The following is an 88,948-nucleotide window of genomic DNA, read 5'->3' on the forward strand; positions in this document are numbered from 1 at the left end:
GAAGCCGGCGAACAGCGGCGTCGCGAACATCAGCAGCATGATCGTGCCGTGCATCGTGAACGCCTGGTTGAACTGCTCGTTCGACATGATCTGCAGCCCGGGCCGGGCGAGTTCGGCGCGCATGAACAGCGCCATCATGCCGCCGATGACGAAGAACGCGAACGACGTGACCAGATACAGCGTGCCGATCGTCTTGTGGTCCGTGGTGGTCAGCCAGCGGACGGCGGCTATTCCCGGACGACGCGCACGCGTGGGCGCGAGCGCCGCGGTGACAGTGTTGCTCTCCATGCCCCGCCTGTGTCCGCGGCCCGCCCCGGCGTCACACTTGAGCGAAGCGACAAGGATCACGGAAACAGGTGTGACGATCGCGAACCTGCCGGACACCTAGGGAACATGAGCAACGACGAGATCTTCGCCGCTGCCTATCGCGAGCACTACTGGGCGGTCAGCCGCTACGTCGCGCGGCGACTGGACGGCCGGACGAGCGAAGTCGAGGAAGTGGTGGCGGAGGTGTTCACCGTCGCCTGGCGGCGCCGCTCCGACCTGCCCGCGAACGCCCTTCCCTGGCTGTACGGCGTGGCACGCAACTGCCTGTCCAACGCGATACGCGGCTACGGACGCCGTAGGCGTCTGCTCGACAAGCTCGGTCACGACGAGGCCGCACGCGGCAGCCAGATCGTGGACAGCCCCGACTCCGAGCCGCCCGGTGCGTGGGTGCACGACGCGCTGGCCCGGCTCTCCCCGGCCGACCGGGAGGTGCTGCGGCTCACCGCCTGGGAGGAACTCGGCGTCGACGAGGTCGCCGTGGTTCTCGGCTGCGGCAGCAGGGCTGCGGCGATGCGCCTGCACCGCGCCCGGCGGCGGCTGCGAGCCGAGATCGACCGCATGCGGATCTGTGCGGCTCCCGGCGCCGAAACGCCCCGCCGCGACACCCCGGAGGCACACGGCCATGGCTGACGAACTCGAACTCCTGCGACACGCCAACCCGGTGCCGTCCGGCGACCCCCGCTTCCGCGACCGCCCGCTGGACCATGGTGCCGAACGCCACCTCAACCAGCTGCTGAGCGCCCGCCGCCCTCGACGTACGCGCCTGGTCTGGAGCCTGGCGACGGCCGCCGTCGCCGCCGTGACCGCGCTCGCCCTGCTGCTCGCCGGTCCGAGCACCACCCCCGCCGTGGCCGCGCCCGGCCCACTGGTGCCGCTGGCCGGCTCCACGCCCGTATCCCTGGACCGGCTGGCCGCGCGCGCCGAGACCGCCGCATCCGACGGTTCGCCGCGCCTGCTTCAGGGCACGCACACGCAGTCGTGGAGCCTCAGCATGACGTCGGGGCCGGGGGCCGAGCGGCCGATCACCCTCCCACAGGAGCGCATCGTCCGCTGGAAGGCGGACGGCAGCCACACCGAACTCGTCGTCGCGACCGACCCGCGCCACCCGGGGGAGCCGGTCATCACCGACGAGGGCGGCGACCCGCGCACGGTGGAAGACGGCCATGTCCTCAAGAGGCAGACGTATCCGCCGAGTTGGAGCGACGCTCCGCCGCAGGCACAGCCGCCCCACGACGTGGGGAAGCTGTACGCCTACCTCGAAGAACTGAACCGCGACGGCGCCATGACCACTCCTCAACTCCTCGACGTCACGACGGAGTTGCTCGATCACTGGACGCTGGGCGCCCGCGAATCCGCGGCGCTGGCGCGGATCCTGGCCGACGCGAAGGGGCTGCGCCCCGTGGGCGAGGTCACGGACCGTCTCGGGCGCCGCGGCCAGGCGTATGTGTACGCGGAGACCGCCACCAGGCGGATGCTGATCCTCGACCCCGCCACCGGGGCCGTACTCGGCCTGGAGACCACCTTCACCAAGGATCAGCCCGAGTACGGCGTAGAGGCGGGGGATGTCATGCAGTACAGCGCGTGGATGCGCTGATCACGCCGGCGCCGCGAGCTGCCGGCCGGCCGCCTCGACGGTCTGTGCCAGCAGCGTCGCGATCGTCATGGGGCCGACCCCGCCGGGCACGGGGGTGATGAGCCCGGCCCGCTCACGAGCGGTGTCGAAGTCGACGTCGCCGACGTTGCCGGGGTTGTACCCGGCGTCGATCACCACGGCGCCCGGCTTGATGTCCTGTCCGCGGATCAGCCGGGGCCGGCCCACGGCGGCCACCACGATGTCCGCCTCCCGGACGACCGAGGACAGGTCCGCCGTGCGTGAATGGCAGTACGTCACCGTGGCGTCGCGCCCGAGCAGCAGCATGCCGACCGGCTTGCCGAGAATGGCGCTGCGGCCCACCACGACGGCACGCTTGCCGGCCGGGTCGACGTCGTACTCGTCGAGCAGCCGCATGATGCCGCCGGGTGTGCAGGACGTGAAGCCGGGCAGACCGAAGCTCATCGCGGAGAAGGAGGCGAGCGTCACCCCGTCGACGTCCTTCCGCGGTGCGATCGCCTCGAACGCCGCGCGTTCGTCGATGTGAGGCCCCATCGGGTGCTGCAACAGGATGCCGTGCACTCCGGGATCGCCGGACAGGGCGCCGAGGGTGTCCACCAGCTCCGCCGCCGTGGTGGCGGCGGGCAGTGCCACGTGCCGCGACTCGATGCCTGCCTTCCGGCAGCGGTTCTGCTTCATACGGACATACGTGACGGAAGCCGGATCCTCACCGACGAGAACGGTCGCAAGGCAGGGCGCCGTGCCCGTCCGCTCCGTGATGTCCGCCGCCCGTTTGGCGGTCTCCTCGACGATGCGCCGCGCGAGACCGGTGCCGTCCATGAGTCGAGCGGTCCGGGACATGGGCTCCTCCTGAGCGTCGCTGAAACAATCGCCCAGGCGCACGGCATCGACCCATTCGTCGGACCGCTCCCCGGTGGTGCTCCACCTCAGCGCCAGTCACGGCCCGGAACCACCCTACCTTCGCCGCAGGGCCTCCTACGGCTCGTCGTCCCATTCCTGCAGCACGATCTGGTCGACGATCTTGCCGTCCCGGAGCGCGAGCGTCGAGGCGGCGAGCACCTTGACGCCGTCGGGATACTCGCAGAACTCCGTGAAGGCGGCCTGGTCGCCCTGGACGACGCACTGTTCCAGCTTGTGGGTCATGTCGCGGCTGTACACGTCGTTGAGCATCTCGCTGATCTGCTCGCGGCCGTGCATCACCTTCGGGTGACTGGGCTGGGTGTTGCGGTCGATGATGCGGAGCTCCGCGTCGTCGGCGTACAGCGACAGGAGCGTTTCGGGGTTCTGGCCTTCGACGCCCCGGCGCAGCGTTTCGGTGTCGAAGCCGGGTCCTGATGTGGTGCCCATGGTGGACCTCCTTACCTCTCCCGTACCTCTCCCATCGAGCCTCCTCCGGCACGGGGGCCACAGCAAGCGCAGACGGCTCGCTGCGGCCCGTGCTCGGTGCTCGCTCGGTGCTCGCGCAGTGCTCGTTCGGTGCGTGGTGCGTGGTGCGTGCCTGCGGCTCAGCGTCCGGTGGGCTGGAAGCCGCGCAGGCGCAGGCTGTTGCCGACCACGAACACCGAGGAGAAGGCCATCGCGGCACCCGCGATCATGGGGTTGAGCAGCCCGGCCGCGGCGAGCGGGAGGGCGGCGACGTTGTACGCGAAGGCCCAGAACAGGTTGGACCTGATGGTGCCCAGCGTCTTGCGGGAGAGCCGGATGGCGTCCGCCGCGACCCTGAGATCGCCCCTCACCAGCGTCAGGTCGCCCGCCTCGATCGCGGCGTCCGTGCCCGTGCCCATCGCCAGACCCAGATCCGCCTGGGCCAGCGCGGCCGCGTCGTTGACCCCGTCGCCGACCATGGCGACCGAGCGGCCCTCGCTCTGCAGCCGGCGGACGACGGCCACCTTGTCCTGCGGCATGACCTCGGCGATCACGTGCTCGGGAGCGATGCCCACCTCCGCGGCGACCGCCTCGGCGACCGCCTTGTTGTCACCGGTCAGCAGGAGGGGCGTGAGGCCGAGGGCACGCAGCCGTGCGATGGCTTCCGGGCTGGTCTCCTTGACGGCGTCGGCGACCTCCAGGACCGCGCGGGCCTCGCCGTCCCAGGCGACGGCGATGGCGGTACGTCCCGCCGCCTCTGCCTCCGCCTTGGCGCGCCGCAGCTCGGAGGGCAAGGACATGGACCACTCTGTCAGCAGCTTCTCGCGGCCGACGAGCACCGCGTGTCCCTCGACGATGCCCTGGACGCCGAGGCCCGCGAGGTTGGCGAAGTCCTCCGGAACGGGCAGGGCGCCGACCCGGGCGGTGGCACCTGAGGCGACGGCCTGGGCGATGGGGTGCTCGGAGGCGTGCTCCAGGGCGCCCGCGAGACGCAGCACCTCGTCCTCGTCGGTGCCTTCGGCGGTGTGCACGGCGAGCAGGGTCATCCTGCCGGTGGTGACGGTGCCGGTCTTGTCCAGGACGATGGTGTCCACCTTGCGCGTGCTCTCCAGGACTTCGGGGCCCTTGATGAGGATGCCGAGCTGGGCGCCGCGTCCCGTGCCGACCATGAGGGCGGTCGGTGTCGCCAGCCCCAGGGCGCAGGGGCAGGCGATGATCAGGACGGCGACCGCGGCGGTGAAGGCCGCGGTGAGTCCCGCGCCGTTGCCGAGCCAGAACGCCAGGGTGGCGAGGGCCAGGGCGATCACGACGGGAACGAAGACCGCGGAGATCTTGTCGGCGAGACGCTGAGCCGCCGCCTTGCCGTTCTGCGCGTCTTCGACCAGCTTGGCCATCCGGGCGAGCTGGGTGTCGGCACCGACGCGGGTGGCCTCGACGACGAGGCGTCCACCGGCGTTCAGGGTGGCACCGGTGACGCCCTCCCCGGGGCCGACTTCGACCGGCACGGACTCGCCCGTGAGCATGGAGGCGTCCACGGCGGACGAACCCTCGACGACCACACCATCGGTGGCGATCTTCTCTCCGGGCCGCACGAGGAACCGGTCGCCGACCTTCAACGCGCTGACGGCGATACGCTCCTCGCGGCCGCCGTCACGCAGGACCGTGACGTCCTTGGCGCCCAGCTCCAGCAGGGCCTTCAGCGCCGCCCCGGCCTTCCGCTTCGACCGTGCCTCGAAGTACCGCCCGGCCAGGATGAAGGCCGTGACGCCCGCCGCGGCCTCCAGATAGATGTTCCCGGCGCCGTCGGTGCGGGCGATCGTGAACTCGAAGGGGTGTGTCATACCGGGCGTACCCGCCGTACCGAAGAACAGGGCCCACAGTGACCACAGGAACGCGGCCCCGGTGCCGACGGAGATCAGTGTGTCCATGGTGGCGGCGCCGTGCTTGGCGTTCGTCCAGGCCGCCTTGTGGAAGGGCCACGCGGCATACGTCACCACGGGCGCCGCCAGGGTCAGGGACAGCCACTGCCAGTACTCGAACTGCAGCGCCGGGGCCATCGCCATCGCGACCACGGGGACGGCGAGCGCGACGGCTGCGGTCAACCGCTCGCGCAGCGGCCGCAGTTCGTCATCCTCCTCCCGCGCGGCTTCCTCTCCGGGTGCGGACCCGGAGCGTACCGGCTCGGGTTCGGGCTCCCGTGCCGTGTAGCCGGTGGCCTCGACCGTGGCGATCAGGTCCACGACGGCGATTCCCTCGCGGAAGCTGACCTTCGCCTTCTCCGTGGCGTAGTTGACGGTCGCCTCGACGCCCTCCATGCGGTTGAGCTTCTTCTCGATCCGGGCGGCGCACGAAGCGCAGGTCATGCCGCCGATGGCGAGTTCGACCTCGGCGGCGCCGGGCGTGGTGGTGGTCATGTCTGCTCCTCGGGGCTCGCGAACGCGATACGGGATCACGTGGGGTGGGGCGGAGAGGCGGAGTCGTACGCGACGATCATGATACCCCTAGGGGGTATCGGTTGGACGTGTTCCAACATATACCCCCCGCCCGTATTTGAAGCAAGTGGCCGACCGACTTGACTTCATACCCCGAGGGGGTATGTTGAAGTGCGTCGGCCGCACGACGAGCGGCCTCGAAGCCGAGGAGTGGCCATGAATACCGGACTGCGGATCACCGTCTTTGTCGCCGCGCTCGCCGCGACGTTCGGCACCGCATACGGCGTGGGCAACGCGGTCGATCCGATCTCGCCCGAGCCGAAGGGAAGCGCCCACGCCGCCGGCGGGCACGGAGGCGAGCGGGGTGGCCACAAGGGCAAGGGCGGCGGGCATGAGCCGGAACCGCCCGGAGGCCTCGAGATCTCCCGGAGCGGCTACACGCTCGACCTGAGGACGCCGCGCATCGAGGCCGGAAAGAAGACCGAGCTGCGCTTCGCCGTCGTGCGGGACGCGACCGGCCGCGCAGTCACCGCGTACCAGCGTGAGCACGACAAGGAGCTGCATCTGATCCTTGCCTCACGCGACCTGACCGTCTATCGCCACCTGCACCCTGTCCGGGCCGCCGACGGCACCTGGTCCACCCCTGTGGACCTGCCCAGGGCCGGCGACTACCGGGTCTTCGCCGATTTCACGCCCAAGGGCGGCGAAGGGCTCACGCTCGGCGCGGACCTCGCCGCGTCCGGAACGTATGAGTCTGCCGAGCTGCCCCCGCCCAGCACCACGGCCGAGGTCGACGGGTACGAGGTGAAACTCGACGGCGAACCGGCCCCCGGCAAGGGCAGCGAACTGAAGCTGACCGTGACCAAGGACGGCAAGCCGGTGCGGGACCTCCAGCCCTATCTGGGCGCCTACGGTCACCTGGTCGCCCTGCGCTCGGGCGACCTCGCCTACCTGCACGTCCATCCCAACGGCGAACCCGGCGACGGCGAGACCGAGCCCGGCCCGGAGGTCTCCTTCACGGCGACAGCGCCGAGCGCCGGTGCGTACCGCCTGTTCCTGGACTTCAAGCACCAGGGCGAGGTCCGTACGGCGGCCTTCACGGTGTACGCGGGCGGCGCGGCGGAGGCGGGGGAGGGGGCGCGGGGAGAGCAAGGGCCCCAGGATCCCGAGACGCCCGCGGCGACCGAGCCCTCCGAGGGAGAGCCCGGGCACGCGCACTGAGGCACGCGCACTGAGGCACGCGCACTGAGGCACGCGCACTGAGGCACGCGCGACGTGCGTACCGGGTGTGGCTCCCACCGAGCGTCGGTGGGAGCCACACCCCGCCGTGCCCACGGCCGTGGGCACGGCCGCATGAGGGTTCCAGCGGTGGAAGGAATGGCCCGCATCTCGGACGTATGCGTGCACGTGGGACGGGTACACGAGTGTGGTCATACAGAGACGGGGCCGTCCGCCGGACAGGCCCGTCGACACGATGGGGGCGCACGATGCCCGACATCCCCGATCATCCGACCCCCTCGCAGGCGCAGGAAGCCCTGAGGGTCCTGACCGACGACTCCGTGGGCGGGGAGGCCTTGCAGAGAGCCTTGGCGGTGCTGGCCGAGACGCCTGTCCTGATACCCGTCGTCGATCCCCGGCACCACGAGCGGAAGAACGGTGACCCGCGAGCCCTGGTCCTGCCGGTGCTCGACCAGGCCGACGGCTCCCAGCAGGTACCCGTGTTCACCTCGGAGGAGCGGCTCGGCGAGGCACTGCCGAGCGTCCTGTCCTACCGGCTGGTGCCGCTGGGGCGGCTGGCCACCGACTGGCCCGACGAAGAACTGCAGTTGGTCATCGACCCCGGCAACTCCGACGTGCTGACCCTGACGGCCGAGGGAATCCACACCCTGCTCGTGCGTCACTGACCTCGTGGGTCACTGACCTCGTGCGCCCCTGACGGAGAACTCCGTCAGGGGCGGTCCTGGAGCCGGCGGCTGCCCGCGTCACAGGTGCGGCTGTCCGCGTCACAGATGCGGGTGCGCCGGCGAGTGCGTGGTCTCCTCGATCTCGTGCGCCGCCTTGCGCAGCAGCCGTCGAGCCAGGTCGTTGAGCGCCCGGGCCGTGGCGAGCTCCTCACCGACCCGGGCCTGCTCCGGATCGTCGGGATTGCGCCGGGCATGACCGCGGGTGGTCAGGAGAGTGGAGTCGGGCAGCCGAAGGGAGGCGGTCGCCTCGCTCTCGGTTTCGGTCCGCTCGATGTCCAGGTCGATATGCCAGTTGAGGTGTGCCTGCATGGCGGCCACCCCCTCCCGCACGCCGGTGTGCCGTGCATCCGCGACGAGTGCCCGGATCCCGACGCCATATGCGTACCGGTTCCGGGCAGGAGTCACATGGGTCTCGGAGGTTCGGGTACTCGGCGCGTCGGACTCCGACCGGAGCCCTGTGACCGATACGGCGATTGGACGAACCGTGACTGACATCCACCCCCAGGGCGGCGGCGGTTCCGCCGCCCAGCAGGCCTTGCGCGCGGTCGTCGAGGGCACCGTGGACGAGGCGGCGTTGAGCACGCTGGCCAGGAGCGAAGTTCTGCTCCCCACCGGAACCGACGCGGAAGGGCCCGCCCCCAAGGCACTGACCCTGCCCGTGTTCGAACAGGAGGACGGCACCGAGCTGGTGCCGGTCTTCACCACACAGGACCGCATGGAACAGGCATTGCCGCAGATCAAGCGGCACCGCAACGTGGTGCTCGGGGTACTCGCCCATGGCTGGCCCAGCGAGAGACTGTCGCTGGTCATCGACGCGGGCACACCGGAGGAGCTGGCGCTCACGGCCCACGGTGTGAAGGAACTCCTCGACCGCAACGACACCTGACTCCAGACCCAGGACGACACCCGGTCCGCTGCCCGCGGATCGGGTAGGGACTGTCTGCGGACCGTGGTGCCTCACCGGGGTGTGAAGCGGCATGTCACCCGGCAGGTGATTCTGCAGGTGATTGAGAAGGCCGGTTCATGACAGCATGCGCATTCTCCTGTTGGACGGGCGATCTTCGCGGCCCCGATGCTGGAGGTACGTCGCATGATGGAGCCTCACGGGCGCCACAGGAAAGAGGGACAGAGATCATCATGGAACAGCGGGTATTCGGCAGGACGAACCAGAGGGTCTCCGTCGTAGGCCTGGGCACCTGGCAGCTGGGCGCCGACTGGGGCGAGGTCAAGGAGGAGGACGCTCTCGCCGTGCTCGACGCCGCGGTCGAGAGCGGCGTGACCTTCTTCGACACCGCCGATGTGTACGGCGACGGGCGCAGCGAGCAGCTCATCGGCCGTTATCTGCGGGAACGCCCGGACGCGGACATCCTCGTCGCGACGAAGATGGGCCGCCGGGTGGCGCTGGACCCCGCGCTCTACACCCTGGACAACTTCCGCGCCTGGACCGACCGCTCACGCACGAACCTGGGCGTGGACACCCTCGACCTGGTGCAGCTGCACTGCCCGCCCACGCCCGTGTACGCGTCGGACGCGGTCTTCGACGCCCTCGACACGCTCGTCGAGGAACAGCGCATCGCCGCGTACGGCGTGAGTGTGGAGACCTGCGACGAGGCGCTGACGGCGATCGCCAGGCCGGGTACGGCGAGCGTCCAGATCATTTTCAACGCGTTCCGCCTCAAGCCGTTGGAGGCGGTGCTCCCGGCCGCCGCGGAGGCGGGTGTGGGAATCATCGCCCGCGTACCGCTGGCCTCCGGGCTGCTCTCCGGCAAGTACACGAAGGACACCGCCTTTCCGGCCGACGACCACCGGACGTACAACCGGCACGGTGAGGCCTTCGACCAGGGCGAGACCTTTTCCGGGGTCGACTACGCGTCGGGGGTGGAAGCGGCCGCGGAGTTCTCGAAGCTCGCTCCGGAGGGCGCGACACCGGCCCAGACCGCTCTGCGGTGGATCATCCAGCAGCCCGGCGTGTCCTCGGTGATCCCCGGCGCCCGTTCCCCCGAGCAGGCGCGGGCGAACGCCGATGCGGCCGCGCTGGCCCCGCTGCCGGACGCGACCCTGGACGCCGTGGGCGAGCTGTACGACCGCGGCATCCGGGCGCAGGTCCACCACCGCTGGTAGCACCCCACCTGGTGCGGTCGTCACCCAGAGTGGCTGTCGCCCCAGAGCGGCTGTCACCTGATGCGGCTGTCGGCGTCCGCCCCGGAGGAAACCTCCACCAGCAGGGGCGGACGCCCGTGGCTCACGGCTTGCGGCCCACTCCGCCGTAGGCGTCGACCCTCGACACGTCCGACTCCTGCTCCGGACGCCACTCGGTGACCTGGACGACTCCGGGCTCCGCCAGCTCCAGTCCGTCGAAGAAGCCGGCGATCTCCTCGACGTCGCGCACGTAGTACGGAACGGCGCCGCTCTCGTTGTACGCCGCCGACGCGGCGATCATGCCCTCGCTGGTCGCGGTGCTGTCGCTGATCACCAGATAACTGCCGGACGGCAGACCGGCCATGAGGCGCGAGACCAGTTCCCGGGCCTGGCCGTACTCGGCCACGTGGCCCAGGGTGTTGAGGATCATCAGCGCGACGGGTTGGGAGAAGTCCAACGTGCTCGCCGCCGTCTTGAGGATGTCCTCGGGCTCGTAGAAGTTGGCGTCGATGTACGCCGTCTCGCCCTCGGGCGTGCTGGTGAGCAGGGCGCGGGCGTGCGCGAGCACCATCGGGTCGTTGTCGACGTAGACGATCCGCGCATCCGGCGCCACGCGCTGGGCCACCTCGTGGGTGTTGTCGGCGGTCGGCAGGCCGGTGCCGATGTCGAGGAACTGCCGGACGCCCTGTTCTCCGGCCAGGTGCCGCACCGCGCGCCCGAGGAAGAGGCGGCTCGTGCGCGCCACGTCGACGAGGCCGGGGAAGATCTCCTTGATCTGGTCCCCGATCTCGCGGTCCACCTCGTAGTTGTCCTTGCCGCCCACGAAGTAGTTCCAGAAACGCGCGGAGTGCGGCTTGCTCGTGTCGATCCGGGCACGTATCTCGGCTGCGGCGGCGAGCTGGGGGTCTTGATCTGACACGGGAGTGCCTCCTGCGCATGGGTGTTCGCTAACCGAACACCAACCTAGTCGAACGGTCCGGCTTCCCGCCCCGGTCTTGGCAAGCGAAGTCCGCTGAAAACTACGGGATTTGGTGATTTGGTCATGGCCGTTCCCCGAGGGCGGCGCCCAGTTCGTCGTAAGCGACCGCCAGTTGCCGTAGCGCGGTCGCGGCCGCCGATGTGTCGCCCACGACGAGGCTGTACTGCACGCTGCCGAGCAGCCGCGCCTGATGGCCGGCCACATCGGAGGCCCGCATCTCGTCGATCTCGGCCAGCCAGAGCGACGCGTCTGCGAGACGCCGCGCGCCGACCCGGACGGCGAAGTCCTTCAGATGGGCCAGGGCGCGGTCCTCCACCCGCCCGGTCCGCAGGCCGGCGACAAGATGCTCCACGGCGGCCGCGCCGCCGAGAGTGCCCTTCGCAGGTGTGTGTCCGCCCTGTCCGCCCCGTGCGCCCGTGAGCCATCCCAGTGCCGCGGGCAGCGAGCGACGCAGGGCCGTGGCGATGTCGACCCGGTCGACGCGCCGGAAGTCACTGCGCATGGTGAACGGGCCCGCGCAGTCCGGTAGCCGCTCACGCCACGCCGCGGCAAAGGCATCGACGGGCAACGTGGCGAAGGGGTAGCCGCCGGGGTCGTGAAAGAGCACCGTCTCGTGGTCGACGCCGAGCACGGTCACCCAGTGGTCGCCGCCGTTGGGTGTGCCCGTCGACCAGGGCTGGTGCAGGAGCAGGCCGATGTCCACGGGACCGACCAGCACCGGCCCCAGCTCGGTGGCCTGCCGAAGCCGCCCGACGGCCTGTGCCGGCTCACCGCCGGTGGTGCGCAGGCACGTCCAGCCGAGGAGGTCGATGGCCTGGTCCAGGCCGAAGTCGGGGTTCCAGCCGAGCGGATCGAAGTACGGAAGGCCGCGCTCGATCTGCGCGCCGAAGGGCGACCCCGTCAACACCTCGATCGCCGAAGGCGGGGGCGCGTCCGCGCCCAGGACCATGGCCAGTGAGTTGGCATAGCAGTAGGGGGTCGCACCCTTGAAGACGGTCGGCATGCGCCAACCCTGACATTTTCAATTTTTCGTGACCAGACTCCAGACTCGTGACTCGAGTGTCCGGGTCAGCGGTAGAGGCTGGGACGTTCGACGAGTTCGACGGTGATCCGGCCGCCTTCGGCCTGGGCGCGCACGCCGGCCTCGCAGACCGCGGCGGCGGCATAGCCGTCCCAGGAACTGGGGCCGGTGACCTCGCCGCGCCGGGTGGCGTCCACCCACGCCTGCACCTCACGGTCGTACGCGTCCTCGAAACGCGCCACGAAGTCGGGGGCGATCGAACCACCCCACTGCCCGGCCGAGTTGACGAGCATCCCGTGGCCGTCACCGATCCGCGCGGTGCCGTTCTCGCAGACCGCCTCCGCCTGTACCTGGTAGCCGAACTGGCAGTTGACGCTCATCTCGACGTCGACGAGGGCACCCCCGTCGGTTTCGAAGATGACGAACTGCGGGTCCTCCAGGCCCTCGGGTGCGTTGGACGACGGCCTGGGCTTCATCACGGTGACCGTGGTGATCTCCTGGTCGAGCAGCCACCGGGTGACGTCCATCTCGTGTACGACGGCGTCGTTGATGAGCATCTCGCTGGTGAAGCCGGGCACCGGGAGGGTGGCGTTGCGGTGCCGGTTGTGCAGCATCAGCGGACGTCCCAGTCGGCCGCTGTCGAGTAGCTCCTTGAGCTTCATGTACTCCGCGTCGTACCGCCGCATGAACCCGACCTGCACCCGGCGGTGGCCGAGCTTCTGCTCGGCTTCCAGGACGCGCAGCGCGGAGGCCGCGTCCGGGGTGAGCGGCTTCTCGCACAGGACGGGCAGATCGTGCTCGAAGGCGGTGAGCAGCGCCGCCTCGTGCGCGGGGCCGGGGGAGGCGATCAGCACGGCGTCCACGTCGTCCGCCGCCATGGCGGCGGCGGGGTCGGTGTACGCCGTGCAGCCGTCGATGCCGGTGGCGAGCCCCTTGGCCCGCTCGGCGTCTATGTCCACCACCGCGCTCACCCGGGCCCCGCTGGTCACCTCGCTGATCCGGCGCACATGGTCGGCCCCCATCCTGCCGGTGCCGACGACGGCGACGCGTAGCGTTGTGCGCTGGGGCATGGGCTGGTTCCCTTCTCAGGCGCCGCAGGAGCGGAGGAACGTGCGGGTGCGCGTGGCGATGGGCAGCGGCTTGTCGGGCGGGCAGGGGTACATGTCCTGCTCGACGATGGCGAACAGCTCGACCCCGAGGTTCTGTGCGGCGGCGAGCACCGGCTCCAGTGCGGGTACGCCGGCCGGCGGCTCGCACATGACACCGCGCTGGACGGCGGGGCCGAACGGGATCTCGTTCTTGACGACGTCGGCGAGGATCTCGGGGTCGACCTGCTTGAGGTGGAGGTAGCCGATCCGTTCGCCGTACGTCTGGATGAGCTTGACGTTGTCGCCGCCGCAGTAGGCGTAGTGACCGGTGTCCAGGCAGAGGCCGACCAGTTCGCCGTCGGTGGAGTCGAGGAAGCGCTCCACGTGCTCCTCGGTGTCGATGTGCGTGTCGGCGTGCGGGTGCACCACGATGTCGAGGCCGAAGCGCTCCTTCACCTCGTGCCCGAGACGCTCCATTCCCTTGGTCAGATACGCCCACTGACGCACCGTCAGCTCGGGCGGCTCGATCAGCGCGGCGGTCTTGTCGTCCCGCCAGAAGGACGGGATGACCACCAGGTGCCTGGCGCCCATGGCACGGGTCAGTTCGGCGACCTGGCTGACGTGCTCCCAGGTGGCGTCCCAGACGTCGGGGCCGCGGTGGAGCGCGGTGAAGACCGTGCCGGCCGACACCTTCAGTCCGCGCCGGTCCACCTCGTCGGTGAGCCTGGCCGGGTCCGTGGGCAGATAGCCGTACGGGCCGAGCTCGATCCAGGAGTAACCGGCCTCGGAGACCTCGTCCAGGAAGCGTTCCCAGGGCACCTGTTGGGGATCGTCCGGGAACCACACGCCCCATGAATCCGGAGCCGAACCGACACGGATGCGGTTCAGGGCGTTGGTCATGAAGACGTCCCTTCGGAAGCAACGACGGGTGCGGTGAGGTCCTCCTTCTCTGGGAGCTTCTCCACGTCGACGCCTCGGACCTGTGCCAACTCGTGCTTGAGCGCGGCCAGTTCGGCACCGCCCGCCATGTGGTTGGTGAGCTCTTCCAGGCCGACCTCGCTGCGGGAGGCGCTCAGCTCCATGGTGCCGAGGCGCAGCACGCTGAAGTGGTCGCCGACCATGTAGGCGTGGTGCGGGTTGTGGGTGATGAAGATGACGCCGAGGCCGCGGTCGCGGGCGGCGGCGATGTACTTCAGCACCACGCCGGACTGCTTCACGCCGAGTGCGGCGGTCGGCTCGTCCAGGATGAGCACGCGGGCGCCGAAGTAGACGGCCCGGGCGATGGCCACGGACTGGCGCTGGCCGCCCGACAGCGTGCCGATGGGCTGGTCGAGGTCGTCGAGGATGATGCCCATGTTGCGCAGTTCCTCGTCCGCGGTCTTCTTCATGCGGGTGATGTCGAGGCGGCGCACGGGCCAGGGGCCGCGGGTCATCTCGGAGCCGAGGAAGAAGTTCCGCCAGACCGGCATCAGGGGCACGGTGGCCAGGTCCTGGTAGACGGTGGCGATGCCGCGGTCGAGGGCTTGGCGCGGGGTGGTGAAGCGCACCGGTTCGCCGTCGACGAGGAACTCGCCCTCGGAGTGCTGATGCAGGCCGGAGATGATTTTGATGAGGGTGGACTTGCCGGCGCCGTTGTCGCCGAGGACGCAGGTGACCTGGCTGGGGAAGACCTGCAGGTCGACGCCGTGCAGGGCGCGGACGTTGCCGTACGACTTGCCCGCGCCGCGCAGTTCTACGATCGGCCGGCCGTCCTGGGACACGTCGTCCTTGGCGAGGGNGGCGCGGACGTTGCCGTACGACTTGCCCGCGCCGCGCAGTTCTACGATCGGCCGGCCGTCCTGGGACACGTCGTCCTTGGCGAGGGCCTCGGAGGGCGAGGAACCGTTGGTTGTCATGGGATCAGATCACCTCCGGGTCGCCGCGCGGCGGACCCACAGATTGACGAGGGTGGCGCCGAGCAGCATCACGCCGAGGAAGGCCATGAACCAGTCGGGGTTCCAGCCGGCGTAGACGATGCCCTGGTTCACCATGCCGAACATGAAGGCACCGAAGACCGGGCCGATCGCGGAACCGTAGCCGCCGGTCAGCAGACAGCCGCCGATCACCGCCGCGGCGATGTAGATCAGTTCCTGGCCGACGCCCTCGCCCGACTGCACGGTGTTGAAGGCGAACAGCTGGTGCATGCCGACGAACCAGGCGCCGAAGCCCACGCCCATGAACAGAGTGATCTTGGTGAAGGCCACCGGTACGCCGACCGCGCGGGCGCTGGCCTGGTTGCCGCCGACCGCGAAGATCCAGTTGCCGTACTTGGTGCGCAGGAGGAGCCACGTGGCCACCGCCGCGAAGGCCAGCCAGTACAGGATCGTGGACTTCACCTGGACGCCACCGATGGTGAAGGACGCGGAGAAGACCGCCTTCGCCTGCTCGAAGCCATCCATGTCGCTGATGCTGTTGGTCGCGACGTTGCCGGTGACCAGCTTGGTGACCGCGAGGTTGACGCCCTGCAGGATCAGGAAGGTGCCGAGAGTGACCAGGAAGCTCGGCAGCCCCGTACGCATGATCATCCAGCCGTTGAAGGCGCCGATCGCGAGCGAGACCAACAGCGCGACGATCACACCCACCCAGACGTTCATCGTCAGCTGGTAGCTGACCATGCTCGCGGTCAGCGCCGAGGTCAGCACGGCAACGCCGGACGAGAGGTCGAACTCGCCGCCGATCATCAGAAGAGCCACGGGCAGCGCCATGAGGCCGATGGTCGACGACTGGTAGAGGATCGTGCCCATCGAGTCGGCCTGACGGACCGGCGGCGCCGCGACGAGGAAGAACACGAACACCGCGGCGGCACCGAGGAAGACGCCGACCTCAGGACGGGCGAGCAGCCTCAGCCACACGGGGTGCTGCGAGGTCCGCCCGTCGGTCTTCTGAGGGCCGGAGGCCGGCGGTGAGGTCACCGCCGGCGCAGCCTGCTGGGTCATACGATCACCGAGTACCCTTCGCGGCGAACTTGGCGATCGTGTCGACATTGCTCTTGTCGACGAACGCCGGGCCCGTCAGGACCGGCTCCTCGCCACCGCCGCTGTAGTTGCCGTTGGTCTTGTACAGCCACAGCGAGTCGATCGAGAGGTAGCCCTGCAGGTAGGGCTGCTGGTCGACGGCGAACTCGATGTCGCCCTTCTCGATGGCGCTGGTCAGGTCCTTGTTGAGGTCGAAGGTGGCGACCTTGGCCTTGCTGCCCGCGTCGGCGACGGACTGCACCGCGGTCAGCGCGTACGGGGCGCCGAGCGTGACCACCTGGTCGATGGAGCTGTCCTGCTTGAGCTTGGCTGTGATCGTGGACTTCACGGCCGGCATGTCGGTGCCGTTGACGTACACGTTGTCCGTCTTGCCCTTGAAGGTCTTCTCCACGCCCGCGCAGCGCGCCTCCAGTCCGACGTGACCCTGTTCCTGGACCACGCAGGCGACATGCTTGGCGCCGGTCTCGTTCAGCTTCTTGCCGAGCGCCTCACCCGCCACACCCTCGTCCTGGCCGAAGTACTCCAGCAGACCCATGTCCTTCCAGTTGTCCACACCGGAGTTGAGACCGACCACGGGGATGCCGGCCTTCGTGGCCTTCGCCACGACGTCCTTCATGGCGTCCGGCTTGGCGAGGGTGACCGCGATGCCGTCGACCTTCTGGTCGATCGCGTTCTGGACGAGGCCGGCCTGGTCGGCCGCGGTGGGGTTACTGGAGTAGATCAGCTTGACGTTGTCCTTCGCGGCCGCCGCCTCGGCGCCCTTGCGGACGATGTCCCAGAAGGTGTCGCCCTGGGCTTGGTGCGTGACCAACGCGATGGTCATACGGGGGGTGTTGGCCTTGCCCGCGGCGGCGTTCTCGCCGCCCTCCTCTGCTTCCTTGCCGCCGGAGCTGCTGGAGCAGCCGGTGACTATCAGTACCGTCGCGGCGGCAGTGGCCACGAGGGCGGGGAATCTGCGGGAGCGTGGGCGAGACATAGAGTCCATCTTTCCGGCACCTCACTGTGCTACTGGGGAAAGGGAACGGGAACACGGGCGGGGCGTGAGCCCGGACCCCGGGGGGCCGGCCCGGCGAGTGCGGGCCACGTGCCGAACAACTCGGTTGTGCTGTTGGCACGGGATGAAAGTACCTGACAGCCCCACCTGTCAATACTTTGTTAAGACATCATTTCACGATCACGTGCGAATGTAAGTACAAAGTATTGACAGGGCTCTGTCGCGCGTCTTACACCTAAGGGCACACCGGTCCCCGGCAGGCAGCCCTCATCCCACGGCTGTCCGCATTCCCAGCACGAGGAACGAGGCGCGCATGACGGAGTCCTTCGACCTGATCACCATGGGCCGCATCGGCGTCGACCTCTACCCGCTGCAGACAGGCGTGCCCCTCAGCCGTGTCGACACCTTCGGGAAGTTCCTCGGCGGGTCGGCGGCGAACGTCGCGGTGGCCGCCGCGCGCCTGGGCCGATCCAGCGCGATCATCACCCGCACCGGAAACGACCCGTTCGGCACGTATCTGCACGAGGCGCTGGGCGAGTTCGGGGTCGACGACCGCTGGGTCACGCCGGTCGACGCCCACCCGACCCCCATCACCTTCTGCGAGATCTTCCCGCCCGACGACTTCCCGCTGTACTTCTACCGCCGGCCCAAGGCACCCGACCTGGAGATCCACACCGACGAGCTCGACTTCTTCGCCATCCGGGCCGCCCGCATCTTCTGGATCACCGGGACCGGCCTGAGTGAGGAGCCCAGCCGTTCGGCCACACTCGCCGCCCTCAAGGCCCGCGACAAGTCGGGCATCACCGTCTTCGACCTCGACTGGCGCCCCATGTTCTGGAAGGACCCGGCCGAGGCCCGCCCGTACTACGCCGAAGCCCTGGGCCACGCCACGGTCGCCGTCGGCAACCTCGACGAGTGCGAGGTGGCCACCGGTGTGCGCGAACCGCACGCCTGCGCCCAGGCGCTGCTCGACGCGGGCGTGGAACTCGCCGTGATCAAGCAGGGCCCCAAGGGCGTCCTCGCCGTCCACCGGGACGGCACCACCGCGGAGGTTCCGCCGGTACCCGTGGAGGTGGTCAACGGCCTCGGCGCGGGCGACGCCTTCGGCGGTTCCCTCTGCCACGGGCTGCTCGCCGGCTGGGAGCTGCAGAAGACCATGCGGTACGCCAACGCGGCGGGGGCCATCGTCGCCTCCCGCCTCGCCTGTTCCTCAGCGATGCCGACCGCCGCCGAGGTCGAGGATCTCGTCGCCTCCCGAGGCTGACCCGCCGCCCGCTTGAAACGGAGTCAACCCTTGAGCCTCACCATCCCCGACCTCGTCAGGGTGCGCGCCCGGCACCCGGAGGCCATCGCCGAGGCGGCCGCCCGGCGCAGGCGCCGCCCGCTCATCGGCGACAGCGGCCGCCTCATGATCGTGGCCGCCGACCATCCGGCACGCGGCGCTCTCGGTGTCGGCGACCGCCGTCTGGCCATGGCCAACCGTGCCGATCTGCTGGAGCGGTTGTGCGTGGCGCTGTCCCGGCCCGGCGTGGACGGGGTGCTCGGCACCGCGGACATCCTGGAGGACCTGCTCCTCCTTGGTGCCCTTGAAGACAAGGTTGTCATGGGCTCGATGAACCGCGGTGGCCTGGCCGGCGCCGCCTTCGAGATGGACGACCGCTTCACCGGACACCGCGCCGAGGACATCGCCCGGCTGAACTTCGACGCGGGCAAGCTCCTGCTGCGCATCGACTACGACGACCCCGGATCGCTGGCCACCCTGGAGTCCACCGCCCGCGCCGTCGACGCCATGGCCGAGCGCCGGCTGCCGTTGTTCGTCGAGCCGTTCATCTCCCGCCGTATCGAGGGCGCGGTACGCAATGACCTGTCCGCCGATGCCGTCACCCGCTCCATAGCCATCGCCTCGGGCCTGGGCGGCACCTCCGCCTACACCTGGCTGAAGCTGCCGGTCACCCGCGACCCCGACGACATGGCCGCCGCCCTGGAGACCTCGACCCTGCCCGCCGTACTGCTGGGCGGCGAGGTCGGCAAGGACCAGGAGGGCGCGTACGAGAGGTGGCGCAAGGCCCTGCGGCTGCCCACCGTGCAGGGCCTGGTCGTCGGCCGCTCCCTGCTCTACCCCGCCGAAGGCAGCGTCGAGACCGCCGTGGACACGGCCGTCGGGCTGCTGTGAGGGCCGGACCCGGAGGAACCAACCCATGACCACCACACACCACGTGCCCGCGGGCAAGGCCACGAGCGGCCAGTACGCCGTCGACATCACCCCCGAGACGGCGGGCTGGGGCTACTCCAGCCTGCGGGTGCTCGACCTGCGGCCCGGCGACTCATACCTCTTCACGGCCGGGGACAGCGAGTGGATCGTGCTGTCGCTCAGTGGCGGCTGCACCGTCGCCGTCACCGACGACCACGGCCGTGACACGTTCGCACTGCACGGCCGCGACAGTGTGTTCAGCGGCGTCAGCGACTTCGTGTACGTGCCCCGCGACGCGACCGCGACCCTCACCTCGGACACGGGCGGGCGCTTCGCGCTCACCGGCGCCCGCTGCGAGCGCCGCCTGCCGCCCCGCTACGGGCCCGCCCCGTCTGTCCCCGTCGAACTGCGGGGGACCGGCAACTGCTCACGCAAGGTGCACAACTTCGGCGCCGCCGGAGTCTTCGAGTGCGACAAGCTCATCGCCGTCGAAGTGATCACCCCCGGCGGCAACTGGTCCTCGTACCCGCCGCACAAGCACGACGAGAACCGCCCCGGGGAGGAGACCGAACTGGAGGAGATCTACTACTTCGAGTTCGCGGACCACGAGGGCACACCGGGCCTCGGCTACCAGCGGGTCTCACCGTCCGGCAACGGTCAGGGCACGGATGTGCTGGCCGAGGTGCGCGGCGGCGACGTCGTCCTGATCCCGGACGGCTGGCACGGCCCCTCCATGGCCGTGCCCGGCCACGACATGTACTACCTCAACGTCATGGCGGGCCCCGGCGCCGAGCGCGCCTGGCTCATCTGTGACCACCCCGACCACGCCTGGATCCGCGACACCTGGCCTGGCCGCCCCGTCGACCCCAGACTCACCACCGCCCCGTCCCAGTGAGGTACGTACCGATGAGCCGCTCCACCCGCCGCCTGACCGTGGCCCAGGCGCTTGTGCGTTTCCTCGCCGCGCAGTACACCGAACGCGACGGCGTACGGCACCGGCTCATCGCCGGGACCTGGGGAATCTTCGGCCACGGAAACGTCGCCGGGATCGGCCAGGCGCTGCTGGAGGCCGACGAGCAGACCATGCCGTTCCACCAGGGCCGCAACGAACAGTCCATGGTGCACGCCGCCGTCGGCTACGCCCGCCAGCTCAACCGGCTGTCCACACAGGCCGTCACCACCTCCATCGGCCCCGGCGCCACCAATCTGGTCACCGGAGCCGCCCTCGCCACCGTCAACCGGCTCCCGGTCCTGCTGCTGCCCGGCGACTACTTCGCCACGCGGACCGCCGACCCGCTGCTCCAGCAGCTCGAACACCCCGTGTCCGCGGACATCTCCGTCAACGACACCCTGCGCCCGGTCTCCCGCTACTTCGACCGGATCACCCGCCCCGAAGCCCTGATCCCCTCCGCCCTGGGCGCCATGCGCGTGCTCGCCGACCCCGTCGAGACCGGCGCCGTCACCCTCGCCCTGCCGCAGGACGTCCAGGCCGAGGCGTACGACTGGCCCGAGGAGTTCTTCGCCGACCGGGTCTGGCAGGTGCGCCGCCCCGCACCCGAACCGGCCGAACTCGCCGACGCCGTCCGTGCGATCAAGGCCGCCGAACGGCCGCTGATCGTCGCCGGAGGCGGCGTCCACCACAGCGAGGCCGAGGACGCGCTCAAGGCGCTGGTGGACGCCACCGGCATCCCCGTCGCCTCCACCCAGGCGGGCAAGGGCGCGCTGCGCCACGACCACCCCGCCGACCTCGGCGGCATCGGCCACACCGGCACCGCGGTCTGCGACGACATCGCGCGGACCGCCGACCTGGTCATCGGCGTGGGCACCCGCTACACCGACTTCACCACCGCCTCCAGCACCCTCTTCGCCCACCCCTCGGTGCGCTTCGTCAACCTCAACGTCACGCCCTTCGACGCCCACAAGCTGAGCGCGCGGACGCTGGTCGCCGACGCCCGCGCAGGACTCGACGCGCTCACCGAGGCGCTCTTCGGCCACCGCGTGGACGCCGCGTACGAGGCCGAGTACCGCGCGGGCAAGCAGCGCTGGGAGCAGGTCGTGGACGCCGCCTACCGGGCGGCCGACGAGAACGAGGCTCCCACCCAGACGCAGGTGCTCGGCGCCCTGGACGCCGTGGTCGGCGACGACGACGTGGTCATCAACGCCGCCGGATCACTCCCCGGCGACCTGCACAAGCTGTGGCGCGCCCGCTCACCGCGCCAGTACCACCTCGAGTACGGCTACTCCTGCATGGGCTACGAGATCCCGGCCGGCATCGGCGTACAGCAGGCGGCCCCCGCGACGCCCGTGTGGTCCCTGGTCGGCGACGGCACGTACCTGATGATGCCGACCGAGATCGTCACGGCCGTCCAGGAGGGCCTGCCGGTCAACCTGGTCCTCATCCAGAACCACGGCTACGCCTCCATCGGCGGCCTGTCCGAGGAGACCGGCGGAGAGCGGTTCGGCACCGCCTACCGCTACCGGGAGGCCGACGGCACCTTCACCGGCGCGCCCCTGCCCGTCGACCTCGCCGCCAACGCGGCCAGCCTCGGCATGGACGTCATCCGCGCCAAGACCGTACGCGAACTGCGCGACGCCCTGGCCACCGCCCGCGTCTCGGACCGCCCGACCTGCGTGTACGTGGAGACGGACCCCACGCCCACCGCCCCCGCGGCCCAGGCCTGGTGGGACGTGCCGGTCGCCGAGGTCGCGTCCCGCGAGGCCGCCACCAGGGCCCGCGAGACCTACGACCGCAACGTCCAGGGGCGCCGCCGACACCTCTGATCCCCCCGCCTGAACCCTCCATGAACCCCCTTGAACCTGCTGAACCTGCTGGACCTGCTGATTCCCCCGGCTCACGAAAAAAGGATCCGCCCGTCATGAAGACCATCAACCACTGGATCGGGGGCAAGGCCGTCGATGGCGCCTCCGGTCGCTTCGGCCCTGTGTACAACCCGGCCACGGGCGCCCAGGAAAAGCAGGTCGCCTTCGCCACCGTCGACGAGGTGGACGCCGCCGTCGCCACCGCCAAGGCCGCCTTCGAGACCTGGGGCACCGCCTCGCTCGCCAGGCGCACGGCGGTTCTCTTCAAGTACCGCGAGCTGCTCGACGCCCACCGCGACGAGATCGCCGAGCTGATCACCGCCGAGCACGGCAAGGTGCACTCCGACGCGCTCGGCGAGGTTGCCCGCGGTATGGAGATCGTCGAACTCGCCTGCTCCATCCCGCAGTTGGTCAAGGGCGAGTTGTCCACGCAGGTCTCCACCCGCGTCGACGTGGCCGCGATCCGCCAGCCGCTCGGCGTCGTCGCGGGCATCACCCCGTTCAACTTCCCGGCCATGGTGCCGATGTGGATGTTCCCGGTCGCCATCGCCTGCGGCAACACCTTCGTGCTCAAGCCGAGCGAGAAGGACCCCTCCGCGTCGTACCGGCTGGCGGAGCTGGCCGCCGAGGCGGGACTGCCGGACGGCGTGCTGAACGTCGTGCAGGGCGACAAGGTCGCCGTGGACCGTCTCCTTGAGCACCCGGACATCGCCGCCGTCTCCTTCGTCGGCTCCACGCCGATCGCCAAGTACATCCAGCTGAAGGGCATCGAGCACGGCAAGCGCGTCCAGGCCCTGGGCGGTGCCAAGAACCACATGCTCGTCCTGCCCGACGCCGACCTGGACTACGCCGCCGACCAGGCCATCAACGCCGCGTATGGCTCGGCCGGCGAGCGCTGCATGGCCGTGTCGGTCGTCGTCGCGGTCGGCGACACCGGCGATGAGCTGGTCGGCAAGATCGCCGAGCGGGCCAGGGGCCTGAAGATCGGCCCCGGCAACGACGCGGCCAGCGAGATGGGTCCGCTGATCACCCGCGAGCACCGCGACAAGGTGGCCTCGTACGTGGACAGCGCCCGCGCCCAGGGAGCCGAGGTCGTCGTCGACGGTACCGGCTACACCGTCGAGGGCCACGAGAACGGCTTCTTCCTCGGCGTCTCGCTCCTCGACAAGGTGCCGGTCACCGCGGACGCGTACCGGGAAGAGATCTTCGGCCCCGTGCTGTGTGTGGTCCGTGCCGAGACGTACGACGACGCCATCGCGCTGATCAACAACTCCCGCTGGGGCAACGGCACCGCGATCTTCACGCGGGACGGCGGCGCGGCCCGCCGCTTCCAGCTCGAAGTCCAGGCCGGCATGGTCGGCGTGAACGTGCCGATCCCGGTCCCCGTGGGCTACCACTCCTTCGGTGGCTGGAAGGACTCCCTCTTCGGCGACCACCACATCTACGGCAACGACGGCATCGCCTTCTACACGCAGGGAAAGGTGATCACCACGCGCTGGCCCGACCCGGCCGACAGCGGCATCAACCTCGGTTTCCCCAGCAACACTTGAGGCACCTCGTCCGCACCACGCGAGTCGTCCACAGCACCCGAGTCGTCCGCACCACGCGAAGGGAGGGGCTCCTGTGACAGAGCACGGCCGGGCGGCCCGTGCCGCGAACGCCTCCGCGTTCGACGGCATCCAGTTCGCGCTGGACCGGGGCAGCCCGATCCCGCTCTACTACCAGTTCGCCCAGCAACTGGAGTCCGCGATCGAGCACGGCGCGCTCGCGCCCGGCAATCTGCTGGGCAACGAGCTGGACATCGCCGCGCGGCTCGGCCTGTCCCGGCCGACCGTCCGGCAGGCGATCCAGTCCCTGGTGGACAAGGGACTGCTGGTGCGCCGGCGCGGCGTCGGCACCCAGGTGGTGCACAGCCAGGTCAAGCGCCCGCTGGAGCTGAGCAGCCTCTACGACGACCTGGCGGACACCGGGCAGAGCCCGGCAACCCGGGTCCTGCGCAACGAGGTCCAGCGAGCCTCGGCGGACGTCGCCGCCACCCTCGGCATCCCCGAGGGAGGCGACGTCACGGTGCTCGAGCGGCTGCGCCTGACGCATGGCGAACCCGTGGCGTACCTGTGCAACTACCTGCCCGCCTCACTGTTCGACCTGGACACCGCCAGTCTGGAGGCGACCGGCCTCTACCGGATGATGCGGGCAGCCGGCATCACCCTGCACAGCGCCCGCCAGACCGTCGGCGCCCGCTCCGCCACCGCCGAGGAGGGCGAGCTGCTGGAGGAGCCGGAAGGAGCCGCGCTGCTCACCATGCGGCGCACCGCTTACGACGACACAGGACGAGCGGTCGAGTACGGCACCCACGTCTACCGCGCCACCCGCTACGCCTTCGATTTCCAGCTCCTCGTACGCCCCTGAAACGAGGCCGCTCGGGGGCGCCCCTGAACGGGGCCTGCCCAGGTTGCTCGGGGCGGTCACGTCCGATGCGGCGGCTCTTCGACGCGCGCGGTGGCGGCTCGCTGGCTAGCGTGAAAAGTCGGAGCAGTCTTCTCGGATCAAGCCTTCTCAGACGAAGGAGCCGGAGCCATGGCCGCAGAACCCGAGGGAACACCCTGCTGGGCCGACGCGATGTTCGCCGATGTCGAGGGGGCGAAGAGCTTCTACGGTGACGTGCTGGGCTGGACGTTCGGTGAGGCGTCGACGGAGTACGGCAACTACACACAGGCGTATGCGAACGGCAAGGCGGTGGCTGCCGTCGTCCCGCCGATGCCCGGGGCGGAGGAGCAGTCGGCCTGGTGCCTGTACCTCGCTTCCCCGGACGTCAACGCCACCGCCGCCAAGGTCCGCGACCACGGCGGGGAGGTACTGATGGGGCCGATGCAGGTCGGCGACTTCGGCTCCATGCTGCTCGTCCGGGACCCGAGCGGTGTCGTCTTCGGTGTCTGGCAGGCCGGCGTCCATGAGGGCTTCGAGGCGAAAGCCGTGCCCGGCGCGTACTGCTGGGCGGAGGTCTTCACCCGGGAGCCCGAGAAGTCGGACGCCTTCTTCCCGGCCGTCTTCCCGTACCGCGCCCAGCAGATGGAAGACGAGACGATGGATTTCAGAGTCTTCAACATCGATGAGCAATCCGTCCTCGGCCGGATGAAGATGACGGACGACTTCCCGCCCGAGGTGCCGCCCTACATCAACGTGTACTTCACGGTCGAGGACTGCGACGCGGCGGTGGCGAAGGCGACCGAACGCGGCGGGGTGCTGCGGTTCGGTCCGATGGACACCCCCTTCGGGCGCTTCGCGGCAGTGAGTGACCCGCAGGGCGCGTCGTTCTCCGTCATCGATATGACCACGACCAAGGGCGACATGCCCAAGATGACCGACGTGTCCTGACCGGACCGTCCTCCCTGTGATGGCCCCGCGCCCGTGACGCTGACACGGGCGCGGGGCCGCAGCCCGCCTCGGCTGCGCCGACGTCGCTCAGCAGATGTTCTGACGGCTGTTGACCAGCCTGTTGTTGCGGAAAGTGGTGTTGTTGCCGCAGGGATTCTCGGTGATCGCGGAGTTGGTCACCGTGAGGTTCTGAACGGTGATGTTGTCGTTGTTCGCGAACTCCGAGCGGGCGGCGAGCCGGATCTCCCCTCCACCGGTGACGCTGCCGCTCTGGGCGGCGACGTTCACGTTGTAGCAGTTCTCGATCAGGATCGAGTTGTTGCCGGTGTCGGAGAGGGTGACCCGGTCGATGACGGCGCCGCCGCTCTCGGAGACACAGAAGACCCCGCGTCCGCCGCCGCGTGCGATGACCTCGCCCACCCGGATGTTGGTCGGATAGCCGCTGCCGACCCGGCCGTTGCGGTTGGCCATGCGGAAGGCCGCGTAGCCGGTGCCGGCGCCCGCGTTGTTCGCGTCGACCTTGGTGACGGTGGCGTTGATCGTCTGGTTCAGCAGCAGCCCGGACTCGCCCACATCCCGGGCCGTCACCGTGCCGATGGTGAGGCCGTCGACTCCGTACGTCTCCACCGCGTGGCTGCTCGCCCCGGACACGTAGACATTGTCGATCCGGACGTTCTTGGTCCACTGGCTGGTGTTGCCCCGGTTGTCGATCCGTACGCCGAGACCGCGCGACAGCCGCATGTCGATCTGGCCGAGGACCACGTTCTGCACGTTGCGCATGAAGACGCCGTACAGCGGGGCGCCGGTGAGCTTCAGATGCCGGACCTCGATGTCCCGTACGCCGCGTGCGTAGACCGGGGCCTGGTCGCCGGAGCCCGAGCCGGTGACGTTGATGGTGCCGCAGACGTCGAGGACGGTGTAGCTCGGCAGGGAGACCCTGGACCCGGCGCTCATGGAGCCCGAGCCGCGTACGACGACCCGTTCCTTCGAAGTCCGGCCCGCCGTAAGGCTGTTCACCGCGGCCTGCATCGCGGCGCGCATGTCGGAGCCGGTGTAGACGACGCCGTTGCCCCGGCGGGCGGTCCAGGTGCCGCCGTTCAGTACGGCCTCGGCCTGGTACGAGCCGTCACCACAGGCCGCTGCCGCGGACGCGGTGGCGGCCGGTTGGGGTGCGGCGGTCGCTTTCGGCGCCGCGTCGGCAGGGGCCGTCAGCGTGGCCGCCCCGGTGAGCAGGGCGGTGGCGCAGGCGGCCGTGGCGCAGGCGGCGGTGACGTTGGTGCGCCTCCTGTGGGTACCTAAGGCCTTGCCCCTGAAGTGAGTTGCGGCTCTGCGTCCCATCTCGGCTTCTCCTGTCAGTGGGGGTGGGCGCGCTGACGACCCGTCCTGCGGCGCTCCAGTCCCGTATCGAATGCGATTCGATTCGAGCTGGGTTGAATCGATTCACTGCGGGAGATGCGTGACCGGGGAGGACTCGGCTCGGGGCGTTACCGGCGCGCTAAGGAGGTCGATCGATAGCAAGCGCTTTCTCGTGCGGGTGGAGAGTGTGGCAACGGCGCCGTGCGGCGTCAAGGGTCTGGTGCGTCGTCCCGCCGTCGAGCAGCGTGCGGTCAACCCGATGGCGTCGTCGGGGCGGGTGGCTGGATCTCCAGGACGGTCGCCGTACCGGCGAACGTTCGGTCCTCGTGCAGGGTCATCCGCAGGCCCGGCTCAAGGTGCTGCCATAGGGATGGATCGAGCGGCGCGAGCCGGATCCGGGCCCGCCCGCCCGGCTCCAGGAAGGGGCGTTCCTCGATCCACAACCGGGCCGCACTGAGCACGAGTTCACCCATGGGCGAGCGGTGCCCGAGGTCCCACATCGGCCGCAGAACACCGGCGCCGGGAAGCGGTGTCGTGCGGCGGCCCTCCGCGGCGGGGCGGAGGGCCAGGTCCACCCGGATCATCCCGTGGCGGGCCTCGTGGCACCGCAGCGCACCGGGACGGTGGCCTGATGCAGCCCATTGCGCAGGTATTGACATGCCGCTCAAGGCGGACGTAACTTCCCTGCCACAAGGAAGTAACGCGCGTTATTAAAGCGCGAAACCGGAGGCATCGTCTCGCCTCCGGCTGGCCGAAAGGGACTGGAAGTGGCCACGAACAAGACGCATCGCGTGACCATGAGCGATGTGGCCCGCCACGCGGGTGTCTCGCGGACCACGGTCTCCTTCGTCCTGAACGACAAGCCCGGCGCCGCCATCCCCGACGAGACCCGTCGGCGGATCCTGGAGGCGATCGACGAGCTCGGCTACCGGCCCAACGCCGGGGCGCGGGCGCTGGCCGCGAACCGCAGCGGGTGGTTCGGGCTGATCACCGAGATCGTGACCGGTCCCTTCGCGGGGGAGGTGATCACGGGCGCGCAGAGCCGCGCCTGGGGTGACCGGAGGTTCCTGCTGATCGCCGCCAGCGAGGGCGATCCCGCCCAGGAGGCCGCCGCGCTCGACCAGATGCTGGAGCACCGGGTGGAAGGGCTGCTGTACGCCACGACCTGGCACCGCGCCGTCACGCTCCCCAAGGCCGCCCGGGAGGTGCCGACGGTGCTCGTCAACTGCTACGACGCGGAAGGTGAGCTGCCGTGCATCCTGCCCGACGAGGTGTCGGGCGGTTACAAGGCGACCCGCCGGCTCCTGGACGCCGGTCACACCCGCATCGGGTTCATCAACCTCGACCCAGCGATCCCGGCCGCCATCGGCAGGCGCGAAGGGTACGAGCGTGCCCTGCGCGAGGCCGGGATCACCCCCGACCCTGCCCTCGTCATCCCCGGCTGGGCGACCGCCGACAGCGCCTATACCGCCGCCTGCGAACTGCTGGACCGCCCGGCCGGCGACCGGCCGACCGCGCTGTTCTGCGGAAACGACCGGATGGCGATGGGCGCGTACGACGCGATCAAGGAACGTGGGCTGCGCATCCCGCACGACGTGGCCGTGGTGGGGTTCGACAACCAGGAACTCATCGCCGCCTATCTGCGGCCGAAGCTGACGACGCTCGCCCTGCCCTTCGAGGCCATGGGCACCAAGGGCGTCGACATGCTCGCCGCTCTCGCAGCGGGGCAGCCGCTCGACACCCACCGGGTGACGATCGACTGCCCGCTGCTCGAACGCTCGTCGGTCTGACCGCTAATCAGCCCGTCGAGGAATCCCATCCCCGTCTTCGCTCTGTGTGTTGAAGAGAGGAAAAGAGTCTCCATTATGGCACCCTCCATAGCCTCACGGCGGCTTCGGTCCGTCCTGAGAGCGGTCACCGCGACTGCCGCCGCAGCCCTGGTCCTGTCCGCCTGTACGGGTGGCTCGGGCGCCTCCGGCGCCGGTGACACCTCCGGCAACCAGCTGCTCACCATCCCGCGCGAGGATCTGGCGACGTTCACGCGCAACTTCAACCCGCTCTCCCCGCAGGCCGCCCCCATGACCCTCCAGGCGGTCTACGAGCCGCTGGTCGTGCACAGCATGGCGGACGCCAAGGACACCCCGTGGCTGGCCACCAAGTGGGAGCAGGCCAAGGACGGCAAGTCCCTCACCTTCACCTTGCGCGACGGCGTGAAGTGGTCGGACGGCCAGGCGCTCACCGCCGACGACGTCGTCTACACCTTCCAGCTCCAGAAGAAGGTGCTGGGCGGCTTCGACTACTTGGACAAGGCCACCGCGGTCGACGCCCACACGGTGAAGTTCTCCTTCAACAAGCCCTTCTCACCCGCCTTTTACGAGATCGGCGGCCACTACATCCTGCCGAAGCACATCTGGTCCAAGGTGAAGGACCCGGCGAAGTTCACCAACCCGAACCCAGTCGGCTCCGGCCCGTACACCAAGATCGAGAAGTTCCAGAGCCAGTCGTACGAGCTGCGCAAGAACCCCGACTACTGGCAGCCCGCGAAGCAGCAGATCGCCGGCATCCAGATGCTCGCCTTCTCCGGCAACGACAGCGCCAACCTCGCCTTCACCAACGGCGAGGTGGACTGGACGCAGTCGTTCATCCCGGACATCGAGAAGTCCTTCGTCGCCAAGGACAAGAAGCACAACCACTACTGGTTCCCGGCCACCGGCGCCATGATCAACTGGCAGCTGAACACCACCAAGGCCCCCTTCGACGACCCGGCCGTGCGCAAGGCCCTCAGCATGGCCGTCGACCGCGACCAGATCACCAAGGTCGCCATGAACGGCTACGCCGAACTCGCCGACTGCACGGGCCTGGCCCGCACGTACGACAAGTGGCGCGACACGTCGCTGGCCGCTTCCTGCACCTGGACGAAGTACGACACCGACGCGGCGGCCAAGGCCCTCGACTCGGCCGGCTACAAGGAGAACGGCGGCAAGCGGAAGCTGAAGAACGGCAAGAACTTCACGCTCGACATCTCCGTCGGCTCCGCCTCCTCCGACTGGATCTCGGTCGCCAACATCATCAAGCAGAACCTCGCGAAGGTCGGCATCACCGCCACCGTGAAGACACCCGACTGGTCGGCCGTCCAGTCGTCGTACAACACCGGCACCTTCGACACCGGCATCGTGTGGAGCAACAACGGCGCCACCCCGTACGAGTACTACCGCGGCGTGATGTCGACGAAGATGCTTCAGCCGGTCGGCAAGCAGGCCACGGAGAACTACCACCGCTTCGGCGACAAGAAGGCCGACAAGCTCATCGACGACTTCGCCGCCGCCACAGACGAGAGTGCGCAGCGCGAGCAGATGAACGGCCTGCAGGAGCTGTACAACAAGGACGCGCCCGTCGTCCCGCTGTTCACCGGCCCCGAGTGGGGCGCGTACACGGACGCCCGCTTCACCGGCTGGCCCTCCGAGAAGAACCCGTACGCCACCCTCGGCAACCGCAACGGCAGCACGATCCTCGTACTCACCTCGCTGAAGCCCGTCAAGGGCTGACGCCCGCGCGGACCGGCGGCCGCCCTCCTCCCCGGACGGCCGCCCCCCCCGCTCGCCGCATCACCGTTCATCCCCCACTGACAGGGAGCACGACCCGTGCGTCTGATCCTGCGCAACCTGGGGTTCTATCTGCTCGCCTTCTGGGCCTCCATCACCCTGAACTTCGTCCTCCCGCGCTTCATGCCGGGCGACCCGGTCTCCCGGATGTTCGCGCAGGCCCAGGGCACGATGCAGCCCGACCAGATAGCCCAGCTGCGGAAACTCTTCGGCCTCGACAACCGCCCCCTCTGGGAGCAGTACGTCTCCTACGTCAAACGCGTCTTCACCGGCGACCTCGGCATCTCCATCACCCGCTTCCCGACTCCGGTCTCCGACGTGATCGGCCAGCAGATCGGCTGGACCCTGCTGCTCGGCGGCGTCGCGCTCGTCATCGCCGCGGTCGTCGGCAACCTGCTCGGCATCGTCGCCGCCTGGCGGCGCGGTGGCGTCCTCGACTCCGCCTTCCCGCCCCTGCTCATCTTCGTCGGCTCGTTCCCGTACTTCTGGCTGGCGATGGGCGCCCTCTACCTGTTCGGGGTGAGCCTGGGCTGGTTCCCGCTGCGGCACGCCTACGACGTCGGTCTGACTCCCGGCTTCAACGGCGAGTTCCTCTCCAACGTCGCCACCCACCTGGTGCTGCCGGCGCTGACCATCGTGCTGGTCTCCATCGGCGGCTGGATGCTCGGCATGCGCAACACCATGATCGCCACGGCGGCCGAGGACTACATCACGATGGCCGAGGCCAAGGGGCTCAGCCCCTCGCGGATCATGTTCCGCTACGCCGCCCGCAACGCCCTGCTGCCCTCCGTCACCAACTTCGGCATGGCGCTCGGCTTCGTCGTCGGCGGCGCCCTGCTCACCGAGGTCGTGTTCGCCTACCCCGGCATCGGCTACCAGCTGCTGATGGCCGTCCAGGGCCTGGACTACCCGCTGATGCAGGGCATCTTCCTGACGATCACGGCGGCGGTGCTGCTCGCGAACTTCCTCGTCGACCTCGTCTACGTCCGCCTCGACCCGCGCGTCCGCGTCCGCTGAGGAGGTTGCCGACATGACCGCCATCGAAATCGCGACGGCCACCACGCCGACCACCCCCGCACGCACGTCCCGCCGGCGCGGACTGCTGCGCCAGCTCATCGACAGCAAGAAGGCGTTGACCGGGCTGATCCTGCTAGCTCTCTTCGCGCTGCTGGCCCTGCTCTCGCCCGTCCTGGCACCGGGCGACCCGTCGCTCATCAACTCCGCGGGCAGCCAGGCACCCTCGGCCGCACACTGGCTCGGTACGACCGCTAAGGGACAGGACGTGCTCGCCCTCACCCTGTGGGGTGCGCGCAGCTCCCTCTTCGTCGGGTTCACCGTGGGGCTCGTGGCGACCGCGGTCGCCATCGTCGTCGGCCTGGCGTCCGCGTACTTCGGCCGCATAGTGGACGATGCGCTGACCCTGGTCACCAACATCTTCCTGCTGCTGCCTGGCCTCCCGCTGCTCATCATCCTGGCCGCGTTCCTGCCGCCCGGGACCTCCACCGTGATCCTGGTCCTCGTCGTCACCGGCTGGGCGGGCTCGGCCCGGGTCCTGCGGGCGCAGGCCAAGTCGATCCGCGGCAAGGACTTCGTGGCCGCGGCCGTCGTCACCGGAGAACGCCCGCTGCGGATCATGTTCCGCGAGATCCTCCCCAACATGGCGTCCGTGGTGATGACCACGCTGCTTGGCTGCGTGATCTTCGGCATCGGCGCCCAGGCCGGCCTGGAGTTCCTCGGCCTCGGCGACAGCAGCGTCGTCAGCTGGGGCACCAACCTGTACTGGGCCAGCAACGACGGCGCGCTGATGACCGGCACCTGGTGGGCCTTCGTCCCCTCCGGACTGTGCATCGCGCTCGTCGCTTTCGCGCTCGCGCTGGTCAACTACGCGGTCGACGAGATCACCAACCCCAGGCTGCGCAGCCGCCGCCGTGCCCGGCGTGAGAGGAGGGGCTGAGCCATGGAAGCCGTACTTGAGGTGAGCGGCCTGCGCGTCGAATACCGCGGCGACGGACGCACCGTCGTGGGCGCCGACGACGTCTCCTTCTCCATCGGCGCCGGAGAGGTCTTCGGCCTCGCCGGTGAGTCCGGCTGCGGCAAGTCGACCATCGCCAACGCGGTGATGCGACTGCTGAAGCCCCCGGCGGAAATCACTGCGGGCAGCATCCGCTTCCAGGGCAGGGACGTCCTGGCCCTGGACGCACGGGAGCTGCGCGCCTTCCGGTGGCGGGAGATCGCCATGGTCTTCCAGTCGGCGATGAACTCGCTCAACCCCGTCCTGACCATCGGTGAGCAGATCGTCGACATCTTCACCACCCACGAGCGGATGAAGAAGCGGGCCGCGCGGGAGCGGGCCGGCGAACTGCTGGAGCTGGTCGGCATCGACCCGGGAAGGCTGAAGGCGTACCCGCACCAGCTCTCCGGCGGCATGCGCCAGCGCGTGGTCATCGCGATGGCCGTCGCACTCCGCCCCCGGCTGCTGATCATGGACGAGCCGACCACCGCGCTCGACGTGGTCGTGCAGCAGGAGATCATGGCGCAGATCCGCGACCTCCAGCGGGAGCTGGGCTTCTCCATCCTCTTCATCACCCACGACATGTCCCTGATGGTCGAGCTCTCGGACCGCATGGGCGTGATGTACGGGGGACGGATCGTCGAACTCGCCGACGCCAAGGACCTGTTCGCCAATCCGCTCCACCCCTACACCGAGGCGCTGATGAACGCCTTCCCGCCGCTGACCGGCCCGCGCCGCGAACTCACCGGCCTCTTCGACGCCCCGCGTACCGCCGACAGCTGCGGCTTCCACGTCCGTTGTCCCGAGGACCGCTCGAACTGCTCCACGAACATCCCCGACCTGCGCGAGGCCGCGCCCGGCCGCTGGGTGGCCCGCAGTCCCGAAGGAGGCCCCCGATGACCGAACCCCTGCTGTCCGTACGCGGTCTGACCAAGGACTTCCAGGTCGGCACCGTCTTCTCCCGGCGCCGTGTCCGTGCCGTCAACGACGTCTCCTTCGATCTCCCCGCCGGCCGGATCACCGCCCTGGTCGGCGAGTCCGGCAGCGGCAAGTCCACCATCGCCCGCTGCCTCGCCCGCCTCGAACAGCCCTCCGCCGGACAGGTACTGCTCGACGGCGAGGACATCCTGCGCACGGAGCGGCGGCGGGCATCACGGGCGTACCGCCGCAAGGTCCAGATGGTGTTCCAGGACCCATTCGGCTCACTCAACCCCGTCCACCGCATCGAACACTTCCTCACCCGGCCCCTCGTCCTGCACGGCCATCAGGCCACCCCCGAGGCGCTGCGCGAGCTGATAAAAACGGTCGGCTTGACCGAGGACATGCTCCAGTCCTACCCGCACGAACTCTCCGGCGGCCAGCGTCAGCGTGTCTCCATCGCTCGCGCGTTGGCGGTGGAACCGCGCCTCATCCTGGCCGACGAACCGACCTCGATGCTGGATGTCTCCGTGCGCGTCGGCGTGCTCAACCTGATGCGGCGCCTGCGCGACGAGCGGAACATCGCCATGCTCTACATCACCCACGACCTGGGCTCCGCGCGCTACCTCGCGGACACCACGATGGTCATGTTCGCCGGCGAACTGGTCGAGGGCGGCGACGCGTTGGCGGTGATGGACGCCCCAGCCCACCCCTACACACGCCTGCTGCTGTCCGCCGTACCCGACCCCGAACGGGCCGGCAGCTACGACCCCGTTGAGCGCGCCAGGCTGCGCGAGGCGATCCTCAACCCCACGTCCTGCCCCTACGGCGACGACGGCACGTGCAGCCGCACCGAGCCCGTCCGCCACATCGTCGGCGAAGACGACGGACAGCCCCACTGGGTGCGCTGCCATCTGCGCGCACCCGCCTCCGACATCGCCCGCCGCGTCCTCAAGGCCACCGACCGGCCGGACGGCGAGGCCGACGACGACACCGAGAAAGCGGAGACCACCGCCGCATGACCCACGACCTCACCCTCCCCTCCGGCAGCCACACCGCCGAGGGGCTGGCCGAACGCGCCCTGCGCGACCCCCACCGCCCCCGCTTCCACTTCACCTCGCCCGGCGGCTGGCTCAACGACCCCAACGGGCTCAGTCACTGGAACGGCGTCTACCACCTCTTCTACCAGTACAACCCGCTCGCCGCCGCCCACCACCGCATCCACTGGGGCCACGCCACCAGTACCGACCTCGTGCGCTGGGCCGATGAGCCAGTCGCCCTGGTGCCGGGCTCGGACGGCCCGGACCGCGACGGCTGCTGGTCCGGTGTCCTGGTGGACGACGGGGGAGTGCCCACGCTCGTCTACTCGGGCAGGCGCGGCGAGCATGAACTCCCCTGCGTGGCAAGGGGATCGGCCGACCTGCGGTACTGGACCAAGGACCCGGCCAACCCGGTCATCACCGCCCCGCCCGAGGGCGTCGACGTCACGGCTTTCCGCGACCACTGCGTGTGGCGGGAGGGGAAGGTCTGGCGCCAGCTGATCGGCTCGGGCGTGAGGGGCGTGGGCGGGACGGCTTTCCTCTACGAGTCCGACGACCTACGAGCCTGGCGCTACGTCGGCCCGCTGCTGACGGGTGACGCCTCGCAGAACCAGGGCGAGCTCGACTGGACCGGCACGATGTGGGAGTGCGTCGACCTCTTCCGGCTCGGCGAGGACGAGGAGGCCGGCAGCACCGATGTGCTGGTCTTCTCCGCCTGGGACGAGGGCACCACCCACCACCCCCTGTACTGGACCGGCCGCTACCAGGGCGACACCTTCACCCCGACCGGCCTCCACCGCCTCGACTACGGCGGACGCTACTTCTACGCCCCCCAGTCCACTCGCGACGAGCACGGCCGCCGCATCATGCTCGGCTGGCTCCAGGAGGGCCGGACGGACGAGGCGAACGCGCAGGCCGGCTGGTGCGGTGTGATGTCCCTGCCGAGGGTCGTCACGCTCGCCACGGACGGCGGCCTGCATCAGGCCCCGGTGTCGGAGCTGACCGAGCTGCGGCGGGAGCGCGTAGAGGTGGCTCCGGGTCGGCTGGCCGACCCGTACACCCGGCTGCCCGCCGTGCGCGGGGACCAGCTGGACATCGAGTCGACCCTGCGCCTCGCCCCCGGAGCGACCGCCCGGCTCGTGCTCCGCGAGACACCGGACGGCGCGGAACGCACGGTCGTGGAGGTGGGCAGGGCGCACGACGGAACGGGCGGCACCCTCCGCCTGCACCGCGAGACCAGCAGCCTCGACCCGACGGTCGACACCGAACCCCGGTACGGAGAGCTGCCGTTGGACCCCGACGGGAGGGTTGACCTGCGCGTCCTCGTCGACCACTCCGCACTGGAGATCTTCGCCAACGGGCGGCCCCTCACCGCCCGCATCTACCCCACCCGCCCGGACGAGGCCGTCGGCGTCGGCATCGGTGCCGACGGTGACGTGGCCCTGGAGCGGTTCGACGCCTGGCAGATGACGTCGGCCGTCACCGACGGACCCCGGCCGCTGTGGCCGTGACGGTCTTACACACGACCACGGCCCACGGGGTGGACGTCCCCCCGGGCCGTGGCCCACCCTCCCCTGTTCTCCCTCAGGAGCCGCCATGAGCGTGTCCCGCCGTACCCTCCTGCTCGCCGGAGGAACCGCCGCCACCCTGCTGCCTCTCGGAGGCATCCTCCCCGCAGCACAGGCCGCCGCCCCGAGCGCCGCCGGAGCGACCCCCGCCGCCACCTTGATTCCCGACCCCATCCCCGTCACCGGCACCTGGACCCGCACCTCCGACGGCGGCCAGAAGGCGACCGCCGGCCGTCGCGGGCCCGCCCTCGCCCTGTCCGAGCAGCAACTCGCGACCAAGGGTACGTACGCGGCCCGCGTCACGCCCCAATCCCCTTCCTCCGTAGGCGCGTTGGTGTTCCGGGCAGCCCCCGACGGCTCGACCGGATACGCGGTCGCCCTTGACCCCGGCCGCGCCCGCATACGGCTCTACGACCTGGCCGGCGGCGACACACTCGCCACCGCTCCACTTCCGGGCGCGCGGGCCGGAAAGCCCTATGACCTCGAAGTGGCAGTCGACGGACCCGAGCTGACGGTGCATGTCGACGGCAAGCGGCTCCTCCACACCGAGGACCACCGCCACGACACCGGCTCGGTGGGACTGCTCGCCCAGGGCGGCAAGGTCACCTTCGGCCCGCCCTCCCTCTCCTCAGTCACCACCAACCTCACCGGCTGGACCACGAGCGGCGGCACCTGGACGGCGAGTCCGCTGGGCTGGCGCGCGGCCCCGTCCCAGGGAGCCGCTGCCCGCGCCGTCACCACGACCAAGACGTACGACACCGCGCTCCAGGCCGACCTGCTCCTGCACGACGCTTCCGCCATCGCCTCACTGCTGGTGCGCACCGATGCCACGGCCACGCACGGCTACGGCGTCCAAGTCGACGCGGACCAGGGCAGGCTGAGGCTCTACCGCATCGACGGCAACGTCACCCTCGGCACCTACGCGACCACCATCAAGGCCGACACGGTCTACCGCCTGCGCGTCGAAGCCGAACACGACGAACTGCGCGTGCACTGGCAGACCAACTTCCTCTCTCCCGACGGCTACAGCCCCGTCATCACCGCCCAGGACTCCACCCACACGAACGGCCGACTCGCCGTCACGGCATCGTCCGGCGAGGTGTCCTTCGAGAACATCGCCGCCGCCGACCTCGCCACCGGCCTCCAGGGCTGGACGGCCCGCTCCGGCACCTGGACCTCCGACCTGCGCGGCATCCGCGGCGACAACGGCCTGCGCACGGCCCCCTTCACCGACGGCGACCTGGTGGCGAGAGCCGACATCACACCCGGCGACCGCTCCTCCTCGGCAGGCCTCGTCCTGCGCGCGTCCGCGAACGGCTCCGGCGGTTACGAAGCCCGCCTGGAAGCCGGCCGCAACGCCGTCGTCCTGCTGGACCGCTCCTCCGGCGCCCGCCTCGCCTCCGCTTCCGGCCCGGTCCGGCGCATCACGGCCGGAGGCACGTACCGCGTCGAGGCCCGCGCGACGGGCAGAACCATCGAGGTGTACGTGGACGGCGTACGGGCGCTCAAGACCCGCGTGTCCCGCACCAAGGGCGCCACCTTCGCCACTGCCGCCGCGCACGGGACGTCGTACTTCCAGAACGTCGAGGTCCACAGCACCGCCGACTGCTTCACCGAGCCGTACCGCCCCACGTACCACTACTCCCAGCTCACCGGCTCCACCAGCGACCCCTGCGGCCTGCTGTACCACGACGGCGAGTACCACCTATTCCACCAGGACGAGGGCCAGTGGGCGCACGCGGTCAGCACCGACCTCGTCCACTGGCAGGCCCTGCCGATCGCCCTGCTCTGGAATTCGTACGGGCACTGCTGGACCGGTTGCGCCGTCGTGGACGCGGACGACACCTCCGGCCTCTTCGACGGCGGCTCGGGCCTGATCGCGTACTACACGAGCTACCACCCGGACAAGCCGGGCGGAAACGCCAGCGTGCGCATCGCGTACAGCAAGGACAAGGGCCGCTCATGGCAGCTTCACGGCGGCTCGAGTCCGGCCGTGCAGAACCCGGGCGGCCCCGACGCGGGCTGGACCTTCCGGGACCCGAAGGTCATCCGCGACGAGGCCCATGACCAGTGGCTGATGGTGGTCTCCGGCGGCGACCACATCCGCTTCTTCACCTCCACAGACCTCCTCACCTGGACCCACGTCAGCTCCTTCGGCTACGGCGACTGGGCCACGCCCGGCGTCTGGGAGTGCCCCGACTTCTTCCCGCTGCCGGTCGACGGCGACGCCGACAAGGTGAAGTGGGTCCTCACTCTGAGCACCGGCGCCGTACGCGCCACGAACGGCTCGGCCGCCCAGTACTTCACCGGTGAGTGGAACGGCACCGGTTTCACTCCCGACCAGAAGGCCGGCACGGTCCTGCGCGCCGACTCCGGCCGCGACTACTACGCCGCCATGTCCTTCTACGGCCTGCCCGACGACCGCCGCGTCTGGCTCGGCTGGATGAGCAACTGGGACTACCCGTTCAGCGCCCCGACCGGCTCCTGGAACGGCCAGCTGAGCACCCCCCGCGAACTGACACTCACGAACACCGCCGACGGCGTACGCCTGGCGCAGCGCCCGGTCCCGGAGCTGACCCCTCTGCGCACGTCCACCACAACCCGCAAGGACCTCGCCGTCGGCCCGACCTCCGCAAACCCGCTCGCGGGCGTCACTGGCATCGCCTACGAGATCGAGGCTGAGATCACCCTTGGCACCGCCACGGAGATCGGCTTCCGGCTCCGGACCGACGACGACCAGCACACGACAGTCGGATACGACGCGGATGCGCAGGAGCTGTTCGTGGACCGGTCGGCATCGGGCCTGATCGACTTCACGCAGTACTTCGCGGGCCGCACGACCGCGCCGATGAAGGCGACCGACGGCCGCGTGACCCTGCGCGTGTACGTCGACTCGTCGTCGGTCGAGGCATTCGGCGTGTTCGGACAGGCCGCCGTGACCAGCCTGATCTTCCCCACGCCAGACGCCGACGGCATGGCCTTCTACGCCAAGGGCGGCACCGCACACATCGAGTCGCTCAAGGTGCACCGGCTGGACAGCGCCTACCGACTGGTGGACCGAGTGAAGCCACTGGTGGCCGGCCCGACTGGCGGCGAATTCCGCTCGGACCTCGGCAAGCTGACGATCACTCCCGCCGGCCACTGGTCCACGGACAGCGCAGGCAGCGCCGGAACCTTCGACAAGGACTCCAACGCGATCTCGGCCCGCACGGCGACGGACCTGGACCTCACCGCCCTGGTCCGGCTCGGCGGCCCCGACCCGGACACGGGCGGCGCCCTCTCCCTCCTCTGGCGCGCCTCCTCCGACGGCACCGACGCCTACTGCCTCAACATCGACCCCGACCTACGAGTGATCCGCCTGGTCGCCAAGGCCAACGGCAACTTCGACGACGGCGCCGCCCTCGCCCGCGTCCCGGCCCTGGTCCGCCGCGGCACGACATACCCCGTCCGCATCCTCACCGAGGGCGACCGCATCCAGGTGTTCCTCAACGGCAAGCGGATCATCGACGTGACGGACTCGACGTACGCCGATGGCCACATCGGCCTGAATGTGTTCGGAGGGAGGGCGGCGTACCAGGACACCTACGCGAAGGAGCTGTGACCGCGGTCATGGCGACAAGCAACCGTGACCGCGGAGGCTCCGCCCCCCCCGAGTATCCGGCGGACGGAGCCTCCGCGAGCGCGAGCGCGAGGGACGTCAGGACGCGGTGATCGGGCCGTGATCGGGCCGGCCGTGCGGTCTCGTTTGGTGTCTGGGACGGCGGGTACTCCGGATGGGCCCGTCAGGGCGATCAACACAGGAGCTGCCAGCATGAACGATAAGCGGATGGAGGAGCCGGGCACGAACACGAAGGTGCCGCGGGACCTCCCCGAGCCCCCGTACGAAGCCGAACGGGAGGACGCACTCATCGAGGTTCCGGCCGATGAGGAAGCGCCTCCGGAGGTCTACCCGGACCCGGACGAAGCCGGATCCGGACGGCGTCGCGGGGACGAGAACGACGACTCCGGTGAGGGCGGACCCCCCGCCGAGGAACCCCTCGCCGAGGAACCCGTCCCTCAGGAACAGCCCGACTGACCGCGGACCCGACGCAGGGGAGGCGACGCAGCCGGGGAGAGGCAAGGCACAGGATGGGTGACGCACTGGAACAACTGACACGATCCGGGGTGGCGATCTGGCTCGACGATCTGGGCCGGCAGCGACTGACCGGCGGTGGCCTCGCGGACCTTGCCCGCCATCGGCATGTGACGGGCGTGACCAGCAATCCCACCACCTTCACCAACGCCGTCGCGAACACCGACGCCTACGCCGGTCAGCTGACCGATCTGGTGTTGCGCGGCGTCGGCGTGGAATCGGCGCAGCGCGAGCTGAACTGCTTCGACGTGCGATGGGCCTGCGATGTGCTCCGCCCCGCCTACGAGGACAGTGACGGTGTCGACGGCCGGGTGTCGATCGAGGTCGCCCCCGGCCTGGCGTACGACACCGAACGGACCGTCGCGGAAGCGCGGGCGCTGTGGTGGCTGGTGGACCGGCCGAACCTCTTTGTCAAGATCCCGGCGACCCGGCAGGGGCTCCCGGCGATCAGTACCTGTCTGGCCGAGGGCATCAGCATCAACGTCACCCTGATGTTCTCGCTCGAGCGGTACCGGCAGGTTCAGGACGCGTTCCTGACCGGCATGGCAGGCGCCCGCGACGCGGGACACGACCTCTCCCGGATCGGCTCGGTGGCGTCCATCTTCGTCTCCCGTATCGACACGGAGGTGGACCAGCGCCTCGACAAGATCGCAGACGAGGCTGCGCGACGGCTGCGCGGCAGCGCCGCCGTGGCCAACGCGCGGTTGGCCCGCCGCCTCTACGAGCAGATGCTCGGCGAGGAGCGATGGACCTCTCTGGCCGGCGCGGGGGCTCGTCCTCAGCGCCTGCTGTGGGCCTCCACCGGCGTGAAGGATCCGAGCTACGACGACACCCGCTATGTCGTCGACCTGGTCACCGACGGCGTGGTCTGCACCATGCCCGAGGCGACCTTGCACGCGGTCGCCGACCACGGCCGCATCCGCGGCGACACCGTGCGCGAGCACTATGACGACGCCCAGCGGGTGCTCGACTCCCTGCGAGAGGTGGGCGTCGACTACGACGACGTCATGGCCGTGCTGGAGAAGGAGGGCGTCGAGAAGTTCAGCGCCAGCTGGGAGCACCTCGCCGAGATCCTTGCCGACCGACTCAGAACTGGCGGCGCGACTTCTGAGAGGGTTTGACCCGGCGGGCGAGGCCTGCGGTCGAATGGGTCGCCACTGGTGCGTTCAACGCCGTGACCTGGGTACTCGGGTGCACCGCGAGGGGTAGCAGACGCAGCCGGCTGCATGATCGAGCCGGCTGCGTCATGTGTGCTCGCGCTCCCTCGGGGTACTGCGGCGCGCATGACCGATATCGAGCTCAAGAGCGCCGCATTCAGAGATCATGACGTGATTCCGCGCCGCCACGCGAAGGCGGGGGAGAACATCTCCCCGCCTCTGAGCTGGTCCGGAGTCCCTGAGGAGGCGGTGGAGCTGGCTCTTGTGTGTGAAGATCCGGACGCGCCGTCGGGAACGTTCGTCCACTGGCTGGTGACCGGCATCGATCCGCGCAGCGAGGGTCTGGACGCCGACGAGCAGCTCTCGGGCAGTCAGCCACACCGGAACGGCTTCGGGGAGCGAGGGTGGGGCGGGCCGCAGCCGCCGGTCGGCGATGACGCGCACCGCTACTTCTTCCGGTTGTACGCCCTTCCCGCCCCGGTGTCGCTGCCGGACGACGCCACGGCCGACGACGTGCACAGTGTGCTCGACCGGCAGCAGCTGGCCAGCGGCACACTGGTGGGGCTCTACCAGCGTTGACGGCGTCCGCGCCTCGGGCCCCGAGGCAGCAGGATCTTCCGCGCGCCTCACGGGGACTTGCTCAGCACCTCGAGCACCTCGCCGTCCGTCACCTGGTCGAACTCGTCATACCAGAGCCCGACCGCCATGAACGCCGCGGGCTCGTGCAGGCAGACGACGTCGTCCGCTTCCGCCTGCACCAGACGGCTCGCCTCCGGTGAGCAGACCGGGACCGCGAGCGTGACATGGGCGGGATCGCGCAGGCGTACGGAGCGCAGGGCGGCCAGGGCGGTGGCTCCGGTGGCCACGCCGTCGTCCACCACGACAGCCGTGCGGCCGGTCAGGTCGGGGACGGCCCGGCCCTTGCGATAGAGCTGTTCGCGCCGGTGCAGCTCCGTCCGCTCCAGCTCGACTATGGGCTCGAGGGACGCCTTGCTCAGGCCGAGGCGGTCCAGCGCCCGCTCGTCGTAGAGCGGCGGGTCGTCCCCGACGATCGCGCCGACGCCGAGCTCCGGCTGGAAGGGAGCCCCGATCTTGCGGGCGACCAGCACATCCAGCGGCGCGTCCAGAGCCCGCGCGACCTCGTCGGCCACGATGACGCCGCCGCGCGGCAGTGCGAGCACGACAGGGTCGGGCAGGTCTCCCTTCTCCTGCCGCGCCCGGAGTCGTTTCGCCAGGGCCGCGCCGGCCTGCCGTCGGTCATGGAAGCGCATGAAGACCACTCCTTCCGCCCCCTCGTGTGCCGAGTGCCGGCGCTGCGGGAGTCATGTCAGGCGGACGCGGGCTACCGGCGTGGGCGCACGCTGCTGGTGAACCACCGTGCGGCCGCCGCCGCGACCTCGTCCAGGGCGCCGGGTTCCTCGAAGAGATGGGTCGCGTGCGGGATCACCCGCAGCTCGTGCGGGGCCTGCAGCCGCCTGGCCGCGTCCCGGTTGAGCTGCAGGACGACCTCGTCGCGCCCGCCCACCAGCAGGAGCACGGGCGCGTGCACGCGGCCGAGGACCTGGTCGCCGGCCAGGTCGGGACGGCCGCCGCGGCAGACCACGGCCCGCACGTCCCGGGGGCGTTCGGCGGCGGTCGCCAGCGCGGCGGCCGCTCCCGTGCTGGCGCCGAACAAAGCGATCGGCAGGTGGTCGGTGCGGGCGGCCAGCCAGTCCACCGCGCCGGTCAGCCGCCGGGTGAGCAGGTCGATGTCGAATCGGAGCTCAGCGGTCGCGAAGTCCTCGGCCTCCTCCTCCGGGGTCAGCAGGTCGATGAGCAGGGTGCCGAGTCCCGCGGTACGGAGCGTGGCGGCGACGGCCTGGTTGCGCGGGCTGTGGCGGGAACTGCCGCTGCCGTGTGCGAACAGGACGACCGCCGAGGCCTGGTCCGGCACCGTCAGATCCCCGGTGAGCGCCGCTTCGCCGGTCTGTACGGTCACGAGCGTGGACAGCATGGAACCTCCCGGCTGCTGTGGATCCGGAAACCGGGCGACCGCCGAGTACCCCCGCGCTCGCCGACCATGCGGCCGGGAGCGTTCACACCCCGCCGAGCGCGAATCGAATGGTGCGGCGGACAGGGGGTACCTGAGGGCGGAGAGCAGATGTCCCACTCGGTTACGGTGCGCCACACGGACGCACGGGTGCTTACCCCCGAAGGGGATGGGGGCGATGATGCGGCATCCGACCTACGACATCCGAGAGCGGACCGTGAACGACAACACGGTCATCGAACTCTCCGGAGAGCTGGATCTCATGGCCAGCACGGAGCTGGTGGCATGCCTCGACGCCGTGTGCGAGGCGGTGCCCAGCCGGCTGGTGCTCGACCTGCGGCGGGTCACGTTCCTGGACTGCAGCGGCCTCGCGCTCCTGTGCCGCATCCGCAATCGGCTGGCGGGCGGGCGAGGTCAGTTGCTCCTCGTCCTCGACGACACACGCCACAGACGCCTGCTCCGACTGACCGGGCTCTCGGACACCTTCGACATCGTCACGGACGTGGCGACCGCCCTCACCAGGACCTCTCCGCCCGGACGGAGCGATACGAGCGCGGACGGCGGCATCTGAAGGGCGCTGCCGCTATGCCCCGGTGTCTTCGGCCCGGGCAAGCGGCAGCAGCGTACGGATGTCCGTGGGCAGGACGCTCGCCAGCTTCTCCATCTCCTCGGGTGCCACCGCCGCGTCCAGTACTTCGAGGACCGCGGCCGCCTGCCGCAGTGCGACATCCTCGGGCACGCCGGCGCGCCAGGCGATCCTGCCCGCGAACGCGGTGAGGTCGAAGCGCTCGCCGGCACCGCGCCGCCGTTCGTCCTCGGTGGGCCCGGCGGCCTTCTCCCGCATGGACTCGGCCAGGTCCGAGGGCAGCTGCGCGGCCAGGTGATCGGCCAGCCCCTCGGGGATGCGCTCGGCCAGCGTCGACAGCACCGCCCGCGCCGTGTGTTCGGCGGCGCCCCGGTCGGGCAGCTGAGCCTGTGCCTGGACCTTTCCGATCAGCTCGTCGTGCCGCATGGTTCCCGACTCCTTTTGGTACGCGGTGCACGGTGCACGTGTTCCTGCGGCTCGTGAGGCGGACACGTACACCATGCGAGCACCATGCGAGTTTCCCTGGAGCGGGCGAATACACGGCCCCTTGCTGCCCCGGCCGTTCGTCTCAGCTCTCGCGGCGCAGGAGGAAGGACAGCAGCGCACGCAGCCCGTCGGCAGCGGCCGGCTCCAGCGGGACGCTGTCGAGACAGGCGTCCACGGCGGCGATGTGGCGGTGCGCCTCGGCCAGGGCCGCGGCGCGGCCGCCGGCCTCCTCGATCAGGACGGCGGCCCGGCGGACGACGGTGTCGTCCAGGGGTTCGGGCGAGTCCAGGAGGAGGGCGAGACGCTGGGTGCCCGGAGCGGCGAGAGCGGCCAGGACCGGGAACGTCTTCTTGCGCCGGCGCAGGTCCGCGTGAACCGGCTTGCCCGTGACGGCGGGGTCGCCCCAGACGCCCAGGATGTCGTCGATCACCTGGAAGGCCACGCCGAGGTGGCGTCCGGCACGGTCCAGGGCGGTGATCGCCGCCGGCTGGGCACCGGCGAGTACGGCACCCAGCGCGGCCGCGCACCCGAGGAGCGCGCCGGTCTTGTGCTCGGCCATCGCCCGGTACTCGTCCGGACGGACCGCGTCCGGGCCGGTCCAGGGGCGGGTCTCGAAGAGCAGGTCGTCGGCCTGACCGCGTACGAGGTCGTTCAGGGCGGTGGACAGGTGGCGTATCGCCGCCGGGACCTGGCCGCCCGGCGTGCCGGCCAGCGTCTCCACGGCCAGCGCGAAGAGCGCGTCGCCCGCGAGGACGGCCGGACCCGTGCCGTACGCCTTCCACACGGTGGGACGGCGGCGCCGGGTCGGATCGCCGTCCATGATGTCGTCGTGCAGGAGTGAGAAGGTGTGCACCAGCTCCACCGCGACGGCCGCGGCGACTCCGGATCGTACGGGCGCCCCGGACGCCTCCGCGCCCAGGACGGCAAGGGCCTGCCGCAGCCCCTTGCCGCCGGCCGCGGCAGCGGGCGCGCCGCCCACCTCACACCAGCCGAAGGAGTACGCGGCCATCTCGCCGACCCACGGATGCAGCCGCGCGACGGCTTCCTCCAGCGCCGGACGCACCAACTCCCGGCAGCGATCCAGGACATGAGGAGCCGCACCGGCGGGAGACGACAGGGCGGACGACAGGACCGAGGACCTCGTCGTCATCGCCCCGCCTCCACGCTCGCGGCGGCTGCCGTCCAGGCCCCCTTGGGCTCGACCGCCACCTCCACTCCGAACTCCGCCTGCGCCCGAGCCACCATCTGCCGCGCGTGCCGAAGTCCGATCCGCTCCAACGTCCCTGCGAGTTCCGCCAGTTCGGCCGCCGTCTCCTCGAGATCGCGGCCCAGTTGCGCGAGGGACTTGGCCAGCCCGAGACGGGACAGCGCCTCCCCGCGCGGCTCGTTCATCGCACGGAACTCCGCCAGCGCCTGCTCGTAGGTGTCCCGCGCCGCCACGTACCGCCCGGCGCGGTACAGGACGTTGCCGCGCATCTTGTGGTTGTACGCCAGCGCGCTCGACAGGTTCATCTCGCGACAGGTGACCTCGGCCTCGGCGAGCAGCCCGAGCGCCCGCTCGGCGTCCCCGTCACGCACGGAGACGATGTCGGCGAGGCCTCGTAACGCCCAGGCGTGGCCGCGGCGGTCGTCGGCCCGCCCGGCGATCTCGGCGGCCTCCTCGAACATCGCGTACGCCGTGTCGTACGAGCCGGTGTTGCGGTGCATCTGCGCGATGCCCTCCAGCGCCCACACCGTGTGCCGGGCCTCGCCGCGCTTGCGTGCCTCGGCCAGGAGCTGTTCGTGCAGTGCGCCGACCGCGGTGTAGTCGCCCTGGATGCGGCCGGTCTCCGCCATTCCGGCGAGCGAGTAGCCGCGTACGACGATGTCGCCGCCGCGCTCACCGAGTTCGGCCGCCAGACCCAGCAGCCGCCAGGCCAGGGCCAGTGCGCCGCGTTGGCGTGCGAGCGTGCCTCCACTCCACAGGGCCCATGCCATCGCCGCGTCGTCCTCGGCTTCGCGGGCGGCTCGGTAGCTCGCCTTCCACGCCCGGTCGGCGTCTTCCACCTGCCCGAGCCGCCGGTGCGCCTCGGCGACCGCGAGGCCCGACCGCGCCGCCTCGCGCCGCTCTCCGGCCCGCTCGGCCGCACGCAGCTGCTCGGTGCCGGCGGTCAGCACGTCCACCAGCGACGAGTTCACGGACAGGGTGGTGAGCGCGCCCTGGTACTCCGGGGCGAATGCCTTGCCGTACATGGATGCCTTTCGGTCTGCCGTTTGCTTGCCGGGGGCACGGCTGACCTCTCCACACGCTGCGCGTATACACACTGTGTATACGCGGAGTGTATAGTACGCCGGATGTCCGCCCCGGATTGCCATTGTTCGGGGCGGGGGTCACCGGCGCCGCCGCGCCTTCCCGTTGTTGATCAAGACGTCGGCGTCGGCAGTCGGGTTGCTTCTGAGGTGTACATCACAGGCAGGGGAGAGGCCCACGCGTCGCGCGGGCCTTGTCGAGCTCAGTGGCTTTGCAGGATCCCCCGCACGAACGCCGCCTGGCCGACGTGCTGCAGGTCGTCGGAGAGGACGCTGATCAGGCGGACGCCCAGGGTGACGGGAGGGGACCAGCTCTTGTCGACGACGCGGTCCAACTCGTCATCGTCGAGGTCCTGCAGGTAGGAGAGCGTCTGCTCGTGGACCGCGTCGTAGTAGCCCACCAGCAGGTCGCCCGAGTCCACGCGGACCTTGGCGACCTTCTGCGGGGTGTGGCCGTATCCGGTGTCCTTGCGGGGGAGGCCGAGGCCGAAGCGGTCCGCCCAGTCCTGCGACTGCCAGACCTGCTCGCGGCCGGAGGCGTCGGCGACGTGGTCGTCCTGGATGCGGGTGAGATGCCAGACGAGCCAGCTGATCGAGTTGGCCCGGTCGTCGGGGCGGGCGTTGAGATCGTCGGCGGAGAGTCCGTCGACGACGGCGTGGACCTCCTCCTGGATGCGACCGTACGCGTCGACGAGAACGTCCTTGGCGTGCATGGGTTCCTCCACGCTCTGCGCGGGCAACTGTCCCTGCCAGTGTTCCCGCGAGTCCCCGCCCGCGCGCGTCAGAACCAGCCCGAGTGCGGCTCTTCGCGCAGCTTGAACACGGGCTCGCGGCGCACCGGGTCCGCGGCGGTGGTCAGCTGGACGCGGCCGCCGACGTGGATCGCGATGAGCGGGCCCTGTACCCGTCCGCGCACCGTGAACCCCTCCTCCAGCTCGACGAGGGACACATTGCGTGCGGCGGGAGTGTTGCGCTGGACGGTGGTGGCATGGCGGATGACGCCCTGGCCCGAGCTGCGTTCCGTACGGAGGTCGCTGCCCGCGCAGACCGGGCAGAGCAGCCTGTGGAACATGGCCGTCCCGCACCAGCGGCAGCGCTGGTAGAACAGCCCTTCTTCGGTCGGGTGCGGGGTGGTCGCCCTCTCCGCGTCGAGCACGCCCGCCGCGATCCCGTTTCCTCGGTGGAACACGATGTCATCTCCCTGCGCTGGGCCGGAATCTGATGTGCGCGAAACTGAAGGTGCGCGGAGCATGCGGAGCACCGCGCCGTGCACGAGCTCAGCGTATGGCACGCAGTGCCACCCGTAAAGGCACTCGGTACCCTCAATCGAGCGGGCGCTCCAGCGTGGTCTCGATCTCCTGGACCACCCGCCACATCGGCACCCCGCGCCGCGAGACGACCACGACGACGTCCTCCGCCGGAGCCTCGGAGGAGGTGGAGGCGGGGGTGGGGGCGGGGGTGGGCTCGGAAGCGGGCGTGGAGCCGGGCGCGGGAGCGGCAGTTGGACCGAAGGTCCGCTGCACATGGGCGAGAGCGTGGTCGACCTCCGCGCCCGCGTCGCTCTGGCCGTCCGACCGAAGCCATGACCGCAGCCCGTTGTTGTGCGCCGCGACCACGGCCGCGGCGATCACATCGGCCTGCAGTGTCCCGTCGCGCCGCCCCGAGAAGCGCCGGCGCAGATATTCGGCGAGTGCCCGCTCGTATCGCCAGACCACCGAGAGTTCGTACGCTCGCAGCCCCGGGACCTTCCTGGTGAGGCGGTAGCGCTGGACCGAGAACGTCGGGTTCTCCGCGTACATGCGCAGGACGAGGCGTGCCGCGTCGCAGACCCGGGCGACCGGGTCGTCCTCGTCGCCGCCCCGGCCCAGGAACTCGGTCATGTCGGCCAGACAGCGCTCGTGGTCCGGGAAGACCACGTCCTCCTTCGACGGGAAGTACCGGAAGAAGGACCGCCGCCCGACACCGGCGAGCGACACGATGTCGTCGACAGTGGTCTGCTCGTACCCCCGCTCCAGGAACAACTGGAACGACGCCGCGACGAGAGCGTCCCGCATCGGCGGCTTCGGAACCGTCGCATCGGCCGCCTGGCCAGGCCGGGATACCTCGCTCATATGGGGAACCTAGCATCGGGCCGCACGAAATGGCACTCAGTGTGCTCTTCCGGGGGAACTGAGTGCCATGAGGTGGGGCGGGCGGGAGGACGGGGAGAGGGGCGGGGGAGAGGACTCCGTGGGCAACCAGTAGGGTCCGGCCCTGTGTCCGCCGGTGGGGCGGGAGTTGGCGTGAAATCGGCGTGACGGGGGTCGGAAACGGTGCGGCGCTGGATCAAGGTGTCAGTGACGGCTGCGGTGGTCCTGGGAGTGGCCGGCTATGTGGCCGAGCCGTACGCACGGGACTGGATGCTGGCCGGGAGCGCCTGCCACGGGGCGCTGCCCCGGGACGTCGTGGACCGGCTCACGCCCGAGGGCGCGCATCTCGACAGCGAGGAGTCCCGGCAGAGCGACGGGCTCGGCTCCTACGGTTGCGACCTCACCATCGAGGGCGACGAGATCCAGAACTCGCGGCTCATCGAGATGGAGGCCTACACCCGACGCGACGACCAGGACCGGGAGTTCTTCGGCGCCTTCCCGGAGGAGGGTTTCTCTCGGCAGGGGGTTCTGCCCGACGGGCTCCCCGGGTTCATCGACGATTACCGCGCTATCAACCTCCTGCTGCCCTGCCCGGACCTCGGCGAGGATGCCGAAGGCCGGCAGCGCAAGCTTCTGGTGCGCACATGGATGGGCACGGACACATTGAGCGGGGTGCCTGGCGCCGCGTACGAGGCGGCCGTCGCGCTCACCAACTCGGCCTCCGAACGGCTGGGTTGTGGCGCCGAGCCGCTCAAGGCCCCGAAGGGAGGCGCTGTGCCCGCCGACCCGGAGGCCGATCCGAAGACCCTGTCGACGGCGGAGGCCAAGGGAACCGCCTGCGGGTGGGTGGCCGAGGCCGGGCTGCCGAAGGGCGCGGACTGGCGGGTCGAGGTCGGAATGAACAACGCGGCACCCACGGGGCGTTGCGACGTCTCCAGCGGGGACGGGGAGTCCGGTTCGGAGAAGTCGCTGGCGTTCGTGGCGTGGTACGGCGACTGGAGCAACCGCCTCAACTTCGAGGACGGCAACGGCGAGTTCCGGTCCATGACGGCCTCCGCACGTTGCGATGGCGAGGCCGCCAACTACGCGCTCGGCGGGTCCGAGGACATCCCGGGTGTCGGCAAGGCGGCCCAGCAGCGGCTGCTCAAGCGGTTCGCGCAGGATCAGGTGAACCGGCGCGGCTGCTCCGATCTGCGGTTCCATTTCTGAGGGGCTGCCGGCCCGGTCCCGTCACATCAGCCACAGCGCGCGTACGTACCCGTCGTCCATCAACTGCCGCATCGCCGAGGCGCGTTCGTCCGACACGTTCCGCTCCTTCGCCCACCCGGCGAGAACCGTGGCCAGCTGGTGCCGTCCGTCCATCAGGTCACCGCGTACGGGTCCGGTCACCGGCCGGTCCGCGATGTCGCCCATCGGCGGACGCGTGCCGAGCTGCCTCGACGCGGGACGGTACGTGCCGCGCGTGTGCGCGCGTACCGCCTTGTCGAAGGCGGCGAGGTCGGGAATCGTGCCGTCCCTCGCGTACCGGGCGCGGTACTTCATGAGGTTGCCGATACGGCCGGACAGGTCCTCGATGTCGTTGTCGGGCCAGTCCTGGTCGGTCGACGGGAAGCGCTTGTCGGTCGAGCCGCGGAAGTCGGGGTTGCCGCCCTCGTCGGTCAGCCGCTCCAGGTAGTGCGCGAAGCAGGCGCGCTCGGCGTCGTAGAGGATCGCGAACGCCTCGGGGTCCTTGGCGAGTTCGGCGACCAGGATCTCGATGTCCGGGGCGGCCTGTGTGAGGCTGTCGCCGTATCCGAAGGTCACGTGTGCTTCGCGGGGCGCAAGGAAGCGACCGAGCCACACATAGCCCCGTTCGTCGGGCTGGGCCCCCTCGGCGGGTACCGCGGGGCCGGTCACCTGGTCGTCGAAGATCCTGTCGTCGCGGCCCACGTCCACCACGTACTCGGCCAACATCCGCGCCACGCCCGGCGCGAGCCCGTCGGGGAGTTCGACTCCGTGGAGTGCGGCGGCCACCGCGTAGGCGCTTCGTGCCTGTGCCATGGTGTGCGGCTCGCCCGGTCCCGCGGCGCGGGTGGCGGCGTTCACCACGCGGCCGAGGGCGCGCGCGCCGTCTCCGCACACCTTCTCGTGCGCCAGCAGTTTCCTGGTGGAGCCGAAGCGCTTGAGATCCTCGCCCGGATCGAACGCCTCGGTGGCGGCCGCCGGATCGTCGGCGAGCGCCCGCGTCGAGGCGGGCAGCTGCCAACAGGACTTGTCCCCGCCGGAGTAGGCGAGGGCGAGGGGGACGGACACCCCGGCGGCGAGCACCAACGCGGCCGCGCAGACGACGAGTCGCCGGTGCCGCCTCAGCGGGCCGAAACGGCCACCGACTTCAGCGGGCGGCTCGTCGGCTGTGTCTGCCGGGCGTTCGGAGACTTCATCCGCTTGATCCGCCGCATCCTCGGGCAGCTCGTCGAGTCCGTCCTCGGGCCGGTCGACGTCACGGTCGTCACCGGTGTCACTTCTGCTTCCCCCATCACGCATCCCGGCAGACTAGCGATGGCCGAGGGCGGTGAACCCGCCGGGGCGGCACATGTCGGCTCAGTGGCCGTGCCGCACGCTTCCGCTGTCCACCAGGGCCTGGGAGACGAGTCGTACACCCCGGGCGATGTGGTTCAACTGCGTGAGTTCCGCGGCGTACAGCTTGATCGTGTGCTCGATGACGGACTCGGGCAGCCCGAGGGCGGGCAGTTCGGCCCGCGCGCTGTGCAGGGCGGTACGGACGACCCGAATCTCCTGCTGGAGCTGTATCTGCGCGTGGCGGGCGAGCAGGATCGGCTGACGGATCAGCAGCGGGTAGCTGGCGTAGCGGGCCGGTACCAGTTCACGCAGCCACTTGGACGCCGACCGTTCCCAGTCCCGAGTACCGGGCGTCTTGACCTGGCAGGGCCAGTCCGTGCTGATCGCTGAGTACGTCAGGGACATCGTCATCGCTTCCCAAGGTGGCCGGCCGGCCGGTCGTCAGATTCTTGGCGGCCCCGGCTAGGGGATGACCGGGACCGCCAACGGGCGTGCGCGAGCGGTGCCCGTTCAGTGCGCCCGGGTCCGATGCGAGAAGGGAGCGCCTTTCCCGGGCTGATCAGGAACCCACCTCCCGATCAGCGAGAAGTATTCATATATACCGTCGGGTACGCAAGGGAATGAAAAAATTCATGTGAAACCCTCTTGAATCGTGCCTTGCGAGGGGTGAGCGCGCCTTCTTGTGCACCCCGGTCCCCGGGAATGGAGCCTCAGTCCTTGAGGAAGAACGCGTGTTGTTCCGCGACTTGTTCGTAGTCGTCCAGGCGGGCCTGCGTGCGCTCGGGATCCGCGTCGGTCATGGCCTGGAGGAGCGCCGCGGACATCACGACGGGCGCGGCGTAGGAGTCGAAGACCAGGCGCGAGCCGGTGCCGGAGGCGAAGACCACGTCGGCCTCGTCGGCCAGCGGCCCGAGCGCCAGGTCGGTGATCAGGGCGACCTTCAGGCCCGCGCGCCGTGCGACCCGCATGGCGGTGAGCGTCTCCTGTGCGTGCCGCGGCATGGTGAAGGCCAGCACCCAGGTCCCGCCCGCCTCGCGTGACTGGAGGAGGGCGTCGTACGCGACACTGCCACCCCGCGTGACCAGCCGGACGTCGGGATGGATGCGGCGGGCGGCGTAGGCGAAGTACTCGGCCAGCGAGCAGGAGATCCGCAGACCGAGCACCGTCAGCGGCGTCGACCGCGACAGCGCGCGCCCGACCTCGATCACCTGCGCCGGATCGGCGAAGTCGCGCCGCAGGTTCTCCAGGTTGTCGATCTCCGCGTCGACGGCCGCTTGGAGCTCGTTCGGGCGGGCCTCCTCGCCGTCGTCGGAAGTGCTCGCGAGGGCGCTGAGCGCGATCGACTGGAGCCGCTCCCGCAGCGCGGGGTAGCCGCTGAAGCCCACCGCCGTCGCGAAGCGTGTCACCGAGGGCTGGCTCACACCCACCCGATCCGCGAGATCCGTGATCGACAGGAACGCGGCCTCGGTGATGTGCTCGATCAGGTACTGGGCGATGCGTCGCTGCCCGGGAGAGAGCCGAGGGCCGTCGAAGAGCGCCCGCAGTCGTGAGGTGGGAGCGGCTTCCGCCTCGGAGACCGGCTTCCCCGAGGTGATCGCAGACGCCTGTGCGCGTGCCTGCTGCGGCGATGGCACCGATGCGCCTCCTTCGTCTCCCACAAGGGTTCAACATAGCTCACCCCCCGCGGCCTCCGAGGGACGCGTTTAGGGCGTCGACGCCGGACCGTGACCCGTGCCCGAGCCTCCCCGGAGCGGCCGCGGCCCGCGCCTGCGGACCGACTTCGACGACGGACCGGCCGATGGGTCCCCCGGCGGCGCGGGCTGGCATGATCGTACGCATGGCTGAACGCGTAATCGCCGCGTGTGACGGGGCGTCGAAAGGAAACCCCGGGCCCGCCGGCTGGGCCTGGGTCATCGCCGACGGGACGGGGACTCCCGTCGAGTGGGAGGCCGGGCCGCTCGGCACGGCGACCAACAACGTCGCCGAACTCACGGCACTGGAACGGCTGTTGACGGCCGTGGCGGCGGACGTGCCGCTGGAGATCCGGATGGACTCCCAGTACGCGATGAAGGCCGTCACGAGCTGGCTGCCCGGGTGGAAGCGCAAGGGCTGGAAGACGGCGGCCGGCAAGCCGGTGGCCAACCAGGAGCTCGTCGTACGGATCGACGAGCTGCTGGAGGGCCGCTCGGTGGACTTCCGTTATGTGCCCGCGCATCAGGTCGGCGGCGACCCGCTCAACGACTTCGCCGACCGGGCGGCGAGCCAGGCCGCCTTCGTCCAGGAGGCGGCCGGCAGTGGGCAGGGGTCGCCGGAGCCGCCGCCGTCTCCCGCGGCGAAGAAGGCCTCACCGGGCGGCAAGGCCGCGGCGCCGCGTAAGCGTGCCTCCGGTTCCTCCGCCCGCACCCTCAAGGCCAAGTTCCCCGGCCGCTGCCGCTGTGGCCGCCCGTACGCGGCGGGCACGACGATCGCCAAGAACAACGACGGCTGGGGCCACCCGGAGTGCCGTACGGAGGCATAGGGTCCGGCCCATCCACCGAGGGCCGGGCCCCGCGGGTCCGACCCCCGGGGTGCTCCGGATCCTGCCTGGGATGCGAATCCCCCCACCTGCGGTGACCCTGGACGAGTGGGGGGCGAGCGGATCAGGAGGATCTCCCATGTCCATGATGGACAAGATCAAGAACATGCTGAAGGGCCACGAGGACCGGACGAGCAAGGGGATCGACAAGTCCGGCGACACCGTGGACGACAAGACCCAGGGCCGGTACGGCGGTCAGGTCGACACCGGCCAGGACAGGCTCAAGGACGAGTTCGGCACCGAGCGTCGGGACCGCCCGCCCCAGTCCTGACGGGAGGATGCCGACGTCACAGCGTGCTGCCGACCAGGAGTGACAGGTCGATGAGGCGGTTGGCATAGCCCCACTCGTTGTCGTACCAGCCGACGACCTTGACCTGCGGTCCCACTACGCGGGTGAGTCCGGCGTCGAAGACGCAGGACGCGGGGTCGGTGACGATGTCGGTGCTGACGAGGGGTGCCTCGGTGTAGGAGAGCACGCCCTTGTACGGGCCGGCGGCGGCCTGGGCGTATGCCTCCTTGACCTCCTCCACGCTCGTGCGGCGGCTGGTCGCGACCGTCAGGTCCGTGACCGAGCCCGTGGGCACGGGCACCCGCAGGGCGAAGGCGTCGAGGCGGCCCTGGAGTTCGGGCAGGACCAGACCGATGGCCTTGGCGGCGCCGCTGGAGGTGGGGACGACGTTGAGCGCCGCGGCGCGGGCTCGGCGCAGGTCCTTGTGCGGGGCGTCCTGGAGGTTCTGGTCCTGGGTGTAGGCGTGGACGGTGGTCATCATCCCGGAGTCGATGCCGACGGCGTCGTGCAGCACCTTGGCCAGTACGCCGAGGCAGTTGGTGGTGCACGAGGCGTTGGAGATGATCGTGTGCCGCTCGGGGTCGTAGGCGTCCTCGTTCACACCGAGCACGATCGTGATGTCCTCGCCGCTCGCCGGCGCGGCGATGATCACCTTCTTCGCGCCGCCGTCGACGTGTGCGCGGGATGTGGCCGCGTCCGTGAAGATGCCGGTCGACTCGATGACCACGTCCACGCCCAGATCGCCCCACGGCAGAGCGGCGGGGTCGCGCTCGGCCAGGACCTTGACGGCGGTGTCGCCGACCCGGATCGCGCCGGGCTCGGCCACGACCTCGCCGGCGAAGCGGCCCAGGATCGAGTCGTAGGCCAGCAGATGGGCCATGGTCGCCACATCGCCGAGATCGTTGACCGCGACGATCTCCAAGTCCTCATCGCGGGCGGCTGCCGCACGGAAGACGTTGCGGCCGATCCGCCCGAAGCCGTTGATGCCGATACGAACAGTCATGGGTCCCTCTCCTTGCGCGTACGAGGTGTGACGTGCCCCGTCGACAGGCGCGCGCATGGCAGGCGCGCGGTCGCCGACGGGGCGGCTCCATGACACAGCATAAGCAATTTAAATAAGTGTGCGATATATTTCTGGCCGTGGACGACAACGACACTCCGAACACTCCCCACGACGGCTTGGACGCGCAGGCCTTCACCGCCGCGATCGAGAACTTCAACCGCTTCTACATCCGGCTCCCCACGCTGGAGAAGCTGCCGTTCACGACGCTGTCGGTGCTGGACACCCTCGCGTTCAGGGGCAGCCCGATGCGGCTGACCGACCTGACCAGGACCGAACAGATCAGCCAGCCCGGCATCACCCAGCTGGTCACCCGGCTCGAGCGGGACGGGCTGGTGGAGCGCCGCCCCGACCCGGACGACGGGCGCGCCGTCCTCGTCCACATCACCGAGGCCGGCCGAAGGATCGGCCGCTCCCGCCATGACGACCGCACCCGCCATCTGATCCCGCTTCTCGCCCAACTCACGCCCGAGGAACGGCAGGTGATCGCCGACGCGCTGCCCGCCCTGACCCGCCTCGCGGAACTCGGGCGAGGCGGGTCGTAGGGCGACGGGGCGGCGCGGGCGCGGAGTTACCCCGTCGGGCAGGTGTTCCGGTACTCGCTGATCTGCTGGTTCGGTACCGGTGCCGGGCAGAGGAACTGCTCGTAGCGCACGTCCTCGTCGACGAACCGCTTGAGCCAGGCGATGCTGTACTTCGCGATCGTCACGTTGGGGGAGATGGCCACCATGTGGTCCGCGCCCCGCAGCTCCAGGTACGCCTTCTCCGGCGTGCCGGTGAGGCTGTCGTAGAAGACCTTCGAGTGCGAAGCCGGCGACGCGATGACGTCGTTCTGGGCGCCGATGATCATCGTGGGTACCCTGTCGCCCTGCCAGGTCTTGTCGTTGTTCCACGGCATGAGCGGGATGGCGGCCTTGAGCGAGGGACGCAGCTCCGACGCCTTGAGCGAACCGCCCCCACCCATCGAATGGCCCATCACCGCAAGGCGGTTGGGGTCGATGCGGTTCTTCACGGAGCTGTTCGTGACGAGGAAGTCGAGCGCGTTGACCAACTGGGTCGCCCGGTCGTCGGGCTGGTCGACGAGGGAGTTGGTCTCCAGGGTCAGTACGACGAAGCCCTGGGACGCGAGGCGGGGGCCGTACCAGCTGACGACGGCCTCCGGTGACACGAATCCCGGGCTGATGGCCACCGCCCCGAAGGTGCCCTGGCTGGTGTCGATGGGGTAGTAGACGGTCCCCTTGTTGAAGTTCGGCCCGTCGACCGTCGTCTGGGCCGTGGCGAAGGGGCCCCGCTCGGCGGTGATGGACTGCTCGGTGGGCGCGGGGCCACGTTGGTAGTCCCCGGGGCCGGCCAGTGCCTCGTGGGGGAGGAGGCTCGCGCCCACGGCCAGGGCGGCGGCGCCGGAGAGGAGTCCGATTCGTTTCGCGCTACGGGTGCTCGCATGTCTCATGCGACCAGAGCATGCTGACGGGTATTCAGTATCGCTTCTGACTCAACTGCTGAATTCTGTACGGAAGTTTGTCAGGGGAGTACGGAAAGCCGCGGTGACCTGCTGCGCAGCGCCAGCTGTGCGTCGAACCGGAAGGCCGGGTCGTCGAGCCGGTCGCCGTACAGGGCGGACAGCTGACGCAGCCGGTTGCGGGCCGTCTGCGGATGGATGCCCAGCGCGGTGGCGACTTCGGGGGCCGTACGCCCGGTGGAGGCCAGCAGCGCGTCGAGTGTCTCCGTCAGACGTTCGGCCTTGCCCCGCGGCAGGGCTCGTAACGGCTCAAGTACCTGATCCGCCAGGAGACTTCCGATCGGGGAGCCGTGCAGCAGGTGCAGCTCCGAGAGGTGATCCTCGGCGCTGACCCGTCCCAGACGCCACGCCAGCCGGGCGCAGTGCAGCGAGACCCAGGCCTCGGTCGGCGGTACGGCCGGGCCCACGGCCGCGCCGGTGCCCTCGAAGACCGTCAACAGCCTGTCGTCGGGCACCACCAGGTGCACCTCACCGCCCCTGCTCACCCGAAGGATGTCCGCGTCGAGACCGGGCACCTTGCCGGAGGCGGGCAGCAGCACACAACGGATCTGTTCCGGCAGCGGCCAGGCAGCCCTGCGGGCGAGGTCAGGCAGCGGTTCCGCGAGCGGATCGTGGCGGCGCTCCAACAGCCGTGCCGCGAGCGTACGGCGGCTGCGCAGGACCTCGTCGGTGGTCCCGGCCCGCGCCGCCTCGTAACCCGTCACCGACTCCCCGGCCAGCGCGTGGATGTGCGTCAGCACGGCCTCGCTCAGCGGGACGGCGATGTCCCCCGGCAGCGCCGCGCCCCGCGCCACGTCCGCGTAGCGGCGGCACGCCACACGGGCGCCGATCCGGTACGCGGCCTGCAGCCCTTCCATGCCGCGCCCACTCAGGTACTCCAGCCTGCCCAGCCGTCGGAAGCGCGGCACATAGTGGTGCTGTGGCGCGTCCGGATCCTCGATCAGCTCGGTGAACTGGGTGGCGGCCAGACCGACCGCCTCGGCGAGGTCGCGCGCGACGGCGGAGCCGATCGGCTGCCGGTAGCCGCGAACCTCGTGGCGGATCGCCTGCACCATCTCCGTGGTGAGATCCGGAAGCCGGTTGCGCAGCAGCGGGGCGAGGGCCGGAGGCAGATCGTGCCAGGGGCGCCTGGATAAGAACGGCTCGGCAGCTGACACGTGGCAACTCCCTTGCTAGCACGAGAGGGGCAGTCGTCGTGGTCTGGAGTGTAAGGCGCATGACAGTATCGCCGTGCGCTCGCGTGCGAAATCTGGCGTACGTCACACGAGTCCCGCAGGCTTGTCGGGCCCCACGGGAATCCACGGGAGGCACCTTGACCCTCGCCAATCCACAGGACGCCGGGCCCCTCCCGGGCGAGATGCGTCGGATGCTGCTGAGGCAGATGCCGGCCGTCGTCGACGAGATGGAGGAGGCCGTCCGCACCGGGCTGCCGGACTACGCGAACGCCGCCAACGGCATGAACGGCTACTCGGTGCGCCAGATCATCGACCAGACGGTCAGCTGTTTCGTCTCGATCCACGACGTGACCCGGCCCGGACCCGCCGCCACCGCCGAGATCATCGCCCTGTACGAGCGCATCGGCGCCCAGCACGGCCGCCTCGGCCGCCCCCTCGACGTGCTGAGAGACGCGCTCGACCTGGCAGGGCGGGTGGCGTGCCGCCGTCTCATCGAGGACGCGTACCGGGAGCAGTGGCCGGAGTCCGTACTGGCGACCCTCACCGAGGACGCCTTCGACCTGATCGGTACGGCCATCGCGGCGGCCTCGCGCGGATACGCCGACGAGTGCAGCCGCGACCCGCTGGAGGTACAGCGGGACCGGCTGCGCGACGCCCTGGTGGCCGATGCCGGCCATGAGTCACAGCCGCTCACCGAGCTGGCCTCGGCCGCCGGGTGGCAGCTGCCCCGAACCCTCGCCGTGCTCGCCCTGCCGGCGGGGGACCATCCGCAGATGCATGTCCTGCCGCCCGAGGTGCTCGCCGACCGCAGCCCCGCCGCCCCGTACCTCATCCTGCCCGACCCACGTGATCCCGGCCCGCGCTGGCTCCCGAAGGCCAAGGGCGCGGTGCTCGGGCCCGTGGTGCCCGTCGACCGGGGCGCGGTGTCGCTGCGCTGGGCGCGGCGCGGCCTTGACCTGGTCGAGCGCGGGACGCTGCCCGCCGAAGCGCCGCTGCGCTGCGTCGACCAAGTGGCCGTCCTCTCGGCTTTCCAGTCGGGGGACCTCCTGGAAGCCGCGGCGGCCAACCTGCTCGGACCGCTCCTCGCACTCCCGCCCCGCCGCCGCACACCGCTTCTCGAAACGCTGCTGGTCTATCTCCGCTGCGGAGACAACGCCGTCCTCACCGCCGAACGCCTCCACGTCCATGAGCAGACGGTCCGCTACCGCCTGCGCCAGATCAGCCAGTTGACCGACGGCACCTGTCCCGACCCCGAACTCCATCTGGAGACGATGCTCGTACTGACCTGGCTGCTGTCGCCCGGCATCTGACTCACCCCCGGCACCTGTGGGTCCCCGGCACCTGCGGATCCACGGCACCTGCCGATTCACGGCGGCCTCGGTGCCTCGGGGGCAGGGCAGTTCGGCGCGCCCCTTCGCGCCTCGGTCGCGCAGCCATCGGACCATGGCGTCGGCATCCACGGCGCGGGCGATGTCGAGCGGGGTCTGGTTGTCGTAACCGATCCAGTCGAGATCCGCGCCGTGCTCGAGAAGGTATGCGGCGGTGGCCAGTTGGCCGCCGTGGCAGGCGCCCCAGAAGGCACGGGTGACGGCGCCGTGGTCCGCTGGTTCGGGGCCTTCGACGAAGACCTTCACCCGGTCCGACAGGCCCAGTGTCGCGGCATCTTGAAGCGTCGTCCTAGCGCCCAGCTCGACGAGCCGGTGCGCCGTCCGCCACTGGCCGAAGCCGCGTGCGTCGGCGAGCGGGGTGCCGCCCCCGATGACGGCGCCCGGGGCTTCGATGTCGGCGCCCGCCTGGAGGAGAGCGTCGAGCACGAGGACATCGTTGTTGCTCGCCGCCCAGTGCAGTGGGGTCTCGCAGTGGGCTCCGTCGAAGCGGGCGTTGGGGTCCGCGCCGGCCGCCACGAGGACGGCGACGACCGCGGGACCGCCCGGGAAATGACCGGGCCAGTCCGCGAGGATGTGCAGCAGGCTCCGGCTCCCCGCAGCGTCGCCGTCCCGTTCGACGATCCGCGCAGTGGCCAGTCCGGGATGTTCGGCGAGGCACTGCCTGAGCGTCGGCAGGTCACCGGTGCGGATCGCCTCGGTCACCGTGAGGGCCAGCGGATCCTGCGAGTCGAGCGTTTCCATCCCAGACCTCCTGCCCGGCGCCGGACCGTGCGTCCGGAGCCGAGCCTGCCAGAAAACGCGCGTCCGCGGCGCCGGACTCGCGGACGAGCCCGGCGCCGCTCCCGCACTACCCGGTCACCCCGTTGGTGCAGGCCGCTCCCGGCTCCGGGGTCTGCGCGCCCTGTACGTACTTCGTGAAGAACTGCTCGACCCGCGGATCGGACGCCTTCTTCACGCTGAGCTGGTGGCCCCAGGCCGACAGAGTGATTGCCCCGGCCTGGTCGTCGACCGGGCTCATCAGGGTGTAGGGCGTCTTGTCGACCTTGTCGGCGAGACGCTTCACATCCGCGTCCGCCGCCTTCTTGTTGTACGTCACCCACACTGCGCCGTGCTCCAGGGAGTGCACCGCGTTCTCGTTCGGGATCGCCTTCGTGTAGACCGTGCCGTCACAGGTCATCCACGCCTGATGGTGGTCGCCGCCGACCGGCGGGTTCATCGGGTACGACACCCTCTTCGCGACGTGGTTCTGGCTCAGCTTCTTCGCGTCCCAGGACTTCTCGCCCTTCACGGGCTTCTTCGCCGCCGCGCTCTGCGCCTCCTCCTTGTCGTTGGCGCTGTCGAGGGCGTACGCGCCGAAGCCGACCAGCCCGGCGACTATGACCGTGCTGATCGTGATCGTGAGGATGCGGTTTCTGCGCTCGCGGGCCTTCTCCGCGCGCCGCATCTCCTCTATGCGCTCCTTGCGCGCCGCGGCGGCCGACTTCTTACTGGTCTTGCTCATGCGGATACGTTCCTTGTCCCCGCCGCACGGGAATCCCGTGCGGCGGTGGGTGAGGGAGTCTCTGATGGACGTCGCTGAACGGACGTCGGTCTAGATCCGCTGCACCTGGAGGACATGGAGATCGGGAGCGCCGCGCGGGGACGGCAGATCGAGCAGGTGCGCAGTGGTGCCCGACGGCGGCACGAACGGTGCGCGGGGCAGGACCGCGGGCAGCGGCTGCGTCCCCACGGGGAGCACCGCACGTGTCTCACGGATCGGTCTGCCGCAGCACTTGTCGTGGTCGTCGCCGGGGGAGACCAGCCGCTCCTCGGCCGAGGAGGCGGGGACGGACACCCCGGCCACGGGAGCGGCGGCCCGCTCCCCGTGCTCGTACGCCCCTGTCGCGAGGCACATCGCCAGTGTCGCGAGCAGCACGCCCAGGGCAGGCCACAGCGCCGCGCTCCATGCGACACGCGGTCCGCTCTGCGGCGTTCGGCTGCTCATCACCGGTGATGTTATGCGGTGCTCGTGACGGCGCTTCGCGGGCCCCGTGGCAGGAACGTCACGCCCTGACCTGGATCAGGGCGTGCGTGCCGCTCGTGCGCCAGGATTCGGCACCCGCGTCCAGCCGCGCCACGGTGTCGGGCGTCAGCCCCGTGACGACATCCGACTTGAGCGTGCGCAGGGCGGCCACCGGGCCGGGGAAGTACGCGGTGACATCGGAGAAGGGCGTGGTGGCGGGCCAGTGACGGTCGCCCACGAGGCGACGGTAGTTGAGATCGCCCTTCATGACGGTGAGGGTGGCGGACGCGAAGTCGTCGCGGAGGTCGGCCGGCATGTGCGCGTAGGGGAGTGGTGCGCAGGAGAACGGGTGGGTGCGCGGGATCAGGCGGCCGCTCGTGATTGCGTGCCGCAGCCGCTCACCGATGTCCCGGGCGTATCCGGAGGCGGTGGACAGCCGGTCCAGGCAGGCGAGGACGTCGGCGGTGGTGGCGTCGGAGACGTAGTACGGATACGGCTTGAGGTGCAGGACCACGGAGGTCGCCCGGCCCGTGGTCAGCAGATGGTCGGCGAGTACGAGGTCGGGGAGCAGCTCGGGCCCGGCGTTGTCGGCGACCAGGCAGACCGTGCCGGACCGCTCGTCGGCCAGGATCTCCCAGAGCGCGGCGGAGTCGTCCGTCACCAGTCCCGGTACGCGCTCGCCCAATCCCTCGGTGCCCGTGGACAGTTGGAATCCCAGGTCGGCCCGGTTGCCCCAGAGCGAGGAGTGCAGCAGCGTGCGGTCCTGCTCCTCGACCGGGAGCCCGGGGAGGCGGTCGAGTGCGGACAGTTCGTCGTCGACCTTGGTGCTCGCGAGTTCGGCGTTCTTGAACGGCGCGAAGGGGTCGACGCCCTGCCAGGGGCCCGGCGTGAAGTAGCGCAGGGCGGCCAGGAGTTTGCGGTAGAAGAAGCTCTCCGCCCACAGGAACGGCACGTCCGGCCAGCGCTGCCCGTAGAACGGCTCGTGGCGCCATCGCTCCGCGCCCGGTGCGTCGTCGTCCAGCCGCTCGATCTCCCCCTTGGTGATCTCCTCCAGGAGGGTGTCGAGCGCGCGCTGCTGCTCGGGCGGGTACGGCGTGGCCCGCCGTACGCGCTCGATGAGGGCTGGGTGCCGCTCGTCCAGCACGCTCCGGGCGAAGGAGCCGGCCGTACTGACGACGACGGGGGCGCGGTCTTCGGTCGCTGGGCTGGGACGCGTCATCCCCCCAGTAAACCGCTCACGCCTCAGCGGTGGCGGCACGGGTGCGGTGACGCACGCGGGAGCACGGATGTACGGCGGCTGTCAGCGTCAGCCCCAGCTCTGCGAGTACTGCTGGCGGTACGCCCTGCGTCCCCGCTCCGAGCGGATCCTGATCGCCACCAGCGCGACCAGGCTTCCCGCGATGACGAACAGTCCCGGCCCGAGGCTCCGGTACTCCGCGACCTGGTCGAACGGCGACGATGCCGTGTCCGTCTGCCCGCCGCCGGGCACCGTCTCTCCCGGGCCTGTGCCGCCCGACCCGGCCGGCGGTGCCGCCGCGCCGTTGCCGTCGTCGCCGGCGGAGGGCGTGTCCTTGGCGTCCGATTGGGGATCGGTGGCCAGCTGTACGCCCAGCGTGTCCAGCGCCTTGGTGATCGGCTGGAAGAACGTCGTACCACCGCTGTCGCAGTCCCCGCTGCCTCCGGAGGTGACGCCCAGCGCCCGGCCATCGGCGAACATGGGGCCGCCGCTGTCGCCGGGTTCGGCGCACACCGTGGTCTCGATCAACCCGCTGACCGTGCCCTGCGGGTAGTTCACCGTCGTGTCGAGGCCGGTCACCTCGCCGGACTGGAGGCCCGTGGTGCTCCCGCTGCGGAAGACCTTCTGCCCGACGGCCGGATCGTCCGCCCCCGTGATCCGTACGCCCTGGCCGTTGCCGACGGACACCACGTCGGCTCCAGTGAGCGCGGTCCCGCTGGGGTACTCCACGAGGGAGAAGTCGCTGCCGGGGAACTCACCGGCGACGGTCGTCCCCACCCGCTCTCTGCCCTGTTGGTCCGAGAACCAGGTGGTGCCCGTCGGTCCGCAGTGGCCCGCCGTCAGAATGAAGTTGGTCTTTCCGTCGGTCACGTTGAAGCCCGCCGAGCAGCGTCCGGCGCCGGCGAACATCGCGGCGGCGCCGTTCAGCCGGGGCGTGAACGTGCCCTCGGTGCGTTCCATGCGTACGGACTTGCCGATGCTCTCGGCGAGCTTGGTCATCCGTGCCCACTCGTCGGCGGAGACGGTGGTGTCCGCGCGTACGACGACCTGGTTGGACTTGTAGTCCATCGACCACGAGGTGCCGGAGACGCGGGGCGCGTCGCTCAAGGTGTCCTTGGCGGAGCGGAGGTCGCGCATGTTGTGGTCCACCATCTTGGCGCGGGCGCCCGCGCGGCGTACGTCGGCCGCCGCCTCCTCATCGGTGACCGCGACGACCGGGCTTCCGTCCTCCGCGATCCAGGTGCCCGCCGTACGGGTGGTGCCCAGCTCGGAGACGAGACCGCGGCCCGTCTCAGCGGCCCGGGTCACCGCGCCGGGCGCGGTCGGATCGTCCGGCGTCTCGCTCGCCATGGCGTGCGACACCATCAGCCCTCCGCAGACCAGCCCGCCGATGGCGGCGAACCGCGCGAACCGCTGAACGTTCCGTCGTGCATGCCTCATCCATGGCTCCCGTGCGACCGTCCTGACACCGCGTCACCAACGCGAGGGCACCAACATGTTGAAAGCCCTCCATCAGTACGTGCCGCCGCGGCGTCCGGTTCACCGGGTCCGCCCGCTCTTCGGATTCGGCGCGAACTCGCTTTACCGGCCAGGCCGGAGAGTCCGGAGGGTGACGTCGCTCGGGCCGTTGAACGGCGCCAGCGAACGCACCGTCTTCGGAGTCCGCAGCCTGTCGTTCTCCGCGAACAGCTTGCGTGCCGTGGCGAAGGAGACGTCGTCGACCGACACCAGCGAGGCCTGGTCGTACCGTTCGCGGATCGCGTCCGTCATCTCCCGCTCGCGGCCCGCTTCCATGCCCCAGACGTCCCACAGCAGCGTCTCGACCTTGTTCAGCGCGGCGAGGTCGATCCGGATGTCCTGCGCCACGAACCACTCCCCGAACATCGGCCCCTCCTCCGGCGGGTGGAGCCCGAAGGTCTCCGGGGCGGCGTCGCCCGCCCGGATGGCCTGCCACGCCTTGCCAGCGACCAGGAAGCGGTCGCGGGGCACGTCCATCGGGTCGAAGTCCCCCTTCCATGTGCCGAAGATCACCGGGTCGGTCAACTGCGGATCGGCGAGCACCCAGCCGCGTTCGTCGTCCCAGTACTCGGTCACCGCGTGGTCGCCGTGGAACCCGTCCGAGCCGAAGTAGTCGGCGAACCCGCTCCGCAGGCGCGCGGGTATGCCCGCGTGGCGCAGGAACGAGCAGTACAGCAGGGCGAAGTCGCGGCAGACGCCGACGAAGCGGTCACCGGCCGCGCGCCGCTCAGTCAGCGGGGCGCCGTTCCGCTCGAAGATGATCCGCAGGATGTCGTCGACGTAGCGCGTCTCGGCGTCGTGGTGCAGGCGATCCTGCGGCACGGCATACCCGAACTGCCGCCCCTCCAGGCGGTGGATCAGCAGGTCACGTGCCATACGGGCGAGTTGAGCCGGGTCATCCGGCAGGTCGGCGTAGAGCGGGGCGAGGGCGCCGGGATCGGAGAACACACTCTGTGCGCGGTAGAAGGCGGCGACGTCCGGTGCGAGGCAGGCGGATGGCATGGCTGGACCCCCAGGAAACATCGGCCACGTGTTCGATTGCCGGGCCGGTGCGCCTCACCGTGTCAAAATCTCCCCCGAATTGTCCAGAAATCCGTGATGACTACAGCCCCCTCGTATCGGGGCGAGGGTCCGGTCGGTGTCCGGGGTTCAGTGGGGCGATGCCGTCGTTCCCCGGACGACGAGGCGGGGGGCGATGACGTGTTCCCCGGCGGGGTCCTTGTCACCCTCCAGGCGTGCGACAGCCCGGCTGACGGCGAGTCCGGCGAGGCGGGAGATGTCCTGTCCGACGGTGGTGAGGTCGATGTGGGCCAGGCGGGCCAGATGGCTGTCGTCGAAGCCGACGACGGAGATGTCGCCGGGGACCGCGACGCCGGAGCGGAGGAAGATGTCGAGAACGCCGGTCGCGCAGCGGTCGTTGAAGGCCAGTACGGCGGTGGGGCGTGGGCGGGCCTCCGACAGGCCCCGGGCGGCCGCGGCGCCGTCCTCCTCGGTCAGCCCGCCGGCGAGGACGCGGATGTGTTCGCTCAGGCCGTGGCGGTTCATGGCGGTGCGGTAGCCACGGCGCCGGTCGGCTGCGCCCGGTGCCCGGCCGCCGTCGATGTGGGCGATGTCGCGGTGGCCCAGAGCGACGAGGTGGTCCACCGCCTGGCGGGCTCCCTCGTCGTCGGCGGTCCGTACGACCTCCAGGCCCGGGATGGACGGCCGCAGCCGACGGGCCACGGAGACGACCGGCAACTGCCCGGCAAGTTCGGCCAGTCGCGCGGCGGGTACCTGCGGACCCAGCAGGATCAGCGCCTCGCAACGGTCGGCGAGCAGCGTCTCGACGGCGCGCTGCTCGCCGCGCCCGGCGGCCACGGCGCTCAGTGCGATCTGGTACCCGGCCGGTTCGGCCGCCGCGTAGATGCTCTCCAGCAGGTCGGAGTGGAACGGATGCTGGAGGCCGAACTGCACCCCGAGGAGCTGGGAACGGTGGCTGCGCAGCAGCCGCGCCCGGGCATCCGGACGGTAACCGATCTCCCGCGCGGCCTCGAGGACACGCTCACGGGTGGCGGCGCCGGCGCCCTTCGTGCCGCGCATCACGATGGAGGCCAGCGCCGTGGACACGCCCGCCCGCGCCGCCACGTCTGCGAGTGTCGGCCGCTTTCCGTCGGGGACCGCTGGGGTCGCCGGCACCCTGTCCTCCCTGGTCGGGGTCGTCTGCTGGGAGCCGATTGTAGAACGTTCTAGCCTTCACGGTCGGCCGGGGCCTTGACAGGTGCGGGTGACGGCTGGCGTACTGCTGCTCCGCAGATGATGCTAGAACGTTCTAGTCCATCCCTAGAACGTTCTAGCTCGAGATTACGGAGAAAGGGTGCGTGGCCATGTACGCACTGGCGGTCTGCGCCGAGATGGTGTTCCTGGACCTGCCGATCGACGAGCGAGCACGGCGTATTCACGACGCCGGCTTCCAGGTCGAGATCTGGGACTGGACCCGGCACGACCTCGACGCTCTGGCCCGGACCCCGGCCGATTTCTCCTCCATGACCGGTTACATCCGCGGCAGTCTGACCGACGAGGAGGGGGCGGCCGAACTCCTGCGCACCGCCGAGCAGTCGCTCCAGGCGGCCGAGCAACTGGGCTGCCCCCGGCTGAACCTGCACGGCACCGGACTGGACGGCGAGGGCCTGCCGGTGGTGCCGGTGACCGGTGAGGCCACCGGAGAGATGTGGATCGCCGCCCACCGCACGCTCACCCGCCTCGCCGACCTGGGGGAGAGCGCCGGGGTGGTCTTCACGCTGGAGAACCTCAACACGGCCGTCGACCACCCCGGTGTGCCGTTCGCGACGGCCGCCGACACCCTGGCCCTGGTCGCGGCCGTGAACCGGCCCGGGCTGCGGATGAATCTGGATCTGTACCACGCCCAGATCGGCGAGGGGAATCTGATCGAGCTGCTCCGCAGGGCCCATGCCCTGGGTCTGATCGGCGAGATCCAGGTGGCCGACGTACCCGGCCGCCGGGAACCCGGAACCGGGGAGATCAACTACCCCGCCGTCGCCCGCGCCCTGGCGGACCTGGGATACGAGGGCACGGTCGCGATGGAGGCGTGGGCCTCCGGCGACAGCGAGCTCGCCCTGGAGCGCTTCCGCTCCGCCTTCACCCTCTGAGGGCCCCTGCTTTCACCCGCCGGCGACTCCTGCTTCACCCGCCGGCGGACTCCTGCTTCACCCTCGGGCGACGCCTGCTTTCGCCCTCTGGGGACCCCTGAGCATGACCGACTGCATCTGACGATCCTGACGACCTCTGACGACGACGTACGGAGAACCCGGTATGACCACCCAGCAGCCTCTTGCCGTCGGCCTCATCGGCGTCGGACGGATGGGTTCGTTCCACGCCGAGACCCTCGCCCACCGGCTTCCGGGCGTCCGGCTCGCCGCGCTCGCCGACCCTGCCCCCGGCGCCGCGCGGAGCCTGGGCGACCGGCTCGGCTGCGCCACCGCCTGCACGGACATCGGTGAACTGCTCGCCGACCCGCGGATCGACGCGGTGGTGATCGCCACCCCGGCCCGTACCCACGCGGGCCTCGTCGAGGCGGCGGCCGGGGCGGGCAAGGCGGTCTACTGCGAGAAACCCATGGCCGTCACCCTCGCCGAGGCCGACCGCGCCATCGCCTCCGCCGCCGAGGCGGGCGTGCCGCTCCAAGTGGGCTTCAACCGCCGCTACGACGCGGGTTTCCGGGCCGCCCACGCGAAGGTCGCCGCCGGCGGCATCGGCACACCGCAGCTGCTGCGTTCGCTCACTCGCGATCCCCAACTGGCTGATCCGGCCCGCATAGCGCCGTGGACGATCTTCCTGGAGACCCTCATCCACGACTTCGACGTCCTGCGCCACCTCAACCCCGGTGCCGAGCCCGTCGAGGTCTTCGCGACGGCGGACGCCCTGGTCCGCCCCGACTTCAAGGACCGCGGCCTGCTTGACACCGCCGTCGTCACCGTCCGCTTCGACAACGGCGCCCTCGCCACCGCCGAGGCCAGCTTCCAGGCCGTCTATGGCTACGACGTTCGCGCCGAGGTCTTCGGCTCTGCCGGGATGCTCACCATGGGTGACGTCCGCCGCACCCACCTGACCGCATACGGCCCGGACGGTGTCGCCGCCGAGTCCGTCACCTACGACCAGCACCTCTTTCACGACGCCTACGTGGCCGAACTCGCCGACTTCGCCGACAGTGTCCGCACCGGGCGCACCCCCTCCGTCACCGGCGAGGACGCACGCGCCGCCCTGTCCATCGCCCTCGCCGCCATCCGGTCCGTCACCACGGGCGGCACCGTCCGAGTCGACGAACTCCAGGACCGGTGACGCGACTCGTGTCGGTCGGCGCATGGCCTCCCCGGACCGCGTCGTACCCGTCGGTGGCGTGAAGCTTCCTTGTCACGCCACCGACAGGTGACGCCGTCAGGCCGCGGCGGTGCGCTCGTCAGGCCGCGGCGGTCGCGGTCTGGGAGGTGAGCTGCTTGATGACCTCGGTCAGACCGGCGACCACCTCGTGGTCGTCGCCGGGGTGGGTCTCGGCGAAGCGGGTGACCGAGCCGGGGATGGACAGCTTGACGTCCTCCAGCACGGTGGCGCCGGCGATGCCGATGGACTTGCGGGCGTCGTCCTGCGCCCAGACGCCGCCGTACTGACCGAACGCGGTGCCGACCACGGCCACCGGCTTGCCGGATACGGCGCCGGCGCCGAACGGGCGGGACAGCCAGTCGATCGCGTTCTTCAGCACGGCCGGCATGGTGCCGTTGTACTCCGGCGAGAACAGCAGGAACGCGTCGACCTGTCCGGCCACCGCGCGCAGCCGGACGGCGGCCTCGGGCACGCTGCCCTCGACGTCGACGTCCTCGTTGTAGAACGGCACATCGGCCAGTCCTTCGAAGAGCTCGACCTCTACGTCGGCGGGGGCGTGCTTGACGGCCGCCTCGGCGAGCTGACGGTTGTGGGAACCGGCGCGAAGGCTGCCGACGAGCGCGAGGATACGTACAGACATGAGCGGTACTCCCAGGTGGAACGTGCGATGAGGAACCGGACCGTGGTCCGGTTTCATTTGTACCAGCTAAGCGGACCGCGGTCCATATCTATTCCCGGGAGGCTACGCTGAAGGCATGACCGAGCCGTTCCCGCCTTCTGCCGCCGTGCACGACGTCTCCCGTCGAGTGGATCTCACACTCTGCGCACCGGAGGAGCAGCCCCGGCTGCGAGCCGACGCCGCGCGCAACCGTACGCGCCTGCTGGAGGTGGCCGCCAAGCTCGCCACCGAGCGCGGTGCCGCGAACGTGACCATGGAGGCCGTGGCCTGCGCCGCCCAGGTCGGCAAGGGCACCGTCTTCCGGCGGTTCGGCGACCGCGCCGGACTCATGCTGGCGCTCCTGGACCACCATGAGCAGCAGCTCCAGGCCGCCTTCCTGACCGGTCCGCCGCCGCTGGGGCCGGACGCCCCCGCCGCCGAGCGGCTGCGCGCCTTCGGCCCGGCCGTCATGCGTCACGAACAGGCCAACCGCGACCTCTATTTGGCCGCCAACGCGGATCTGCGCCGTCATTTCGGCTCCCCGGCCTATCACCTCAGGGTCGGTCATGTCGCGCTGCTGCTACGGCAGTTGAGAGCCGACGTCGACACGGCGCTCGTGGCGCACACCCTGCTCGGGAGTCTTGAGATCACCCTCGTCGAACACCTGCTGGCGCAGCGGGAGATGACCATGGAACGCCTGGAGGCCGGCTGGTACGAACTCGTCGCGCGCCTGTGCGTGGAGGCGTAGGGCTGCCCCTGCTTGTTCGCCGAGCCAGGCGAGTGCGCTGCCCGCCCCCGCGCCCGGGTGGATGCGGTCCCAGGCCATCGTCCGCGCGGTGCCATAGCGGCGGGGCGGCGTTCAGCGCTTCAGGCTGACGATGACCAAGGAGTCTCCGACGGTGCCGACGCCGATTATCTTGTCGGTGCCCGGGACCGCCGTGATGGCGTTCAGCCGGAGCGACTGCTGTGAGTCGGAATCGATCCCGTCGATGCTCGGCGGCTTTGACTGCGCGATTTCTTCGCACAGCCCGTCCGCGGTGAGGTATCGGCTGGCACTGAGGACCGCCCCACGCTTACCGTCGTCGACCCAGGCGCCGCGGTCGCCGCATGCTCCCTCGGAGTTCGGCAGCGTGATCCATCGGGTGCCGTTCCGGCGCCGCCGGATGTCCTCCGGAGGGGGGTCGGGTTCGTCGTCCTCGCTGATGGAGGTGTGGTCGCCGTAGACGCGGACGTCGTCCTTCGCCAGCGCGACGACCTCGGTGAAGTAGGCGAGCTCCTCGGGTGCCGGGACGGTGTAGTGGTACTCCGGCGTCCGTACGGTCTTCCAGGCGCGGCCGTCCCAGTGCATGGTGGCGGGCTGGGCACCCTTCTGACCCAGGTCCTCGTCGAAACCATCGGGGTGGTGGTAGCCCACCGCCCACAGGTCGTCGGACGCGACGCCGTCGAGTGCGGTGACGGTGACGGGCAGGTCCATGGCCCTCCAGCCGGTGCCGTCCCAGTGGTACGCCCCGGTCTCGCCGTCGAGGACCCAGATGTCGTCCGCGGCGAATGCCCGCACATCACTGGCCCGGTGGCCGGCGGGGAGCTCGGGCAGTGCCGTCCAGCGCGTGCCGTCCCAGCGGGCCATCCGTGACACGTTCCCCTCGTCCAGGCTTGCCGTGAACAGGAAGCCGCCGGAGTCCACGGCGTCGAAGCGCACATGGTCGAAGACTCTGGCGCCGAGCGAAGCCGGCATGGGGCGGTGCTGCCACCCAGTGCCGTCGTCGTGCAGGAGGAGGCCGTCGCCCGCCGCCCATGTGTCGTCGTCGGCGGTCGCGATCACGGCGGACAGCGTGCCCGTGTCGGTGAAGACCTTGTCGTAGGTCCAGGTCTTACCGGAGTCGATCACGGCGCGTAGGGCCACCACCGAGACGAACCAGAGCAGGAGCACGGCGAGCACCGCGTTGACCTTGAGCATGCGCATGTTCACGTACATGTTCCCCGCCTCGTGCTGAGCCCGAGCCCCCGGCCCGGGGCCGCAGAGCATACGCTCCGACCCCTCGCCCGGAACCACGCCAACCGCGCCGCCGGCCGGCTGGGCACCCCGGTGCGGGACATGATCTTGTTCATGTGTGTCTGGAGCGGTCGGGCAGCGGCAAGGGTTGCTGCCTTTACGTTTTCTGCACCGTTGGCTCTGCGTATCTGCCCTGTTCGCGGTGCTGCCGCCGGTGATCGCCTCGCGGGGTGGCACTGGCCGCGGTTGGACCTGTTGTCACAACGGCTTGCCGTCCCGCGGGAGCCTGGTGCTGATCGTCCTGTCAAGTTCCGCCATGGTGCGGCGGAACGCCGCTTCCAGATCGACGTCGTAGCGGTGGGCCAGGATGAGCACCGACCACAGGCAGTCCGCGAGCTCGTGCTCCAGCGCCGCCCGCCCGCCCGGCATCTCCCGGGCGCCCTCCTCGGCCATCACCAGCTTGGCCAGATCTCCGACATCGCCTACGAAGCCGAGCATGAACTCCTCCCGCGTCCACACCCGGCCCCGCTCCTGCACATTCAGCTCGTCGTACAGATCATGTATATGCATCGCCTGCTGCAGCAGGTCTTCGAGGCTCACCGCATGCCCCTCCTGATCCGGGTCGAGACGAACATGATCCCCAGGCAGGCACCGACAGGCTGAGCGCCGAATCGGCCAAATGAAGCACTCACTGGCCAACTGTCAGGTTCTGCCCGCTCTTCCGTGACGACCAAGACCTCGTTCTTTGGTGTGCTTGAGGCTGTAGGGGCTATGCGTCGGCCCATCCGGCGGTGTTCGAGTAGGACTCGTAGGAGTAGCGGGTACTGCGGTCCCACGCCTCGCCGGTGATGCGCCGGTATGCCTCGTCTGGGACGTAGAGCAGCCCCTCCGCCCAGATCAGATCTGCGGCGTAGGGGGTGAAGAGCTGCGGATCGCGGAGTACTGATTCGTATACTTCACGGCCGGCGGCCACGACGGCTGCGCGGGTGTAGAGGAAGCTGTCGCTCGACAGGTCGTGCCCGTACTCCTTGCGATCCAGCCGGTAGAGCGCCCATGACAGTTGTTCGGCAAACCCGATGACCACCGCTGGCCGTCCGGCGGCCAGACGGTCCGTCAGTGCTGCGGCCAGTTGCTCGGCGTAGGGGTCGGGCGTGGACGGTGTGCAGTCGTCGATGAGCTGCCAAAAGGCGTTCTCGTTCATGCCGCAGAGCATGACGGACGGTTGTGACAATCGGCGGGAGGGCAGCTGACCATGGCTCTCCCGTCGGCCCGCAGCTACCCGACCAGGCGACGGTGGCAGACGAAGGTCGCCGCGATGGCGGCGAAGGCGAGGAAGTGCTCGGACTTGCGTTCGTAGCGGCGATGCGGGCGACGGCATCCGGTAGACGACACTGTGCGTTCGACCACCCAGCGATGTCGGCCAAGGCGTTGTGACGACTCGATGCCCTTGCGGGCGATCCGATGACGGATGCCTCGTTCGCGAAGCCATTTCCGCAGGTGATCGTAGTCGAACCCCGTGTCAGCAGGCAGCTTGGCCGCCCTCAGGAATATGCGCCCCAGGTGCGCCGGTATGCGGCCCCTTGAAGGTGCTGGTCCACCCGAGAACTGTCAGTTCGCTGGTTCCGGCGGTTCTCTGTGCTTTGGCAGGCAAGCGGTCCGCTGATGCCGCACGCCGACAGGACCCGCTACCAGCTCGCCGTCGACCCGAGTGAGGAAGCCGCGCTCTCCGAGGCGCTCAGCCGTTGCCCCAACGAGTCCATCACGGTCACGCTCCCCCGTCAGCCACGGCCGCCCGGAGGCGGGGACGGGCCGGTCGGAACGGTGCAGACAGTTCAAAGCCCCGGCTGGACGGGGGAGACCAGCCGGGGCTTTGAGGTTTCCAGGTGGTGACGTGCGGAGGGCGGTCGCCTCTCGGCGGGAGGCTCCATGGGGCTTCAGCCGGACGATCGTCCCCATGGTTAGCGCCGGCCTTGTGGCAATGGCCTCGACGCCGGACGGTTCACGTCTGCGGGACGAGGTGGTCGAGGAGGGCGTCTATGCCCGCGGTGAGTTGTTGTTCGCCCGCGGGCGTTGCCAGGGCAGGGCCGAGGGCGCGCAGGCGGGGAAAGTCGCTGGCGGGCAGGCGGTGGAGGCCGAGGCGGATGGCGGGTTCGGGCTCGTCCGGGTCGTCCACGATCTGCCGCAGTTCGATCACGATGTAGCCCAGCACCCAGGACAGGAACGTCCGGTACACGGTGAGGGCGGTCCGGTCCTCCAGGCCGGCGGAGTGCAGGAGGGCCAGCAGGCGTTCGTGGCTGCGGAGCACGCCTTGGGGCCGGCGGGTCAGGGGAACGGTCAGGGGGCGGGTGGCCACCAGGGGGACGACGTGGGGGTGGGCGAGGGCGACCCGGTACATCGCGGTCGCAGTCTTGTGCAGGTCCGCCCGCCATTCCGGAGTGCCGGGGCGGCTCGGCGGTATGGCGTAGTCGCCGTCGGCGAGGGCTTGGTCGAGCGCGAGGAAGAGCGTTTCGACCAGGCCGTCGAGGAGGTCGTCCTTGCTGGGGGTGTACCGATAGAGCGCCATGGGTTCGACCCCGAGCTCGTCGGCCACTCTCCGCATGCTCAGGCTCGCCAGCCCCACCTCGTCCACCACGGCGAGCGCCGTGTTCAGCACGCGTTCCCGGGTCAGTCGACTTCGGCCGGCGCGGTCGGGTCGATCAGGGCTCCCGCCGCCCGGGATGCCGGACTGCATGCGATCCGACATTGCGCACCTCCCAAGCTCTCCGTGGCCCATCAGGTCACGGATCTGCCCCCTCTTGACTCTGATATGGGCCAGGTGAACAGTGGAAATATACCGCATAAATGGACAAAAGAAACGGTTGTATCGGGGAGGGGCCCGGAGCTGAGCGAGGGAGTCGTCATGACCCCGGAGGAAATACTGAGCCTGAATATTGGGCAACTGCAAAAGGTGTCTCTGAGCCAGGAGGAACTGCGGCAGCTGAGCCCAGATCAAATGCGGCAACTGGGCAAGAACCTTGATTACGCTGCCCGGCACGCCGGCGGCTGGTCCGCCCACGTCGAACGAGAGATGCACCGAGCCCAGCAACTCGCCGATTGGGCCGGGAAGCAGGTCAGATTTTTCGAGCAGCTGGCCGACACTGACCCGGCGAAGCGGCAGGGCCTGCAGGATGCCGTGAGGCTATGGAGCAAAAACGGGGCGGAGGCAGGGGATGCGCTGCTGCGGCTCGAAGGCACGCCGGGAAGGATCGGCTGGCAGGGAAGGCACGAGAATGCGCTGAACAACCGGCAGCTCCTGCAGACGGTGCGCCAAGCCGCCGGCCAGGGTGCTGAGGCTTTCGGCACGGCCGGGCGGAAGGTGAGCGAGGGTGGCGGCCAGAGCCGTCTGGCGTCGCTCTGGCAGAGCGTCGCGAACAGCCCTCTCGGCCGGTTCCTCACGAGGGCCGCAGACAAGACGGCCAGCACAGGGGCCCAGATGGCGAGCGCCGTGGGCAGGGGGATCAGCAGCGGCTGGCACCTGCTCAGGAACCCGGCGCAGTGGGGGCCCACGCTCAGGAACGCCTTGGCCGGGATCGGCACCGCCGCGGGGGCTCTCTGGAACCTCGGGAGAGCCGGCGTAGCTGCCATTTTGCGAGGCATCCCCGGCGGTCCGAAGGGGATTCTCATTTCCCTCGGGGTGGCTGCGGCGGCGGGCGTCGGCGTGGCGTTGGCCAACACCGGGGGCAGCGACGCCCCAGACAGACCGCCGAGCGTGCCGGGCGAGAAGCAGCCGGATGAGCAGCCGCCTCCGCCTGGCGACCAGCCGGGCGACCAGCCGCCCCCGCCTGCGGACGAGCAGCCGCCTCCGCCTGGCGACCAGCCCGGCGAACAACCCGGCGACCAGCCCGGCGACCAGCCCGGCGACCAGCCCGGCGACCAGCCCGGCGAGCAGCCGGGCGACCAGCCGCCCCCGCCTGCGGACGAGCAGCCGCCTCCGCCTGCCGACCAGCCCGGCGAGCAGCCGCCTGGCGACCAGCCCAGTGAACAGCCCGCTGAGCCGCCGCCACCCCATGAGGAGCCTGCCCCGCCACCGGCTGAGCCCCAGCCCCACCAGCCGCAGCCACCGGCACCGCCGCCTGCCCCGGCACCGGTCCCGTAAAGAAACCCTGCCGGCGCAGGCCTCTCACGGGGCGCGCCGGAGGCCGGCCGCACGTCGTGGTGCCGGCTGCTGGGCAAGGCAAGCTTGGAAGCAGGGCCGTTGACTCGTCAGGCGACTCAGGTGTGCCAGCGGTGCGAGTACCCCTCCCTCAGCGGTCCGCCGAGCAGGTCGAGCACCTGCTTCACCGCAGTCGCCAACGGCACGGGGCCGGCGTGTTCGGCGACCGCCTGATGACCGTCCAACAGAGACTTGCCCCGTTCCGGGTCCGCACTCAGCAGTCTGCGTGGAAGCCATTTGCCGATACCCGTCCAGGCACTGTGGTGGGCAGTGAGCAGGTGTGACGCCTCGCGGAGGGTGTGGTCGGCGATGGACAGCTGCTCGTACCGATCAGCGGGCGAGGTATCGATCAGGTCGTCCAGGTAGCAGGTGAGCACGTAACGGCCGTGCTCCCATTCCGCCGGCGTCAGCGCGGGTGGGCCGGCCGCGAGGATCGCTCGCGCCTGCTCGCGGGCACGGGCCAGATGCCCGTGTGGGTCGGTCAGGGGCAGGCCCTCGGCATAGATGAACAGGACGGTCCCGCGGCGACGGGCCCGGTCCCACTCGAAGAAATTGGGCAGATCTCCGACGGTGTTCAAGAACAACTCGACCGGGCGGCCGTCATGGCGGACGATCTCGCGGCGGCTGCTGTCCGAATCCGGTACGAGGATGGCCACGTCCAGATCACTGGTCGAGGTGGCGCGGCCCTGGGCGGCCGAGCCACCGAGGATGGCGCCCAGAGCGTGCGGGAAGCGGGTCGTCACCAAGCGCAGAGCTTGAGCCTCCGCAGTTTCCTGATCATTCATGGAGGTTCATCGTGCCAGCCCCCAGTGCGTCCGGGCGGTGCCGTACAGCCTTACTTGTTCTTGGACGGAGGCGCGAAAAGCGTTACGGGTACTTCGTCGCCCAGTCGCCCAGTCGCCCAGTCGCCCAGTCGCCCAGTCGCCCAGCGGGCCGGAGTAGGCGGAGTCAGCCCAGACGACGGTGATCTCGGGGTGCTCAGCCTCAGCCGGAACAACACCTCCGGAGAATGGGCCCTGAGAAAAGTGTTATCGGCGGTGTCACTGCCCGTCCCCTGTGCGAGAACCCTTCAGCCCTGTGCGGGCTCAGCTCCGTGCGGGCGCTGACGGCAACCTTTCGTGCGATCAAGGGCGACAGACGGGGCAAGGGGTAACCCGATCCTCTGAACGAGAGCGACGACGTGGGTAAGAGAGCAGCTCGGCGCGGGGCGCGGCGCGGCGGCGGGAAGCGCCGAAGAAGCGTGCTGATCGGCGTGGTGGCCGTGGCCCTGGCCGGGGGTGCCGTCACCGGCTGGGCACTCGTGTCGTCCTCCGCGTCCGAACCCGAGCCCGAGGCCGGAACCTACCGGCTGGTGAACGCCTCCGACGGTATGTGCCTGACCGCGTCGTCGAGCGATACGCAGCCGGCCGCGGCGGCTTGCGACGGTGCCGCCGCGCAGCAGTGGCAACTGGCGGAATCCGGCGGCGGCTTCACGGTGAAGGCCGTGGCCGGCGGCCGGTGTGCCGGAGTGGAGAGTACGTCGACGTCGGCCGGCAAGGCCGTGCGGCAGCAGACCTGCGGCAAAGGCCCCTCGCAGGTATGGAAGCCGCGCCCCGCGGGCAAGGCGTACGACCTGGTCAACGCCGCCAGCGGACAGTGCCTGAACGTCAGGGGCGGGCTTGCCCAGCAGAACCCCTGTGATCAGGCGAGCAGAAAAAGCTGGAAGCTGATGGCGGTGACCGGTTCGTCCCCGTCGTCCACGAAGGCCCCGTCCTCCCCGTCCCCGGCGACGCGGTCCGCCACATCCTCGTCCGCCTCGCCCTCGAAGTCGAAGGCCGCGAGCAAGAGCAAGAACCCGAAGGCCTCGGACCCTTCGTCGCGCACCCCTTCCACCAGCACCGCTCTCGGCGCATGGCCCACGGCCACCGCCGGCAGAACGGTGTCGGCGACCATCGAGGTGTCCGGCAGTTACGACGGCGGCCTGCGGCGCTACTCCGGCTCCGGCGCGCTGGGCAGTGATGGTCAGGACGAGGACCAGGGACCGCTGTTCGAGCTGGCCGACGGCGCTGTGCTGCAGAACGTCATCCTGGGCTCCCCGGCCGCCGACGGTGTGCACTGCTTGGGCAGCTGCACGTTGCGGAACGTGTGGTGGGAGGACGTCGGCGAGGACGCGGCGACCTTCAAGGGAACCTCGGCCTCGGCCAGGTACCTCGTCGTGGGCGGCGGTGCGCGGAACGCGGACGACAAGGTCCTGCAGCACAACGGCGCGGGCACGCTGACGATCAAGAACTTCCAGGTCGAGAACTTCGGCAAGCTCTACCGCTCGTGCGGCAACTGCGAGACCCAGTACGAGCGCCACGTCGTGGTCAGCAACGTACGGGTGACCGGCCCCGGCAAGGCGTTGGTCGGCGTCAACGTCAACTACGGGGACACCGCCACGCTGTCCGGCATCACCTTCGTCGGCGGCAGCGCCAAGGAGATCTCGGTGTGCCGGCGCTTCCAGGGCAACGACACCGGCGACGAACCGACCACGGTGGGCAGCGGACCGGACGGCACCCACTGCCGCTACACCCCCTCGGACATCACCTACGGGTGATCCGCCACGGTCGGCGTGCCTCACCGGGGAGGGCACGCCGACCGGGAAGCGGTGGATGCGGGCTGCGCCATGGCTGGGGCGCGCTGGAGTGGGCCGCGCCATGGCCGCGGCGCCGCCCGGAACCGGGGGCCCTACCTGAAGCAAGCCGTAGGGCCGAACCCGTCTCCCAGCCGACAAGATCCCCGTCCCCTTCCGGCAGGGCTCACGCGGCGACGGGAAGCCCCGGGGTGCGCAGGACCCGGCGTTCGGCGTCCACGGCGAACACTTCGCAGCCGTCCTGGGAGGCGGCCCATTCGATGCCCTCCGCGCCCATCGCGAACGCCGCTGTCGCCGTAGCGTCCGCCTCGGTCAGCGACCGTGCCACGACGGTCATGCTGAGCAGACCGGTGGCGGGACGGCCGGTGCGCCCGTCCACGATGTGGTCGCCCCGTTCGTACCGCGCGGAGGTCGCCACGGCGCCGTCGGTGACCTCCAGAACCGTGCACAGCCGATCGGACTGCTCCGGGTGCCGTACGCCCACCCGCCACGGGCCGCCGGCGGTGACCACGTCGCCGCCGGCGTTCACACAGAACCTCGTGGCGCCGGCCCTCGCGAGCAGCTCCGCCGCCCGCTGCACCGACCAGCCCTTCACCACCGCGCAGGGGTCGAGGGCGCGGCCGGGCAGCCGTACGTCGAACGCGCCGCGGGTCGCGACGCGGTAGTGCTCGCACAGTTCGAGGACCTCGGACAGGTCCGCGCTGACGTCCTCGGCGAGCACCTCGCCCCGGTCCAGCCGGCAGACCTCGCTGTCGGGTTTGAAGGGGCTGAACCGCGCGTCGACCTCACGCAGCCAGGCGAACACCTCCTCCGCCGCGGCCGCCGGGTCGGCCGCCCCGTCGTCGATGCGCACCGAGACGGGGAAGCCCATGACATGTTCGACGCGCAGCACGTCAGGCGCCCTTCGCGTCGATCGCGGCCTGGAGCGACTCCTTGTACCCGTCGCTGGTGATCGTGGCGCCGGACACCGTGTCGACGTCGGCGCTCTGCGCCTCCAGCGTCGCCGATATCAGCTTCGGCACGGCGGCCGTGGTCTGCGGGTGGTTCGGCTGCCGCAGCATCCGTACGGCGCTGATCTTGTCCCCTTCGAAGGTCACCTCCACCTGCACGGCGCCCTTCGAGGTGTTGACGGTGGAGCCCTTGACGGTCTTCGTGGTGGTGGAGCCTGACGAAGAGGACGAGGAAGAAGAGGAAGAAGAGGAAGCCGACGGGGTCGGCGTCGACGGGGCCGCCTCGGCGGTCTCCGTCGTACCGCTGGACGGCGCGTAGCGCCACAGCGGGATCAGGGCCGCGACGGTCAGGGCCAGGACAGGCAGTGCTCGCTTCATGGTGTCCCCCTTATCCGGCCAGGCTGAAGCGCTCGGCGTGAATCTGCGGCTTGGGCACGCCGAGCTCGCGCAGGGTGCGCAGCACGGCGGTCGTCATGCCGGGCGGTCCGCAGACGTAGACGTCCCGGTCGGCGACGTCCGGCACAAGCCGCGCGAGCTCGTGCGGGGCCAGCTTGTCCGGGGCGGCCGGTCCGGTGACCAGATGCAGCTGGGCGCCCTTGGCGTGGGCCAGCTGTGCCAGCTCGTCGTAGAGCACCGCGTCCCGGTCCGTGGCGACCCGGTAGATGAGCACGACGTGGCCGTGGAGTTCCTCCAGCAGGGCCCGGACGGGGGTGATGCCGACGCCGCCCGCGATGAGGAGGGTGTCCGGCTGGGTGCGGTGCAGCGTCGTGAAGGCGCCGTAGGGGCCCTCGGCGAACACCCGCGTGCCCACCTTGAGGTGTCGCAGGGCCGCGGTACCGTCGCCGGCGATCTTCGCGGTGAGCCGGAGCTGTGTCCCGTCGGGGGCGGCCGACAGCGAGAACGGGTTCGCCTGCCACCAGCGGCCCTTGGTCAGGAACCGCCAGAGGAAGAACTGACCGGCGCGGGCGGGCAGCCGGTCCAGGTCGCGGCCGCTGATGTAGATCGAGACGACGTGGTCGGACTCGGGGACCACTGCCGTCACCCGCAGCCGGTGCCGCAGGTTCCGCCACAGCGGCAGCGCGAGACGGCCCACGAACACCGAGGTGAGCGCCACGCCCCAGAGGATGTACCAGTACGTCTTGGCGGTGGACGAGGCGGTGAAGGTCGTACCCACCGCGACCTGGTGGGTGAACGCCAGCACCACCGCGAGGTAGGTGTAGAGGTGGATGAAGTGCCACGTCTCATACGCCAGCCGACGCCGGGCGTACCGTGCCGAGACGACGCCGACCACGATGATCAGCGCCAGTGCGACGACGGCACGCAGCACGCCCTCGATGGTCTCGGCGAGATCCACCAGCTGGTCCACCGGGCCCATCGACGACGCCTGTGCGTAGCCGAAGACGATGAAGACGGCGTGGGCGAGCAGCATCCACAGCAGGCTGAAGCCGACCCAGCGGTGCCAGGACGTCAGGCGGTCCATGCCGATGCGCCGGTCGAACCACGGCAGCCGGGCGACGAGCAGCAGCTGGAAGGCCATCAGCAGCGCGCCGTACAGCCCGGCGAGCCGCCCCAGCACGATGAGGGCGTTCGACGCGCCGAACCCGGCCTGGACGAAGAAGAAGGTCACCACGCCCACGTTCGCGGCCAGCAGGGTGTACAGACCGGTGCGGGCCACCACTTTGGGGCGGACCGCCGTGGGGGGTGGCGGCTGGACACGTTGGACAGTCGTCACGGACGGCAACTCCTTGATCGGATCCTGGGGACTCGAGCTTCTCCGGTGGGAGCTGTCGTTTTCCTGTCGCACAACTTTCAAGTTTTTATCGATCCGGCCCCGGCGGGCAGGCGGGTGTGGCTCCGGCAACCACGTGAAGCAGTATGAGGACGTGGAAAAAGTACGAGTCCTCGTCGTGGACGACGATCCGCCCATCGCCGACCTCGTCGCGACGGTCGCCCGCTACGAGGGCTGGGAGGCGGTCACCGCGTACACCGGCGAGGAGGCGCTGCGGCAGGCCGCCGAGTTCCAGCCGGACATCGTGGTGCTCGATCTGATGCTCCCCGACCTGGACGGGTTCGGCGTGCTCGACCGGCTGCGGCTGTCCGGGACGATGGTGCCCGTCGTGTTCCTCACCGCACGCGACGGCGTCGCCGACCGGGTCGCGGGCCTCACCCGGGGCGGCGACGACTATCTGGTCAAGCCGTTCGCGGTGGAGGAACTCATGGCCAGGCTGCGGACCGTGTTGCGGCGCAGCGTCGGCCCCGGGTTCCAGCGGTCCGTGCTCAAGGTGGCGGACCTGACGATGGATGAGGACACCCGCGAGGTGCGCCGCGGCGAGAAGTTGCTGACGCTCACGCCGACCGAGTATGAGGTGCTGCGCTATCTGATGCGCAAGTCGCCGACCGTACTGACCAAGGCACAGATCCTCGATCATGTCTGGGAGTACGGCTTCGGAGGCCGCTCCAACGTGGTGGAACTCGTCATCAGCCGGCTGCGCCGCAAGCTCGACGACACGGGCGAGCCGCTGATCCACACCGTGCGGGGATTCGGGTATGTGATCCGGCAGGCCGCCGAGTGATCGGCAGGCTGAGGCGGACCTATCGCAGGATGCGGCTGGGCACACGGATGGCACTTGGTCTGGGCGCCCTGGCGCTGGTCGTGTTCGCCGTCGTCGGCACGGCCTTGACGACGTACATGCGGGACTATCTGTCGGCCCAGCTCAACGAGCAGCTGATGCTCGCCCAGATCGCCCAGTCAAAGAGCATCGCGGATCACGGCACGCTCGAGGGAAAGAAGTACTACCGCTGGTACTACGCCGTGTACGACGTGTCGGGCGGCACACCTGAGCTCCGCACGCCCGAGGACCCCGCCGACTTGCCGAAGGATGTCCACACGTTCACCGCACTGGCCCGTGCCCAGGCCGATTCGGACTCGGAGCTCCTCCGCACCGAGCACCTCAAGGGCGCGGGCATCTACCGGCTGCGCGCCTGCGAGGTCGAACCCGGGGTGATCCTGGTGAGCGCCGCGCCCATGGACGACATCGAGGACACCGTCAGCCAGCTGATCACGATCCAGGTCGTCACGTTCGTACTCGCGCTGCTCGCACTGGTGATCTTCGGCCGCAGGATGCTGCGGCGCGGTCTGAAGCCGCTGAGCGACATGGCGCACACCGCGCAAGGCATCAGCTCGCACGACCTGACCGAATCGGCGGCGCGGCTGCCGCTGCGTGCCGACGGCAGGGACGGCGGCCAGGAGGTCGAGGAACTCCGTACGGCGTTCAATACGATGCTGGAGCACATTGACGACTCCCTCGCCGTGCGCACGGAGGCCGAGCAGCGGCTGCGCCGGTTCGTCGCGGACGCCTCGCACGAACTGCGCACACCGCTGATGTCCGTGCGCGGCTACGCGGACCTGTTCCAGTACGCGGCGGCCCACTCGCCCGAGGAACGGGACAAACATCTGGCACGGCTGCGCGCCGAGGCCGCCAGGATGAGCGTGCTGCTGGACGACCTGCTGCTGCTCGCCCGCCTGGACGCCGCAGAGGTGGAGGCGCCGCTGCGACTGGAGGACGCGGACCTCGTGGAACTGGTGCGCCAGGCGGCGGACGCATTCCGCGCGAGCCGGCCGGACCACCCGCTGACCGTGACGGCAGGCCCCGATCCGGTACGGCTGCGGCTGGACCCCCTGCGCATCCGGCAGGTGCTGGACAACCTGCTCACCAACGCCGGAGTGCACACCCCGGCCGGCACGAAGGTGTCGCTGGACGTGTCCGTCTCGTCCGGTACGGCGACGGTGCGGGTCGGCGACAGCGGGCCGGGTATTCCGGCGACCGACCAGGCCCGGGTCTTCGACCGCTTCTACCGGATCGACAAGGCCCGCAGCCGCGACCGCGGCGGCAGCGGACTCGGCCTCGCGGTCGCACGGTCCCTGCTGCGGGCGCACGGAGGCACCGTCGAACTGACCAGCCGACCGGGCGCGACGGCCTTCACCCTCAAGATCCCCCTGAGCCGGACGGCCTGAGCCCCGGCCGGTCCGGGAACATGCTTCCGGCTCTCTCGGCCGCGTACCACGCCACCCGAGAACGAGGGGCGGGCTTCACTCCCGTGTCGCCTCGAAGTGAGCCGCGGCGACCACCAGGTCCTGCCAGGCCATCCCGACTCCCTTGAAGAAGCGCGGTCGGCCCGGAGGGACTTCGCGCCCGCCCCGTACCAAGTCGGCGAGGCCCACCAGCGCACCGGGATCCAGGGCCCCCGCCTCCACGGCCTGGATCACGTCGCCGGCCTCGCGCAGCGCGGCCGAGACGGCCTCGACCACCACCGTGGAACGGGCGACGGCCGTCTCGTCGACCTCCCGGGCCTCCGGCTCATGTGATCCCACAGCCAGCACGGTCGCGGACTCGGGCACCAGGGAACCGTCGAACAGCGGGGTGCGCGCCGTGGTGCAGCACGCGACGAGATCCGCGTGCGCGACGTCGCCCGGGCCGCCCACCCGCGCGCCGGATTCCTCGGCGAACGCACGGGTGCGTTCGGCGTCCCGGCCGACGACCACGACCTCCTGGATCGGCCGGACGCACCGCAGGGCCTCGAGATGGGAGCGTGCCTGCGGCCCCGTACCGAACACTACGAGCCTGCTCGCATCCGGCTCCGCCAGTGCGTCGGCCGCCACCGCCGATACCGCGGCGGTGCGTACGGACGTGAGCGCGATCCCGTCCAGCAACGCCAGCGGGGTGAGCGTCTCGTCGTCCAACAGCAGGTAGTTGCCCTGGATTCGGGGCAGCCCCCGTGCCGCGTTGTCCGGCGCCGCGGTCGCCACCTTGACGCCGGCGTAGGAGCCCCAACTGGCCGGCATGAGCAACAACTGGCCGTGGGGCACCGGGATGATCGTGCGGGGCGGGCCCGCCTCCGGGTCGAGGCCGTCGAGCAGGCTCGTACGGAGAGCGTCGATGGCCGCCGCCATGGGCGGCGCGCCCTCCAGAAAAGTGATCACGGCTGACAGCCCTCCGGGAACGGATCGCGGGTTCGAGAAGGAATCGTGCCATCCCTTCATCTGTCGGCAATATGTGAAACGAAATTGTTGACAATATTGTTGGACTGGATTTACGTTCGACAGGCACTCACGCAGGGAGGGCACGATGGCGGAGGAAGCCCGGCCGGGCACCGGGGAGCAGGCCAAGCAGCACGCGCTGGTGCAGCTGCGGCAAGCGATCATGCGTGGGGAGATGGCGCCCGCCCAGCGGCTCGTGGAGAACGAACTCGCCGAGCAGTTCGGTGTGACCCGTGCCAGCATCCGGGCCGCGCTGATCGATCTGGCCTCCGAGGGACTGGTCGAGCGGATCCGCAACCGCGGATCACGGGTGCGGGTGGTGACGGTCGAGGAAGCGGTGGCCATCACCGAGTGCCGCATGGTCCTCGAAGGGCTGTGCGCGGCCAAGGCGGCGGTCGAGGCCAGTGACGAGCAGCTGGCCGGGCTGGCCGATGTGGGTACGGCGATGACGAAAGCGGTCGCCGACGGTGAGCCGGTGACCTACTCCGAGCTCAACCAGGAACTGCACGCCCGGATCAGGGAACTCTCCGGCCAGCAGGTGGCCGTGGAGCTGCTGGAGCGGCTCAACGCACAGCTGGTGCGCCACCGTTTTCAGCTCGCGCTGAGGCCTGGGCGTCCGCAGCGGTCCCTGGGTGAACACCTGGCCATGATCGAAGCGATCAGGGCCCGGGATCCGCAGGCGGCCGAAGTGGCCGCCCGCGCCCACCTCACGAGCGTGATCGACGCATTGCGCGCATGACGACGCATGGGCGAGTGGTGACGCATCGGCGAGTGGTGACGCATGGGCCGAGTGACGACGCCTTGCGCGCATGACGCCGACCGGGGGCTGGGCCAAACGATCTGTCCAGTAAGGAGATTTCAGCCATGACACACGATCAGGCGCCCGCACCCCCACGGTCGACGCTCGTCATCACCGCGCATGCCGGGGACTTCGTATGGCGGGCGGGCGGAGCCATCGCCCTGGCCGCCTCACGGGGTGAGCGGGTGACCATCGCGTGCCTGACCTACGGGGAGCGCGGCGAGTCCGCCAAGGCCTGGCGCGAGGGCAAGTCGCTGGAGGAGATCAAAGGCATACGACGGGACGAGGCCGAGCGGGCCGCCGCGACACTCGGAGCCGAGGTGCGCTTCCTCGACGCGGGCGACTACCCCCTCCTGGCCACCCCCGAGCTGACCGACCAACTGGTGGGCATCTACCGCGAGATCCAGCCCGGCATTGTGCTCACCCACCCGCTCACCGACCCGTACAACGGCGACCACCCGGCGGCGGCCCGCATGGCGCTGGACGCGCGCGTGCTGGCCCAGGCGATCGGCTACCCCGCTCCCGGAGACGTGCTGGGGGCCCCGCCGGTGTTCTTCTTCGAACCCCACCAGCCCGAGATGTGCGACTTCACCCCCGAGGTGCTGCTGGACATCACCGAGGTGTTCGAGACCAAGCGCAAGGCCATGGAGTGCCTGTCGGCGCAGCAGCACCTGTGGGACTACTACACCGACCTGGCCAAGCGGCGCGGGGTGCAGCTCAAGCGCAACGCCGGCCCCAACCTCGGTCTGCCGCACACCACTTACGGCGAGGCATACATGCGCCCCTACCCACAGGTCACGGAGGAACTGGCATGAACGGTGTGATCGTCACCAACCCGCCCAAGGCCGCCGAGAAGGACGTGGCCGCCCTGTCCGGATACGGCGTCGCCACCGTGCACGAGGCGATGGGCCGCACCGGCTGCCTCGGCCCCGGCCTGCGGCCCATCCAACAGGGCGCGCGGATCGCCGGCACCGCCGTCACGGTGCTGAGCTGGCCCGGCGACAACCTCATGATCCATGCGGCGGTGGAACAGTGCGGCGAGGGCGACGTGCTCGTCGTCACCACCACCTCGCCCTCCACGGACGGCATGTTCGGCGAACTGTTCGCCACCGCACTGCAAAGGCGGGGCGTGCGCGGTCTGGTCATCGACGCCGGGGTGCGCGACACCGCCGAGCTGCGCGCCATGGGGTTCCCCGTCTGGTCGGCGGCCGTGTGCGCACAGGGCACCGTGAAGGCGACGGCCGGCTCGGTCAACGTGCCCGTCGTGATCGGCGGGCAGTGCGTCCGGCCCGGCGATGTCGTACTCGCCGACGACGACGGCGTGATGTACGTGCCCCGCGAGCGGTCCGGCGAGGCCGTGGAGGCGGCCGAGGCGCGCACCGCGAAGGAAGAGGCGTCCCGGGCCGCCTTCGCCGAGGGCCAGTTGGGCCTCGACCGCTACGGGCTGCGCGAGACGCTCGTACGTCTGGGCGTTCACTACCAGTCGCACGAGGAGTACCAGCGGAACGGACCGAGGCCGTGACCGCGCCCGAGGAGGTGCGCTGCATGCTTCTGCGCGGTGGCACCTCCAAGGGCGCCTACTTCCTGGCCGAGGACCTGCCCGCCGACCCCTCCTCGCGCGACGACCTGCTGCTACGCGTCATGGGCAGTCCAGACCCGACCCAGATAGACGGTCTGGGCGGGGCGCACCCCCTGACAAGCAAAGTGGCCGTGGTCGGCGCCTTGGCCGACCCCGAGGCGGATGTCGACTACCTGTTCCTGCAGATCGGCGTCGACGCCGCCGAGGTGTCCGACCGGCAGAACTGCGGCAACCTCCTAGCCGGGGTGGGCCCCTTCGCCGTCGAACGCGGGCTGCTCGCCGCCGGGGACGGACGGACGTCCGTGCGCATCCGCATGCTCAACACCGGGGACCACGCCATCGCGACCTTCCCCACCCCGGGCGGACGTGTCGACTACACCGGCTCCGCCGGAATATCCGGTGTGCCGGGGACCGCCGCGCCCGTGGTGATCGAGTTCCCGATGGGCCGCAGACCGCTGCTGCCCACCGGCAAGGTCCGTGACGCCCTCGCCGGGGCGCCGGTGACCTGCGTGGACAACGGCATACCGACCGTACTGATCGCCGCCTCCGCCCTGAAGGTCACCGGATACGAGGACCCCGGGGATCTGGAGGGAGATCCGGCCCTCGCCGGCCGGCTCCGCGAAATCCGGCTGGAAGCAGGCCACTTGATGGGCCTCGGCGATGTCGAAGGCAGCACCGTGCCCAAGCTCAGCCTGCTGGCGGCGCCCCTGCACGGCGGCGCGGTCATGACCCGCACCTTCATCCCGGTCCGCTGCCACACCTCCATCGGCGTCCTGGGAGCCGCGAGCGTCGCCGCCGGACTGCGTATCGAGGGCGGAGTCGGCCAGGACGTGGCCCGTCTGCCCGAGGGGCACGTAGGGCGCGGGGGAGCGGCGCGGCTGCGCATCGAACACCCCACCGGGTTCCTCGACATCGAGACCAGCATCGAGTACGGCGCCGAGGGAGCCGCCCCGGTGGTCCGGCGAACCGCGGTCGTACGCACCGCACGGAAGATCTTCGACGGCACCGTCTTCCCCCGCTCCACCGACACCGCGCCGCTCCCCGCACGCCATTCCTGGACGGATCCCCGCACGCCACCCTTGAGGAGACGATGATGGCTCCGCCACTCGGAGACATCGCCCACCTCGGGCATGTCGAACTGCTGACCCCGGACCTGGACCGCAGCGTCTGGTTCTTCACCACCCTCCTCGGCCTGACCGAGAACGGCCGCTCCGGTGACTCCGTCCACCTGCGGACCTGGGACGACTACGAGCACCACAGCCTGACCCTGACCGCCCACTCCACCTCCGGCCTACGGCGCACCGCCCTGCGCACCTCCAGCGAGGAGGCCCTCCTGCGCCGGGTCAAGGAGTTGGAGAGCGCCGGCCGGGCGGGCCGCTGGGTGGAGGACGAGCCGGGCATAGGTCCGCTGTACGTCACCAGCGACCCCGACGGCCACGAACTCGCCCTGTACTGGGAGAGCGAGTGGTACGAGGCGCCGCCCGGGCTGAGGCCGGGCCTGAAGAACCAGCCCCAGGCCAAACCCGGCCAGGGAGTGGGCGTTCGCCGCCTGGACCACGTCAACTTCCTTGCCGCCGACGTCGATTCCAACGCCACCTTCACCCGCGATCTGCTCGGCGCCCGCCCCACCGAGCAGATCGTCCTCGACAGCGGGAAGGTGGCCGCCCAGTGGCTGACCTTCACCAACAAGTCGTACGACGTCGTCTACACCGAGGACTGGACGGGCTCTAGCGGTCGTCTGCACCACATCGCGTTCGCCACCGACACCCGCGAGGACATCCTGCGCGCCGCCGATCTGTGCCTCGACAGCGACGTGTTCATCGAGACGGGCCCGCACAAGCACGCCATCCAGCAGACGTTCTTCCTCTACGTCTACGAGCCGGGCGGCAACCGCATCGAGCTGTGCAACCCGCTCACCCGTCTGGTCCTCGCGCCGGACTGGCCGCTGATCACCTGGACCCAGGCCGAACGGGCCAGGGGCCAGGCATGGGGACTGAAGACCATCGAGTCCTTCCACACCCACGGCACACCGCCGGTCGACTGACCTCGTCACATCGACTGACCTCGCCGGACCGGCGGACCAGCGGGTCGCCCTTACACAGGCGTCTCGTGGAGGGCGCTGCGAGCGGTGTCCACGAAGTGCACGACCGACTCCCAGAAGGGCCTGTAGCAGGCGTCGAACCGTTCGGCCGCGTCCGGCTCACCGGCGATCATCGCCCCGAGTGCCCGGTAGTTGTCGCTGGTCGACCGCCGGAGCTGGTCCGCGGCCGAGGCCACCTCGGGCGGGCCCTCCAGGTCCGCCACCCAGACGCGCTGACGCAGCACGGCGTATTCGCCGCGGAGCCGTAGCCGCAGATCCTTGAGGGTGAGGAGGCGGTCGTCGGCGTCGCTGATCTCGTGCGTGTCGGTCACCTTCCAGTAGAGGTCGCCCATGCGCTGGGCCTGCTCGATGACGTCGACGTACGCGGCGCGCCGGGCGGCCCGGAGCCGGTCCGTCCGTACGGTCGCGGCGGCCGCGTCCGCCTGGATGCGCGCCGCCCGGGCGGTGCCGCGGCTGGTCACCCAGCTCGCGAGTACCGCGGTCGCCGCCGTCAGCGCCGCCACCCACAGAGTGCTGTCGCCCATGATGTGTTGGTCCCCAACCGTCAGCCGAGCAGGGCGACTTCGTCGTCCGAGGGGTCACCGAGTCGCCAGGTGCCCGCGGCCGCCGCGTTGATCGTCTCCGAGGTCATCGTCGGAGTCTGACACGGGCGACGCGGACGGGGGAGGGCAGGCCGGAAAGTGCCCCGCGCCGCCCCTGCCCGGACC

Annotated in this window: 87 protein-coding genes, 4 pseudogenes and 1 riboswitch; of the genes and pseudogenes, 43 read left to right on the top strand and 48 right to left on the bottom strand. The window is 70.2% G+C overall.

Annotated elements, in window-relative coordinates; genetic code table 11:
* The coding region (locus FGD71_RS03025) for a cbb3-type cytochrome c oxidase subunit I (protein WP_181359108.1) at positions 1-288 on the bottom strand (288 nt) is incomplete at its 3' end.
* Positions 289-393: 105 nt separating this feature from the next.
* Between FGD71_RS03025 and FGD71_RS03030 the strand changes: the two genes are divergently transcribed.
* Together FGD71_RS03030 and FGD71_RS03035 are read left to right on the top strand one after the other, a co-directional pair.
* Positions 394-957 (top strand): RNA polymerase sigma factor, encoded by a 564-nt coding sequence (locus tag FGD71_RS03030; RefSeq protein WP_119098798.1) that lies wholly within the window; start codon positions 394-396, stop codon positions 955-957.
* On the top strand, positions 950-1,921 hold the full coding sequence (locus tag FGD71_RS03035; RefSeq protein ID WP_119098799.1) for a CU044_5270 family protein: 972 nt from the start codon (positions 950-952) through the stop codon (positions 1,919-1,921). The genes FGD71_RS03030 and FGD71_RS03035 overlap by 8 nt, the downstream gene beginning before the upstream one ends.
* On the opposite strand, the gene FGD71_RS03040 is transcribed toward FGD71_RS03035, so the two are convergent.
* The 3 genes from FGD71_RS03040 to FGD71_RS03050 all read right to left on the bottom strand — a co-directional run bounded on the left by FGD71_RS03040 (position 1,922) and on the right by FGD71_RS03050 (position 5,718).
* Positions 1,922-2,779 carry a bifunctional 5,10-methylenetetrahydrofolate dehydrogenase/5,10-methenyltetrahydrofolate cyclohydrolase gene (locus tag FGD71_RS03040; RefSeq protein ID WP_119098800.1) on the bottom strand — a complete coding sequence of 286 codons (858 nt, stop codon included), beginning with the start codon at positions 2,777-2,779 and terminating at the stop codon, positions 1,922-1,924.
* Positions 2,780-2,802: 23 nt separating this feature from the next.
* A riboswitch (ZMP/ZTP riboswitch) is annotated at positions 2,803-2,889 on the bottom strand.
* A 25-nt stretch (positions 2,890-2,914) separates the two neighbouring features.
* Positions 2,915-3,286, bottom strand: coding sequence for a nuclear transport factor 2 family protein (locus FGD71_RS03045; protein ID WP_119098801.1), 372 nt, complete (start codon positions 3,284-3,286; stop codon positions 2,915-2,917).
* 158 nt (positions 3,287-3,444) lie between these two features.
* Entirely contained in the window at positions 3,445-5,718 is a 2,274-nt protein-coding gene (locus FGD71_RS03050) for a heavy metal translocating P-type ATPase (RefSeq protein WP_119098802.1), read from the bottom strand.
* A 234-nt stretch (positions 5,719-5,952) separates the two neighbouring features.
* On the opposite strand from FGD71_RS03050, the gene FGD71_RS03055 reads away from it, so the two are divergent.
* Positions 5,953-6,957 carry a hypothetical protein gene (locus FGD71_RS03055; protein WP_119098803.1) on the top strand — a complete coding sequence of 335 codons (1,005 nt, stop codon included), beginning with the start codon at positions 5,953-5,955 and terminating at the stop codon, positions 6,955-6,957.
* 266 nt (positions 6,958-7,223) lie between these two features.
* On the top strand, positions 7,224-7,640 hold the full coding sequence (locus FGD71_RS03060; protein ID WP_119098804.1) for an SseB family protein: 417 nt from the start codon (positions 7,224-7,226) through the stop codon (positions 7,638-7,640).
* Positions 7,641-7,739: 99 nt separating this feature from the next.
* Here FGD71_RS03060 and FGD71_RS03065 read toward each other — a convergent pair whose 3' ends face one another.
* Positions 7,740-8,009, bottom strand: a complete 270-nt coding sequence (locus FGD71_RS03065) for a DUF1876 domain-containing protein (RefSeq protein WP_119098874.1) — start codon at positions 8,007-8,009, stop codon at positions 7,740-7,742.
* Positions 8,010-8,184: 175 nt separating this feature from the next.
* On the opposite strand from FGD71_RS03065, the gene FGD71_RS03070 reads away from it, so the two are divergent.
* Both FGD71_RS03070 and FGD71_RS03075 read left to right on the top strand, forming a co-directional pair.
* The gene (locus FGD71_RS03070; protein WP_240436369.1) at positions 8,185-8,586 is read left to right on the top strand and encodes an SseB family protein; all 402 of its coding nucleotides are present in this window, start codon (positions 8,185-8,187) and stop codon (positions 8,584-8,586) included.
* A gap of 251 nt (positions 8,587-8,837) precedes the next feature.
* Positions 8,838-9,821, top strand: a complete 984-nt coding sequence (locus FGD71_RS03075; protein ID WP_119098806.1) for an aldo/keto reductase — start codon at positions 8,838-8,840, stop codon at positions 9,819-9,821.
* A 121-nt stretch (positions 9,822-9,942) separates the two neighbouring features.
* On the opposite strand, the gene FGD71_RS03080 is transcribed toward FGD71_RS03075, so the two are convergent.
* The 7 genes from FGD71_RS03080 to FGD71_RS03110 form a co-directional block, all read right to left on the bottom strand.
* Positions 9,943-10,758 carry an SAM-dependent methyltransferase gene (locus FGD71_RS03080; protein ID WP_119098807.1) on the bottom strand — a complete coding sequence of 272 codons (816 nt, stop codon included), beginning with the start codon at positions 10,756-10,758 and terminating at the stop codon, positions 9,943-9,945.
* 121 nt (positions 10,759-10,879) lie between these two features.
* Positions 10,880-11,821: a hypothetical protein gene (locus FGD71_RS03085; protein ID WP_119098808.1), complete on the bottom strand. Its 942-nt coding sequence runs from the start codon at positions 11,819-11,821 to the stop codon at positions 10,880-10,882.
* Between the two features lie 65 nt (positions 11,822-11,886).
* Complete coding sequence (locus FGD71_RS03090) at positions 11,887-12,909, bottom strand: Gfo/Idh/MocA family protein (RefSeq protein ID WP_119098809.1); 1,023 nt, start codon at positions 12,907-12,909, stop codon at positions 11,887-11,889.
* A 15-nt stretch (positions 12,910-12,924) separates the two neighbouring features.
* Complete coding sequence (locus FGD71_RS03095; RefSeq protein WP_119098810.1) at positions 12,925-13,827, bottom strand: sugar phosphate isomerase/epimerase family protein; 903 nt, start codon at positions 13,825-13,827, stop codon at positions 12,925-12,927.
* Entirely contained in the window at positions 13,824-14,687 is an 864-nt protein-coding gene (locus FGD71_RS03100) for an ATP-binding cassette domain-containing protein (protein WP_119098811.1), read from the bottom strand. The genes FGD71_RS03095 and FGD71_RS03100 overlap by 4 nt, the downstream gene beginning before the upstream one ends.
* Before the next feature lie 144 nt (positions 14,688-14,831).
* Positions 14,832-15,902 (bottom strand): ABC transporter permease, encoded by a 1,071-nt coding sequence (locus FGD71_RS03105; RefSeq protein ID WP_119098812.1) that lies wholly within the window; start codon positions 15,900-15,902, stop codon positions 14,832-14,834.
* A gap of 4 nt (positions 15,903-15,906) precedes the next feature.
* Positions 15,907-16,926 carry a sugar ABC transporter substrate-binding protein gene (locus FGD71_RS03110; protein WP_119098813.1) on the bottom strand — a complete coding sequence of 340 codons (1,020 nt, stop codon included), beginning with the start codon at positions 16,924-16,926 and terminating at the stop codon, positions 15,907-15,909.
* A 322-nt stretch (positions 16,927-17,248) separates the two neighbouring features.
* Here FGD71_RS03110 and iolC point away from each other — a divergent pair, with 322 nt between their 5' ends.
* The 7 genes from iolC to FGD71_RS03145 all read left to right on the top strand — a co-directional run bounded on the left by iolC (position 17,249) and on the right by FGD71_RS03145 (position 25,321).
* A complete protein-coding gene (gene iolC, locus FGD71_RS03115) occupies positions 17,249-18,199 on the top strand; it encodes a 5-dehydro-2-deoxygluconokinase (RefSeq protein WP_119098814.1) in 951 nt (316 codons plus the stop codon).
* A 30-nt stretch (positions 18,200-18,229) separates the two neighbouring features.
* Positions 18,230-19,108, top strand: coding sequence for a Cgl0159 family (beta/alpha)8-fold protein (locus tag FGD71_RS03120; protein ID WP_119098815.1), 879 nt, complete (start codon positions 18,230-18,232; stop codon positions 19,106-19,108).
* Positions 19,109-19,133: 25 nt separating this feature from the next.
* The gene (iolB, locus tag FGD71_RS03125) at positions 19,134-20,021 is read left to right on the top strand and encodes a 5-deoxy-glucuronate isomerase (RefSeq protein ID WP_119098816.1); all 888 of its coding nucleotides are present in this window, start codon (positions 19,134-19,136) and stop codon (positions 20,019-20,021) included.
* Positions 20,022-20,032: 11 nt separating this feature from the next.
* The gene (gene iolD / locus FGD71_RS03130) at positions 20,033-21,907 is read left to right on the top strand and encodes a 3D-(3,5/4)-trihydroxycyclohexane-1,2-dione acylhydrolase (decyclizing) (protein WP_119098817.1); all 1,875 of its coding nucleotides are present in this window, start codon (positions 20,033-20,035) and stop codon (positions 21,905-21,907) included.
* Positions 21,908-22,002: 95 nt separating this feature from the next.
* Positions 22,003-23,496: a CoA-acylating methylmalonate-semialdehyde dehydrogenase gene (locus tag FGD71_RS03135; RefSeq protein ID WP_119098818.1), complete on the top strand. Its 1,494-nt coding sequence runs from the start codon at positions 22,003-22,005 to the stop codon at positions 23,494-23,496.
* A gap of 73 nt (positions 23,497-23,569) precedes the next feature.
* On the top strand, positions 23,570-24,355 hold the full coding sequence (locus tag FGD71_RS03140; RefSeq protein ID WP_119098819.1) for a GntR family transcriptional regulator: 786 nt from the start codon (positions 23,570-23,572) through the stop codon (positions 24,353-24,355).
* A gap of 168 nt (positions 24,356-24,523) precedes the next feature.
* Positions 24,524-25,321 carry a VOC family protein gene (locus tag FGD71_RS03145; RefSeq protein WP_119098820.1) on the top strand — a complete coding sequence of 266 codons (798 nt, stop codon included), beginning with the start codon at positions 24,524-24,526 and terminating at the stop codon, positions 25,319-25,321.
* Positions 25,322-25,408: 87 nt separating this feature from the next.
* On the opposite strand, the gene FGD71_RS03150 is transcribed toward FGD71_RS03145, so the two are convergent.
* Positions 25,409-26,659, bottom strand: a complete 1,251-nt coding sequence (locus tag FGD71_RS03150) for a hypothetical protein (protein ID WP_240436370.1) — start codon at positions 26,657-26,659, stop codon at positions 25,409-25,411.
* Positions 26,660-26,928: 269 nt separating this feature from the next.
* Positions 26,929-27,252, bottom strand: coding sequence for a hypothetical protein (locus tag FGD71_RS03155; RefSeq protein ID WP_140935809.1), 324 nt, complete (start codon positions 27,250-27,252; stop codon positions 26,929-26,931).
* Positions 27,253-27,444: 192 nt separating this feature from the next.
* Between FGD71_RS03155 and FGD71_RS03160 the strand changes: the two genes are divergently transcribed.
* The 11 genes from FGD71_RS03160 to FGD71_RS03210 all read left to right on the top strand — a co-directional run bounded on the left by FGD71_RS03160 (position 27,445) and on the right by FGD71_RS03210 (position 41,684).
* Positions 27,445-28,467 (top strand): LacI family DNA-binding transcriptional regulator, encoded by a 1,023-nt coding sequence (locus FGD71_RS03160; protein WP_119098822.1) that lies wholly within the window; start codon positions 27,445-27,447, stop codon positions 28,465-28,467.
* A gap of 75 nt (positions 28,468-28,542) precedes the next feature.
* Entirely contained in the window at positions 28,543-30,222 is a 1,680-nt protein-coding gene (locus FGD71_RS03165; protein ID WP_119098823.1) for an ABC transporter substrate-binding protein, read from the top strand.
* Positions 30,223-30,318: 96 nt separating this feature from the next.
* The gene (locus tag FGD71_RS03170) at positions 30,319-31,296 is read left to right on the top strand and encodes an ABC transporter permease (RefSeq protein ID WP_119098824.1); all 978 of its coding nucleotides are present in this window, start codon (positions 30,319-30,321) and stop codon (positions 31,294-31,296) included.
* A 13-nt stretch (positions 31,297-31,309) separates the two neighbouring features.
* Positions 31,310-32,233 (top strand): ABC transporter permease, encoded by a 924-nt coding sequence (locus FGD71_RS03175; protein WP_119098825.1) that lies wholly within the window; start codon positions 31,310-31,312, stop codon positions 32,231-32,233.
* Positions 32,234-32,236: 3 nt separating this feature from the next.
* Complete coding sequence (locus tag FGD71_RS03180) at positions 32,237-33,190, top strand: ABC transporter ATP-binding protein (protein WP_119098826.1); 954 nt, start codon at positions 32,237-32,239, stop codon at positions 33,188-33,190.
* Positions 33,187-34,230, top strand: coding sequence for an ATP-binding cassette domain-containing protein (locus FGD71_RS03185; RefSeq protein WP_119098827.1), 1,044 nt, complete (start codon positions 33,187-33,189; stop codon positions 34,228-34,230). Before FGD71_RS03180 ends, FGD71_RS03185 begins: the two co-directional genes overlap by 4 nt.
* Positions 34,227-35,759, top strand: a complete 1,533-nt coding sequence (locus FGD71_RS03190) for a glycoside hydrolase family 32 protein (protein WP_119098828.1) — start codon at positions 34,227-34,229, stop codon at positions 35,757-35,759. The genes FGD71_RS03185 and FGD71_RS03190 overlap by 4 nt, the downstream gene beginning before the upstream one ends.
* Before the next feature lie 85 nt (positions 35,760-35,844).
* The gene (locus FGD71_RS03195) at positions 35,845-39,417 is read left to right on the top strand and encodes a glycoside hydrolase family 32 protein (RefSeq protein WP_119098829.1); all 3,573 of its coding nucleotides are present in this window, start codon (positions 35,845-35,847) and stop codon (positions 39,415-39,417) included.
* A 210-nt stretch (positions 39,418-39,627) separates the two neighbouring features.
* Positions 39,628-39,891, top strand: a complete 264-nt coding sequence (locus FGD71_RS03200; RefSeq protein ID WP_140935810.1) for a hypothetical protein — start codon at positions 39,628-39,630, stop codon at positions 39,889-39,891.
* A 53-nt stretch (positions 39,892-39,944) separates the two neighbouring features.
* Entirely contained in the window at positions 39,945-41,069 is a 1,125-nt protein-coding gene (gene tal, locus FGD71_RS03205; RefSeq protein ID WP_119098831.1) for a transaldolase, read from the top strand.
* 162 nt (positions 41,070-41,231) lie between these two features.
* Complete coding sequence (locus FGD71_RS03210; protein ID WP_119098832.1) at positions 41,232-41,684, top strand: YbhB/YbcL family Raf kinase inhibitor-like protein; 453 nt, start codon at positions 41,232-41,234, stop codon at positions 41,682-41,684.
* Between the two features lie 47 nt (positions 41,685-41,731).
* On the opposite strand, the gene FGD71_RS03215 is transcribed toward FGD71_RS03210, so the two are convergent.
* Both FGD71_RS03215 and FGD71_RS03220 read right to left on the bottom strand, forming a co-directional pair.
* Positions 41,732-42,376 (bottom strand): phosphoribosyltransferase, encoded by a 645-nt coding sequence (locus FGD71_RS03215; protein ID WP_119098833.1) that lies wholly within the window; start codon positions 42,374-42,376, stop codon positions 41,732-41,734.
* 71 nt (positions 42,377-42,447) lie between these two features.
* Positions 42,448-43,098, bottom strand: a complete 651-nt coding sequence (locus FGD71_RS03220; RefSeq protein WP_119098834.1) for a dienelactone hydrolase family protein — start codon at positions 43,096-43,098, stop codon at positions 42,448-42,450.
* Between the two features lie 214 nt (positions 43,099-43,312).
* Between FGD71_RS03220 and FGD71_RS03225 the strand changes: the two genes are divergently transcribed.
* Positions 43,313-43,705, top strand: coding sequence for an STAS domain-containing protein (locus tag FGD71_RS03225; RefSeq protein ID WP_240436371.1), 393 nt, complete (start codon positions 43,313-43,315; stop codon positions 43,703-43,705).
* A 12-nt stretch (positions 43,706-43,717) separates the two neighbouring features.
* On the opposite strand, the gene FGD71_RS03230 is transcribed toward FGD71_RS03225, so the two are convergent.
* From FGD71_RS03230 to FGD71_RS03255, 6 genes are all read right to left on the bottom strand, one after another.
* A complete protein-coding gene (locus FGD71_RS03230; protein ID WP_119098836.1) occupies positions 43,718-44,146 on the bottom strand; it encodes a DUF2267 domain-containing protein in 429 nt (142 codons plus the stop codon).
* Between the two features lie 142 nt (positions 44,147-44,288).
* Positions 44,289-45,356, bottom strand: coding sequence for a polyprenyl synthetase family protein (locus FGD71_RS03235; RefSeq protein WP_119098837.1), 1,068 nt, complete (start codon positions 45,354-45,356; stop codon positions 44,289-44,291).
* Positions 45,353-46,438, bottom strand: a complete 1,086-nt coding sequence (locus FGD71_RS03240; RefSeq protein ID WP_119098838.1) for a tetratricopeptide repeat protein — start codon at positions 46,436-46,438, stop codon at positions 45,353-45,355. Before FGD71_RS03240 ends, FGD71_RS03235 begins: the two co-directional genes overlap by 4 nt.
* A 260-nt stretch (positions 46,439-46,698) precedes the next feature.
* Positions 46,699-47,208 (bottom strand): mycothiol transferase, encoded by a 510-nt coding sequence (locus tag FGD71_RS03245; protein ID WP_119098839.1) that lies wholly within the window; start codon positions 47,206-47,208, stop codon positions 46,699-46,701.
* 68 nt (positions 47,209-47,276) lie between these two features.
* Complete coding sequence (locus FGD71_RS03250) at positions 47,277-47,684, bottom strand: Zn-ribbon domain-containing OB-fold protein (protein WP_420878228.1); 408 nt, start codon at positions 47,682-47,684, stop codon at positions 47,277-47,279.
* Between the two features lie 133 nt (positions 47,685-47,817).
* Positions 47,818-48,549: a TetR family transcriptional regulator gene (locus tag FGD71_RS03255; RefSeq protein ID WP_162931007.1), complete on the bottom strand. Its 732-nt coding sequence runs from the start codon at positions 48,547-48,549 to the stop codon at positions 47,818-47,820.
* A 282-nt stretch (positions 48,550-48,831) separates the two neighbouring features.
* Here FGD71_RS03255 and FGD71_RS03260 point away from each other — a divergent pair, with 282 nt between their 5' ends.
* Complete coding sequence (locus tag FGD71_RS03260; RefSeq protein WP_140935811.1) at positions 48,832-49,833, top strand: hypothetical protein; 1,002 nt, start codon at positions 48,832-48,834, stop codon at positions 49,831-49,833.
* A 21-nt stretch (positions 49,834-49,854) separates the two neighbouring features.
* On the opposite strand, the gene FGD71_RS03265 is transcribed toward FGD71_RS03260, so the two are convergent.
* The 3 genes from FGD71_RS03265 to FGD71_RS03275 form a co-directional block, all read right to left on the bottom strand.
* The gene (locus tag FGD71_RS03265; protein WP_119098842.1) at positions 49,855-51,147 is read right to left on the bottom strand and encodes a hypothetical protein; all 1,293 of its coding nucleotides are present in this window, start codon (positions 51,145-51,147) and stop codon (positions 49,855-49,857) included.
* A gap of 57 nt (positions 51,148-51,204) precedes the next feature.
* Positions 51,205-51,594: a hypothetical protein gene (locus tag FGD71_RS03270; RefSeq protein WP_119098843.1), complete on the bottom strand. Its 390-nt coding sequence runs from the start codon at positions 51,592-51,594 to the stop codon at positions 51,205-51,207.
* Positions 51,595-51,893: 299 nt separating this feature from the next.
* Positions 51,894-52,817, bottom strand: coding sequence for a MurR/RpiR family transcriptional regulator (locus tag FGD71_RS03275; RefSeq protein WP_162931004.1), 924 nt, complete (start codon positions 52,815-52,817; stop codon positions 51,894-51,896).
* 191 nt (positions 52,818-53,008) lie between these two features.
* On the opposite strand from FGD71_RS03275, the gene FGD71_RS03280 reads away from it, so the two are divergent.
* The gene (locus tag FGD71_RS03280; protein WP_119098845.1) at positions 53,009-53,701 is read left to right on the top strand and encodes a ribonuclease H family protein; all 693 of its coding nucleotides are present in this window, start codon (positions 53,009-53,011) and stop codon (positions 53,699-53,701) included.
* Between the two features lie 136 nt (positions 53,702-53,837).
* A complete protein-coding gene (locus FGD71_RS03285; protein ID WP_119098846.1) occupies positions 53,838-54,029 on the top strand; it encodes an antitoxin in 192 nt (63 codons plus the stop codon).
* 16 nt (positions 54,030-54,045) lie between these two features.
* Here the strand turns inward: FGD71_RS03285 and gap are convergent, their stop codons facing one another.
* Positions 54,046-55,050 carry a type I glyceraldehyde-3-phosphate dehydrogenase gene (gene gap / locus FGD71_RS03290; protein ID WP_119098847.1) on the bottom strand — a complete coding sequence of 335 codons (1,005 nt, stop codon included), beginning with the start codon at positions 55,048-55,050 and terminating at the stop codon, positions 54,046-54,048.
* Positions 55,051-55,187: 137 nt separating this feature from the next.
* Here gap and FGD71_RS03295 point away from each other — a divergent pair, with 137 nt between their 5' ends.
* Positions 55,188-55,652: a MarR family winged helix-turn-helix transcriptional regulator gene (locus FGD71_RS03295; protein ID WP_205571084.1), complete on the top strand. Its 465-nt coding sequence runs from the start codon at positions 55,188-55,190 to the stop codon at positions 55,650-55,652.
* A 26-nt stretch (positions 55,653-55,678) separates the two neighbouring features.
* Here the strand turns inward: FGD71_RS03295 and FGD71_RS03300 are convergent, their stop codons facing one another.
* Together FGD71_RS03300 and FGD71_RS03305 are read right to left on the bottom strand one after the other, a co-directional pair.
* Positions 55,679-56,557 (bottom strand): poly(ethylene terephthalate) hydrolase family protein, encoded by an 879-nt coding sequence (locus FGD71_RS03300; RefSeq protein ID WP_119098848.1) that lies wholly within the window; start codon positions 56,555-56,557, stop codon positions 55,679-55,681.
* Positions 56,558-56,628: 71 nt separating this feature from the next.
* Positions 56,629-57,783: a PucR-like N-terminal domain-containing protein gene (locus tag FGD71_RS03305; protein WP_119098849.1), complete on the bottom strand. Its 1,155-nt coding sequence runs from the start codon at positions 57,781-57,783 to the stop codon at positions 56,629-56,631.
* A 155-nt stretch (positions 57,784-57,938) separates the two neighbouring features.
* On the opposite strand from FGD71_RS03305, the gene FGD71_RS03310 reads away from it, so the two are divergent.
* Positions 57,939-59,111, top strand: a complete 1,173-nt coding sequence (locus tag FGD71_RS03310) for a PucR-like N-terminal domain-containing protein (protein ID WP_140935812.1) — start codon at positions 57,939-57,941, stop codon at positions 59,109-59,111.
* Between the two features lie 471 nt (positions 59,112-59,582).
* Here FGD71_RS03310 and FGD71_RS48385 read toward each other — a convergent pair.
* The 7 genes and pseudogenes from FGD71_RS48385 to FGD71_RS03345 form a co-directional block, all read right to left on the bottom strand.
* Positions 59,583-59,930, bottom strand: a pseudogene (locus FGD71_RS48385) (ankyrin repeat domain-containing protein); the annotation flags it as partial.
* A gap of 106 nt (positions 59,931-60,036) precedes the next feature.
* Complete coding sequence (locus FGD71_RS03320; RefSeq protein ID WP_119098851.1) at positions 60,037-60,690, bottom strand: thioredoxin-like domain-containing protein; 654 nt, start codon at positions 60,688-60,690, stop codon at positions 60,037-60,039.
* Between the two features lie 90 nt (positions 60,691-60,780).
* The gene (locus FGD71_RS03325) at positions 60,781-61,173 is read right to left on the bottom strand and encodes a hypothetical protein (RefSeq protein ID WP_140935813.1); all 393 of its coding nucleotides are present in this window, start codon (positions 61,171-61,173) and stop codon (positions 60,781-60,783) included.
* A 58-nt stretch (positions 61,174-61,231) separates the two neighbouring features.
* Positions 61,232-62,410 carry a damage-control phosphatase ARMT1 family protein gene (locus FGD71_RS03330; RefSeq protein WP_119098853.1) on the bottom strand — a complete coding sequence of 393 codons (1,179 nt, stop codon included), beginning with the start codon at positions 62,408-62,410 and terminating at the stop codon, positions 61,232-61,234.
* Positions 62,411-62,497: 87 nt separating this feature from the next.
* Entirely contained in the window at positions 62,498-63,868 is a 1,371-nt protein-coding gene (locus FGD71_RS03335) for a S1 family peptidase (RefSeq protein WP_119098854.1), read from the bottom strand.
* A gap of 141 nt (positions 63,869-64,009) precedes the next feature.
* Positions 64,010-64,948 carry a transglutaminase-like domain-containing protein gene (locus FGD71_RS03340; protein WP_119098855.1) on the bottom strand — a complete coding sequence of 313 codons (939 nt, stop codon included), beginning with the start codon at positions 64,946-64,948 and terminating at the stop codon, positions 64,010-64,012.
* 147 nt (positions 64,949-65,095) lie between these two features.
* A complete protein-coding gene (locus FGD71_RS03345) occupies positions 65,096-66,121 on the bottom strand; it encodes a LacI family DNA-binding transcriptional regulator (RefSeq protein WP_119098856.1) in 1,026 nt (341 codons plus the stop codon).
* 188 nt (positions 66,122-66,309) lie between these two features.
* Here FGD71_RS03345 and FGD71_RS03350 point away from each other — a divergent pair, with 188 nt between their 5' ends.
* Both FGD71_RS03350 and FGD71_RS03355 read left to right on the top strand, forming a co-directional pair.
* Positions 66,310-67,092 carry a TIM barrel protein gene (locus FGD71_RS03350; protein ID WP_119098857.1) on the top strand — a complete coding sequence of 261 codons (783 nt, stop codon included), beginning with the start codon at positions 66,310-66,312 and terminating at the stop codon, positions 67,090-67,092.
* 163 nt (positions 67,093-67,255) lie between these two features.
* Positions 67,256-68,281 (top strand): Gfo/Idh/MocA family oxidoreductase, encoded by a 1,026-nt coding sequence (locus FGD71_RS03355; RefSeq protein ID WP_119098858.1) that lies wholly within the window; start codon positions 67,256-67,258, stop codon positions 68,279-68,281.
* A gap of 118 nt (positions 68,282-68,399) precedes the next feature.
* Here the strand turns inward: FGD71_RS03355 and FGD71_RS03360 are convergent, their stop codons facing one another.
* A complete protein-coding gene (locus tag FGD71_RS03360; RefSeq protein WP_119098878.1) occupies positions 68,400-68,960 on the bottom strand; it encodes an NADPH-dependent FMN reductase in 561 nt (186 codons plus the stop codon).
* A gap of 115 nt (positions 68,961-69,075) precedes the next feature.
* Here FGD71_RS03360 and FGD71_RS03365 point away from each other — a divergent pair, with 115 nt between their 5' ends.
* Complete coding sequence (locus tag FGD71_RS03365; protein WP_119098859.1) at positions 69,076-69,726, top strand: TetR/AcrR family transcriptional regulator; 651 nt, start codon at positions 69,076-69,078, stop codon at positions 69,724-69,726.
* A 111-nt stretch (positions 69,727-69,837) separates the two neighbouring features.
* Here the strand turns inward: FGD71_RS03365 and FGD71_RS03370 are convergent, their stop codons facing one another.
* From FGD71_RS03370 to FGD71_RS03395, 5 genes and pseudogenes are all read right to left on the bottom strand, one after another.
* Positions 69,838-70,953 carry a beta propeller repeat protein gene (locus FGD71_RS03370; RefSeq protein ID WP_119098860.1) on the bottom strand — a complete coding sequence of 372 codons (1,116 nt, stop codon included), beginning with the start codon at positions 70,951-70,953 and terminating at the stop codon, positions 69,838-69,840.
* 276 nt (positions 70,954-71,229) lie between these two features.
* Positions 71,230-71,571: a MazG nucleotide pyrophosphohydrolase domain-containing protein gene (locus FGD71_RS03375; RefSeq protein ID WP_119098861.1), complete on the bottom strand. Its 342-nt coding sequence runs from the start codon at positions 71,569-71,571 to the stop codon at positions 71,230-71,232.
* A gap of 169 nt (positions 71,572-71,740) precedes the next feature.
* Positions 71,741-72,172, bottom strand: a complete 432-nt coding sequence (locus FGD71_RS03380) for a DUF4240 domain-containing protein (protein WP_119098879.1) — start codon at positions 72,170-72,172, stop codon at positions 71,741-71,743.
* A 74-nt stretch (positions 72,173-72,246) separates the two neighbouring features.
* Positions 72,247-72,513: pseudogene (locus FGD71_RS03385) on the bottom strand (IS5/IS1182 family transposase); the annotation flags it as partial.
* A gap of 457 nt (positions 72,514-72,970) precedes the next feature.
* The gene (locus FGD71_RS03395; protein WP_119098862.1) at positions 72,971-73,714 is read right to left on the bottom strand and encodes a TetR/AcrR family transcriptional regulator; all 744 of its coding nucleotides are present in this window, start codon (positions 73,712-73,714) and stop codon (positions 72,971-72,973) included.
* 156 nt (positions 73,715-73,870) lie between these two features.
* On the opposite strand from FGD71_RS03395, the gene FGD71_RS47225 reads away from it, so the two are divergent.
* Positions 73,871-75,106: a hypothetical protein gene (locus FGD71_RS47225; RefSeq protein WP_162931005.1), complete on the top strand. Its 1,236-nt coding sequence runs from the start codon at positions 73,871-73,873 to the stop codon at positions 75,104-75,106.
* Between the two features lie 116 nt (positions 75,107-75,222).
* Here FGD71_RS47225 and FGD71_RS03405 read toward each other — a convergent pair whose 3' ends face one another.
* Together FGD71_RS03405 and FGD71_RS03410 are read right to left on the bottom strand one after the other, a co-directional pair.
* Entirely contained in the window at positions 75,223-75,948 is a 726-nt protein-coding gene (locus FGD71_RS03405) for a nucleotidyltransferase domain-containing protein (protein WP_119098863.1), read from the bottom strand.
* Positions 75,949-76,065: 117 nt separating this feature from the next.
* A pseudogene (locus tag FGD71_RS03410) lies at positions 76,066-76,178 on the bottom strand (IS5-like element IS4811 family transposase); the annotation flags it as partial.
* Positions 76,179-76,463: 285 nt separating this feature from the next.
* Between FGD71_RS03410 and FGD71_RS48390 the strand changes: the two are divergent.
* Together FGD71_RS48390 and FGD71_RS48395 are read left to right on the top strand one after the other, a co-directional pair.
* A pseudogene (locus FGD71_RS48390) lies at positions 76,464-76,829 on the top strand (RICIN domain-containing protein); the annotation flags it as partial.
* A 42-nt stretch (positions 76,830-76,871) separates the two neighbouring features.
* A complete protein-coding gene (locus FGD71_RS48395; RefSeq protein ID WP_420878229.1) occupies positions 76,872-77,738 on the top strand; it encodes a pectate lyase in 867 nt (288 codons plus the stop codon).
* Between the two features lie 202 nt (positions 77,739-77,940).
* Here the strand turns inward: FGD71_RS48395 and FGD71_RS03420 are convergent, their stop codons facing one another.
* The 3 genes from FGD71_RS03420 to FGD71_RS03430 are packed head-to-tail and all read right to left on the bottom strand — an operon-like array spanning position 77,941 to position 80,456.
* The gene (locus FGD71_RS03420) at positions 77,941-78,666 is read right to left on the bottom strand and encodes an FAD:protein FMN transferase (protein ID WP_119098865.1); all 726 of its coding nucleotides are present in this window, start codon (positions 78,664-78,666) and stop codon (positions 77,941-77,943) included.
* A 1-nt stretch (position 78,667) separates the two neighbouring features.
* Positions 78,668-79,102, bottom strand: a complete 435-nt coding sequence (locus FGD71_RS03425; protein WP_119098866.1) for an FMN-binding protein — start codon at positions 79,100-79,102, stop codon at positions 78,668-78,670.
* Between the two features lie 10 nt (positions 79,103-79,112).
* Positions 79,113-80,456, bottom strand: coding sequence for a ferredoxin reductase family protein (locus tag FGD71_RS03430; RefSeq protein ID WP_240436372.1), 1,344 nt, complete (start codon positions 80,454-80,456; stop codon positions 79,113-79,115).
* A gap of 151 nt (positions 80,457-80,607) precedes the next feature.
* Between FGD71_RS03430 and FGD71_RS03435 the strand changes: the two genes are divergently transcribed.
* Both FGD71_RS03435 and FGD71_RS03440 read left to right on the top strand, forming a co-directional pair.
* Positions 80,608-81,297: a response regulator transcription factor gene (locus FGD71_RS03435; RefSeq protein ID WP_119098881.1), complete on the top strand. Its 690-nt coding sequence runs from the start codon at positions 80,608-80,610 to the stop codon at positions 81,295-81,297.
* Positions 81,294-82,739, top strand: a complete 1,446-nt coding sequence (locus FGD71_RS03440; protein ID WP_119098867.1) for a sensor histidine kinase — start codon at positions 81,294-81,296, stop codon at positions 82,737-82,739. The genes FGD71_RS03435 and FGD71_RS03440 overlap by 4 nt, the downstream gene beginning before the upstream one ends.
* Positions 82,740-82,814: 75 nt before the next feature.
* On the opposite strand, the gene FGD71_RS03445 is transcribed toward FGD71_RS03440, so the two are convergent.
* Positions 82,815-83,705 carry an ornithine cyclodeaminase family protein gene (locus tag FGD71_RS03445; protein WP_240436373.1) on the bottom strand — a complete coding sequence of 297 codons (891 nt, stop codon included), beginning with the start codon at positions 83,703-83,705 and terminating at the stop codon, positions 82,815-82,817.
* A gap of 145 nt (positions 83,706-83,850) precedes the next feature.
* On the opposite strand from FGD71_RS03445, the gene FGD71_RS03450 reads away from it, so the two are divergent.
* The 5 genes from FGD71_RS03450 to FGD71_RS03470 all read left to right on the top strand — a co-directional run bounded on the left by FGD71_RS03450 (position 83,851) and on the right by FGD71_RS03470 (position 88,184).
* On the top strand, positions 83,851-84,501 hold the full coding sequence (locus FGD71_RS03450; protein ID WP_119098869.1) for a GntR family transcriptional regulator: 651 nt from the start codon (positions 83,851-83,853) through the stop codon (positions 84,499-84,501).
* Positions 84,502-84,626: 125 nt separating this feature from the next.
* Entirely contained in the window at positions 84,627-85,376 is a 750-nt protein-coding gene (locus tag FGD71_RS03455) for a PIG-L deacetylase family protein (RefSeq protein ID WP_119098870.1), read from the top strand.
* Positions 85,373-86,083: a 4-carboxy-4-hydroxy-2-oxoadipate aldolase/oxaloacetate decarboxylase gene (locus FGD71_RS03460; RefSeq protein WP_119098871.1), complete on the top strand. Its 711-nt coding sequence runs from the start codon at positions 85,373-85,375 to the stop codon at positions 86,081-86,083. The genes FGD71_RS03455 and FGD71_RS03460 overlap by 4 nt, the downstream gene beginning before the upstream one ends.
* On the top strand, positions 86,080-87,234 hold the full coding sequence (locus FGD71_RS03465; protein WP_240436374.1) for a 4-oxalomesaconate tautomerase: 1,155 nt from the start codon (positions 86,080-86,082) through the stop codon (positions 87,232-87,234). Before FGD71_RS03460 ends, FGD71_RS03465 begins: the two co-directional genes overlap by 4 nt.
* Positions 87,234-88,184, top strand: a complete 951-nt coding sequence (locus tag FGD71_RS03470) for a catechol 2,3-dioxygenase (RefSeq protein WP_119098872.1) — start codon at positions 87,234-87,236, stop codon at positions 88,182-88,184. Before FGD71_RS03465 ends, FGD71_RS03470 begins: the two co-directional genes overlap by 1 nt.
* Positions 88,185-88,234: 50 nt before the next feature.
* Here FGD71_RS03470 and FGD71_RS03475 read toward each other — a convergent pair whose 3' ends face one another.
* Positions 88,235-88,765, bottom strand: coding sequence for a hypothetical protein (locus FGD71_RS03475; protein ID WP_119098873.1), 531 nt, complete (start codon positions 88,763-88,765; stop codon positions 88,235-88,237).
* Between the last annotated feature and the right edge of the window lie 183 nt (positions 88,766-88,948).

Origin of the sequence: Streptomyces sporangiiformans, assembly GCF_005768555.2 — a bacterium.
Taxonomy (GTDB): Bacteria; Actinomycetota; Actinomycetes; order Streptomycetales; family Streptomycetaceae; genus Streptomyces; species Streptomyces sporangiiformans.

Excerpts from the sequence above, each read along its gene's own strand:
- FGD71_RS03235 (WP_119098837.1), bottom strand. The coding sequence starts at position 45,356 with ATGACGACGAGGTCCTCGGTCCTGTCGTCCGCCCTGTCGTCTCCCGCC.
- FGD71_RS03460 (WP_119098871.1), top strand. The coding sequence starts at position 85,373 with ATGAACGGTGTGATCGTCACCAACCCGCCCAAGGCCGCCGAGAAGGAC.
- iolB (WP_119098816.1), top strand. The coding sequence starts at position 19,134 with ATGACCACCACACACCACGTGCCCGCGGGCAAGGCCACGAGCGGCCAG.
- FGD71_RS03280 (WP_119098845.1), top strand. The coding sequence starts at position 53,009 with ATGATCGTACGCATGGCTGAACGCGTAATCGCCGCGTGTGACGGGGCG.
- FGD71_RS03075 (WP_119098806.1), top strand. The coding sequence starts at position 8,838 with ATGGAACAGCGGGTATTCGGCAGGACGAACCAGAGGGTCTCCGTCGTA.
- FGD71_RS03095 (WP_119098810.1), bottom strand. The coding sequence starts at position 13,827 with ATGACCAACGCCCTGAACCGCATCCGTGTCGGTTCGGCTCCGGATTCA.
- FGD71_RS03105 (WP_119098812.1), bottom strand. The coding sequence starts at position 15,902 with ATGACCCAGCAGGCTGCGCCGGCGGTGACCTCACCGCCGGCCTCCGGC.
- FGD71_RS03165 (WP_119098823.1), top strand. The coding sequence starts at position 28,543 with ATGGCACCCTCCATAGCCTCACGGCGGCTTCGGTCCGTCCTGAGAGCG.
- FGD71_RS03065 (WP_119098874.1), bottom strand. The coding sequence starts at position 8,009 with ATGCAGGCACACCTCAACTGGCATATCGACCTGGACATCGAGCGGACC.
- FGD71_RS03320 (WP_119098851.1), bottom strand. The coding sequence starts at position 60,690 with ATGAGCAAGACCAGTAAGAAGTCGGCCGCCGCGGCGCGCAAGGAGCGC.
- FGD71_RS03110 (WP_119098813.1), bottom strand. The coding sequence starts at position 16,926 with ATGGACTCTATGTCTCGCCCACGCTCCCGCAGATTCCCCGCCCTCGTG.
- FGD71_RS03425 (WP_119098866.1), bottom strand. The coding sequence starts at position 79,102 with ATGAAGCGAGCACTGCCTGTCCTGGCCCTGACCGTCGCGGCCCTGATC.
- FGD71_RS03240 (WP_119098838.1), bottom strand. The coding sequence starts at position 46,438 with ATGTACGGCAAGGCATTCGCCCCGGAGTACCAGGGCGCGCTCACCACC.
- FGD71_RS03060 (WP_119098804.1), top strand. The coding sequence starts at position 7,224 with ATGCCCGACATCCCCGATCATCCGACCCCCTCGCAGGCGCAGGAAGCC.
- FGD71_RS03220 (WP_119098834.1), bottom strand. The coding sequence starts at position 43,098 with ATGCTGTCCACGCTCGTGACCGTACAGACCGGCGAAGCGGCGCTCACC.
- FGD71_RS03190 (WP_119098828.1), top strand. The coding sequence starts at position 34,227 with ATGACCCACGACCTCACCCTCCCCTCCGGCAGCCACACCGCCGAGGGG.
- FGD71_RS03340 (WP_119098855.1), bottom strand. The coding sequence starts at position 64,948 with ATGCCATCCGCCTGCCTCGCACCGGACGTCGCCGCCTTCTACCGCGCA.
- FGD71_RS03175 (WP_119098825.1), top strand. The coding sequence starts at position 31,310 with ATGACCGCCATCGAAATCGCGACGGCCACCACGCCGACCACCCCCGCA.
- FGD71_RS03355 (WP_119098858.1), top strand. The coding sequence starts at position 67,256 with ATGACCACCCAGCAGCCTCTTGCCGTCGGCCTCATCGGCGTCGGACGG.
- FGD71_RS03405 (WP_119098863.1), bottom strand. The coding sequence starts at position 75,948 with ATGAATGATCAGGAAACTGCGGAGGCTCAAGCTCTGCGCTTGGTGACG.
- FGD71_RS03180 (WP_119098826.1), top strand. The coding sequence starts at position 32,237 with ATGGAAGCCGTACTTGAGGTGAGCGGCCTGCGCGTCGAATACCGCGGC.
- FGD71_RS03245 (WP_119098839.1), bottom strand. The coding sequence starts at position 47,208 with ATGCACGCCAAGGACGTTCTCGTCGACGCGTACGGTCGCATCCAGGAG.
- FGD71_RS03215 (WP_119098833.1), bottom strand. The coding sequence starts at position 42,376 with ATGCGCTTCCATGACCGACGGCAGGCCGGCGCGGCCCTGGCGAAACGA.
- FGD71_RS03145 (WP_119098820.1), top strand. The coding sequence starts at position 24,524 with ATGGCCGCAGAACCCGAGGGAACACCCTGCTGGGCCGACGCGATGTTC.
- FGD71_RS03210 (WP_119098832.1), top strand. The coding sequence starts at position 41,232 with ATGACCGATATCGAGCTCAAGAGCGCCGCATTCAGAGATCATGACGTG.
- FGD71_RS03265 (WP_119098842.1), bottom strand. The coding sequence starts at position 51,147 with ATGCGTGATGGGGGAAGCAGAAGTGACACCGGTGACGACCGTGACGTC.
- FGD71_RS47225 (WP_162931005.1), top strand. The coding sequence starts at position 73,871 with ATGACCCCGGAGGAAATACTGAGCCTGAATATTGGGCAACTGCAAAAG.
- FGD71_RS03230 (WP_119098836.1), bottom strand. The coding sequence starts at position 44,146 with ATGCGGCACGACGAGCTGATCGGAAAGGTCCAGGCACAGGCTCAGCTG.
- FGD71_RS03045 (WP_119098801.1), bottom strand. The coding sequence starts at position 3,286 with ATGGGCACCACATCAGGACCCGGCTTCGACACCGAAACGCTGCGCCGG.
- FGD71_RS03055 (WP_119098803.1), top strand. The coding sequence starts at position 5,953 with ATGAATACCGGACTGCGGATCACCGTCTTTGTCGCCGCGCTCGCCGCG.
- FGD71_RS03090 (WP_119098809.1), bottom strand. The coding sequence starts at position 12,909 with ATGCCCCAGCGCACAACGCTACGCGTCGCCGTCGTCGGCACCGGCAGG.
- FGD71_RS03450 (WP_119098869.1), top strand. The coding sequence starts at position 83,851 with ATGGCGGAGGAAGCCCGGCCGGGCACCGGGGAGCAGGCCAAGCAGCAC.
- FGD71_RS03300 (WP_119098848.1), bottom strand. The coding sequence starts at position 56,557 with ATGAGACATGCGAGCACCCGTAGCGCGAAACGAATCGGACTCCTCTCC.
- FGD71_RS03325 (WP_140935813.1), bottom strand. The coding sequence starts at position 61,173 with ATGAGCAGCCGAACGCCGCAGAGCGGACCGCGTGTCGCATGGAGCGCG.
- gap (WP_119098847.1), bottom strand. The coding sequence starts at position 55,050 with ATGACTGTTCGTATCGGCATCAACGGCTTCGGGCGGATCGGCCGCAAC.
- FGD71_RS03195 (WP_119098829.1), top strand. The coding sequence starts at position 35,845 with ATGAGCGTGTCCCGCCGTACCCTCCTGCTCGCCGGAGGAACCGCCGCC.
- FGD71_RS03365 (WP_119098859.1), top strand. The coding sequence starts at position 69,076 with ATGACCGAGCCGTTCCCGCCTTCTGCCGCCGTGCACGACGTCTCCCGT.
- FGD71_RS03255 (WP_162931007.1), bottom strand. The coding sequence starts at position 48,549 with ATGCGGGACGCTCTCGTCGCGGCGTCGTTCCAGTTGTTCCTGGAGCGG.
- tal (WP_119098831.1), top strand. The coding sequence starts at position 39,945 with ATGGGTGACGCACTGGAACAACTGACACGATCCGGGGTGGCGATCTGG.
- FGD71_RS03135 (WP_119098818.1), top strand. The coding sequence starts at position 22,003 with ATGAAGACCATCAACCACTGGATCGGGGGCAAGGCCGTCGATGGCGCC.
- FGD71_RS03330 (WP_119098853.1), bottom strand. The coding sequence starts at position 62,410 with ATGACGCGTCCCAGCCCAGCGACCGAAGACCGCGCCCCCGTCGTCGTC.
- FGD71_RS03200 (WP_140935810.1), top strand. The coding sequence starts at position 39,628 with ATGAACGATAAGCGGATGGAGGAGCCGGGCACGAACACGAAGGTGCCG.
- FGD71_RS03185 (WP_119098827.1), top strand. The coding sequence starts at position 33,187 with ATGACCGAACCCCTGCTGTCCGTACGCGGTCTGACCAAGGACTTCCAG.
- FGD71_RS03360 (WP_119098878.1), bottom strand. The coding sequence starts at position 68,960 with ATGTCTGTACGTATCCTCGCGCTCGTCGGCAGCCTTCGCGCCGGTTCC.
- FGD71_RS03335 (WP_119098854.1), bottom strand. The coding sequence starts at position 63,868 with ATGAGGCATGCACGACGGAACGTTCAGCGGTTCGCGCGGTTCGCCGCC.
- FGD71_RS03285 (WP_119098846.1), top strand. The coding sequence starts at position 53,838 with ATGTCCATGATGGACAAGATCAAGAACATGCTGAAGGGCCACGAGGAC.
- FGD71_RS03030 (WP_119098798.1), top strand. The coding sequence starts at position 394 with ATGAGCAACGACGAGATCTTCGCCGCTGCCTATCGCGAGCACTACTGG.
- FGD71_RS03395 (WP_119098862.1), bottom strand. The coding sequence starts at position 73,714 with ATGTCGGATCGCATGCAGTCCGGCATCCCGGGCGGCGGGAGCCCTGAT.
- FGD71_RS03380 (WP_119098879.1), bottom strand. The coding sequence starts at position 72,172 with ATGAACGAGAACGCCTTTTGGCAGCTCATCGACGACTGCACACCGTCC.
- iolC (WP_119098814.1), top strand. The coding sequence starts at position 17,249 with ATGACGGAGTCCTTCGACCTGATCACCATGGGCCGCATCGGCGTCGAC.
- FGD71_RS03050 (WP_119098802.1), bottom strand. The coding sequence starts at position 5,718 with ATGACCACCACCACGCCCGGCGCCGCCGAGGTCGAACTCGCCATCGGC.
- FGD71_RS03225 (WP_240436371.1), top strand. The coding sequence starts at position 43,313 with ATGATGCGGCATCCGACCTACGACATCCGAGAGCGGACCGTGAACGAC.
- FGD71_RS03455 (WP_119098870.1), top strand. The coding sequence starts at position 84,627 with ATGACACACGATCAGGCGCCCGCACCCCCACGGTCGACGCTCGTCATC.
- iolD (WP_119098817.1), top strand. The coding sequence starts at position 20,033 with ATGAGCCGCTCCACCCGCCGCCTGACCGTGGCCCAGGCGCTTGTGCGT.
- FGD71_RS03085 (WP_119098808.1), bottom strand. The coding sequence starts at position 11,821 with ATGCCGACCGTCTTCAAGGGTGCGACCCCCTACTGCTATGCCAACTCA.
- FGD71_RS03040 (WP_119098800.1), bottom strand. The coding sequence starts at position 2,779 with ATGTCCCGGACCGCTCGACTCATGGACGGCACCGGTCTCGCGCGGCGC.
- FGD71_RS03270 (WP_119098843.1), bottom strand. The coding sequence starts at position 51,594 with ATGACGATGTCCCTGACGTACTCAGCGATCAGCACGGACTGGCCCTGC.
- FGD71_RS48395 (WP_420878229.1), top strand. The coding sequence starts at position 76,872 with ATGGCGGTGACCGGTTCGTCCCCGTCGTCCACGAAGGCCCCGTCCTCC.
- FGD71_RS03475 (WP_119098873.1), bottom strand. The coding sequence starts at position 88,765 with ATGGGCGACAGCACTCTGTGGGTGGCGGCGCTGACGGCGGCGACCGCG.
- FGD71_RS03370 (WP_119098860.1), bottom strand. The coding sequence starts at position 70,953 with ATGTACGTGAACATGCGCATGCTCAAGGTCAACGCGGTGCTCGCCGTG.
- FGD71_RS03470 (WP_119098872.1), top strand. The coding sequence starts at position 87,234 with ATGGCTCCGCCACTCGGAGACATCGCCCACCTCGGGCATGTCGAACTG.
- FGD71_RS03350 (WP_119098857.1), top strand. The coding sequence starts at position 66,310 with ATGTACGCACTGGCGGTCTGCGCCGAGATGGTGTTCCTGGACCTGCCG.
- FGD71_RS03150 (WP_240436370.1), bottom strand. The coding sequence starts at position 26,659 with ATGGGACGCAGAGCCGCAACTCACTTCAGGGGCAAGGCCTTAGGTACC.
- FGD71_RS03035 (WP_119098799.1), top strand. The coding sequence starts at position 950 with ATGGCTGACGAACTCGAACTCCTGCGACACGCCAACCCGGTGCCGTCC.